Genomic DNA, 115,343 nt, shown 5'->3' with positions numbered 1-115,343 from the left:
GTCGTGGTGACCGGCGAGTACACCGTCGGGATGCAGGACCAGGCTTTCCTCGGACCGGAGTCCGGTCTGGCCGTGCCCGCCGACGACGGCGGCATCGACCTCTACGTCGCCACCCAGTGGCTGCACGTCGACCGCGGGCAGGTCGCCGTCTCGCTCGGGCTGCCCGAGGAGCTGGTGCGCGTCACCCTGGCCGGGGTCGGCGGGGCGTTCGGCGCGCGCGAGGACCTGTCGATGCAGGTGCACGCCAGCATGCTGGCGCTGCGCACCGGCAGGCCGGTCAAGATGGTCTACGGCCGCGAGGAGTCCTTCTTCGGCCACGTCCACCGCCACCCCGCCCGGATGCGCTACGAGCACGGCGCCACCGAGGACGGAAGGCTGCTCTACGTCCGCGCCCGCATCCTGCTCGACGGCGGCGCCTACGCCTCCAGCACCACCGCCGTCGTCGCCAACGCCGCCACCCTGGGCGCCGGCCCGTACGAGGTGCCCAGCGTCCACATCGACGCCTACGGCATGTACACCAACAACCCGCCGTGCGGCGCGATGCGCGGGTTCGGCGCCGTGCAGGCGTGCTTCGCCTACGAGAGCCAGATGGACAAGCTCGCGGCGGCGATCGGGGTCGACCCGGTCGAGATCCGGGTGCGCAACGCCGTCAGCGAGGGCTCGACCATGCCCACCGGGCAGGTCATCGACTCGCCCGCGCCGGTCGCCGAGCTGCTGACCCGGGTGCGGGACAAGCCCCTGCCGCCGCCCGCGACCCAGGACCCCAGGGAGCGGCCGGGCGGGGTCGCCAACACCACCCGGGGCGAGGGCGTCGTGCGGGGGGTCGGCTACGGCGTCGGGATCAAGAACGTGGCCTTCTCCGAGGGCTTCGACGACTACTCCACCGCCAGGGTGCGCCTGGAGCTGGTCAACGGCGAGCCGGTCGCGATGGTGCACACCGCCGCCGCCGAGGTGGGGCAGGGCCTGGTGACCGTGCAGGCGCAGATCGCCCGCACGGAGCTGGGCGTGCGCCAGGTGACGGTCGTGCCCGCCGACACCGCGGTGGGCAGCGCCGGGTCGAGCTCGGCGTCGCGGCAGAGCTACGTCACCGGCGGCGCGGTCAAGGCCGCGTGCGAGGCCGTCCGCGAGGAGGTCCTGGCGCGGGCGGAGGGCGGCGCGCGGCTGCACGCGGGCAAGGTGACCACAGTGGACGGGGAGCCGGTCGCCGACCTCGCCGACCTGCTCGCCGAGGGCGCCGTGGAGCACACCGTCGAGTGGCGGCACCGGGCGACCAAGCCGATCGACCCGATCACCGGCCAAGGCGACGCGCACGTGCAGTACGCCTTCGCCGCGCACCGCGCCGTCGTGGACGTCGACACGGAGCTGGGCCTGGTGCGGGTGGTCGAACTGGCCTGCGCCCAGGACGTCGGCAAGGCGCTCAACCCGCAGGCCGTCGTCGGCCAGATCCAGGGCGGCACCGCCCAGGGGCTCGGGCTGGCCGTGATGGAGGAGATCCAGGTCGTCGACGGCGTGGTGCGCAACCCGTCGTTCACCGACTACCTGATCCCCACGATCCTGGACATGCCCCCGATGACCGTCGACGTGCTCGAGCTGGCCGACCCGGCCGCGCCCTACGGGCTGCGCGGCGTCGGGGAGCCGCCGACCATCTCGGCCACCCCCGCCGTCATCTCCGCCATCCGCGCCGCGACGGGCGCCGCCCTCACGCACGCGCCGGTCCGCCCCGACCACATCGTCACCATGGACGCGGGCGCGGACAGTGAGTGAAGATCACTGGAACCGAGGATGACCCGAATGGCCCATGGGTCTCGTCGGTAAGCTGCGGGAACAGCCTAGCCAATGAGGTGTGTGGTGAGTCAGACCGCGAGCTGGGTGCTCCGAGGGCGTGACCGTCGACCTGTCCAGCGCGCGGGGCCCGGTTCGGGGGACGGGCCGCGGGGGCGACCGAATCGTCCGGAGAGCGCCGATTGGTCCAGTCTCCACGCCGGTGTGGCCCGCGAGCCGAACGGCTGAGTGGTCAATTTAGTTGCAGATGCACTGATGGGGTGGCGTGCCGTGCCCATTCGGGTGCACAGTGATACCCCCGTAAGCGCCAGGTCAGTCAGCAGCCGACGAGGACACCGATGCAGCGCCAGCCGGATGGTCGCCGTGGATCGAGCTGAGGTGCCCGCCAGATGGGCAGCCGCGATCACCGCGGTCGTGTACGTGCCGTTGTCCCGCTCCGAGGCCGAGTGGGAACTGGCGGCACTGCTCGACCTGCTGGACAGCGACGCCCACGCGGCGGGGGTCAGGCTGGTCGAGCTGGGCTTCCGGCTGCCGGAGTGCCTGCGCGAGAGCATGCGGCTGCTGGCTGAGCTGTCCGATGTGGACGCTTCCGTGCTCGCCGCGTTCGCCGCGGGGTTCACCAAGGCGTCGCGGGAGGGGCTCTTCGCCGAACAGGAAGACCTGTACGCGGCGCTGCGCCAGGCCAAGGGCAACGTCGAGCGCAGCCTCAGGGCCAGCGAGGCGCGCTTCACCGAGGTCTTCGACACCTCGGCGCTCGGCATGTTGATCACCGACCTCGGCGGCGGCGTGGTGCGGGCCAACGAGGCGATCGAGGCCATGCTCGGCTACGCGAGCGGCACCCTCCTCGGCGGGCACTTCGACACGCTCGCCGACCCGGAGGACGCCGAATACCTGCGCTCCCGCTGCGCCGAGCTGGCCGGGGGCGAGGGCACGGGCATCTGCGAGCGGGCCTGCTTCCGCCGCGCCGACGGCGACACGGTCTGGACCCGCGTCGCGGTCTCGGTCCTGCGCGACGCCGACGGCCTGCCCGCCCACTTCGTCACCATGGTCGAGGACATCTCCGACCTGCACCTGCTCGAACACCGCATCACCTACCAGGGCACCCACGACTCGCTCACCGGCCTGCCCAACCGCTCGGCGTTCTCCGGGCGGCTGGAGGAGGCCCTCGGCGCGGGAGACGAGGTGGCCGTGCTGCACCTGTCCCTCGACGACTTCGCCATGGTCAACGACGGGATCGGCCGCCACGCGGGCGAGCGCCTGCTGACCGCGGTCGCGGGCAGGCTCGCCGATGTCGTCGCCGATCAGGACGCCGTGATCGCCCGGGTGGCCGACCACGAGTTCGCCATCCTGCTGCACGCCGCCGACGCCGGTCCCGTCGTGGCCGCCATGGTCAACGACGCCCTGGAGGAACCCACCTATGTGGACGGAGCGGGCATCGCCCTGTCGGCCACGGTGGCCCTCGTCGCCCGCCCGAGGGCGGACACCGACCCCGGCGACCTCCTGCGGGCCACCGACATCACCATCCGCGAGCTGCGCTCCCGCGGCCGCAGGCAGTGGGGCATGGTCGACGTCACCGAGGTGGCCAACCGGGTGGACCGCTGGGCGCTGACCGCCGCCATCCCCGGCGCGTGGGAGAACGGCGAACTCGACATCGACTTCGACGCCGTGGTGTCCCTGGACAGCGCCGCCCTGGTCGCGGCCAGGGCCACCCTCCGCTGGGACAACCCGGCCCGCGGGCGCATCTCCGGCGACCTCTGCGCGGCCCTGCTGGCCGACACCGGCATGGGCGTCTGCGTGGGCCGCTGGCAGCTCTCCCGCGCCGCGGAGCGGGTGGGCGCGCTGCGGGACAGGCTGGGCGTGGCCCCGAGGCTGTACGTGGAGCTGACCGCGGACCTGGCCTCCGACCCCGACCTGGTCGCCGCGGTCCGCAAGGTCTCGACCGAGGCCGCCCTGCCCCTGACCCACTTCGACATCGGCCTGCCGGTCGTCGCCGCCGCGTTCCCGGACGGCCCCGGCGCCGACAACGCGGCGGTGCTGGCCGACCTGGGCGCCCGCGTGGTCCTGACCGAGATGGGCCGCGGCGTGGGCGACCTGGCCTGCATCGCCGAGCTGCCGGTGCACTCGGTCCGGGTGAACGAGCAGGTGGCCAACCGGATCGCCGCCGACATCCAGGCGGGCGAGAGCACCCTCATCACGAAGGCGGTCCGCGCCTCCATACCCCTGATCCGCAAGGAGGGCGTGTCGGTGATCATCCCGGCCATCAGCACCGCGCGGGTGGCCCAGTGGTGGACGGAGGCAGGCGCCGACCTGGCCCAAGGGCCCCTGTACGGGACCCCGGGCCCGGTGGAGGACCTGGTCCCGGCCGCCGCGCACCCCCAGCCGCAGACCTGACCTCGGGACCGTTCCAGCGGACCGGACCAGCGGACCGGATTAGTGGCCTGGACCACTGGCCTGGGCCGGCCCTGACGACGCGCGGGGCCGCGTCGGTCAGGCCGCGGCGGTCCGCGTGTCGAGGGCGGCGGAGCCCGCCGCGGTCAGGGCCGCGGGCACGAACTGGCCGAAACGGCCCGCGCCGGTGGCCACCAGGCCGTCGTGGATCAGCTCGTGGGCGCTGAACTGGTCACAGCACGGGACCCCGTCGATGTAGAGGTCCGGCTCGCGGCCGCACCGCAGCTGGGCCCGGCCCGCGGCGATGGCTCGGAGCATCGCGCGGGCGCGGTGGCTCAATTCGTGCGGATCGGCGGTGTCCATGGTTCCCCCAGTGGTGGAGACTCGGCGATGTCCTCGGTCGGACGTGTCAACCCTTCACCTGGTTGCATCGCATTGAGACCCTCCACACGTTACCGGGTGTGACTACTCGCCGGGTCGAATTTCGCTGGAACCCCGCACGACCAGCTCCGTGGGGAGCAAGACCGAAGGCGGCAGGTGGGTCTCCCCCTCCAGCTGGGCCTGCAGCCGCCAGGTCGCGCTGCGGCCCAGCTCCTCCACCGACTGCCGCACGGTGGTCAGCGCCGGGGTGGTGCTCGTGGCCAGGATCGAGTCGTCGTGGCCCACCACGGCGACGTCCTCGGGCACGCGCCTGCCGCGCGCGGCCAGCAGCCGCAGCGCGCCCACGGCGATGATGTCGGCCGCGGCGAAGACCCCGTCGATGTCGGGGGCGCGCTCCAGCAGCTCGGCCATCGCCGCGGCGCCGCCGTTGCCGGTGAAGTCGCTGTGGACGACCAGGTCGGCGGGCAGGCCCGCCTCGCTCATCCCGCGCCGCCAGCCGACCAGCCGGTCGATGCCCACCGCCATGTCCTCCGGGCCCGCGATCGTGGCGATGCGCCTGCGCCCGATCTCCACCAGGTGCCGGGCGGCCTGCAGGCTGCCGGAGAAGTTGTCCGAGTCCACATAGGGCACCGCGGTCTCGCCGAGCGGGCGGCCGACGACCACCACCGGCAGCCCGGCCTCGACCAGGCGCTGCGGCAGCGGGTCGTGCCCGTGCAGGCTGACCACGATCGCCCCGTCGACGTGGCCGCCGCAGAGGTAGTTGGCCACCGAGTAGTCGGTGTCGGTGCGCCCCATCATCAGCACCAGCTGGCGGTGCCCGGTCGCCATCCCGGCGGACACCCCGCGCAGCACCCCGGCGAAGAACGGGTCGCCGAAGACCCGGTCGCCCTGCTCGGAGACCACCAGCGCGATGGAGTTGGTGCGCCGGGTGACCAGGCTGCGCGCGGCCTGGTTGGGCACGTACCGCAGCTCGGCGATCGCCTCGGTGACCGCTTCCTTCGCCCGTTTGCTCACCCCGGGCATGTCGTTGATCACCCGCGACACCGTGGATCGGGAAACCCCGGCTACGCGGGCGACCTCCTCCAGCGTCGGCGCCGCCCGTTCGTCCGACTCGGTCATGCTCAACTCAACTCCGATCGCGCGGACGGTCCGCGCACCCGGTCCCGGGGTGCGTCCGCGGCACGATCAGCTTAAGCCGCGGCGACGTGCGGGCACCGGCAGGCATCACCGCTGGTCGCGGTCGCGCCGTCCGCTCAGCCCGAACAGGATGCGCTGCATGGTCTCCTCGTCGGCCCCGATCGGCTCGTCCGGCGGGTTGCCGCGCACCGTCTGGGAGGAGGGCCTGCGCTGGCGGCGGGGCAGCGGAACGGCCGAGGCCGACATGCCCGATGGCAGCGCGATCGCCGCCCAGAGCACGGTCCGGCCGTCGCCGATGTCCAGCACGCCCGCCCGCGCGCCCGAGGGCACTTTCGGCACCGGCACCGGGTGCGACGGCTCGATCTCGATGACCAGGTCGCCGCCGGAGAGCCGGGCGCGGGCGGTCATCATGCCGGGCGCGGCGGGATCGGCGGCGGCCACGACTGCCTTCGCCAGCGCGCGGGCGGTCTCGGCGCCGAGTTCGCGCAGGTCGCGAAGGGACCATTCGGTCAAGGAGAAGCGCACGAACATCTCCGCGCAGCCCACCGCGCTGGGGAGGGCGACCAGGTGGAGGTCGTCGACCTGTTCGGTCCGGTCGTGCATGGCCTCTCCTTTCGGCGCCGCCCTGCGTGCGCCAGATGGTGCCATGTCGGCCGCTTTCCGCCGCAGCCTGGTCGATCGTCACCCGCTGTGTGCGAACCGGACGAACCCGTCACGGTGGCGACCGGGCAGAGGTGAGAATTGCCCAGCTTCGCGTTGGTCCAGGCAGGACCATGGATACGCGGCATTCGGGTGGTTTCGGTTCTGGAAACGACTACCGACCGCACCTGTTACCTGAAGGTAATACACCCTGATGGCCCCTCGATCGGGTGCGGGCAAACACTGAATTGGCGGATTGGCTCGCGCGGTTCGGCTGTGCGGGAATTAGTTGTGAACGCAGGAGTTGGCATTCGGGGCGGTCTGAATCCCGGTTGAAACTCGATCATTCTGGAGAGGGAAGCGATGGATCTGCGGTACGAGGCGTTCTGCTTCGCCGATCCGCTGTTCTTTGACGAACAGCGCGTCGCCGCGGATTCCGACGCGGGGTTCGCCCGCCTCGTCCCCACCCCGGCCACGGGCTGGGGGAGCGGGGATATGGGCACGTGGCGCCTGCTGCGGCCTGCCGGGGTGGTGACCCCGGAACAGGGGTGGAAGATCCACGTCTCGGCCACCATGGACAACGCCGAAAAGGTGCTCGGCATCGTCGCCGACTACTGCTTCGACGCGCGAGTCGCGTTCAAGCACCTGCGGAGCAGCGGTATATTGCTGGCGCGCAACGCCAAATACGCGCCCCGCTCTGGCAGTGGCAAGTTGGTGACTATCTACCCGACCGACGACCGGCAACTTACGGGAATTCTCGACGGATTGTCCGCCAAACTTGCCGGTTTCGCGGGCCCGTACATTCTCAGCGACTTGCGCTATGGCGACGGCCCGCTGTATGTCCGCTACGGCGGATTTGTCGAGCGGTGGGTGGAGTTCGACGGCGCCCGGGTGCTGGCCCTGCGTGGCCCGGACGGCGAGCTGGTCCCCGACGAACGGACGCCGACCTTCCGCGTGCCGGAGTGGGTCGAGCTGCCCGAGTGCCTGGCCCCGCACCTGGCCGCCCGCCGCTCCGGCGACCCCGGCCAGTTCCCCTACCGGGTCTCGTCGTCCCTGCACTTCTCCAACGGCGGCGGCGTTTACCGGGCCACCGACGCCGGTGGCCGCGAGGTCGTCCTCAAGGAAGCCCGCCCGCACGCCGGGCTGGACCGCGACGGCGTCGACGCCGTGGCCCGCCTGGTCCGCGAGCACGACGTCCTGCGCCGCCTCGACGGGATCGAGGGCGTGCCGAAGGCGTACGACCTGATCACCGTGTGGGAGCACAGCTTCCTGGCCATGGAGCCCATGGAGGGCCGGGCCCTCGGGCCGTGGCTGGCGCGCAACTACCCGCTGACCCGGCACGACTCCAGCGGGGTCGCCGACTTCACCGAGCGCGCCACGGCGATCGTGGCCCGCGTCGAGCGGCTGCTCGCCCAGGTGCACGAGCGCGGCGTCGTCTTCGGCGACCTGCACGCGCTCAACATCCTGGTCGACGAGGACGGCACCGTCTCGCTCATCGACTACGAGATGGCCTTCCCCGCCGAGAGCGGCGAGCGGCCCGCGCTGGGCGCGCCCGGCTTCCGCGCCCCGGCCGACCGCACCGGCACCGCGATCGACAACTACGCCCTCGCCGCACTGAAGTTGTGGGTGTTCCTGCCGCTCAACGCGATGCTGGAGCTGGCCCCGGGCAAGCTCGCCGGGCTGGTCGACTTCATCGAGCGCCGCTTCCCCCTGCCCGCGGGCTACGCCGACTCGATCCGCGCCGAGCTGCGGCCCGGCCCCGCGCTGACCACCGCGCTGGACGAGCCCTCACCCGACTGGGCGGCCGTGCGCGCGGGCCTGGCCACCGCGATCCTCGCCAGCGCCACCCCGGACCGCGCCGACCGGCTCTTCCCCGGCGACATCGAGCAGTTCCGCCTCGGCGGCGCGGGCCTGGCCAACGGCGCCGCGGGCGTCCTGCACGCCCTGCACGCCACCGGGCAGGGCCGCCATCCCGAGCACGAGCGGTGGCTGCTCGACGCCGTCCGCCGCGACCCGCCCGCCCGGCCCGGCCTGCTCGACGGCGCGTACGGCATCGCCTACGCCCTGGACACCCTCGGCCACCACGACGCCGCCCTCGACCTCGTCGACGGCGCGGCCACCCTGGTCGAGCAGACCCGCGACCACGGCTACGGCGGCGGTCTGGCGGGCATCGCGCTGGCCCGGCTGCACTTCGACGGCGCCGAGCACGCCGAGGCCGCGGTGGAGATCGGCGGCAGGCTCGCCGACGCCCTGGCCGCCGCCGCCCCGCCCGACGAGGTCGGCCGCGCGGGCATCGTCTCCGGCTGGTCGGGCCCGGCGCTGCTGTTCGCCCGGCTCTACGACGAGACCGCCGACCCCGGCTGGCTCGACGCCGCCGAGCGCGCCATCGACCGCGAGCTCGCGGAGTGCGTGGTCACCGACGACGGCACCCTCCAGGTGCGCGACGGCGGCGCGCGCACCCTGCCGTACCTGGCCGTGGGCAGCGCCGGGGTGGCGCTGGCCATCGAGGAGCTGGCCGCCCGCAGGCCCGCCGCGGCCTGCCTGGAGCGTCAGCCGGACCTGCTGCGCGCCTGCTTCGGCGAGTTCGTCATCCACCCCGGCCTGCTGTACGGCCGCAGTGGGCTGCTCGCCGCCCTGACCGCCGCCCAGCGGCGCGACCCCGACCCCGCCCGCGCCGCCGTGATCGAGGCGCATCTGTCCGCGCTGGCCTGGCACGCGGTGCCGTACGGCGGCGGGATCGCGATGCCGGGCAACCAACTGCTGCGCCTGTCGATGGACGTGGCCACCGGCGGCGCGGGCGTGCTGCTCGCGCTGGCCGAGTGCCCCGTCCTGCCGTTCGTCGGCGCGGCGCCCAAGACTCCGGCCCTTACCCGGGCCGGTTCGTGAAATCCGATGAAGGGAATTGCAACATGGACATGATCCTGGAGCTGCAGAGCCTGGACGCCCCCAACGAGCTGTCGTACACCGACCCGAGCCACGGCGGCGGCGCGTCCAACCTGAGCCTGCTGGCCTCCTGCGCCAACAGCACCATCAGCCTGCTGACCTGCCACTAGGCCGCGCTTCAGGTGTGGAGCACGGCATAGCCGCGCCAGTCCACCCGCAGGCGGCACGGCCGGATACGCCCGAATACGACACCGGTATTAGGACGATCCCGCCGCACCACCGGCGAGCGGACTGATCACGACTCTCCCGCACACCACACCTGAAACACGACCTAGGTCTCGGACTGATGCGGGAGCGGCGCAGGACTAGTGCGCCGCTCCCGCACTTCATTGTTCCATTGGGCCAAAAGAGGTAGGCGTGCTCGCCGCGGGTGATCGGGTTCTGCTGGGCGTTGTCGACCGGGGCCGGGCGTTGTGGCTGGTCGCGGTCGCGTTGGCCGGGATGGCGGCGGCCCTGGTGCTGCCCGGCGCGCTGTCCGCCGCGGTGGACGGCGGCGGGGTGCTCGCGGTGGCCTGCGCGGGCGCGGTGGTGATCGTGGCCGAGGTGCTGGGGATGCTGCTGGCCGCGCGGGTCACCGCGGGGGCCGGGGCCCGGCTGCGCGGGGAGGTCTCGGCGCACCTGGTCCGGCTGGGGCCGGGGCGCTTCGCCGACGGGGACGCGGTGGGCCGGTTGACCGGGGACTGCGCGGGCGCCGCGCAGGTGACGGGGCTGGTGGTGCAGTTGGTGTCGGGGACCGTGGTCTCCGTGGGGGCGGTGGTGGTGCTCGCGGTCCTGGACTGGCGGGTGGCCTTGGTGTTCGCGGTCGCCTTGCCGGTGGCGCTGTTGATCGCGCGGTCGCACCTGCGGCTCACCGCCGCGGACGTGGCGGCCTACCAGTCGGTCACCGGGGAATTGGGCGCGCGCCTGCTCGACGCGGTGCGCGGGCTGCGCACCATCGCCGCGGCGGGGGTGGGGGAGCGCGAAGCCGCGCGGGTCCTGCGCCCGCTGCCGCGCCTGGGGGCGGCGGGCACGGCGATCTGGCGCGGCCAGGCCAGGATGGTGTGGCGCGGTGGGCTGCTCCGGCCCGCCGTGCAGGTCGCGGTGCTGATGGCGGCGGGGTTCGGGTTGCAGGCGGGCAGGCTCGGGGTGGGCGACGTGCTGGCGGTGCTGGGGTACGCGACGCTGGGCCTGGGGGTCGTGGGGCAGGTCGCCGTGCTGACCGGCCTGGCGCGGGCGCGGGCGTGCGCGGGGCGGATCGCCGAGGTGCTGGACTGCGAGCTGCCGGGTTCCGGGACGGTGGCCCTGCCCGCGGGCCCCGGTGTGGTGACCGCGCGGGGCCTGGCCATCGGCAAACTGTCCGATGTGGACTTGACCATCCCGGGCGGCGCTTCCGTGGCGCTGGTCGGCCCGGGCGGGCCCGACCTGGCCGCGGCGCTGGCGGGGCTGCGCGCCCCGGACCGCGGCACGGCCCTGCTCGACGGCGTCGCGGTGAGCGACGTGCGGGACCGGCGCGCGGCCATCGGCGTGGCCCCGGCCCGCCCGGTGCTGCTGGGCGCCACCGTCGCCGACGCCGTGGCCTACGGCGCCACCGCCACCATCACCACGGATGTCCGGGCCGCGTGCCGGGCCGCCCGCATCGACCACCTCGTCGAGCGGCTGCCCGCCGGGTACGACACGCCCATGGCCGACGCCCCGCTGTCCGGCGGCGAGGCCCAGCGCATCGGCGTGGCCAGGGCCGCGGCCGCCCGACCCCGGCTGCTCGTGCTCGACGAGGCCACCACGGCCCTCGACACCGTCACCGAGTCCGAGGTCGACGGGGGGCTGGCCGACTTCCTCCCGCACACCACCCGGATCTCGGTCACCGCGCGGGCGGGCGCGGCCGCCCGCGCCGACCTCGTCGTGTGGCTCTCCGATGGCCGCGTCCGCGCGGTCGCCCCGCACGAGGTCCTGTGGGCCGACGCGGAGTACCGGGCGGTGTTCGGATGAGCGTGGTGCGGCAGTACTGGCACACCCTCGGCAGGCAGTGGCGGGGCTGGGCCGTGCTGCTGGCCTGCTCGCTCCTGGAGGGCCTGCCCGCCTTCCTCTCCGGGGTCCTCATCCAGTCCGCGGTGGACAAGGGGTTCGCGGCGGGCCGCCCTCTCGTAGGTGCCGCCTGGCTGGGCGCGTTCGGCGCGATCGCCGTCGTCGGCGCGTTCGGTGCCCGGCTGGTGTGGAGCACGGTGGGCGGCGTGGTCGAGCCCGTCCGCGACGCCCTGGTGGGGGTCGTGGTCCGGGGGGTCCTGCGGGACAGCACCGGGCACCGCGTCGCGCCGGACGCCTCGGCCGTCGCGCGGATCACCCAGCACGTCGAGGTCGTCCGGGACGCCACCGCCGGGATGCTCGTGCAGGCGCGCGGGATGGTGGTGACCGCGGTCGCCGCGGTGCTCGGCGTCGCCGCGGTGGCCGGTGACCTGGTGTGGGCGGTGGCGCTCCCGGTCGCGGTCGCGGTCGCCGCGTTCCTGGTGCTGCTGCCCGCGCTGGCCCGGGGGCAGCGACGGCTCACCCTCGCCGACGAGGCGACCGCCCAGGCCGCGGGCGAGGCGCTGGCCGGACTGCCCGACATCGCCGCCTGCGCCGCCCAGGACACCGCGTCGGCCGCGGTCAAGGCGGCGGCCGACGCCCAGGCCGCGGCGGCGACCCGGCTGGCGAGCGCGTCGGCGGCGCGCGTCGCCGTCGTCGCGGTGGGCGCGTTCCTGCCGGTGGTGCTGGTGCCCGCGTTCGGCGCCGGGCTCTCCCCGGGGACGCTGCTCGGGGTGCTGGTCTACCTGACCGGGACGCTGTACCCGGCGTTGAACGGCTTGGCGGCCACGGCGAGCACGGTGGTCCTGCGGCTGCTCGTCGCCCTGCGCAGGCTCGGGGAGGCGGCGTCCACACCGGCCCTCGAGCCGGGCGCCACGACCCCGCCCACCCCGGAGGTCGCCATCCGCGGCCTGACCCACCGGTGGGGCCCGCACGCCGAGCCCGTCCTGCGCGACCTGGACCTCGACCTGTGCCCCGGCGACCACCTCTGCGTCATCGGGCCCAGCGGCATCGGCAAGTCCACCCTCGCCGCCCTCATGACCGGCCTCCTGCCCGTCCAGCGGGGCAGCGTCACGATCGGCGGCGTGCCGATCCACGACGTGGACCACACGACCCTCGTGGCCTTCACCCCGCAGGAGGCGTACGTCTTCGCGGGCACGGTCCGGGAGAACCTCTCCCTATTGAACCCGGACGCCACCGACGACGACCTCCGGCACGCCGCCCAGGAGGTCGGCGCGGGGCGCCTGCTCGGCCGCCTCGGCGGCCTGGACGGCGAGATCGACCACGCGGGCGCCGACCTCGACCCCGCGGAGCGCCAACTCCTCGCCCTCGCCCGCGTCCACGCCACGCGCTCCGCCATCGTCGTCCTCGACGAGGCCACCTCGCACCTCGACCCGCGCGCCGAGGCCGCCGCGGAACGGGCTTTCGCCGCCCGCGGCGGCATCCTGGTCGTCATCGCCCACCGCATGTCCTCCGCCGCCCGCGCGGACCGCGTCCTCCTCCTCGACGGCAGGCACACCGTCCTGGGCGCGCCCGCCGACCTGGAGAAGCACTGCACGCCGTACATCGATCTGCTGAACGCCTGGGCGGGCTACGCGGACGTGCGCAGGATCAGCTCGGTGGGCAGCAGGATCGACGGCGGCAGGTGACGCTCGCCCGCCAGCTGGGCCAGCAGCCGCCACGTCGTGGTGCGCCCCAACTCCTCCACCGGCTGGCGCACGGTCGTCAGCGACGGTGAGGCCATCGTCGCCAGGACCGAGTCGTCGAAGCCGACGATGGCGATGTCCTCCGGGACCCGGACACCGCGGCTCTGCAGGTACTGCATCGCGCCGACGGCGATGATGTCCGCCGCGGCGAACACCGCGTCCACGTCGGGGTGGCGCTCCAGCAGCTCGGCCATCGCCCGCGCGCCCGCGTCGATGGAGAAGCGGCTGTGCACCACCGCGTTGGTGGGCCGCTTGGCGTCACCCAGCGCGCGCCGCCAGCCGATCAGCCGGTCGATGCCCACCGCCATGTCGTCCGGTCCGGCGATGGTCCCGATCCGCGCCCGCCCGAGGGAGAGCAGGTGCCGGGCCGCGATCAGCCCGCCGGTCAGGTTGTCGGAGTCCACGTAGGGCACCGCCCCGCCCGCCAGCGGCCTGCCGACCAGCACCACCGGCAGCCCGGCGTCGACCAGCCGCCGGGGCAGCAGGTCGTTGCCGTGCAGGGAGACCACGATCGCGCCGTCGACGTGCCCGCTGCACAGGTAGTTCTCCAGCGTGTCGCGGTCGGAGTCGCCCTGGCTCATCAGCAGCACGAGCTGCTTGTGGCTGGTGCCCAGACCCGCGGACACCCCGCGCAGCACCCCGGCGAAGAACGGGTCGCCGAAGACCTGGTCGCCCTTCTCCGAGACCACCACGGCGATGGAGTCCGTGCGCCGGGTGACCAGGTTGCGCGCGGCCTGGTTGGGCACGTACCGCAGCGAGGTGATCGCCTCGGCCACCGCCTCCCTGGCCCGCTTGCTCACCCCCGGCAGGTCGTTGATCACCCGGGACACCGTGGACCGCGACACCCCGGCGGCCCTGGCCACTTCCTCCAGGGTCACCGAGACGCGGTCAAGCGCTTCGCTCATCGCTCGGCTTCTGGGAGGGTGTTGGCGCGCGCCAGCCGCGAGTACCAGTGCGCGCTGCGCTTGAGCGTGCGCACCTGGGTGGCGTAGTCCACGTGCACCAGCCCGAACCGGTGCGCGTAGCCCTGCGCCCACTCGAAGTTGTCCAGCAGCGACCAGTAGAAGTAGCCGCGCAGGTCCACCCCCGCCGCGATGGCCGCGTGGGCGGCGGCGACGTGGCTTTCCAGGTACGCCAGCCGCTCGGCGTCGTCCACCGCGCCGTCGACGAGCTCGTCGTCGTAGGCGGCGCCGTTCTCGTTGACGTACCAGGTCATCCCGGGGTACTCGCGGTCGGCGGCCACCAGGCACTCGGTCAGCCCGGCGGCGCGCACCTCCCAGCCCGACGCGGTGACCGGCAGGTCCCGCGGCGGGAACGAGACGGTCTCACTGCCCGGCCAGCCCAGGTCGGTCTTGCCGTCGGGGACCGCCGAGACGTGCCAGTCGCGGTAGAAGTTCACCCCGACGAAGTCCACCGGCGCGCTGATGACCGCCAGGTCGCCGTCGCGGATGTGCTCGGCGAGGCCGTAGTCGGCGACGTCCCGCAGCACGTCGGCCGGGTAGCGCCCGCGCAGCACCGGGTCGAGGAAGATCCGGTTCTGCAGCCCGTCGATGCGCCGCGCCGCGTCGCGGTCGGCCGCGGACGCGGGGTCCGCGGCCAGCACCGGGTACAGGTTGAGCGTGATGCCGGACTTCGCCTCGGGCGCGTGCTCGCGCAGCGCGGCCATCGCCATGCCGTGTCCCAGCAGGAGGTGGTGCGCCGCGGCGAGGGCGTCGCTGCCGCTGGTCCTGCCCGGCGCGTGGACCCCGTTGCCGTAGCCGAGGAACGCCGCGCACCACGGCTCGTTCAGCGTGCTCCACACCGGCACCCGGTCGCCGAGGCGGCGCGCGACCGACTCGGCGTAGTCGGCGAAGCGGTGGGCGGTGTCGCGCGCCGCCCAGCCGCCCAGGTCCTCAAGGTGCTGGGGGAGGTCCCAGTGGTACAGCGTGGCGCACGGGGTGATGCCCGCCGCCAGCAGCTCGTCCACCAGGCGCTCGTAGAAGTCCAGACCCCTGGCGTTCTCCGGGCCGCCGTCGGGCCGCACCCGCGGCCACGCCACGGAGAACCGGTAGGCGCCCAGGCCCAGCTCGCGCATCAGCGCGACGTCCTGCGGCATCCGCCGGTAGTGGTCGGCACCGGGGTCCCCGGTGTCGCCGCCGACGACCTTGCCCGGCGTCGCGCAGAAGGTGTCCCAGATGGACGGCGAGCGGCCGTCGGCGGTGGTGGAGCCCTCGACCTGGTAGGCGGCGGTGGCCGCGCCCCACAGGAAGCCGGGCGGGAACCGCAGGATCGCTGCGGCGGTGGCGGTCTGTACGGACACGGTCACCCCTTCACGGCGCCCTGCATGATGCCCGCCACGATCTGGCGGCCGAGCAGGACGAAGACGATGAGGACGGGAATGGTGGCCAGCGTGGTGCCCGCCAGCACGAGCGAGTAGTCGATGTAGTAGCCCGACTGCAGGCGCTCCAGGGCGAGCTGCACCGTGGGGTTGTCGGCGTTGAGCACGACCAGCGGCCACAGGAAGTCGTTCCAGGACGTCATGAACGTGAACATGCCCAGGAACGCCGCGGCGGGACGGACCGCGGGGACGCAGACGTGCCAGAACGTGCGGATCATCGAGCACCCGTCCACCCGGGCGGCCTCGATCAGCTCGTACGGGACGGCCTCCACCGTGTACTGCCGCATCCAGAACACGCCGATCGCGGTGACCAGGTTCGGCACGATGACCGCGTGCAGCTGCCCGGTCCAGCCGAACTCCGCCATCGCCATGTACAGCGGGATGATGCCCAGCTGCGTCGGCACGGCGAGGGTGGCCACCACGAACAGGAACAGCCCGTTGCGGCCCTTGAAGCGCAGCTTGGCGAAGGCGAACCCGGCCAGGGTGGAGAACAGCACCGTCGTGAAGGTGACCGTGCCCGCCACGATGAGGCTGTTGCCCAGCGACTTCCAGAACGGCACCGAGTCGAAGACCCTGGCGGCGTTGGAGAAGAAGTTCCCGCCCGGGAACAGCGGCGGGACCTTGTCGGTGAGGATCGAGGAGTCGCGGCTGGCGACCAGGAACTGCCAGTAGAACGGGAAGACCGAGCCCGCGACGAACGCCAGCAGCAGCCCGTAGGTCCAGAAACCGGCCCGGCCGCCGGAAGACCGGTTCTCGTTGCGCGCGCCACGGCGCAGCGCCCTGGTGGGCAGCGCGCGCGGAGGTGCCATCGTCATCGCTCGGACCCCGTTCCGGCCAGCCTGCGGGTCAGCAGGAAGTTGATCAGCGCGATCACGATGATGATCACGAACAGCACCCAGGCGATCGCCGAGGCGTAGCCGAAGTCCTGCTGTCCGAAGGCCGAGTCGTACATGTAGAGGGTCACCGTCTGGAACTGGTTGACGGCGCCGCCGTTGTTGGAGCCGGGCATCTCCGAGAACAGCTTGGGCTCGGTGAAGATCTGCAGGCCGCCGATGGTCGAGGTGACGACCACGAAGATCAGCGTCGGGCGCAGCAGCGGCAGCGTGATGCTGAAGAACCGGCGGATCGGCGAGGCGCCGTCGACGACGGCGGCCTCGTGCAGGTCCTTCGGGATCGCCTGCATCGCCGCGAGCACGATGAGGGCGTTGTAGCCCGTCCAGCGCCAGTTCACCATCACCGCGATGGCGACGTGGCTGGAGAAGCGGTCGGCCTGCCACTGGATCGGGTCGAAGCCCAGCGTCTCCAGGATCGAGTTGATCAGGCCGAACTGCGGCCCGAACAGGTTGGAGAAGATGATGCCCAGGGCGACCAGCGAGGCGACGTAGGGCAGCAGCACGCTGACCCGCCAGACGGTCGGCGCCCGCAGCCTCGTGTTCAGCATCGCCGCGATCAGGACCGCGATGATGATCTGCGGGATCGTCGAGAGCAGGAAGATGCTGAGGGTGTTGACCAGCACCTTCCAGAACTGCGCGTCCGCCATCAGGGTCGCGTAGTTGTCCAGCCCGATGAACTCCGGGCTGTCCTCGATGAGCTCCCACTCGAACAGGGAGACGTATCCCGTGTACAGCAGGGGGAACAGGCCCACGATGCCGAACACGATGAAGAACGGCGCCACGTAGAGGTAGGGCGAGTACTTGACGTCCCACTTGGACAGCTTGGCGCGCAGTCCGGGACGCGCCGGGAAGCCCGGCCCGCGCTGGGGGGCGCGGGCCGGGCCACCGGCCACAGGGGGTTCCCTGAGATCGGTTGACATGCGCTGCTACTTCGCGATCTTCTTCGAACCGTCGATCACCTTGGTCCAGCCATCGGCCGGGGAAGCGCCCTGCTCGACGGCCTGCAGGGCCGGGCTGGTCACCGTCTCCTGGATGCGGCCGTCGCCGGGGCCCTTGTACTGCGCCTGGCCGACCTTCTGCGCCTGCTTGGCGAACAGCTCGCCAACCTTGGTGTCGCCGAAGTAGTCGTTGGACATGGCCAGCAGCTCAGGCGAGGACAGCGCGGCCTTCTGGCTGGGGAAGTTGCCGGTCTTGGCGAACGCCTTGACCTGCTGCTCGGGAGCGGTCAGCCACGCGGCGAGCGCGGCGGCTTCCTTGGGGTGCTTGCTCTGGGTCGGGACGGCCAGGAACGAGCCGCCCCAGTTGCCGCCGCCGCCGGGGAAGGCATCGGTGACGGCCCACTTGCCCTTGTTCTCGGGACCGGCCTGCGCCTTGACCACGCCGAGCATCCACGACGGGCAGGTCTTGGTGGCGAACGCGCCGGTCTTGAAGCCGGAGTTCCACTCGTTGCTGAACGCGTTGAGCTTGGCCGACTGGCCACGCCCGGTCGCGGCGGTCACCTTGTCCCAGTTCGCCCTGATCTCGGTGTTGGACTCGATGACCAGCTGGTCGGACTTGTCGAAGAAGCCGACCGGGAGCTGGTTGTGCATCGCGTTGAAGATCTGCGCGCTGGAGTCGTACCAGGCGGCCTCACTGCCCGCGATGAACTTGTCGCCCGCCTCGAAGAAGGCGTCCCACGACTCGAACAGCGCCTTGACGCCCTCGGGGTCGCTGGGCAGGCCCGCGGCCTTGAGGAGGTCCGCGCGGTAGCACATCGCCAGCGGGCCGACGTCGGTGCCGTAGCCGATGAGCTTGCCGTCCTTGGTCGTCGCCTGCTGGGCCTTCCAGTCCAGCCAGCGGTCCGCCTTGACGTCGGCCGGGCCGATCTCCAGGAGGTTGTTGAACAGGCTCGACTTCGCCAGCACGTCGGAGAGGTGGCCCTCCTCGATCGCGACGACGTCCTCAAGGCCGGAACCCGCGCCCAGCTTGGTGAACAGCTGCTGGTGGTACGGGCCGCCCTGGCCGGTCTTGTTGTGCTTGATCTTGACGTTCGGGTTCGCGGCCTCGTACTCCTTCAGGAGGTCCTCGTACCCGAACTCGGTGAAGGTCCCGATGGTCAGCTCGATCGGGCCGCTGGGGGTGTCGCTGGCCCCAGGCTCATCGCTGGAGCCGCAAGCGGCCAGGCCGCCCGTGAGCGTTGCCGCGGCACTGAGGGCCAGTGCCCTCCGGAACAGTTGACGCACAGCTACCCCTATGGGTTGGCGCCGGTGCCTGTGCGAGGTCACCAGTGCGAGACTTCCTGGGAGCGCTCCCAGCTGGGTTGCGAGAAGTGTGCTCGGGGCCACAAACCCATGTCAAGACACCGGTGCGTAACGTTTCGGGCTCGTTGGGTGCCGTTTTGGCCCATTACGACCGGCGCTATCTGCGAAAACAGTGCACAGAGCGCGACCGACCGGCAGTTCGGGGTCGCCGCTTCGTAACCATCGTGACGTTTGGTCGCCATGTGGGTCTTTACAGCTCGGTTTTCTCGTGGTTACCCTAGGTCTGGGAGCGCTCCCAGAGAGCGAACCCCGCGAACGAGCCCGTCCGAGGCGGTGTCGTCCCGCCCCGCCTCGGACGGGCGCCCAACCCCCTGGTCCCGACCGGCGGTCCCCCGGTCGGCCGACGGGTGGCGGTAGTCGCTCCTACCGCCACCCGCCGGAGCACTGCTGCGAACGCCGAACCCGCCGCCACCATGCGCCCGCGCCGGTGTCCGGCAGAGGAACCAGCCGCTCGCTCGACTGGACCACGGCGACGGCGAAACGCTCAGATTTGGTGCTCTACAAAGGAATCTGCTCTGTTCGAGTGAACCAGTGGATGTGGTGAGACGCATCCGGCCCCGCCGCGATTGTCCGACCAGAGTCGGATGATCTTCCGGAGGGACACATGCGCGAATCAACCCTGGCCTTGCTGGTCTGCCCGTCCTGCAGAGGAGGGCTGGACGCGCGGGACCGCAGCGCGCCCGACGCGGTGGCCGCGGGCGAGGTGATGGACGGCGAGCTGGTGTGCCGGGACTGTGCCGCGGCCTACCCGGTGGCGGCGGGGCTGGTCCAGTTCGCCGCGGCGGAGGGCCGCGCGAGCCACGTGGCCGCCAGCTTCGGCTTCGAGTGGCAGACCTTCCACGACGGCGGTTTCGAGCAGGACACCGTCTTCGGGCGCACCATCGATGAGGACCTGGAGCAGTTCCACACGGTCTTCGGCGTCGACGGCGGTTCCCTGGCGGGCCGGGTGATCGTGGACGCCGGGTGCGGCAGCGGCAAGCTCAGCGTGGCCATCGCCAGGGCGCACCCGGAGGCGACGGTCATCGCCGTCGACCTCAACCCGGCCATCGTCGAGGTGCTCAAGTCGGCCGAGGACGTGCCGAACCTGCACGTGGTCCAGGCGAGCGTGTTCGCGCTGCCGCTGGCCGAGGTGGACATGCTGTGGTGCAACGGGGTCATCCACCACACCGGCGACACCCGGGGCGCCTTCGCCTCGCTGGCGCGGACCGTGCGGGTGGGCGGCGAGCTGTTCGTGTGGGTGTACCAGCGCAAGCTGAGCCCGCTGGTGATGGTGCGCGACCTCTTGCGGCCCCTGGGGCTGCACTCGTGGAAGCACGCCACGGTGTACCGGATCTCGCGGCTGCTGTCGCTGCCGACGCTGGGCGCGGTCAAGGTGCTCAACGCGGTCGCGACCCTGCCCGGCGTGCGGTCGCTGGTCGCGCGCAGCACCCACGGCCGCATCCTCACCCGCCGCAGGCACTACGACGAGCTGGCCCTCACCTGGTTCGACGTGCTCTCCCCGCGCCACCGCGACACCTACACGGCCGCGGAGATCGGGCAGTGGTTCACCGAGAGCGGCTACGACGTGGTCCGCGAGTACTGGTGGCCGGTGGGGGTCACCGGCAGGCGACGCTGATTGTCGTACCCCCGCGTTAGGTTTCCGGCGCACGTATCGCGCGCTGAGGGGACCACGGGTGGAGCACAGTCAGAAGGCCAAGGCGTTCCGGGCACTGCACGCCGAGGGGGTGCTGGTGCTGCCCAACGCCTGGGACGCGGGCAGCGCCGCGGTGATCGCCGCCGCGGGGGCCAAGGCGGTCGCCACCAGCAGTGGCGGGGTGTCCTGGGCCGCGGGCCGCCCGGACGGCCAGGGGCTCACCCGCGCGGAGATGGCCGGGCTGGTCGCCCGGATCGCCGAGGCCGTCGACGTCCCGGTGACCGCCGACGTCGAGGGGGCTACGGCCCCGCGCCCGCCGACGTGGCCGCCACCGTCGACGCGGTGGTCGGCGCGGGCGCGGTGGGGGTGAACCTGGAGGACTCCCGGGGCTACGGCGTGCCGCTGTTCAGCCCGCACGAGCAGGCCGAGCGGCTGCGCGCTGCCCGGTCGGCGTCGGCGGAGGTGGTGATCAACGCGCGCACCGACGTGTTCCTGTTCCAGGTCGGCGCGCCGGAGAGCCGCTTCGACGCCGTCGTCGAGCGGGCGCGGGTCTACGCCGACGCGGGCGCGGACTGCTTGTTCGTGCCCGGCCTGGCCGACCTGCGGGTCCTGGCCGCCCTGGTCGACGCGGTGCCGCTGCCGGTCAACGCGATGGCCGGGCCGGGCGCGCCCCCGGTGGCGGACCTGGCCGCGGCCGGGGTGCGCCGGGTGAGCCTGGGCACCTCGGTGGCGGAGGCCGCCTACGCCGTGGCGCACCGGGCCACCGTCGAGGCCCTGGGCTCGGGCACCTACGGCGCCTTAACCGACGCACTGGACTACGGGACGCTCAACGGCCTGTTCAAGCGCTAGGACCTGTCATACCCCGATCGCGACAGCCGGGCCGGATCGGCCGCTGGCGGCACCGCCGCAGAACCCGAGTACGACCCGGTACGAGGGTCCTGCGCCTGCGCCGTCAGCGACCGATCCGATCCCGACTCTCACCGACCGGGGTTTGAGGACAGGCAGCTTGGCCGCACCAGGAAGATCCGCTCCCGGTGCGGCCAAGCCGTCATGCCCCGGTCACCACCGGTACGCCGTCGTGGAGCGGTCGGCGAAGCGGTAGATGATGTAGCCGCCCTCGAAGTTGCCGCGCCGCCCGCCGGTGACGGCGAACTCGCCGCTGGTCGGGTAGCGCAGGAACGAGCGTTCCCAGCCGAGGTCCCGCCAGCGGGCGCGGATGGAGCCGTACACCTCGTGCGCGCCGGTGGCCGGTGTCCAGTAGATGGAGCCGCCTTCGAAGTGGTTGTAGCGGCCGATCCCGTCGGCGGTGCCGCGCTCCCCGGTGGTGGGGTAGCGCAGCACGGAGCTCTCCCAGCCCATGTCGCGCCAGCGGGCGCGGATGGAGCCGTAGACCTCCTGCGCGCCGGTGCCCGGTGTCCAGTAGATGGAGCCGCCCTGGAAGTGGTTGTAGCGGCCGACGCGGTCGGCCGTGGCCGTCTCGGAGGTGATCGGGTAGCGCAGCACGGAGCTCTCGGCGCCCACGGCCCGCCAGCGGGTGCGGATCTGGCCGTGGATCAGCCGGGCGTCGGTCTCCCGTGACCACACGATCGAGCGACCGCCGGTGAAGTCGTTGTAGCGGCCTGCCCCGGTGGCCTGCTCGTCGGTGACGGGCAGCCCGTAGCCGAGGTGCCCGCCCGCGGCCAGGTAGGCCCGCAGGATCAGCCCGTGCACCTCGCGGACGCCGGTCGCGGGGCTCCAGTACACCCGCCCGCCGGTGAACTCCCGCCAGCGCACGGTGGTGTCGCCCTGCTCGACGGCCGTGGGCGCGCCCAGCAGCGCGCGCAGCGCCGGGTCGGCGGCGACGCGCAGGTCGATCGGGGTCAGGTAGGACGCCTGGTAGGCGACGTCGGCGTCCGGCATGACCAGCTCGCGCACCCGCGGCGCGCCGTCGGCCCAGCCGCCGAAGGTCGCGACGCCGTCGCGCGCGGTCTCCGGGGCGATGACCGCGATGCGCTGGCCGACGGTGAACAGCTCCGAGGTGGACTGCTGGTCGCCGAGGGTGAAGTCGGCCGGGGTCGGGCTGTGGATGCTCAGCCGCCGCTGGCGGGGCAGCGCGGTGAAGGTGGCGCGGGCGCGGGCGCCGAGGCTGTCGGTGGCGGTCGCGGTGATCTCCAGGCGGGAGTCGCCGGGGTGGCCGTCGAAGGTCATGGCGAAGTCCGGTCCGCTCTGCCGGACGCCCTGGTGGGAGTGGCAGTCCTGGCCCCGGCAGTGGACCAGGTCGGTGGTCCACTCGACGGCCACCGCGCCGTCCTCGGGGTCGGTGGCCCCGGCGCTCGCGGTGATCACCTCGCCGACGCCGAAGCGCTGGTCCGGGTTCGGCGGGGTGAGGGACAGGGCGGGGGTGTGGTTGCGGGGGTGGACGGTCGCGGTGGCCGTCGCGGTCGCGCCGAGGGGGTCGGTGACGGTGAGGGTGACCGGGAAGCTCGGGCCGGCGGGGTAGGTGTGGCTGGGGGTGGCGCCGGTGCCGGTGGTGCCGTCGCCGAAGTCCCAGGCGTAGGTGAGCGGCTCGCCGTCGGGGTCGGTGGAGCCGGTGGCGTCGAAGGCGACCGTGCCGGTGGCCGGGTCGGTGGTCGTGGCGAGGTCGGCGGTGGGCGGGCGGTTGCCGGGCTGGTAGACGATCCGGCGCAGGTTGCCGGTGGCGATGTCGGCGTAGACGATGTCGCCGCTGACCGGCGCCGCCTTGATCGCGACGGGCGCGCCCACGGTGGCGCCCCAGCCCTGCGGGGCGGTGATGGCCCGGCCCGCGGAGTCGAACCGCATCGTCCAGATGAGCCCGGAGGTGTAGTCGCCGAAGAAGTAGCGGCCCGCGTACTCCGGCGGGTAGTTCGCCCCGGTGTAGACCGCGCCGCCGGTCACGCTGGACCCGAGCTTCGCGGCGTGGCTGTAGGCGTGCTGCGGGGTGACGGTGGAGCGGTTGGCGCAGCCGGGCAGGTCGCGGTAGCCCGCGGTGGTGGCCGAGCCCTCCCAGCACGGCCAGCCGTAGTCACCGCCGGGGGTGAGGTGGTTGACCTCCTCCCAGACGTTCCAGCCGACGTCGCCGACCACCGGGGTGCCGGTCACCGGGTCGAGGCCGAACCGGAACGGGCTGCGGAAGCCCGAGGCGTACACCAGGCTGCGGGGGGCTCGCGGGTCGGCGGGGTCGTAGTACGGGTTGTCGGGCAGGCCGCTGCCGTCCGGGGTCAGGCGCAGGACCTTGCCGTGCAGGTCGTCGCGGCTGCCCGCGCGCAGGGCCCGCTGGTCGACGAACCGGAAGTCGGAGCTGTCGCCGACGCTGAGCCAGATGGCGTCCGGGGTCACGACGATGCCGGTCATGCCGTGCACGTCGGAGTCGGCGGAGGTCTCCACGATGGTGTGCTCGTCGTCCAGGCCGCTCGGCTCACCGCTGGCGTCGAGTCGCACCGTCCACCGGCTCAGCCGCAGCACCCCGTACCGCCCCGCGTCGGCCGCCGTGCTGGGAACGCTGCGGGCGGTGTAGAGGTGGCGGCTGCTCGCGTAGTCCGCCGCCACCCCGACCCCGACCAGCCCCAGGTCCTGCTCGGCACGCACCCCGAGCGTCCCCAACAGCCGCGGCACACCGCCGTTCGGCACCCACACGACCCGCCCGTACTTGCCCACCGCCACCACCGAGGCGTCCGGCAGGTAGGCGAAGTCGGTGACCAGGTCCCCCCGCTGCGCCAACCCCGTCGGCGTGTCGCGCAGCAGGAACCCCCCAGGCACCGCAGGCGCCGCGTCCGCCCCCGGCAACACGACGACCAGACTGGCCGCCACCCCCACGACAAGAGCACCCATTAAAAGTCTTCCAGCCACTGTCCCCCCAGCCCTTCCACAATCCCTACACCCCAGATATCGCCCCCTAACCGAGAAGCGTTGCGACCACCGCCATACAGTCACGGCCCGTGTCTTCACGGTCGCGCGCTGGGGTCACACGCTGGGAAGATGTCGATGTCGGGAGGGGTCTGATGGCCAGGGCCGTGGTGCTCAGGGAGTTCGGGAGTCCGCTGGAGGTGCGGGAGTACCCGGTGCCTGCCGCGTCGCCGGGTGGGATGGTGGTGGCCACGCGGTATGGCGGGATCTGTGGGACGGACCTGCACCTGCGGGAGGGGCGGCTGCCGGTGCCGGTGCCGTTGGTGCTCGGGCACGAGGGGCTTGGGGTGGTGCACGAGTCGCGGATGGGTGGGTTCGCGGGTGGGGAGGTGGTGATGTGGGCGTCGTCGATTGCCTGTGGGGGGTGTGAGGCGTGTGTGCGCTACCGGGAGCCGACGTTGTGTGGGGATCGGCGGACGTATGGGGTGAACCGGTCGGTTGCGGATGGGGAGCCGTTGTCGGGGGCGTGGGCGGACTACATCTGCCTGCGGCCGGGGACGACGGTGGTGCGGCTGCCCGACGGGGTGGAGCCGGTGGCGGCGATGTCGCTGGCGTGCGCCGGGCCGACGATGGTGCACGCGCTGGGCGAGCGGCGGCCGGTGCGGGTGGGGGAGACGGTGATCGTGCAGGGGGCCGGGCCGGTGGGGCTGGCGGCGGCGGCCCTGGCGCAGCTGTCGGGCGCGGGGAAGGTGACCATCGTGGGTGGTCCGCCCGCGCGGCTGGAGTTGGCGCGGGAGCTGGGGATCGGGGACGAGTGGGTGGACGTCGGCGCCGAGGTGGGCGAGGCCGACCTGGTGATCGAGTGCGCGGGGGTGCCGCAGGCGGTCGCGCAGGGGGTGCGGATGGTGCGCCGGGGCGGCGCGTACCTGGTCGTCGGCCAGTACACCGACGCGGGGGACGCGCTGATCAACCCGCACCAGATCGTGCGCAGGCAGCTGTCGGTGTTCGGGTCATGGGCGTTCAGCGGGGCGCACCTGGCCGAGTACGTGCGCCTGCTGCCCGCCCTCACCGCGCGGTTCGACCTCGCGCGGCTGGTGACCGCCTACCCGCTGGACGAGCACGCCGCCGCGCTCGACGACGTCGCCGCCGGGCGGGTGCTCAAGGCCGTGCTCACGCCCTGAGCCCGAGGCGGCGCAGCTCCCAGCCCGCGAGGACGGCGGCGGTGTCCGGGTCGCGCCAGTCGGGGGTGCGCAGGCGGGCCAGCCGGGACAGCGGCTGGGTGTGCAGGGCACGCATGGCGAGCAGGTCCAGGCCGGCGGGGCCCTGCGCGCGCAGCCGGGCGGCGGCGGTGGCGTCGCGGGCGAAGCGGACGCGCCGGGGCAGCCAGACGAGCGCCAGCGCGAGGGCGGGCACGGCGATCAGCGCCACGGTGAGCCAGAACGCCAGCGTCGTCACCGCGTCGACCTGCCAGCGGCCCGCGTCGGCCAGGCTGGTGCCCGCCGCGGTCCCGGTGCCGAGCGCGGACGCCAGGTCGTCGCCCACCAGCGGCACGCCGCGGGCGGTGTCGGCGGCGGAGGTGAACGCGCCGCCGATGGCGTTGCCCGCGGTGGTGAGCCCCTCCCCGGGGGCGCGCAGCAGCAGCACGCCATCGCGGACCGCCATCGCCACCCAGACCGCCAGCAGCAGGAACGCCAGCGCGGCGAGGTCCGCGACGAACTGGCCTAATCGGCGAACAGGGGTTTCGGCGTAAAGCCTCATGCGCGGCTACGTACCACCGCGCCCAGTCGATCAACCCCGGCCCGCCGCGGACCTCGCCCGGGTCAGAGCTGCTGGGCCGCCCGCACGTCGGCGAGCACGGCGCCGCACTTGCCCGCGGCGTCCGCCATGGACTCAAAGGAGACCCGGTGGCTCTCCTTGGTCGCGACGAAGCTGAAGGTGTGCGTCTCCCAGCCCCGGATGGGGTCGACCCGCGCGCCCTGGCCGCGGCCGTCGAGCCGGATGCGGAAGGGCACGTTCTCCTCCTGCGCGCAGGAGGGGTGCATCGACAGCGTCGTGTCGAAGGTGACCTTGATCCGGGCGCCCGGCGCCAGGTTGGGGAGGACCTGCCCCAGACCGCCCTGCGTGTGGTGCCCGTTCAGGTCGACGCACTGCATCTCGTCCTCCCGGCCGCACAGGACGGCCGAGTAGACGTCGACCCCGCCCTTGATCAGCTCCCAGCGCAGCCTCTCCTCGTTTTCCGGGTTGTTGTAGAAGGTCGTGTAGTTGCCCGCCACGTACGGGTCCTCGAAGTTCCCGTTGACGACGGCGACCTCGCGGTCCAGCTCGGCGGCCGCGGGCGGGGCGGTCGCGGCCATCGCCGCGAAGGCCGTCGCGCACACCGTCAGCGCCAAGCCCCTACCCCGCCGAGTCTTCAGCTTGTCCTTCACAGAACGTCCCTTCCCGGAGCACCGACCACCACACGATGCCCCGCCCCCGGCCGCCCCACCCGCCGTGCACCCCCATCGGGTGATTCGCCGGCAAATGGCAAGGGTTTACCTCTCCGGTGGTCTCGACTTGGTTGGAGGGAGCCCACGGAGAGGTTCCCCATGATCAGGAAACTGGCGTGCGTCCTCGTGGCCGTCACCCTGGCCGCTCCGCCACCCGCGGGGGCCGTGTCCGAGGCGGGGCCGGACACCGAGTACGTCGGGGCCATCACCCTGATCACCGGCGACCACGTCACCGTGCGGCGGGTGGGGGACCGGCTGGCCCCCGCGGTCTCGCCCGCGCCCGGCCGCGAGGCCGTGCACTTCGCCACCGTCGGCGACCGCGACCGGCTGCACGTCGTCCCCTCCGACGCCTGGCCCCGCGTCAACGCGGGCACCCTCGACCGCAGGCTCTTCGACGTCGCCACCCTCCTGCGCGAGGGCTACGGCGACGACCGCCGCGCCGACCTCCCGCTGATCACCGGCTCCTCTTTGGACTCCGAAACCCGGCCGAAGGCCGCCCTGGCGAGCACGTGGGCACACCAGGACGCGCCGGTGTGGCTCGACGGCCTGCGCAGGCCGAGCCTGGACGGCACCGCCACCCAGATCGGCGCCCCCTCCGCCTGGAAGTCCGGCCACACCGGCAAAGGCGTCACCGTCGCCGTCCTCGACACCGGCGTCGACCACACCCACCCGGACCTGCGCGACCGGATCGCGGGCAGCCGCAACTTCACCACCGAGCCGTCCACTCGGGACACCGACGGCCACGGCACGCACGTCGCGGCCACCATCGCGGGCACCGGGCGCGCCTCCGGCGGCCGGTACAAGGGCATCGCCCCGGACGCGCGGCTGCTGGTCGGCAAGGTCTGCCACGCCGGCGGCTGCCCGGAGTCGGCCATCCTCCAGGGAATGCGGTGGGCGGCGGAGCAGGGCGCCACCGTCGTCAACCTGAGCCTCGGCGGCCCCGACGCCGCGGGCAGCGACCCGCTCGAACTCGCCGTCGACCAGCTCAGCGCCCGGCACGGCACGCTGTTCGTCGTCGCCGCGGGCAACGATGGCGGTTACGGCGCCGAGACCGTCTCCTCCCCGGCCTCGGCGGACGCGGCCCTGGCCGTCGGCGCGGTGGACCGCGAGGACGGCATCGCGGGCTTCTCCGCCCGCGGCCCCCGGGTGCGCGACGCCGCGATCAAGCCCGAGATCGTCGCCCCCGGCGTGGACGTCGTCGCCGCCCGCTCCCGCCACGCGTTCGGCGAGGGCCGCCACACCGCGCTCAGCGGCACCTCGATGGCCACCCCGCACGTCGCGGGCGCCGCGGCCGTCCTCGCCCAGCGCCACCCCGGGTGGAGCGGCGCCCGGCTCAAGGCCGCCCTCATGGGGTCGGCGCGCCCGCTGCCCGAGGCCGCCGTCTTCGAGCAGGGCGCGGGCCGGGTGGACATCGCCCACGCCCTGGGCCAGACCGTCACCGCCGACCCGCCTGCCCTGTCCTTCGGCCGCACCCCGCACGACGACGACACCCCGGTGACCCGCGCCCTGACCTACCACAACACCACCGCGGCCGAGGTCGAGCTGGGCCTCACCGCCAGCGGCCCTTTCACGGTCAGCGCCGCGGCCGTCACCCTGCCCGCCAACGGAAAGGCGTCGGTCGAGGTGACCGCGACCGCTGGGGTCGGCGCCCTGAGCGGCGCCATCACCGCCCGCTTCGCAGGCCGCGTGATGAGCACCCCGCTGGCCATCGACCGCGAGCCCGAGAGCTACGACCTGACCATCCGCGCGATCGACCGCGCCGGCGCGCCGACCGACGCCAACTTCGCGTTCCTGTTCGGCGGCGCGGAATCGCGCTACCGGCCCATCCCCACCATCGGCGGCACCGGCACGGTGCGCGTCCGCCGCGGCACCTACCACGTCGACGGCGTCATCGGCACCCCGCGCGGGGACGGCACCGCCGACTCGCACAAGGTCGTGCACCCGGTCGTGGAGGTCACCGGGGACACCACCGTCACCCTCGACGCCGCCGCGGCCCGCCCGATCACCGTCGACTTCGCGGCCCGCGGCGTCACCCCCGAGGCCGTCGGCGCGGGCTACAGCCGCAGCGAGGAGAGCAGGCTGCTGCTCACCGGGGTCCTCGGCGACACCTTCGACCGCATCCACCTCGGCCAGGTCGGCCCGCCGGTGGACACCATCACCGCCAACGTCGGCGGCGCGTGGACGGCGCCGGGGCAGCGCGCCTACCACCTCGCCTGGTTCGACTACGGCCACGTCCCGACCGGCTTCACCCGGCGGGTCGAGGACGCCGGACTCGCCCAGGTCGTGTCCACCTACCGACGCCAGGACTCCCGGCACCGCGGCGCCAAGCTGTGGATCGCCAGGGAGCCCCGCTTCCACGAGGCCATCGGCTTCGGCCTCCCGTTCGCCCTGCCTGCCACCCGCACCGAGTACCACAACACCGACGGGCTGACGTGGTCCGCCGAGTTCCACCACAACCGCGGGCAGAGCGCCGAGCACATCGTCATCGGCGGGCCGGTCGACCACCAGCCCGGTCTGTCCTATGCGGACAGCTGGAACACCGCGGTCTTCGGCCCCTCCTTGGCGGGCGGTGACTGGGCGTCCCGGTTCGGCGACACCTTGAGCGTCAACATCCCCCTGTTCAGCGATTCCGCGGACGACCGCTTCGGACTGTCCACACTCGACTACGGCCGCACCGTCCTCTACCAGGACGGCGTCAAAGCGGGCGAGACGAGGCAGCCCGGCCAGGGCTCGTTCGACGTCCAGGAGGAACCGGCCCGCTACCACCTGGCGACCACCGCCACCCGGAGCGCCGCCTACGCCACCCTCGTCACCGCCACCTGGACCTTCACCTCCCAGCGCCCCCAAGGCGGCCCCAAGCCCCTGGACAAGGAGGGCGCCGGTCTGCCCATCAGCGCGATCCGCTTCGCGCCGCGGGACCTCGACGCCCGCAACCGGATCACCGCGGACACCGCGACCGTGGCGATCACCGTGCAGCCCAACAGCGGCTCCGAGCCCAGCCCCACCGCCGCCCTCACCGCCGAGGCGTCCTTCGACGACGGGCGCACCTGGCACCCGCTGGCCGTCACCCGCACCGGCGAGCACACCGCCACGGCCACGGTCCACCACCCGGCGGGCGCCGAGCACGTCTCCCTGCGCGCGAGCACCACCGACCAGCGCGGCAGCGAGGCCGAGCTGACCGTGCTGCGCGCCTACGGGCGCTGAGTCACAGCTCGCTGGTGAACGTGATGCTCAGCCCGTCCTCGGGCGTGACGACGACGCGGCCGTAGGCGTAGAACGACTGCCTGCGCTCGCCCCCGTCGTGCCCGGTGTGGGCGAGGCGCCCGTTCTCCGCGCGCAGGCGGAGGCTGGGCTCGATGTCGCCGTCGGCCCGGTAGTCGACCTGGTAGTGGGCGATGGACCGCAGATCCGGCTGCCGGAGCAGGCGGACGCCCTCGTCGGCGTAGGCGTAGACGTCGGGCGGGCAGCCGGGGGGCGCCTTGGGCGCGTCGGCGAAGCACGCGGTGATGTGCTCGGCGAGGCGGGTGGCCACCGTGCTGGTGAGTTCCGGGGTCGCTTGGTAGGAGACCACGGCGTCGGTCAGGTTCGCGGTGTCCGCGGGCCGCTCACCGGAGCCGATCCGGTTCACGGTGACCGTCTTCTGCGCCGCCCTCAGGTACCGCGACTCCAGGCCCCGCAGCTCGTAGACCCCGGGGTAGACGAAGAACCGGCGCTCGGGGAAGCCCTGCGGGCGGGGACCGCTGACCGGGACCACCACCCCGCCCAGCGTCGCGGTGTCGAAGGCGGGCTCGTTGGTCTGCACCCGCATGGCGACGAGCAGCGGGTCCAGTACCCGCCAGGTGTCGACCAGCCCGGTGTCCGCTCGCTGCGCGCGCAGCACGGCGGAGTGGCGCGAGGACGCCAGGGCGTAGTCGACGCGGACCTCGACGATGTCCTCGGCCAGGTCCGCGTCGTGTTCCAGGGACACCCGCTCGATCACGACGCGCGCCTGCGCCGAGGCGAGAGCGGCCCCGGCCAGCGCGGGATCGACCCCGTCGGCGTACGTCGCCGGGTCGACGGCGGCGTGCGCGGCGGCGGCGTCGCCCCGGGCGATGGCCTCGACGTAGGCCCGCACGGCCGCCAGCGGCGCGTCCCGGTTCCGGTTGCCCACGACGACCACTGCGGCCACGCCCACGACCAGCAGCAGCACGAGCACCAGAGCGCCGATCAGCGCGAGCCCGCGGCGGTTTCCCCGCCCGCCCTCCGTCGACCCACTGCCCACGTCTCCTCCTCACCTCACCACGCGGCCCTCCGAGGACGACGTGTCGCCAGGGGTTCCCGCCCTGATCAGAACGAGGTGGGCACCCAGGGGTTGCGCTGGGCGAAGATCGTCCCCCGGACGACGAGTTCCTTGTAGAGCGCCGCGGGCCGCCCGGTGAGCACCCGCTCCCTTGGCGAGTCGTCCCCGCGCACGAACTGGACGAGGGCGTCGTCGCGGCCCAGGCTGACGCACTGGTTGACGTAGCGGAACCGCAGCCGCCGGGGCTCCCGCCCGGCCAGCCGGTCGGCGATCGCCCTGGCCGCGTGCTGACCGGTCGGCAGGCTCGTCGCGCAGGCCATGCGCAGCTCCTGCCCGCCCGGCATCCGGGCCGCGGCGGCGTCGCCGACGCCGTAGACGTCCGGGTGGGACACCGACCGCAGGGTGTCGTCGACGACCACCCGGCCCGCGGCGTCGACCTCGATGCCCGCGTCCCGGGCCAGGGTGGGCACCCGGAAGCCGACCGTCCACACCGCCGCGTCCGCGCCGACGTGCCCGCCGTCGGCCAGCGACAGCCCGTCCGCGCGCACCTCCGCCACCCGGACCCCCTCGCGCCACTCGACGCCGAGGCGGGTCAGCACCCGCTCCACGTGGCCGCGGCCCTTGGCGGAGAGCCCGGCGCCCAGGCGGTCGGTGAGCAGCAAGACCTTCACCTCCGGCCGGGCCAGTTCGGCCGCCGCCTCGATGCCGGTCAGGCCCCCGCCGACGACCACGGCCGTGCCGCCGCCCGCCAGCCGGTCCCGCAGCCGGACCGCGTCGTCGGCCGAGCCCACGTCATAGGCGTGCTCGGCCGCGCCCGGCGCCGACAGGTCCCCGCGGCTGCCCAGGGCGTAGACGAGCGTGTCGTAGGCGAGCTCGCGGCCGTCGGCCAGCCGTACGGCCCGCGCCCCGGCATCGATGCCCACGACCTCGCCGACCACCAGCGAGACCCCCTTGAGCAGGCCCGAGAGCGGCCGGACGGGCAGCACCTGGCCCGCGGCGAGCTGGTGCAGCCGCACCCGCTCGACGAAGGTGTCCCGCTCGTTGACCAGGACCACCCGCTCCCCAGTGCGGCGCGCGGTCGCGTTAGCCGCCAACAGGCCCGCGTACCCGGCCCCAAGAACCACGATCATCGTCGTCTCCTTCCGTCTGGCAGGAGGACTACGGCGCGCGCGGAAATGTGACAGCAACCCGCAGTGACCCCGACCACCCGGGACCCCGACCACCCGGGACCCCGACCACCCGGGACCCCGACCACCCGGGACCCCGACCACCCGGGACCCCGACCACCCGGGACCCCGACCACGCCGGGGAAGGCTCAGGCGGTGGAGCCCGCCGGGCGCGGCTCGGCCTCGACCAGGTTCCCGGGCAGGCGCAGCCCGGAGTGCAGGGGCACCAGCTCCGACTGCAGCACCATGGCCGCCGCGCCGATCGCCGAGGCCGTGGCCGCCGAGGCGGACAGCCGCACCCGCACCGAGTGGTTGGCCCGGGAGAAGAACGCCCGGTCCAGCTCCTCCTGCAGGATCGGCATGTAGATCGCGCCCGCGATGGCGAAGCTCGGACCGGTCAGGACCACGACCTCGAGGTCCATGATGTTGGCCAGCGTCCGGGTGGCCACCGCCAGGTAGCGCGCCGAGCGCTGCAGCAGGGCCACGGCCGCGGGCTCGCCCTTGCGGGCCGCGCGGCTCACCTTGGCGAAGTCGGCGGCCACCGCCGCGGTGCGGGGGCCGCGCCCGGTCAGCCCGGCGGCCTTGGCCAGCGCCTTGTCCGCGCGCGCCGCGGCGACCACGGCGGTGGGCCCGGCCAGCGCCTCGAGGCAGCCGCGGGCCCCGCACCAGCACTGCGGTCCCTCGGGGTCCAGGCAGATGTGCCCGACCTCGCCCGCGTTCCCGCTGGCGCCGCGGTAGGCGATGCCGTTGACCAGCAGGCCAGCGCCGATGCCGGTGCCCATGTAGAGCGCGGCCATCGTGGCGGCGTTGTCGACCCCGCCGGACCAGTGCTCGCCGAGCGCGGCGGCGGTGGCGTCGTTGTCCAGCAGGACGGGCAGCCCCGTGGCGTCGCCGAGGGCGCTGTCCAGCGGGAAGTCGCTCCACTGGCGCATCGACGGCGGCGGCAGCGCCATGCCGGTGGTGGTGCTGAGCGGGCCGGGGGAGACCAGGCCGAGGCCGAGCACCCGGTCGCGCTCGATGCCCACGCTGCCCACCAGCGCGGCGACCTCGCCGGTCATCCTGGCGACGACGTCGGCGGGCTTGGCCGTGCCCGCCCCCGGCCGGGAGATGCGCCCGACGACGGCTCCGCCGAGGTTGGTCAGCACGTAGGTGATGCCCGCGTGGTCGAGGTGCACGCCGATGGCGTAGCGGGCCGAGTGGTCGAGCTGCAGCAGCACCCGGCGCTTGCCGCCGGTGGACTCCGCGCGGCCGGTCTCGATGACCAGGCCGTCCTCGATGAGGCCCCGGACCACGGTGGAGATGGTGGCCCCGGTCAGGCCCGTCGCGTTGATGAGGCCGACCCGGCTGATGGTGCCCGCGGCGCGGATGACGTCGAGCACCGCTGCCTTGCTGCTCGCGTGGGGCGTCGTTCGAGCCGGTCCGCTCATGGCCATCTCCCGCTTACTTCCTTCGGTTGGCTAAGTCTAACAGCGATCATCGTCCGTCCCGGTTGTTAACGTCAGGTATTGACTTCATTTCTTCAGTGACTTAACAATGTCTCATCTCGATGCAGAGGTGACCGGCGGCATAGCCGGGGCCGCCGCCAAGGAAGGACCTGCCATGCAGTTGAAGGTCAGGCGCCGCACAGGGCGCATCGCCGTGGCCGGGCTCGCCGTGCTGGCCGTCACGGCGGCGGGGTGCGGGTCGTCGGACAGCGGCTCGCCCGGCGCCGCCGACGCCACCCTGGTGGTCTACACAGGACAGGCCGGCGACTACCAGATCAACTTCAACCCGTACTCGCCCACCGTGATCGAGGGCCTGGGCACGATCTACGAGCCGCTGTTCTTCTACAACCAGCTCGGCAAGGGCGAACCCACCCCGCGCCTGGGCACCGCCTACTCCTGGAACGACGACGGCACGGTCCTGACCATCACCCTGCGGGACGACGCCACCTGGTCCGACGGCACGAAGTTCACCGCCAAGGACGTCGTGTTCACCCTGGACATGGTCACCAAGAACCCGACCATGAACGGCACCGGCTACAACGGCAAGGCCGAGGCGGTCGGCGACACCGAGGTCAAGATCACCTTCCCGGAGGCGGCCTACGCCCAGGGCCCGCAGGTCCTCGGCCGCGCGTGGATCGTCCCCGAGCACGTGTGGTCGAAGCTCGCCGACCCGGCCAACGACGTCATCGCCCAGCCGATGGGGACCGGCCCCTTCCTCCTCGACGAGTTCAAGGGCCAGGCGTTCACCCTCAAGTCCAACCCCGGCTACTGGGAGGGCGAGCCCGCGGTGAAGCGGGTCCGCTACCTCGCGCTGTCGGGCAACCAGGCGGGCGCCGACGCCCTCGCCGCGGGCACCATCGACTGGCAGACCGGCCCCGTCCCGGACATCAAGAACGTCGAGAAGAACTACCCCGGCTACAAGGCGATCACCGTCCCGCTGAACCAGATCGGCCTGTTCACCTGCTCCAACACCGCCTTGGGCTGCACCGGCCACCAGACCGACCCCGCCGTGCGCCACGCCATCTACCACGGCATCAACCGCACCCAGCTGAACTCACTGGCCTTCGAGGACACCGCCAGCCCGATCTCGCCCGGGTTCGCGCTGGTCGAGCGGGACGCGGCCCTGCTCTCCGACGGCCTTGAGAACAAGATCGCCCCCATGGAGCCCAACGTGGGCAAGGCGACCGAACTCCTGGAGGGCGCGGGGTTCACCAAGGGCGGCGACGGCATCTACGCCAAGAACGGCAAGCCGCTGGCCTTCAACGTCTTGGTCCCCGCGGGCTGGACCGACTACATCACCGCCGTGGACACCATGGGCCAGCAGCTGCAGGCCGTCGGCGTCAAGCTGACCTCCCAGCAGGTCTCCTGGAACGAGTGGTCGGCCTCGCGCGGCAACGGCAAGTACCAGATGCTGATCGACTCCGTGTACCAGGGCCCGGCCCCGGACCCGTACTACATGTACAGCTACTTCTTCTCCACCGAGACCACCGCGAAGGTCGGCGAGACCGCGCACCCCGGCTACGCCCGCGCCTCGGACCCGCAGATCGACGCCGCGCTCGCCGCGCTGGAGAAGATCGACCTGGCCGACACCAAGGCCCGCAAGCCGCACTTCGACACCATCCAGAAGCGCGTCGAGACGCTCATGCCCTACATCCCGGTGCTGACCGGCGGCACGACGAGCGAGTACAACGACGCGAAGTTCACCGGCTGGCCGACCAAGGACAACCTCTACGCCGTCCCGGCCGTGTGGAGCCGTCCCGACCACTCGCAGATCTTCAAGACGCTCAAGCCCGCGGGATCACCGTGACGTATTTCGCCCGGAAGGGACTGTTCTACCTGGTCGCGCTGTGGGCCGCGGTGACGTTGAACTTCTTCATCCCGCGGCTCATGCCGGGCAACCCGGTGGACAGCCTGATGGCCAAGCTCGCCCAGCGCGGCGGGCAGGTGGGCCCGGAGGCCCGCAGGGCGTTCGAGCTGCTCCTCGGCGCCAACACCGAGGAACCGCTGCTCTCCCAGTACTGGAACTACCTGGTCAACACGGTCAACGGCGAGTTCGGCATCTCGGTCAGCTCCTACCCGACGCCGGTCTCGGAGGTCATCGCCGGGTCGCTGCCCTGGACCGTGGTCCTGGTGGGGATCGCCACGCTGATGTCCTTCGTGCTCGGTGTGGTGCTGGGCATGCTGGTCGGCTGGAAGCGCGGCACCTGGCTGGACTCGCTCATCCCGGTGACCACCGTGCTGGCCGCGGTGCCGTACTTCTGGCTCGCGCTGATCCTGGTCGCGGTGTTCGCGGGCTCGCTGGGCTGGTTCCCGCTCATCGGCGGCTACGACGTCGTGCTGGACCCGGGCTGGAACGGCGAGTTCATCGCCTCGGCGGCCTACCACGGCGTCCTGCCCGCGCTGACCATCGTCATCTCCTCCGTCGGCGGGTGGCTGCTGGGGATGCGCAACATGATGGTCTCGGCCGGGTCGGAGGACTACGTGCTGACCGCGCAGGCCAAGGGCCTGCGCAGCGGCCGGGTGATGGTCCGCTACGCCGCCCGAAACGCGGTCCTGCCGTCGGTGGCCGGGTTCGCCATCTCGCTGGGCTTCGTGGTGTCCGGATCGATCATCACCGAGCAGGTGTTCTCCTATCCCGGCATCGGCTCGAAGCTGCTGCAAGCGGTGAACAACAACGACTACGCGCTCATGCAGGGCATCTTCCTGGTGATCACGGTGGCCGTCCTCGGCGCCAACCTCGTGGTCGACCTGCTGTACGGGCTCATCGATCCGCGCACGCGGGCCCGGTCCTGAGAGGAGCACCCGTGACGAACATCAGCCCCGTGCTCGCCGCGCCCCCGGCCCGGCGCAGCGGCTGGCGGGCCATGCTGCCGAGCTGGTCCCCGCGCCTGGGCGTCGGCCTCGGCCTGGTCGGCGCGATCACCCTGTTCGGCCTCGTGGGCCCGCTGCTCGTCGGCGACCCGGCGGCCATCCGCGACCTCGGCCTGTCCTCGCCGAGCGGCGCGCACCTGCTCGGCACGACGCAGACCGGCCAGGACGTCCTCGCCCAGCTGGCCCACTCCACCAGGGGCTCGCTGCAGATCGGCGTGCTGGTCGGGCTGATGGCCACGGTCCTCTCGGCGTTCTTCGGCGTCATCGGCGCCTACCTCGGCGGCTTCGCCGACGAGTCGTTCTCCTTGTTCTCCAACGTCATGCTGGTCATCCCCGGCCTGCCGCTGGTCATCGTCATCGCGGGCTTCGTGCCCACCGAGTCGCGCGGGTCGTGGACCATCGCTCTGGTGCTGGCGATTACCGGGTGGGCGGCGTCGGCGCGGGTGCTGCGAGCGCAGACGCTGTCGCTGCGCAACCGCGACTACGTGGCCGCGGCGAAGGTGGCCGGGGAGAAGCCGTGGCGCGTCATCGGCGTGGAGATCGTGCCGAACCTGCTGCCGCTGCTGGCCTCCCAGTTCGTCTTCGCCGTGATCATGGCGATCCTCAACGAGGCGGGCCTCGCCTTCCTCGGCCTGGGCACGTCCAACTCCTCGACGCTGGGCACGATGCTCTACTACGCCCAGAACGGCTTCGCGCTCCAGCGGGACGCGTGGTGGTGGTTCGTGCCGCCGGGGCTGCTGATCGCGCTGTTCGGCTGCGGCCTCTCGCTGATCAACTTCAGCATCGACGAGATCATCGACCCGAAGCTGCGCTCCAAGGTCCGCCGCGGCAAGGACACCGTCGCGCCCGCCGCGAAGATCGAGGACAAGGACATCGACTGGGTGCTCACCGTGCGCGACCTGGAAGTCGTGTACAAAGTGGAGCCTCCTGTGCACGCGGTGAAGGGGGTCTCCCTGACGCTGCGCCGGGGGGAGATCCTCGGGCTCGCGGGGGAGTCCGGCTGCGGCAAGACGACCCTGGCCTACGCCATCAACCGGCTGCACCGCCCGCCCGCGGAGGTCACCGCGGGGTCGGTGGTCTTCCACGACCGTGACGGCACCGACATCGACGTGCTCGGCCTGAACCCCGCGCAGCTGCGGGAGTTCCGCTGGGACAAGCTCTCGATGGTCTTCCAGGGCGCCATGAACGCGCTCAACCCGGTCACCACCGTGCGGGCCCAGCTGGACGACGTGCTCACGACGCACCGGCCGGAGATGTCCGCCGCCGACCGCGGGGCCCGGTGCGCCGAGGTGCTGCGGCTGGTCGGGGTCGACCCGGCGCGGCTGGGCTCCTACGCCCACGAGCTCTCCGGCGGCATGCGCCAGCGGGTCATGATCGCCGCGGCCCTGCTGCTCGAACCACAGGTCATGATCATGGACGAGCCGACGACCGCGCTGGACGTGGTCGTGCAGCGCGGAATCCTGCGGGAACTGCTGCGCTTCCGCGACGAGCTGGGCTTCGCGGTCGTCTTCATCACCCACGACCTGCCGCTGCTGCTCGAACTCGCCGACCGCATCGCGGTCATGAAGGACGGCGAGATCGTCGAGTACGACACCGCGGAGAACATCCACCGCGACGCGGTCCACCCCTACACCCGCACGCTGCTGGCGTCCTTCCCCAGCCTGACCGGTGAGCGCGGCGACTATGCCGACCGCCGCGGCGAGCCGGTCTCGCCGGAAGGGGGTCCGCGATGACGAGCACCGTCGAGGTGCGCGACCTGGTGAAGGACTACTGGATTCGCTCCGGCCTGCGGCGGGCGCGGCTGCGCGCGGTCGAGGACGTGTCCTTCACCCTCACCCCGGGCCGGACGCTGGCCCTGGTCGGGGAGTCCGGCTCGGGCAAGTCCACCATCGCCAGGATGATCGCCCGGCTGGAGAAGCCGTCATCGGGCAGCATCCGGCTCACCGGCGAGGACGGCGCCACGGTCCCCGGGCGCGGCTACCGCAACCACGTGCAGATGGTGTTCCAGGACCCGTTCGCCTCGCTCAACCCGTTCCACACCATCGAGCACCACCTGGCCCGGCCGCTGCGCATCCACGGGCGGACCAAGGGCGCCGACGCCACCCGCGAGGAGGTGGAGCGGCTGCTGGAGCGGGTGAACCTGCCCGCGGCCGAGATCGCCCACCGCAGGCCGCACGAGCTCTCCGGCGGCCAGCGCCAGCGGGTGGCCATCGCCCGCGCGCTGGCCCCGGGGGCGAGGGTCGTCGTCGCCGACGAGCCGGTGTCCATGTTGGACGTCTCCATCCGGCTCGGGGTGCTGAAGCTGCTCAACCGGCTGCAGCGGGAGGAGAACCTGGCGATCCTCTACATCACCCACGACCTGGCCACCGCGCGGCACTTCTCCGACGACATCATGGTGCTGTACCGGGGCAGGGTGGTGGAGCGCGGGCCCGCCGACGAGGTGATCCTGCGCCCGCGCCACCCGTACACCCAGCTGCTCGCCGCCGCCGCGCCCGACCCGGACGCGCGCGGCCGGTCGATGGAGACGGGCCTGGAGGTCAGCGGCAACGCCCCGGTGCCCATCGACGACCAGGGCTGCACCTTCCGCGACCGCTGCCCGTCGGCGACGCCGGTGTGCGCGCGGCCGGTGCAGGACTACGCCGTCGCCTACGACCACTACGCCAAGTGCTGGCTGTACGTGGACGGCGCGCGGTGATCCTGGTCTGGACGGGCGGCGGGCTACGGCTGCGCTTCGACACCGGGGCGGACGCGCCGGTGCGGCTGGTCTCCGCGCGCCCTGACGACCGCGAGCCGCGCTCCGCTGTCGGCGTGCCGCTGGTGGAGGTCCAGGCGCTGGGCCACGGGAGGTTCCCCGGCAGCCACCGCTACGCCGACACGGCGGTGGGCGCGAGGCTGCGCTACCGGGGGCACGAGCAGGTCGGCGGGCGGCTGCGGGTCACCCAGTCCGACCCGGTCACCGGACTGGTGGCCACCAGCGTGTTCGAGCGGCACCCGGGTGTGCCCGCGGTCCGGACGTGGACCGAGGTCACGGTCGAGGGCGCGGGCGTGGTGCGCCTGCAGGCGGTCACCTCGGTCGTCACCGGGGCGTTCGTCGCCGACTCCGGCCAGGGCGTCGACGAACTGGACGTGGTGCACGGCGACAGCGACTGGGTCGCCGAGTCGCGGTGGTCCCGCTCGCCGCTGCGCTCGGTCGGTTTGGTCCGGATGGACCCGGTCGCGCACCACCACCCCCCGAGGGGTCGCTTCCCGGTGACCTCGCGGGGGTCGTGGTCCACGGGGGAGCGGCTGCCCACCGGCGTGCTCGTCGCCCGGGACGACTCCTGGGCGCTGGCCTGGCAGATCGAGCACAACGGGGCGTGGCACTGGGAGGTCGGCGAGACCGTCGACGGCGCCTACCTCGCGCTGCTGGGGCCCACCGACGCCGAGCACCAGTGGTCGGTGGCGGTCTCGCGCGGACAGCCGTTCACCAGCGTGCCGGTGTCCATCGCGGTCGCGGGCGGTGGGGTCGACGCGGCCCTCGGCGCGCTCACCGCCCAGCGGCGGGCCGGGCTGCGCCGGGTGCGCCGACCCGACCTGCCGGTGATCTTCAACGACTACATGAACACCCTCATGGGCGACCCGACCACGGCCAAGCTGCTGCCGCTGATCGACGCCGCCGCGGCCGCGGGCGCGGAGTACTTCTGCGTCGACGCGGGCTGGTACGACGAGGACGGCCGGTGGTGGGACAGCGTGGGGGAGTGGCTGCCCTCGGCCACCCGCTTCCCCGGTGGGCTCGGGGAAGTGCTCGACCGCGTCCGGGACCGGGGGATGCTTCCCGGGCTGTGGTTGGAACCGGAGGTGGTCGGCGTCCGCTCGCCGCTCGCCGAGCGCCTCCCGGCCGAGGCGTTCTTCCAGCGCGACGGCGTGCGCGTGGTCGAGCACGGCCGCCACCACCTCGACCTGCGCCACCCCGCCGCGGTGGCGCACCTGGACGAGGTGGTCGACCGGGTCGTCGGCGAGTACGGCGCGGCCTACCTGAAGCTGGACTACAACATCAGCCCAGGGCCCGGCACGGATGTCGGCGGCTCGCCCGGCGCGGGCCTGCTCGAGCACAACCGGGCGCACCTGGCCTGGCTCGACGCGGTGCTGGAGCGCCACCCGGGCCTGCTGGTCGAGAACTGCGCGTCGGGTGGGATGCGGATGGACTACGCCCTGCTCTCGCTGGCGCACATCCAGTCCACCTCCGACCAGCAGAACCCCTTGCTGTACCCGGCGATCGCCGCCGCTGCGCCCGCCTCCGTGCTGCCCGAGCAGGCCGGGAACTGGGCCTACGCCCAGCCCGAGATGGACCCCGAGGCCGCGTCGCACACCCTGGTCGGCGGCATCCTGGGCAGGCTGTACCTGGCCGGGCGCCTGGATTTGATGTCGGCCGCGCAGCTGGACCTGGTCGCCGAGGCGGTGTCCGTCCACAAGGGCCTGCGCGGCGCGATCGCCAGGGGCGTGCCGTGCTGGCCGCTCGGCCTGGCCGGTCCGCACGGCCCGTGGCAGGTCCTCGGCCTGCGCGACGGCGCGGAGACGCTGCTGACCCTGTGGCGCGGCCCCGAGGCGGGGGCCACGCTCGACGTCCCCCTGCCGCACCTGCGTGACATCCGGACCGTGCCGACGGTCCTGTTCCCCAGGGCGGCACAGCAGTGGTCGCTGGAGTGGTGCGGCGACCGCGGCGTCCTGCGGGTCACGAGCCCGCGCGGCGCGCAAGGGGGGAGGGTGATCCGCCTCGCCCCGGCGTGACAACCCTTGCACCGCACAGCGACGAACCAAGGAGGGGCGATCGGGGGCACGAGAATCCGATCTCGCTCCACGAGAACGGTCCCATACCGCCCGCAGTCCTTGGGCGTGCTGGGTCCTGTTCGGCACCTGGCACGGCAGCCACCTCACGCAGAGCGAATCGCTCCCACGTCTGCGGGAGGTGCACGGGCACGCCACGTCACCACCGGTGACGAGCCGCCCGATCCGCGGTAGGTGCCGACACCCTGTGGGGCGGCCACGCTCCGGCCGCCCCACAGTGGCCTGCGCCAGGTCAGGCCCTGGTGGCCCGCACCAGCACCAGGCGCTCCGGGTACAGCACCGGCCCCTGCAGCGCCCCGGCGGCCAAGGCGCGGCCGGGCAGGGTGACGCCCTCCGGGGTCCACCACGGCAGGCGCACGCCCCAGTGGAAGGCGTTGCCGTCGGGCACATCCCCGGGCGGCAGCGGCCGGACGTGGTAGGCGGCGTCGGCGTCCAGGCCGGGCAGGCGCACCGGGCCCGGCGGGTACAGCTCCGTGGTCGCCACCGCGGCGATCGCGAACACCGCGTCCGAGCCGTCGGCGGCCACGACCCCGTGCACCCGGAAGGCGGGGTCGGCGTGGTCGGCGTGCACCGACACGCCGGTGTGCAGCAGGCCCCGCAACTCCTTGTACAGCGCCACCCACTCGGCGAGCCGGGCCCGGTCCTCCGAGGAGGCCGCGGTCAGGTCCCACTCGATGCCGAAGTGGCCGAAAAGCGCGGTACCGGCGCGGAAATCGATCGGGTGGCGCCGCTGGGTGGTGTGCGAGGTCCCCGATCCCACGTGCGTCCCCATCAGCTCCAGCGGGATCAGCAGGTTCGTCCACCGCTGGATCGACTGCCGCTCCAGGGCGTCGATGCAGTCCGAGACCCACACCCGGTCGGTCCGCGCCAGGATGCCCAGGTCGACGCGCCCGCCGCCGGAGGAGCACGACTCGATCTCCACCGACGGGTGCCGGGACCGCAGCTCGTCCAGCAGCCGGTACACCGCCAGGGTCTGGCCGTGCACGCCCGCGCGACCGGTCGGCCGGTGCCCGGCCTCCACCAGGTCCCGGTTGTGGTCCCACTTCAGGTACGCGATCGCGTACTCCGACAGCAGCGCGTCCAGCCGGTCGAGGATGTGGGCGTAGGCGGCGGGGTTGGCCAGGTCGAGCACCTGCTGCGAGCGCGCCCGCCGCGGCAGCCGGTCCCCGCCCGCGGACATGATCCAGTCGGGGTGGGCCCGCGCCAGGTCGGAGTCCTCGTTGACCATCTCCGGCTCGACCCACAGCCCGAACTGCATGCCCAGCCCGGTGACGTGGTCGATGATCGGGCCCAGGCCGTCCGGCCAGACCTCGGCGGAGACGTGCCAGTCGCCCAGCGCGCGGCGGTCGTCGCGGCGCGCGCCGAACCAGCCGTCGTCCAGGACGAAGCGCTCGGCCCCGACCGAGGCGGCGGCGTCGGCCAGCGCCGTCAGGCGGTCCAGGTCGTGGTCGAAGTACACCGCCTCCCAGGTGTTCACCACGACCGGCCTGGGGGACCTCGGGTGCCCTGGCCTCGCCCGCAGGTAGGCGTGGAACCGCGCCGAGACCGCGTCCAGCCCCACGCCGTACGCCCCGTACTGCCACGGCGTCGTGTAGGACTCCCCAGTCGCGAGGACGACCTCCCCGGAGCCCAGCAGCTCCCCGGAGCCCAGCAGCGAGACCGAGTGGTAGGTGCGCTCGGCGATGGTCCGGTGGTTGCCCGACCAGGCCGTGTGGACCGCCCACACCTCCCCGCCGCGGTTGCCGAACCCGGCCGTCCCCGCGGCCAGCAGGTACGCCGAGTCGTACCCGGTGCGGCCGGTGCGGTTCTCCCGCACCCGCAGCCCCTGGGTCCACGCCGTGCGCACCGGGGCGCGCTCGCGCAGGTGGTGGCCGGTGAAGTCGAGCAGCTCCCCGGCGACCGTCGGCACCGGCAGGGTCAGGGTGACCGCGTCGACCTCGAACGGCGTGTCCCCGCGGTTGGTCAGCCTCGCCCGCTGCTTGACCAGCCCCTGCGGCGTCAGCTCGACGCGCAGCTCCAGCTCCAGGCCCGCGTCCTCGGCCACCACGGTCACCGCGTTGCCGTCCTGCGACGCCGCCACGACGGTGAACGCGGTGGAGAAGTCCCGACCGCCGCGGTTGCCGACCAGCCCGGGCGTGCCGAGCCAGCCCGCCGACTGCTCGGGCAGCACGGCGACCTCGACGGGACCGTCCACGGAGAAGCCGATGGGCTGCGGCGACGCGGCCAACCGCAGCGCCGCCAGGGCCTCCGGCGTGAGCGGGCCGAGGTCGGCCCCCCAGTGCACGACCCGGGGCAGGGTTCCGCCCGTGAGGTCGAGCACCAGCGCGACGTCGGCGGCCCGCAGCGACACGATCTCGGGCATTGGTCTAAACCCCCAACTTCGTTGACTTACTTTAGTTGCTGGCGTAAGAATCGAAGCGAGCCTACTCCACCGGCGCTGAGGAGCGAGCACATGATTCGCCAGGAACTGCACGACGGCTGGCGCCTGCGGACCACCGCGGGGCCGGTCCCGGCCGCGATCGCCGGGGCCGACGTGCCCGCCGCCGTGCCGGGGAGCACCCACCTGGACCTGCTCGCCGCCGGGCTCATCGCCGACCCGTACCTCGACGAGGTCGAGGCCGACCTCGCCTGGACCCACCGCGCCGACTGGCAGTACCGCACGGAGTTCACCGCCTCGGCCGCCGCGCCGGGGGAGCGCGTCGAGCTGGCCTTCGACGGCCTGGACACCGTGGCGACGGTGAGCCTCAACGGAACCGTCGTCGGCAGCACGGTCAACATGCACCGCTCCTACCGCTTCGACGTCACCGCCCTGGTGCGCGAGGGCGCCAACGAGCTGGCCGTGGACTTCGGCTCCGCGCTGGCCCACGCCGAGCGGGTCGAGGCCGAGCTGGGCTGGCGCGACCACGTCTACCCGCACCCGTTCAACATGATCCGCAAGATGGCGTGCGCCTTCGGCTGGGACTGGGGCCCCGACCTGCAGACGGCGGGCATCTGGAAGCCGGTGCGGCTGGAGCGCTGGCACACCGCCCGCCTGGCCACCGTGCGCCCGCTGGTCACAGTGGACGACGACGGCACCGGCCGGGTGCGCGTGCACGCCGACGTCGAGCGCGCCGACGAGGACGCCGAACTCACCCTCACCGCAACAGTTTCGGGCATCACGGTGGCGGCCACCGTGCCCCCGGGCGAGACCGGCGCCGTGGTCGAGGTGGAGGTCCCCGACGCCCCGCTGTGGTGGCCCGCCGGGTACGGCGAGCAGCCGCTCTTCGAGCTGGAGGTCACCCTCACCGGCGGGGACGCCTACCGCCGCCGCGTCGGGTTCCGCACGATCACCGTGGACACCGCGCCCGACGAGGTCGGCACGCCGTTCACCTTCGTGGTCAACGGCAAGCCGGTCTTCGCCAAGGGCGCCAACTGGATTCCCGACGACCACTTCCTCACCCGGGTCACCCGGGAGCGGCTGGCCCGCCGCGTCGACCAGGCGGTCGCGGCCAACATGAACATGCTGCGGATCTGGGGCGGCGGCATCTACGAGACCGAGGACTTCTACGACGTCTGCGACGAGCGCGGCGTCCTGGTCTGGCAGGACTTCCCGTTCTCCTGCTCCTCCTACGCCGAGGAGGAGCCGCTGTGGAGCGAGGTCGAGGCCGAGGCGCGGGAGAACGTGGCCCGGCTGACCCCGCACCCGTCGCTGGCGCTGTGGAACGGCAACAACGAGAACCTCTGGGGCTTCGTCGAGTGGGGCTGGCCCGAGCAGCTCCAGGGCAAGACCTGGGGCCTGCGCTACTACACCGAGCTGCTGCCCGCGATCGTGGCCGAACTGGACCCGACCCGGCACTACGCCCCGGGCAGCCCCTACAGCCCCGGCGACATCCACCCCAATGACGAGGACCACGGCACCCGGCACGAGTGGGAGGTCTGGAACCGCGAGGACTACACCCGCTACCGCGCCCACGTCCCGCGCTTCTGCTCGGAGTTCGGCTTCCAGGGCCCGCCCACCTGGGCGACGCTGACCGACTGGGTCCACGACGCGCCGATGACCCCGACCTCGCCGGGCTTCCTGCTGCACCAGAAGGCCGAGGACGGCAACGGCAAGCTCGACCGCGGCCTGGCCCCGCACCTGCCGATCCCCGCGGGGTTCGCCGACTGGCACTGGGCGACCCAGCTCAACCAGGCCCGCGCCGTCCAGTTCGGCGTCGAGCACTTCCGGTCGTGGTGGCCGCGCACCGCGGGCGCGCTGGTCTGGCAGCTCAACGACTGCTGGCCGGTCACGTCCTGGGCGGCCATCGACGGCGACGAGCGCCCCAAGCCGCTCTACTACGCCCTGCGCCGCGCTTTCGCCCCGCGCCTGCTCACCATCCAGCCGCGCGACGGTGTGCCCGCCCTCATCGCGGTCAACGACACCGACGAGCCCTGGGCGGGCGAGCTGCTCCTGCGGCGGCTGACCCTCACGGGCGAGACCGTCGCCGAGGCGAGCCTGCCGCTGGAGGTCGCCGCCCGCGCCGCCGACCGCGTCGACCTGCCCGCCGCCGTGCTCGCGGGCGGGGCCGCCGAGGTGCTGGTCGCGACCGCGGGCGAGGTCCGGGTGATCCACACCTTCGCGGAGGACACCGAGCTGCCCTACGACCCCGCCGCGCTGAGCGCCGAGGTGACCAGGGTCGAGGGCGGCTACCGGGTGGACGTCACCGCGTCGTCCTTCGCCCGCGACATCGCCGTGTTCGCCGACCGGGTCGCCCCCGACGCGGTCACCGACGACATGCTGGTCACCCTGCTGCCCGGCGAGCGGCACGCCTTCCACGTGCGCACCACCGCCACCGTCGACCCCACGGCGTTCACCTCGCCCGAGGTCCTGCGCTCGGCCAACGCGCTGTGCGCGGCGCCGGTGCGCTCATAGACGCGCGATCTGGGGCGCGCGACCCGGGGGTGCGATCTGGGGCGGTCGGCCTCGTGCCGACCGCCCCAGATCGTCGGCGTGGCGACCGACCGACGCCTCGGCTCGTCGGTGTCGTGCCCGCTCAACGGGCCCGGTTCAGCGCGTCGGGCCGGGGTCGACCGCGGGTGTCGCGCACGGCCCGGGTGACCGGGCCATTCTGGATCTGGTCGCGGGCCGTCCGTCCGTGGAACGCTGGTCGCGCGCGGCGGGGTTTTTCCGCTCCCGTGGCGGCACCGCACCTTTGGAAGGATTTCGATGACCGACCCGTACGTGGCCGCGGAGTCCCGCTATGCCGAGATGCCCTACCGGCGCTCCGGCCGCAGCGGACTCAAGCTGCCCGCGATCTCCCTGGGCCTGTGGCACAACTTCGGCGGGGACCGCGGTTTCGACGTGCAGGAGGCGATCCTGCGCCGCGCGTTCGACCTGGGCGTGACCCATTTCGACCTGGCCAACAACTACGGCCCGCCGCCGGGGTCCGCCGAGGCCAACTTCGGCGCGCTGTTCGCCCGAAACTTTCGGCCGTACCGCGACGAGATCATCGTCTCCACCAAGGCGGGCTACGACATGTGGCCCGGTCCGTACGGCGAGTGGGGCTCGCGCAAGTACCTGCTGTCCAGCCTCGACCAGAGCCTCGGCCGCCTCGGTCTGGACTATGTGGACATCTTCTACAGCCACCGCCCCGACCCCGAGACGCCCATGGCCGAGACGATGGGCGCGCTCGACACCGCCGTGCGCTCCGGGAAGGCGCTGTACGCGGGCATCTCCAACTACTCTGCCGAGCAGACCCGCGAGGCCGCCGCGATCCTGGCCGAGCTGGGCACCCCGCTGCTGATCCACCAGCCCGCCTACAACATCCTCGACCGCTGGATCGAGGACGGCCTGCAGGACGCCCTGGACGAGGTCGGCGCGGGCACGATCGCGTACTCGCCCCTGGCCCAGGGCCTGCTGACCGACCGCTACCTGGGCGGCATCCCGGGCGACTCCCGGGCCGCGGGCGCCAGCCCGTTCCTCAACGCCGAGGGCATCACCGAGGACGTGCTGGCCACGATCCGCGCGCTGGACGGCATCGCCAAGCGGCGCGGCCAGAGCCTGGCCCAGCTGGCCCTGGCCTGGGTGCTGCGCGGCGGCCGGGTCACCTCCGCGCTGATCGGCGCCAGCAGCGTCCGGCAGCTGGAGAACAGCGTCGCCGCCGCGAGCAGACTCGACTTCGACGCCGAGGAACTGGCCGAGATCGACCTGCACAGCCGATGACCGGCGGCCGGATGGGGTGGCGGCCGTGAGCGGGCCGGTCAGCGCCGGGCCGGTCAGCGCCGGGCCGGTCAGCATCGGGCCGGTCAGCGCCGTGCAGGTCGGCCTCGGCGGCCGGGGGACCGACTGGGCGCTGCGGGTGCTGCCCGCCGCGCCGGGCCTGCGGGTCCTCGCCTGGGCGGAGTCCGATCCGGACCACGCCGCGGCCTTCGTCGCGGCCACCGGCGTCGCGAGAATCCACTCCGGACTCAAGGTGGCGCTCGACGCGGTGGACGCCGAGGCGGTGCTCGTCACCACCGACCCGGCGTCGCACGGGGAGGTGATCAGGGCGGCGCTGATCGCCGACAAGCACGTGCTGGTGGAGAAGCCGTTCACCGTCGACCTCACCGAGGCCGAGGACCTGGTCCGCCTCGCGCGCGAGCGCGGGTGCGTCCTCGCCGTCGCGCAGGACTATCGATTCTTCGCCGCGACCTCGCAGGTGCGGCACCTGCTGGCCCAGGAGGTCGTCGGACGGACGCGGCACGTCACGGTGTCCTTCCGACGCAACCAGCGGTTCCCGGCGGGCTGGGTGGACAGCTCGGTGCTGTGGCAGATCTCGGTGCACCACTTCGACCTGCTGCGCGCGTTCTTCGGCGAGGCCAGGTGGATCACCGCGCGCTCGTGGCCGCGCGGGCAGTCCGGGGACCAGGCGCTGGCCTCGTTCTCCGCGGAGATCGAGTTCGCCTCGGGCGTGACCGCCCTCTACAGCGCCAGCGCGAACAGCCCGGCCCCGCCGACGCAGTGGACGGGCACCTGGACCGTCGAGTGCGACGACGGGGTGCTGGAGTGGGCCGGGTCCGAGCCCGCCGACGGCGCCTACGCCCGGTTCGCCCGCGTGGGCGGGTGCGCCACGACGGAGGTCCCGGTCGGCATCCCGGTGGTGCGCGACCGCTGGGCCGTGGTCGACCAGTTCGTCCGCGCCGTGCGCACGGGCGTGGACAGCGAGATCAGCGGCCGGGCGAACCTGGGCACCATCGCCATGGCCAGCGCCGCCGAGACCAGCATGGCCAGCGGCCAGTGCGTGACCCTTCCCGGAGGACACCCGTGACCGGAACGAGAACCCTGCGCGTCCTGCCGCTCGGCGACTCCATCACCTCCGCCGAGGACGGCTGGCGGCGCCTGCTCTGGGACCGCGTCGTCGCCACCTTCGGCCCAGCCGCCGTCGAATTCGTCGGCACCCAGCGCGACGGTGTTGATCAAGACGCCGACTACGACGACGCGCACGAGGGCCACAGCGGCGCCCTGGTCACCGACGTCGCCGCCGCGGGCCTGCTGACCGGCTGGCTGCGCGCCACCGACCCCGACGTCGTCCTGATGCACTTCGGCACCAACGACATCTGGCGCGGCACCCGCTCGCAGGCGTCCGTCATGGCCGCCTTCGACACCCTGCTGGCCGCCATGCGCGCCCACCACCCCGACATCACCCTGCTCGTGGCCCGCATCGCCCCGATGGACCCGGGCAGCCAACCCGGCTGCCCACCGCGCGTCGCGGCCCTCAACACCGCCATCGCCGCCTGGGCCGCCGCGAACACCACCGCCCGCTCCCCGGTCACCGCGGTGGACCACTGGACCGGCTTCTCGGTCGCCGACGACACCAGCGACGGCGTGCACCCCAACGAGACGGGCAACGCGAAGATGGCCGAGCGCTGGTTCGCCGCCCTCGCCGACGTCCTCGACCCGGCGCTGATCTCGTAGGCCACCCGGGGTGGCCCGGGTGAGCGGGGTGTCGGAGGATCGGGTCCGCGCCCGACCGGCGGCGCCGAGGGGAGGAGCGCCATGGCCCGCCGCGGGGAGCTGCGCATCTACCTCGGCGCCGCGCCGGGCGTCGGCAAGACCTTCGCCATGCTCTGCGAGGCGCGCCGCCGCCGGGAGCGGGGCACCGACGTCGTCATCGGCCTGGTGCAGGCGCACGGCCGGGCCAAGACCGCCGAGCTGCTCGATGGCCTCGAGGTCGTCCCGGTCCGCGCGGTCGGGCACCCCGCCGTGCCCGAGATGGACGTCGACGCGCTGATCGCGCGCGGGCCCGAGGTCGCCGTCGTCGACGAACTCGCCCACGGCAACGCCCCCGGCTCCCGCAACCCCAAGCGGTGGCAGGACATCGAGGAGCTGCTGGACGCGGGCATCGACGTGCTGTCCACGGTGAACGTCCAGCACCTCGAATCCCTCAGCGACGTCGTCCAGCGCATCACCGGGGTGCGCAGGCGCGAGACCGTGCCCGACGAGGTGGTCCGCGCGGCCGGGCAGATCGAGCTGGTCGACATCACCCCGGAGGCGCTGCGGCGCAGGCTCGCGCACGGCAACGTCTACCCCGCCGACCGGATCGATGCCGCCCTGGGCAACTACTTCCGCCTCGGCAACCTCACCGCGCTGCGCGAGCTGGCCCTGCTCTGGGTCGCCGACCAGGTCGACGTCGCCCTGCGCCGCCACCGCGCCGAGCAGGAGATCACCGAGACCTGGGAGGCCAGGGAGCGGGTCGTGGCCGCGGTGACCGGCGGCGCGGAGAGCGAGACGCTGATCCGGCGGGCCCGGCGCGTCGCCAACCGGGCGGGCGCCGACCTGCTCGTGGTGCACGTCCTGCGCGGCGACGGCCTGGCCGGGACCCCGCCCGAGGTGGTGGCCGCGTGCAGGCGCACCGCCGAGGACGTCGGCGCCACCTTCCACACCGTGGTGGGCGACGACGTGCCGACGGCGCTGCTGGAGTTCGCCCGCGGGGTCGACGCCACCCAGCTCGTGGTGGGCACGTCCCGGCGCTCACGGCTGGCCAGGGCCCTGGACGAGGGCATCGGCTGGACGACCGTGCAGCTGTCCGGGCCGATCGACGTGCACATGGTCACCCACGACGAGGCCGGGGACCGGCGGCGCTTCGGCGGCCGGTCCCTGCGCGGGTGGCGGGTGTGGCTGGGCTGGCTGGCCGCCGTCGTCCTGCCCGCCGCGGCCACCGCCGCGGGTTTCGTGCTCGACCCGCACGCCGCCAGCGGCTTCTTCCTGGCCACCGTCGTGGCCGCGCTCGTGGGCGGGCTCGGCCCCGCGCTGCTGAGCGCGGTGCTGGGCGCCGGGCTGCTGAACTTCTTCTTCACCCCGCCGTACCGCAGCGTCGCGGTGGCCGGGCCGGAGAACGTGGTGGCCCTGCTGGCGATGCTCGCCGTCGGGGTGGTCGTCGCCGTGGTGGTCGACCGCGCGACCCAGCTCGCCGTGCGGGGCGCGCGGGCCCGCACCCAGGCCGAGCTGATCTCCTCCTACGCCCGCACGGTGCTCACCCACCCGGCCCCGCTGGACCGGCTGCTGGAGAAGGTGCGGGAGAACTTCGGGCTGGAGTCGGTCGCGCTGTTGGAGCGCCGCGACACCCGCTGGGAGCGGGTGGCCTGTGCCGGGCCGGAGCCCTGCGACGAGCCCGACGACGCCGACGTCGACGTGCCGGTGACCGCCGAGGTGCACCTGGCGCTGCGCGGGCGCGCGCTGCCCGCGTCCGACCAGCGCATCCTGGAGACCGCCGCGGGCCAGGCCCTGCTCGCCCTGCGCCAGCAGCGGATGGCCGCCGAGGCGGCGCTGGCCCAGCGCCGCGCCGAGGCCGACCGGCTGCGCACCGCCCTGCTCTCGGCCGTCGGCCACGACCTGCGCACCCCGCTCACCTCGATCAAGGCCGCCGTGGGCAGCCTGCGCGACCCGGGGCTGCGGCTGTCCGAGGACGACACCGGCGAACTGCAGGCCGCCATCGAGGAGTCGGCCGACCGGCTCGTCGCCCTGATCGACAACCTCCTGGACTCCTCCCGCATCGCCGCGGGCGCGGTGGCCCCGCACCTGCGCGCGGTCGGCTACGACGAGGTCGTCGCCCGCGCCCTCATCGGCATCGACGGGGCGGTCACCGTCGAGGTGGACGAGCGCCTGCCCGGTGTCACCGCCGACCTGGGCCTGCTGGAGCGGGTCGTGGCCAACGTCGTCGACAACGCCCTGCGCCACGGCGGTCCCGACCCGCGGGTCGCCGTCCGGGCCAGTGCCCACGGCGACCACGTCGAGCTGCGGGTCGTCGACCACGGCCCTGGCCTGCCCAAGCACACGTCCGACCGGGTGTTCTCCCCGTTCCAGCGCCTGGGTGACCGCGATCCCAGCACCGGCATCGGCCTCGGGCTGAGCGTGGCCAAGGGCTTCACCGAGGCCATGGGCGGCACCATCACCGCGGAGGACACCCCGGGCGGCGGTTTGACCATCGTGGTCTCACTGCCCCGCGCGGCCCGGTCCGGGTGAGTGGGCGGGTGGGGCGCCTGCCCCACCCGCCCGTCACATCACTTGGTCTGCGCGTCCAAGTCCACCAGGCTGGCGGCCAGGCGGAAGTACTTGTTGGCGCCCAGGTCGCGGACGGTGCTGATGTCGAAGGCCGCGGCCAGCTTCTCCGCGTCGCCCTCACTGACGCCTGCCAGGGCGGCGACGGGGGCGTCCAGGATCTCGGCGACGGAGAGGTTCTCGTAGGCCTTGTCGAGCTGCTTGGCCAGGTCCGCGGAAACGGCCACGGTGTCACTCCTTCAAAGGTGGGGATGGGTGTGGCCGATACCCTACGGACATGTTGATCAAGGGTTGAGGCGGGCCTTGATGCCGGTGATGGCGCGGTCGTAGGCGGTCTCGGAGTTGGTGAGGACGGCCTCGGTGTTGGCGGCGCGGGCCAGGGCGTCGACCTCGAAGGCGACCTGGTGGGGGTCGGTGCCCCCGGGGAGGTCGCCGAGGTCGACGGCGACGCTGACGAGGTCGGCCAGCAGGGCGTTCCACTGGGCGCTGCCGGTGAGCACCGCGTCGTGCACGCGGCCCTCGCGGGCGTCGAACTCGGCGAGGACGCCCGCGAAGAAGCAGCCGCCGGGGAAGACCCGCCTGCGGGAGTAGGCGAGCCACTGCTCGCACAGGGCGATGAGGCGGGCCCGGCCGGGCGGGGCGGTCAGCGCGGGGCGGATGACCTCGTCGCGGAAGATCTCCTCGGCGTGGGCGATGGCGGCGAGCTGGAGGTCCTCTTTGGACCCGAAGTGGGCGAACACGGTGCTCTTGCTCAGTCCCAGCTCGGTGGCCAGCCTGCCGATGGTCAGCCCTTCGAGCCCTTCCACCGAGGCGATGTCCGCCGCCCGGCGCAGGATCGTGCGGCGGGTCTGCTCGCCCCGCGCCAGTCGGCCGTCCACGAAGTCAATCTAGACGACCGGGGTGATCATCTGAAACTATCTGACCGATCGTTCGTACAACTTTGGAGCCGCCATGGACATCAGGGCCTTGGACCGCCGCGCGGTGGAGTCGACCGGCACGGTGATCGACAAACTCACCGACGAGCAGCTCGACCTGCCCACCCCCTGCGACAAGTGGACCGTCCGCGAGGTGATCGGCCACCTGGTCGACAACAACCACAACCTGGTGGCCCGGGTCACCGGCCTGCCCAAGCGCGAGGCGGGCGAGGACCCCCGGCGCGACTACCGCGTCGCGGCCGCAGCCCTGACCGGGGCCTTCGTCGACGACGCCGCGCTGGAGGTGTCCTTCGAGATGGCGGTGATCGGCCGCTCGGTGAACGGCGCGACCGCCCTGTCGGTGCACTTCGCCGACGTCCTGGTGCACGGCTGGGACCTCGCCCGCGCGATCGGCGTCGACATCGCCCTCGACCCCGAGCTGGTCGAGGCCGCGCTCACGATCGTCGGGCGCTACCCGGACACCGGCGAGCTGTGGGCCGAGGGCGGCACGATCTTCGCCCCGCGCGTCCCCGTCCCCGACGACGCCGACCCGCGGCGCCGCCTGCTCGCCATGACCGGCCGTTCCCTGGACTGGAACCCCGGCGTGACCCGGGCCGGACGGGTGCGCGGCCTCCCGCGCGCCCGTCCGGCACTTGGTCCTTGCGAATCCCCTGGTGTGGGCGATTGACTCATCACGTCCGCATCGAGTGAGGAGTCGCCATGGGCTTACGGGGTGTGCTGGCCGCCGTCGTCGCCGCCGTCGGGATCACGGTCGTGCCCGGCGCGGTCGCGCAGGCGCTGCCCGCGGTCAACATGGAAGCGGTGGTCAAGGCGGCGCAGATCGACCCGCGGCGGGCGGACTCGGCGATCACGCCGGGCAGCGGCGACAGCGTGCGGCTGGTCGAGCAGGCGCTCGACGCCCGCAACCTGCTGGCCGCGGAATACGTCGACGGGCACTTCGGCACCAAGACCATCGAGGCGTACGCGGCGTACCAGCGCTCGCTCGGCTACACCGGCCTCGACGCCTCCGGGCTGCCCGGTCAGGGCTCGCTGCGCCAGCTCGGCGAGTCGCGCTACACCGTCACCTACGCGCTCTCACCCGGCACCCGGGTCAGCTACCGCGGTGTGCAGATGAACACCCGCACCAAGGCGATGCTCCTGGAGGCCGAACGGCTCCTGGGCCGCACCCTCGGCATCACCCAGGGCTCCTACAACACCGGCAACCCCGGCTCGGCGGGCACCCACGACGGCGGCGGGGTCCTCGACATCTCCGTCTCCGGCATGACCGCCACGACCCGCACCACCGTCGCCCGCGAGCTGCGCAGGGTCGGCTTCGCGGCCTGGGTGCGCACCCCGGCCCAGGGCGACTGGGGCTACCACATCCACGCCGTCGCCCTGGCCGACACCGACATGTCCCCGGCCGCCCAGCACCAGGCGGGCGACTACTACCTCGGCCGCAACGGCCTGGCCAACCGCGGCCCGGACGACGGCCCCGCGGTGACCCCCAAGCGCACGTGGGAGGAGTACCGGCGCGTCTGAGTCATGCTCCACATCCGAAAGACGGCCTAAGCTCGACCGGGTGAGAGTCGCCCTGTTCGTCACGTGCCTTGTCGACGGGCTGTTCCCCGAGGTCGGCAAGGCGACGGTGACCCTGCTCGAACGGCTGGGCCACGAGGTCGTCGTCCCGCGCGGGCAGACCTGCTGCGGGCAGATGCACATCAACACCGGCTACCCGGAGCAGGCCGTGCCGGTCGTGGCCAACCACGTCGCGGCCTTCGCCGACGCCGACGTGGTGGTCACGCCGTCGGGCTCCTGCGCGGGCTCGATCCGCCACCAGCACGCCGACACCGCGCGCGAGCACGGGTCGGCGGCGCTGGCCGACGCGGCGGCCGCCGTCGCCGCCAAGACCCACGAGCTCTCGGAGTTCCTGGTCGACGTGCTCGGCGTGACCGACGTCGGCGCGTACTTCCCGCACCGGGTGACCTACCACCCGACCTGCCACTCGCTGCGCGTGCTGCGGGTGGGGGAGCGGCCGCTGCGGCTGCTGCGCGCGGTGCGCGGCATCGACCTGGTCGAGCTGCCCGACGCGGAGACCTGCTGCGGCTTCGGCGGCACCTTCGCGCTCAAGAACGCCGACACCTCCACCGCCATGCTCACCGACAAGATGACCGCCGTGCTGGGCACCGGGGCGCGGGTCCTCACCGCGGGGGACTCCTCCTGCCTCATGCACATCGGCGGCGGCCTGTCCCGGCTGCGCGGCGGCGTGCGGACCGTGCACCTCGCCGAGATCCTGGCAGGGCAGTGATGACCTTCCTGGGTATGCCCGCGGGCAGCGGGAACCTCACCGGCGCGCCGTTTCCCGCCGCCGCCCGGGAGGCGCTGGGCAACGCGCAGCTGCGCCGCAACCTGGCCAAGGCCACCGGGACCATCCGCGCCAAGCGCGCCGCCGTCGTCGGGGAGCTGCCGGACTGGGCCGCGCTGCGGGCCGCGGGCGCGGCCATCAAGGACGACGTCCTGGCCAACCTCGACACCTACCTGACGCGCTTCGAGGCGGCCCTGGCCGAGCGCGGCACCACCGTCCACTGGGCGCGCGACGCCGAGGAGGCCTGCCGGATCGTCACCGGGCTGGTCGGCGACGCCCGCGAGGTCATCAAGGTCAAGTCGATGGCCACCGCCGAGATCGGGCTCAACGAGGCCCTGGCCGCCGCGGGCGTCGCCGCCGTGGAGACCGACCTCGCCGAGCTGATCATCCAGTTGGGGCACGACCGGCCGAGCCACATCCTGGTCCCCGCCATCCACCGCAACCGCGCCGAGATCCGCGACATCTTCCGCGCCGCCATGGGCGACCAGGACCTCTCCGACGACCCGCGGGCCCTCGCCGAGGCCGCCCGCGCGCACCTGCGGCGCAAGTTCATGACCGTCGACGTGGCCATCTCCGGCGCCAACTTCGCCGTCGCCGACACCGGCGGCCTGGTCGTGGTGGAGTCCGAGGGCAACGGGCGCATGTGCCTGACGCTGCCGCGCACCCTGATCAGCGTCGTGGGCATCGAGAAGCTGATCCCCACCTGGCAGGACCTGGAGGTCTTCCTGCAACTGCTGCCGCGCTCCTCGACCGGCGAGCGGATGAACCCCTACACCTCGGTGTGGACCGGCCCGACCGAGGGCCAGACCAGCCACGTGGTGCTGCTCGACAACGGCCGCACCGCCACCCTCGCCGACCCCGGCGGCCGCGCGGCCCTGCGCTGCATCCGCTGCTCGGCCTGCCTGAACTCCTGCCCGGTCTACGAGCGCACCGGCGGCCACGCCTACGGCTCCACCTACCCCGGCCCGATCGGCGCGGTGCTCTCCCCGCAGCTCACCGGCGTCGACCGCAACCCGACCCTGCCGTACGCCTCCTCGCTGTGCGGGGTCTGCCTCGACGTCTGCCCGGTCGCCATCGACATCCCCGCCATGCTCGTCCACCTGCGCGCCCGGGTGCCGAAGCCCGCGCCGGAAGCCGCGGCCATGCGCGTTGCCGCCTGGGCCATGTCCGATGCCCGCCGCTGGTCGCGCCTGCTGCGCGCGGGCCGCTTCACCCGGCTGCTGTCCCGGGCCCGCTCCCTGCCGCCACCCCTGTCGGCCTGGACCCGCGCCCGCGACCTCCCCCAGCCGCCGCCCCAGACCTTCCGCGACTGGTGGGAGTCCCGATGACCGACGCCCGCGCGGCCATCCTCGCCCGCGTCCGCGCCGCCCTGGCCGACCGGCCCTCCGCCGCCATCCCGAGGGACTACCGCGCCGCGGGCTCCCGCGGCCCCGGCGACATCGAGCGCTTCGCGGAGGTGCTGCGGGACTACCGCGCCCAGGTCCGCGTCACCGCCGACGTCCCCGCGGCCATCGCGGAGGCCATCGCCGCGCGCGGCGCGGCCCGGGTCGTGGCCGCGCCCGGCTGCCCGCCGGAGTGGGGCGGCGACCGCGCGCCCAGCGGCGTGGCCGAGCTGGACCGGGTCGACGCCGTCATCACCGCGTGCCACGTCGCCGTCGCCGACACCGGGACGATCGTGCTCGACCACGACGCCGCCGACCAGGGCCCGCGCGCGCTGACCCTGGTCCCGGACTACCACCTGGTCGTCGTGCGGGCCGAGCAGGTCGCCGCGGGGGTGCCGGACGCGGTGGCCGCGCTGCGGGACGTGCGGACGCAGACGTGGGTCAGCGGGCCGTCGGCGACCAGCGACATCGAACTGGAGCGGGTGGAGGGCGTGCACGGGCCGCGCACCCTGGAGGTCGTCATCGCGCTGGCCCTGGACTAGTCCAGGGCCTCGTCCAGCGTGGCGTGGACGTCGAACACGCGGTCCAGGCTGAGGAGGGCCAGGGGCCGCAGCACCGGCCGCCCCGCGGCCACGACGCGGAACGCGATGTAGTGCTCGTGGGCGCGGGAGCGGTGGTGCAGCAGCGTGGTGATGCCCGCGACACCGAGGAACCCCACCCTGCTCAGGTCCAGCACGGCCAGGGTGTGCTTGTCGAGGACCAGCGCGGCGGAGAGCCAGGCGTCCAGGCGGGGCGCGGTGGCCATGTCGAGGTCGCCCGCCACCTCCACGAGGAGCACCGTCGGGTCGGGCTCGGCGAAGGCGACCCGCAGCGCGCCGGTGTCGAAAGTGGCCGCCTGGGCGCGGATGGGGTCATCCGGCACGGCGTAGCCACTCATGCGCACTCGGTGGGTGGGGCTGACATGAGGGTTGATGGGGCTGACATGGGGGAAGTCTCCGTTCGTGCCTGCGGTTCGAGGCCGAACTCCCCACGAGATGAAAGGCCCAGGGGCAGTCAGGGAACCGTATGAGGACGGCCTGCAGCGCTGCTGCCGGATGGCATGCAGTGCTGCCCGGCTGACTGCACAACCGCGGCACTGGTGATTCTAGAGGACCGGTGGGTTCTGTACAGTCTCGGCCGACGGATGTTCGGCAGCGCAGCATCCAGGCATGACGTTTCGCCTCCGGCCCCCTGAAGCGGCAAGGCCGGTTGCCTGGCTCATCTGGCCGCTGCCGTGGAGGACTTGCGATGACTGGCGCTGTCGAGCGCGCGCTGACGCTCGCCCAGGAACTGGTCGAGGTGTCCCGCTTGTCCGAGGACGACGATATCAACGCGGTCCTGACAAGATTCGTGTCCCGGGTCGTCCGCACGGTCCCGGGGTGCGCCGAGGCCACCATAACCGTGCGCACGGCGGACGGCATCGAAACCGTCGCCGCGGTCGAACTGGACGGCGTCGGCGAGCCGGAGGCGCCCATCGCCCACGACCCGATCGCCGAAGCCCTCCAGTTCCGTGAGCCGCGGCGCATCGACGACACCGCCAGCGACCAGCGCTGGCCCGCCTTCAGCGCCCAGCTGGCCCGTCGCGGCTACCGCAGCGCCCTCGCCCTGCCGATCCCCACCCAGCGCTCGACGGCGGCGGTGCTGACGCTCTACTCGCGTTCGCCGCACCAGTTCGACGAGACCGCCTATGACATCGTGCTGCTGCTGACCCTGCACGCGGGGGTCGTCTTCGACAACGCGCAGCTGTTCCACGACAGCCGCAGCCTGGTGGACCAGCTGAACACCGCCTTGGACACGCGCCAGACGATCGGGCAGGCGCAGGGTTTGCTGATGCGCGTTTACCAGTGCGACGTGGAATCGAGCTTCCGGCTGCTGAAGGGCGCGTCGCAGAATACGAACTCCAAGCTGCGGCAAGTCGCGTCGACGCTGATCAGCGCCCATGAACAAGAGGATCTCCCCGCCGCCTTGCGGAAGTTCGGCCTCGACCCGGACATATCGCCCGCTCCGGCGCTCTGAAGGGGGCTTGGCGCCCTACCGGAGGTCGGCCAGGCGAGCGCGGATCTCCTCGGCCACCGGGTGCCCGATGCTCTCCAGGGTGACCAGCGCCTCGTACCAGTACCGCCGCCCCGTGGTCGGATTCCCGGTCGCGCACAGCAGCGTCCCGATCGCGTCCATCGTGGTCCCGCGGCCCTCGGTGTCGCCGATCTCCTCCCGCAACTCCAGCGCCCGCCGATAGTCCCGCATGGCGTCGTCGAACTGCCCCGCGCGCCAGTGCGCGTACCCCAGGTTGTGCAGGGCGTGGCCCTCGATGTGGCGATCCGCCAGGAGCCCGGCCAGTGACAGCGCCTCGGCCAGGTGGTCGAACGCGACCGCCGTCCCGGCCGTGATCTCCCCCAGGTTGCACAGCACCCGGGCCGTGCCCGCGGCGGAGCGCTCCCGCCTGCACAGGTCGAGGGCCTCGCCCAGCGCCTTGACCGCCTGCTCCGCCCGCCCGGCCTTGTGGTGCACCATCCCCAGGCCGTCCAGCGCCGCCGCCCGCCCGTGCGTGGCGCCCAGTTCCCGGAACAGCTGCTGGGCCCGTTCCAGGCGTTCCTCGGCGATTCCGGTGTCGCACAGGCAGTACTGCGCCGCCGCGCCCGCGCTGTAGTGCATCGCCGCGGTTGCCCGCTGGTCGTTCTCCGCCTCGGCGGCGGCCAGCCCCGCCAGCGACATCGTCTCCCAGTTCTGCACGTCGTAGGTCCGCCACAGGAACCCGCGCAGCACGTCGGTCAGCAGCCAGGCGCCCATCCGCGGCCCGTGCTCGGCCATGTGCTGGACCATCGCCGAGAGGTTGGCGCGCTCGGCTTCCAGCCAGTCATCGGGCGGGGGAGCGGCGGCGGCGGTGACGAAGGGCGGGATGTCGCACAGGCGCAGCATCCCCGGGTAGCGCGAGCTGGTGGCGTGGTGGGCGCTGTGGAGGTAGTGCAGCAGCAGCCGCTGCCGGGCGTGCTCCCGCTCGGCGTCGTCGTCCTCCTCCACGCAGCGTTGCGCGGCGAAGAGGCGCAGGAGGTCGTGGAAGTGGAAGCGGTCGCGGGCGCGGCGCTGGACCAGGTGCGCGGCGACGAGCTGGTCGAGGGTGCCCGCGGCCTCCTCGACGGACATGCCCAGCAGGGTGGCGGCCGCGGGCAGTCCGATGTCCGCGCCGGGGACCAGGCCCAGCAGCCGGAACGCGCGGGCGGCCCGCGGGTCCAGGGCGGCGTAGGACAGGGCGAAGGCGGCGTGCACCGCGGTGGTGCTGTCGCCGCTGACCGACAGCTCGCGCAGCCGGTTGCCGTCGCGCAGGGCCGCGGTGTAGTCGGCCACCGACTCGTAGGCGCCGAGGCAGACGTTCGCCGCGGCGATGCGCAGGGCCAGCGGCAGGTGCGCGCACAGCCGGGCCAGCTCGTCCACTGTGTCCGGTTCCCCGTGGACCAGGGCGCGCAGCAGGTCGGTGGCCTCGGCGTGGGTCAGGACGTCGAGGCGCAGGATGAGGGCGTCGTCGCGGACCCGGAGGCCGGAGAGGTCGTTGCGGCTGGTGACCACGACCGCGCAGTTCGGGTTCGCCGGGATCAGCGGGCGCACCTGCTCGGCGCTGACGGCGTTGTCCAGCACCAGCAGGACGCGCCGGTCGGCCAGCATGGAGCGCAGCAGCGCGCCCCGGGTGTCCACGTCGAGCGGGATCGCCGCCGGGGGGACGCCGAGGGCCTGCAGGAAGCTGTTCAGCGCGTCGCCCGCCGTGCGCGGCGCGCTCTCGGAGTAGCCGTGCAGGTTGAAGAACAGCTGGCCGTCGCTGAAGCGGTGGCGGACGCGGTGGGCCCAGTGCACGGCCAGCGAGGTCTTGCCGACCCCCGCCGTGCCGCTGATGACCGTCACCGCGGCCCGGCCGCCGGTGAGCGACAGCTGCGCGTCCAGCTCGCGCAGGTGCGCCGCGCGCCCGGAGAAGGTGGCCGGGCCGGGCGGGAGCTGCGCGGGCACCAGGGCGGAGCCGATCTCGGCCTGCCCGGACTCCTGGCGGAGGATGCGCAGGTAGACGCCCTCCAGCTCGGGCCCTGGCGCGATCCCGAGGCTCTCGTCGAGCTGCGTGCTGACGTCCTTGAACAGCCGCAGGGCCGCGACCCGCTGGCCGGACGCGGCCAGCGCGAGCATGATCCGCGCGTTCACGCCCTCGTGCAGCGGATCGGTCTGCAGCGCCTCCCACAGCCTGCGCAGCGCCTGCTGGTGGGCGCCGCGGCGGATCGCGAGGTCGGCGTGGGCGAGCACGGCGGTGGTGCGCTGGCGGACCGCGGCGACGGCCGCCGGGTGCTGGGCCAGCCCCGGGTCGACGTCGGAGAGCACCGGGCCCCGCCACAGGGCCAGCGCCTGGTCGTAGGCGTCCTCGTCGGCGTCCACCGTCGCGGCCTGGAATTCCAGCAGGTCGCACTGCTCGGTGGCCAGGGTGAGCCGGTACCCGGAGCCTGCCCGGCTCAGCCTGCCCTCGTCGTCGAGCAGCTTGCGCAGCCGGGCGACGTAGGTGTGGATCAGGTTCGGGTAGGTGGCCGGAATCCGGTTGCCCCAGAGGAAGTCGACGATCTCCTCGCGGGACACCGCCTCGTTCGCCTGCAGCGCCAGCAGTCCCAGCAGCCGCCGCTGCATGGCCGGGCCGGGGTCGACCGCCTCGCCCGCTCTGCGCACCAGCAGCGGTCCGAGCACCGAGACGCGGACCGCGCGCTCGCTGCCGGTCTGGTCGCCGAGCACGGCGGTCAGCCTGCGCAGCGACTGCGCGTGCGGCTGCTTCACCCTGCCCTGCTCGATGTCGCGCAGGGCGCGCACGCTGATCCCCGCCCGCTGCGCCAACTCCTGTTGGGTGATTCCCACCCGCCTGCGATGCGCGATCAGCTGCGCCCCGAATCCTCCGGTCACCGTCCCCCCAACAGCTCCCTGAACCCCCACCGGCAGGAAAACTACCGCACCCGTCCGACACTTCCGCCGGTTTCTGCCGGTCCGATCGTCCGGTTTCCGTCGGTTCCCGCAGCTCAGGGGTCCGCGACCATGGTCCAGACGATCCACGGGAAGTATAGAATTCAACGACCCTCGCCCCCATAAGCTCGAAAGCCGGAGCAGAGGGGGAGGTCCGGTGCTACGCGTCCACTTCACGGGCGAGGATCTACTGCGGATACGGGTGCTGACCGAGCCGCGGCCGACATGGGAGTTGTTGGTTGCGAGACAACTGTTCCAGACCAGGTGCGCCGACCCGGCGTTCGCCCCGTGGCACCGCAGGGTGCGGCTGCAACTGGGGCCGTCGGCGTCACCGTCGGCGTTCCGCGCCGTCGCCGTCGAGCCGTACTGGTCGAGCATCACCCACTACGTGCGCCAAGACGGGAGATCCCGTGTGGAATCCGCGCTGGCAAGCGGGTTCGAGTCCGTCCTCACCAACCTGCACCCCGCGGTCCGGTGGACGGCGCCAGTGCTGGAGATCGATCACCCGGTGGACCGGACGGTGCACCTGGCGGGCCGCGGCCTGACCCTGGCCCCGGCGTTCTTCTGGTGCGGGACCCCGGTCTCCCTGGGGGAGAGCGTCGACCCGCCGACCCTGGTCTACCCGGTGGTCCGCGACTCGACCTGGACCGCGGTGGCCGAGGCGCGCGCGCCGCACTGCGACTCGCTGATCGCGCTGCTGGGCCGGACCAGGGCCAAGGTGCTGTGGGCGATCGCCGAGCGCCCGCACGTCAACACGACCGAGCTCGCCCGCTCGCTGGGCATCTCCCCGGCGGGGGCCAGCCAGCACGCCACCATCCTGCGGGACGCGGGCCTGGTGACCACGTTCCGCCACAACGGCTCGGCCCTGCACCGGATCTCCGAGCGCGGCGCCGTCCTGCTGGACGACTGCCCGGACGGTGTCCAGCCGCCGATGGCCGAGCGGATGCGAGGAGCCTGACCGCTTAACCGCTCGCGGCATATTGCCTATGTGTTACCTCGCTCATACACTCGGCCGAGTTTGGGAGCGCTCCCAGGGCTCTGTGCTCGTGTCAAGTCCACTGGAAGATCGAGGTACGACATGAAGGTCAGAGGTACAGGGCGAGCGCGGTGGCGCTGGGCGGTGGCCCTTGCCGCCGCCGCCGCGACGGCGTTCGGCGCCGTCGCCGCCGTCCCCACGGCCACCGCCGCGCCCACCGAGGACTGGCTGCACGTCGAGGGCAACCAGATCGTCGACGAGGCGGGCGACCGCGTCTGGCTCACCGGCACCAACTGGTTCGGCTTCAACGCCACCGAGCGGGTCTTCCACGGGCTGTGGTCGGGCAACATCACCGAGATCACCAAGTCGATGGCCGACCGCGGCATCAACATCGTCCGCGTGCCGGTCTCCACCCAGCTGCTGCTGGAGTGGAAGAACGGCCAGACGGTGGTGCCCAACGTCAACACCTACGCCAACCCCGAGCTGGCGGGCAAGAACAACCTCCAGGTGTTCGACTACTTCCTGGAGCTGTGCGAGCGCTTCGGCATCAAGGTGATGCTGGACGTGCACAGCGCGGAGGCCGACAACTCCGGCCACGTCTACCCCATGTGGTACAAGGGCGCGATCACCCCGGAGATCTTCTACCAGACCTGGGAATGGGTCACCGAGCGGTACAAGACCGACGACACCATCGTCGCGATGGACATCGAGAACGAGCCGCACGGCACGCCGAACCAGCCGCCGCGCGCCAAGTGGGACGGCACCACCGATGTCGACAACTGGAAGCACGCCTGCGAGACCGCGGGCAAGCGCATCCTGGCGATCAACCCCAAGGTCCTGATCCTCTGCGAGGGCATCGAGGTCTACCCGCGCGAGGGCAAGAACTGGAGCTCGCCGAACACCAATCCCGACCTGTCGCCGAACTACTACTACAACTGGTGGGGCGGCAACCTGCGCGGCGTGCGCCAGCACCCCGTCAACCTCGGTGCCCACCAGGACCAGCTGGTCTACTCCCCGCACGACTACGGCCCGCTGGTGTTCGACCAGCCGTGGTTCCAGAAGCCGTTCACGAAGGCGACCCTGACCACCGACGTGTGGCGGCCGAACTGGCTCTACATCCACGAGGAGAACATCGCCCCGCTGCTGCTCGGCGAGTGGGGCGGGCGCCTCGGCCAGGACGAGCGCCAGGACCGCTGGATGACCGCCCTGCGCGACCTGATCAAGGAGGAGGGCCTGCACCAGACGTTCTGGGTGCTCAACCCCAACTCCGGCGACACCGGCGGACTGCTGCTCGACGACTGGAAGACCTGGGACGAGACCAAGTACGCGCTGCTCAAGCCCGCCCTGTGGCAGCACAACGGCAAGTTCGTCAGCCTCGACCACCAGGTCCGCCTCGGCGGCGCGGGCAGCACCACCGGCATCAGCCTGGCCGAGCGCTACGGCGGCGGCACCGGTGAGGACACCGTCGCGCCGTCGGTCCCCAGTGGACTGGCCGTCGGCGCCAGGACGTCGTCCTCGGTGGCCCTGTCCTGGGCCGCATCGACCGACAACGTCGCCGTGACCGGCTACGACGTCTACCGCGGCGCCACCAAGGTGGCCACCGCCACGGGCACCTCGCACACCGACACCGGCCTGACCGCGTCGACCACCTACAGCTACACGGTGCGGGCCAGGGACGCGGCGGGCAACACCTCCGCGGCGTCGACGGCGGTCTCGGCCACGACGACGGCGGGCGGTGGCGGCGGGTCCGGCTGCACGGCCACCTACCGCACGCTCAACAGCTGGTCGGGCGGCTTCCAGGCGGAGGTGACGGTGGCCAACACCGGCACCAGCGCGACCCGGGGGTGGAGCGTCGTCCTGTCGCTCGCAGGCGGCCGCACGATCGGCAGCCTGTGGAACGGCACGCTGAGCGGCGCCACGGTGACCAACGCGGCCCACAACGGCGCGCTCGCGCCGTCGGCGAGCACGACCTTCGGCTTCGTCGCCAACGGCCAGGCCGCGGGCGGCGTCAGCGTGGTGAGCTGCACGACCAGCTGACGCTGACGAACCGGTGGCGACCGGCGGCAGGGGTGCGATCCCTGCCGCCGGTCGCTGTCTGCGCCCTCTCGGCGCCTTCTCGGATCGGTGCGGCGCCAAATACCTTCGCGCGTCGGACGTCCGCCGGGTTAGGGTTCCCGTCGTGCACCGACTGTTCACGATCACCCCGCCACCCGCGCGCTGAGCGCGGGGCGAGCGACGGGTTCGGCGGTCCGCCGAACCCGGTGTCAGGGCTGAGCCCCGCAGACGGACGTCCTGTCCCTCTGTCGTCGGAGCGATCCCGCCATGTTCTCCAGTCGATCCATGCTGTTCCTCGCCGGGCTCCTGTGGGGCACCGGCGGGCTCGCCGGTGCCCTGCTGCAGTCCCGCACCGGCCTGCACCCGGTCGCCGTCGCGGCCTACCGGTTGCTCATCGGCGGCGGCCTGGCCGCGTTCGCGTTGTCCAGCCGCCTCTCCAACCTGCCCCGCACCACGGCCGCCGTCCGCAGGCTGCTCGCGGCGGGCGCGCTGATCGGGCTGTTCCAGGCGGGCTACTTCGGGGCGGTGGTGCTGACCTCCGTCAGCCTCGCGACCCTGCTGACCATCGGCAGCGTCCCGGTCTTCGTCGCCCTGGCGACCCTGCGCGACCCCCAGCCGCGCACCCTGGTCGCGATCGCCCTCGCCGTCACCGGGCTGGCGCTGCTGGCGGGCACACCCGGGGACGGCCCGCTCCCGCACACCGCGGGCGGCATCCTGCTGTCCCTGCTCTCCGGCGCCGGTTTCGCCGCGCTGACCATCCTCAACCGGCGCCTGGTCCCCGGGCTGACCAGCGGTGCCACGAACGCGCTCGGCCTGCTGGTCGGCGGCGTCCTGCTGCTCCCGCTCGCCCTGCCCCTCGGCATGGTCCTGCCGCTGCGCGCCGACGTGCTGCTCATCGCCGCGTTCCTCGGCGCCGTCCCGACCGCCGTGGCCTACGGCGCGTACTTCGCGGGCCTGCGGGGCTCGCCCGCGGTGACCGCGGCACTGGCGAGCATGCTCGAACCGCTCACCGCGACCGTCCTGGCGGTGCTCTTCCTCGGCGACCGCCTCACCATCGCGGGCACCGTCGGCGCGACCCTGCTGGCCGCGGCGCTGCTGCTCAACGCCCTCAGCCCGGCACCCGAGCCTGCCCACTAGCGCACCGGCACCGCAGCCCAGGGGCAACTCCGGGTCAACTCCGGGTGTCCTCCTGGTCGTCCTCGTCCCGGCGGTGGCCGCTGGGGAGGTCGTCGGGGGGTTCGACGCTCAGCGCCTTGGCGATGGGGACGTCGGTGGAGGAGTGCAGGACGATCGACAGGGCGATGGTGATGGCCACGAGGTCGAAGACGTCCTCGGCCGCGGCGATCCCGGACTGCAGGACGAGCAGGCCGTAGACGACCGAGGCGAAACCCTTGGGGCCGAACCACGCCACCACCGCGCGCTCGGTGCCCGGCAGCGGGGTGCGCACCAGCGACAGCGCCATCGCCGCGGGCCGCACGAGCAGGATCGCCAGCACCGCCACCGCCCAGGCGCCGAGGCTCAGGTCGGCGATGCGCTCGGGGGTGATGAGCGCGCCGAAGACCAGCAGCGCGGCGAACTTGGTGACCTCGGAGAGCAGGTCACCGACGCGCTCGAAGTGGTGGGCGGCCGCGGGGTCGAGGGTGACCAGGGTGGACCCGGCGGCGAAGGCGGCGAGGTAGGGGTTGGCGTGGGTGAGGTGGCAGGCGGCGTAGAGGATGACCGCGATCGCCAGCGGCCCCAGGGCGTGCAGGCGGGGCTCGGCGGTGAGCAGGCGCAGCCGCCAGGCATAGGAGATCGCCGCGGGCACCGCCACGCCGAGCGCGAGGCCGAGGACCAGCTCAAGGGCCACGGTGCCCAGGTGCGCGTCCTGCTGGGCGGCCGAGGCGAGGAAGATCAGCACGAACGGCAGGGCGAGGCCGTCGTTGAGCCCGGACTCGACGTTGAGCAGCCCGCGCACCCGCGGCGGCACGTCCGTGCGCCCGACGATCGCCGAGGCGAACACCGGGTCGGTGGGGGACAGGATCGCCCCGAGCAGGAAGGCGGTCGTCCAGTCCAGGCCCGCCAGGTAGTGCGCGGGCAGCGCGATGCCGACCATGGTCAGCGGCATCGCCAGGCCCAGGGCCCGCCCGGTCAGCCGCCAGCCCGCCCGCAGCGCGCGGACGTTCGCCCGCTGCCCGTCGGTGAACAGCACCGTGAACAGGGCCAGGTCGGCCAGGGTGCTCACGAGCGGCCCGTCGGAGGGCACGTCCACCAGGGCGAACCCACCCGGGCCGATCAGGGCGCCCGCGACCAGGAACAGCAGCGCCGTGGACAGCACGGACCGCGCGGCGAGACCGGACAGGGAGACGCTGATCAGGAGGACGACGCCGAACGCCAACACCAAAGCCACGCCCCCACCCTGGCCGATGCCCGGCCACCCTGCCACCCGCGCGGATCACGCAGGTGCGTCGAGGGGGTTTGCCCGAGGCCCGGTCTGGGGATGTCGACTGCAGAACCGATGCCCGACGGAGGCCCCGATGAGCACGACCGACAACGATCCCCGGCAGGACGCGGCGTGGGAGACCCTGGACGACCGCACCCCGACCGCGCCGGGAGCCTCGGCCAGCGCCCCGACGGTGAGCAGGACCCGTTCCCCGAACCGGTTCGGCGCGACCCTGCCCAGCGCCCTCGCCCTGCTGGCGGGCGTGTGGGTGGTCATCGCCCCCTTCGCCCTCGGCTACGCCGACGCGGGCGCCTTCGCCTTCTGGAACGACGTCCTGGTCGGCGCCGCGATCGCCCTGGTGGCACTGCCCCGCGTCCTCCGGACCCGCCGGGCGCCCTGGCTCAGCGTGGTCAACGTCGTGCTCGGCGCCTGGCTGGTCCTCGCCCCGTTCCTCGTGGGCTACCGCGAGACCACCCCGGCCGCGGTGGGCAACGACGTCATCATGGGGATCATGGTCGTCATCCTGGCGGGCACCAGCGCCCTGCTGACCTTCCTCGTCCGCGCCCACGACGAGGAGCCCACCGCCGGGTCGCGGTAAGTCCACTCAGGACTCGCGAAGGCCACCGAAAGGCCGGGTGGGCGGGCGCCAGAGGCGCCCGCCCACCCGTTCACGACGTCATACGGAGATCTTGCCCGCGCCCGCACCCGCCGAGACGGACGCCTTGACGGTCGAGGCGCTGTCCAGGGTGTACTGGTAGGGGATCGGGGCGACGGTGCCGCCGCCGGACTGCGGGGTCCCCGAGCCCACGAACACGTTGTTGCGCTGGACGATCGCGCCCGGGTCGGAGTCGGCGTAGCCGACCAGGGTGGGCTCGTCGACGTTCTCGAAGTAGTTGCCCTCGACGAGGACGCCCGCGTTCATGGTGGAGGCGACGCCGTACTCGTTGTCGCGGTAGTAGTTGTTGTAGACGTGGACCGGGTTGCCGAAGCGCACCCGGGGGTGGCGGGTCCCGCTGCCGTCGAAGTAGTTGTGGTGGTAGGACACGCGCAGGTGGCCGACGTCCTGGCTCGCGTTGTCGTCGCTGTGGCCCAGCAGCATCGACTTGTCGTGGCCGAACACGCGGTTCCACGAGACGGTGATGAAGTCCGAGCCCCGCTTGATGTCGACGGCGCCGTCGTAGCCGTTGGTGAAGCTGTTGTGGTCGACCCAGACGTTGGTGGCGCCGGTCTCGATGTTGATGGCGTCGTCGGCCCAGTCGCGGAAGGACAGGTTGCGGATGATGACGTTGCGGTCACCGTTGACGGTGAACCCGCAGCCGACGATCGTGGCGCCGCTGTTGCCCAGGATCGTCTTGTTCGACCGCACGCGCAGCATCCCCGAGCAGGAGATGGTGCCCGACACCCTGATCACCGCGGCGCTGCTGGAGCCCAGCGCCGAGGTCAGGGCCGACGCGCTGCTGACGGTGACGGGGGAGGCGCTGCCGCCGCCGGTGGTGCCGCCGTTCTGCGTGGCCCAGCCCGCGAGGCCGCCGGGCGCGGGCGGGTTCCCCGTGGTGGTGGTCGTCGTTGTCGTGGTGCGGGTGGTGCTCGTCGTCGTGGGGACGACGCCCCCGGTGCAGACCGTCCCATTGAGACGGAACGTGGTCGGCGCCGGGTTGCTGCCCGCCCAGGTCCCGGTGAACCCGGGCGTCATCGACGCGCCGGTGCCCATGCCGGAGCCCCACTCGGGGTTGGTGACCCGAACCCGGGTGCCGCTCTGGCTGAACACGCCGTTCCAGCCCTGCTGGACCGTCTGGCCGCCGGTGAAGTCCCACTCCAGCGTCCAGCCGCCGGTGATCGCGTCACCGAGGTTGGTGACGGTGACGTTCGCGCCGAACCCGCCGCCCCACTGGTCGGCGACGGTGTAGTTGACCCGGCAGCCGGGTGCGGCGCTGGCCGTGCCGCCGACCATCACCAGCCCGGTGGTCACCGCTGCCACTGTGGACACCGCGGTGACCGCGGCCATGCGGCGGGATACGCGTCGTTTGACCAGATTCATGCGTCGCCTCCTTGCGAACAGATGAGGTTGTGCGACCCTCGGGACGAGGGGAACCACCCTGAGCGAGATGTTCGGGGAGCGCTCTCAGTATGGAAGAAAGCGCTTTCAGGAAGCGCTTTCTCCTACGGTAGACCACCTTCGTGGAGCAGACAAGGGGCCACGAGGGACGAACAGGCTCAGCGGCGGACCGTCGCGGTGCTCTCCCGCAGGAGGACCTGGCCGGGGAACCGCACCACGCGGCTGCGCTTGCCCCGGTCGGCGCGCATGGCCAGGTTCATGGCCTCCTCGCCCATCCGCTCCAGCGGCAGGGCCACCGTCGTCAGGGCGGGGGTGAGGTCGCGGACCACGGGGATGTCGTCGAACCCGGCCAGCGCGATGTCGTCGGGAACCGACACCCCGGCCTCGCGGGCGGCGGTGAGCGCGCCCATCGCCATGACGTCGGTGACGGCGAAGACACAGGTCACGCCCGTGCGCCTGGCGATCAGCTCGGCCATCCCGGCGTAGCCGCCGTCGCGGGTGAAACCGGACTCGACCACGTCCTCGTCGGCCAGGGTGATCCCGGCGTCGGCCAGGGCGTCGCGGAACCCGTCGAGGCGGTCGATGACGGTGGTGAGCCTGCGCGGCCCGGTCAGCACCGCGAAGCGGCGGTGGCCCAGCCCGAGCAGGGTCCTGGCCAGCTCGGCCGCTCCCGCGCGGTTGTCCGGCTGGACGCTGTCCACCCGCAGGTTCCGGTGCCTGCTGACCACCGCGACCTGCCCGCCCGCCCGCCGGTACGGCTCGATCTCCGCGGCCAGGGCGCGCTCCCAGTCGCGGTCCTCGAACCCCGAGCCGATCAGCAGGATGGCCGAGGCCCGCTGCGCGCGCAGCATCGACACGTACGCGATCTCCTTCTGCGGATCGCGGAACGTGCTGGCCAGCATCACCAGCATGTCGTTCTGCCCGGCCACCCGCATGACGCCGCGGGCGATGGTCGAGAAGTACGGGTCGCTGATGTCGTGGCAGATCACCCCGACGGTGTGGTGGGAGGACCCGGCGAGGGCGCGGGCGTGGGCGTTGGGCGCGTAGGCGAGTTCCTCCGCCGCGGCGAGCACGCGGTCGCGCAGGGCGGACCCGACGCTGGCGGCGCCGTTGAGCGCCCGGGACGCGGTGGCCAGCGACACTTGCGCGGTGCGGGCGACGTCCTCCAGCGTCACGTAAGGTCTGCCGTCCATGCCAACACTCACTTCCCAGGCGGTGAAAAGGTTTAGGCCACTGTAAACGACGTCGGGGTCACATGATCCACGTTCCGTCGACCCGTCTGGGTATTCCCAGCGGATTGCCCTCCCGCAGCGCGGGCGGGAGCAGTTCGTCAGGGTAGTCCTGGTAGCACACCGGCCGCAGCCAGCGCAGGATCGCGCCCGCGCCGACGGAAGTGTGCGCCGACGCGGTGGTCGCGGGCCACGGCCCGCCGTGGTGCTGCGCCCAGGACACCGCGACCCCGGTCGGCCAGCCGTTGAACACGAGCCTGCCCGCGCGGGCCCGCAGCGCCGAGACCACCGGACCGAGGTCCCCGGCCTCACCCGCCTCGGCGTGCAGGCTCGCGGTGAGCGCGCCGGGGAGGACTTCGAGCGCCCGGCCGAGTTCGCCGTCGCGGTAGCGCACCAGCAGGCACACCGGCCCGAACACCTCGGCGGTGGCCAGGTCGGGGTCGCCGAGGAGGAAGTCCACGTCGGCGGCCAGCAGCAGCGGTCGGACCACCGGGGAGTCCTCGACCACGCCCGCGAGGACCTCGACGGCGTCGGCGAGGCGCGCGGCCCCGTCGCGGAATCCCTGGGAGATACCGGAAGTGAGCATCCGCCCACTGTGGGCGGTGGGCAGCGCCGCCACGACCGCGGCCTCCAGCCCGCAGCCCTCCGGGATCAGCACGAGCCCCGGTTTGGTGCAGAACTGGCCGACGCCGAGGGTGTAGCTCGCCACGAGCCCGGCGGCGATCTGCGGGCCGCGGGCCAGCGCGGCGGCCCGGGTGACCACGACCGGGTTCAGGCTGCCCAGCTCGCCGAAGAACGGGATGGGATCGGGCCGTCCGGCGGCGAGGTCGAACAGCGCCCGCCCACCGGCGAGCGACCCGGTGAAGCCCACCGCGCGGATCGCCGGGTCGAGCACCAGCTCGCGGCCCTTGTCGAACCCCGACACCGTGCCGAACACCGCGGGCGGGGCGCCGTGCCCGGCCACCGCGCGCCGCACGAGCACGGCGATCCGCTCGGACAGCTCGGGGTGGCCGGGATGGGCCTTCGCCACCACCGGGCAGCCCGCGGCCAGCGCCGAGGCGGTGTCCCCGCCCGCCACCCCGAAGGCGAACGGGAAGTTGCTCGCGGCGAACACCGCCACCGGGCCCAGCGGTTCCATGACCGCGCGCAGGTCGGGGCGCGGCGGGTCGGCGTGGTCGATCGTGGCCCGCAGGCAGGAGCCCTCGGCCAGGACCTCCGCGAACAGCCGCAGCTGCCCGCTGGTCCTGGCCACCTCACCGGTCAGCCGGGCGGTTCCGAGGCTGGTCTCGGTGTCCGCCAACGGAACCAGGGCGTCGACGTCATCGTCCAGCGCGTCGGCCACCGAGCGCAGCAGGGCCCCGCGTTCGCCGGGGTCCAGGGCCGCCAGCCAGTGGGCGGCGTCGTCGAGGTCGGTCATGGGCTGCCTTCTGTGGGGTGGGGGGCGCGGAAGCGCAGGCCGTGCCCTGGTCCGGTGTGGGCGGTCAGACTGCCACCGTCGATGCGGACCCCGCTGGGCGCGGCCAGCACGCCCAGGCTCTCGAAGGAGGCGTCCTCGACGTCCTCGACCCAGGTCGGGGCGGGCAGTGCCAGGGCGAGCTGCCCGGACAGGTCGGCCAGCAGGTGCGGGGCGAGCCCGACGCCGCTGGTGCGGGCCAGCTCGGCGACGCGCAGGAACGGGGTGATCCCGCCGACGCGCACCACGTTGGGCTGCGCGATGTCACAGGCGCCGAGCAGGATCGCCTCCCGGAACTGGTGGACCGTGCGCAGGTTCTCCCCGAGCGCGATCGGCACCGCGGTCCTGCGCCGCAGCTCGGCGTGCGCGCGCAGGTCGTCGGCGAGCAGCGGCTCCTCCACCCAGTGCAGGTCGAAGCGCCGCAGGGCGTCGATCGCGCGCAGCGCGCCGGGCAGGTCCCAGCGCTGGTTGGCGTCGACCATGAGCGCGGTGCCCTGGCCGATCGCGGCGCGCACGGCGGCCACCCGCTCCACGTCCCTGGCCAGGTCGGGCGAGCCGACCTTCATCTTCACCCCGGCGCGGCCCGCCGCGACCAGGCGCCGCGCCTGCGAGACCAGCTCGTCCAGCGGGTAGTGCAGGTTGATGCCGCTGCCGTACACCGGCACGGAATCGCGCCGCCTGCCGAGCAGGTCGACCAGCGCCCGGTCCGCGCGCCGAGCCCGCAGGTCCCACAGCGCGATGTCGACGCCCGCCAGCGCCATGGTGGTCAGCCCGCCGCTGCCCGCCTCGTGCAGCCGGGCCCAGAGCCGGTCCCACACCGGCTCCGGCTCGGCGGGCAGGCCGATGGCCGCGGGCCGGATGTCGTGCTCGAGCAGCGCGGCCACCGCCGCCGCGCCGATCACCGGTGTCCAGCTGAAGCCCTCGCCCACCGCGCCCTCGGAGTCGGTCACCCGCGTGGCGACGACGTGCACGTGGGTCACGTCCTCGGCCCACGGCCGGGGCAGCCGGACCCGCGCGGGCGCGATGGCCAGGTCCGCGATGGTGGGCTCACCCATCGACCGCCGCCAGGCCGCGCTCGATGACGGCCGCCAGCGCGGCCAGGTCGGCCTCGTCGGGGTCGGCCAGCGGCGGGCGGACCGAGCCCACGGCCTGGCCGCGCAGCCGGGCGCCCGCCTTGACCAGCGACACCGCGTAGCCGGGCACGCGGTTGCGCAGCTCGACCAGCGGCCGGTAGAACTCGTCGATCAGGACCCCGGCGCGCTCCTGGTCGCCGCGGGTGAAGGCGGTGTGGAAGGCGGTGGCCACCTCGGGCACGAACGCGAAGGCCGCCGACGAGTACAGCGGGATGCCCAGCCCGACGTACGCGGGCATGGAGAACTCCGCGGTGGGCAGCCCGTTGAACATCAGGAAGCCCTTCTCCTCCCGCACCGTGCGGGTGATGCGGTGCAGCAGGTCGAGGTCGCCGCTGCCGTCCTTGAACCCCACCACGCGGGGGTGGCGGACCAGCCGGGCGATGGACTCCGGGGTGAACCGGGCCGAGTCCCGCTGGTAGAGCACCAGCGGCAGCGCGCTCGCGTCGGCCACGGCCTCGGCGTAGGCGACCAGGCCGTGCTGCGGACCGGTGGCCAGGTACGGCGGCATCAGCAGCAGGCCGTCCGCGCCCAGCTCGGCGGCCTGCCGGGCGCAGGCCAGCGCGTGCGGCAGCGGACCGCCCGCGCCGGTGAGCACCGGGACGGCGCCGGAGACCGCGGCCACTGCCGTGCGCACGGCGGTGGCGTGCTCGTCGAGGGAGAGCGAGCCGAACTCCCCGGTGCCGCACGCGACGAACACCGCGCCCGGCCCGTGGGCGAGCCCGTACTCGATGTGCGCGCCGAGCGCGGCGGCATCGATGCCGTCACCGCCGAACGGGGTGACGGGGAAGAAGAGCACTCCGTCGAGGATCACCTCGGACCTCCTGGGTCGGCGAGTTCGGTGCGCCACGAGCGGGTGGGCCGCCACCCCAGCAGCCGCTCGGCCTTGGCGATGGCGAAGGCCGACGCCCCCACCTCGATCCCGGCGGCGCCCGGGTGGAAGCGGGGCAGCACCTCGGCGAGCGGGGTCCTGGCCATCGCGTCGGCGGCGCAGGCGATGAACACCTCGCCGCTGGGCAGCTCGTCGGCGGCGAGCTGCAGTGCCACCAGGTCCGCTGCGTCGCGGGCGTCGACGTAGTTGAACAGCGACTTGGCCGCGATGGCCGGGTCGTCCAGCCGCTCGCGGACCGTGCTGCCGTCCTGGGTGGGCGCGCCCCGCCACTGCTCGGGCGAGATGACGTAACCGGGGCGGAACACCGAGAAGCGGGTCCGCTCACCCCGCAGCACGTACATCTGGACCAGCTGCTCGGTGGCCAGTTTGGACAGCGCGTAGGCGTGCCACGGGCGCGGTGGGTGCGCCTCGTCCAGCGGCAGGTAGTCCGGGCGCCAGCCCGCGCGGCCGTAGCCCAGCACGGTGAGGCTGCCCGCCAGCACGACGGTCCGGGTGTCGGTGGCCAGCGCGGCCTCGCAGACGTTGTGCGCGAGGCTGAGGTTGGTGCGCAGCAGGTCCGGCTCGGGGCGGCTGAACGGGACCGCGAACGCCGCGAGGTGGACCACCGCGCTTGGGCGGACCCGGCGCAGCGTGGCCAACGCCCGGTCGGGGTCGGTCAGGTCCGCCTCGATCGCGTCCCGCGCGCCGTCGGGACACGGCGTGCCGGGCAGGTCGACCGACAGCACGTCGTGGCCCGCGTCGGCCAGCCGCCGCACGACGCTGCGGCCCAGGACCCCGGCGCCGCCGGTGACCACGGTGCTCTGCCCGCTCACCTGCCCGACTCCTCGGGCAGCTCGACGGGCACCAGCGCGCCGCCCCGCGCGGCGGAGGTGTTGGCGGCGGCGCCGACGAGCACGCCGCGCACGCCGTCGAGGTAGCCCGCGGCCCGGCCGAGCGGGTCGGGCGCGGACCCCGGGCGGAACAGGTCGTCGAGCAGCCTGCGGTCGCCGCCGCCGTGACCGGCCTCGGACTCGTCGATGGCGACCTCCTCCGCTTGTCCCCAGTGCCGCTGCACCACCAACCGCGTGCCCGCCGGACGAACTCGGTCCCCGCCACGGTCGACCGGGTCCGCCCCCACCACCTCCGCGGCGTTGCCCGCCCGCACGCTCGACCGCTCGCACACCGCCAACTCCAGGCGGCCCTCGGTCCCGGTGATGGCCACCCGGTAGCCCTCCCAGGGGGCGTAGGCGGTGAGGGAGTAGGTCAGCAGCGCGCCGGACTCGTAGCGCACCAGGGCGGCCATCGTGTCCTCGATGGTGACGCCGGGGGAGAACACGTCGCGGTCGCGCCGGTAGCCGTCGTGCTCGGCGGCCTCGACGTAGAGCGCGCGCAGCCGCGGGTCCGAGGCCAGGTCGATGGCGAACGCCCCGGTGTCGGCGCGGCCGCTGCCGGGGCCGTAGAAGCGCAGCCCGGCGTGGGCGGAGACCGTGGCCGGGGCGTCGGCGAGCCACCAGTTCACCAGGTCGAAGTGGTGGGTCGCCTTGTGCACGAACAGCCCGCCCGATGACGCCTTGTCCCGGTGCCAGCGGCGGAAGTAGTCCGCGCCGTGCACCGTGTCGAGCACCCACTCGAAATGCACCGCCGTCACCTGCCCGATCGCGCCGTCGAGCAGCAGCCGCTTCACCGCGCTGTTCCTCGGGGCGTAGCGGTAGTTGAACGTCACCACCACCTCGGCGGTGGAGCGGCGGGCGGCCTCGACTATGCGCGCGCAGCCCGCCGCGTCCACCGTCAGCGGCTTCTCCACGACCACGTCCACGCCGCGCTCGAGCGCGGCGACGACGTGGTCGGCGTGCGTGGCGTCCACAGTGGCCACCACGACCGCGTCGGGCCCGACCTCGTCGAGCATCGCGGTGTACTCCCCGGCGCCGAAGGCGGGCAGCGCGTCGGCCGCGGCGCTCACCTCGTGGCGCCGCCGCTGGTAGTACGCCACCCTGGCCGGGTTGGGGTCGCACAGGGCGACCGGCTCGGCGATGTCGGCGTAGGCGCCCAGCAGCGCGTCGAAGTACAGCTGGGCGCGGTGCCCGGTCCCGACGAAGGCGTAGCGCCGCCTGCGGAAGGTCATGGTCCGTTTCCGTTCTGGGTCAGCGCAGGGTCAGCACAGGTCAGCGCAGCGCGGCTTCGGCCTGCGACCGGAACTGCTTCACCGCGTCGGGCACCGTCAGCCTGTCGAACAGGACCTGCTCGTTGACCTGCTGCAGCACGCTCTGCACCTCGCCTGCCCCGGGCGGGGGCAGCGCGGGCGGCGCGGCCAGCCCCGGGCCGATCACCTTGAGGAACTCGCCCGCCTGCTGGTCGGCGGGCTTGAGCTTGGCGAACACCGACTCGCGCAGCTCGGTGTTGACGGGCAGGCCGCGGTCGCTGAGCTGGATCTCGGCCGCCTTCGGGCTGTTGACCAGCCAGTTGACGAAGGTGGCCGCCTCCTTCGGGTGCTCGGTGCGCGCCGACGCCGAGAAGAACATGGCGGGCTTGAAGAACATGCCCGGCTGCGTGCCCTGGGTCTCCCCGGGGAAGCGCAGCAGCTTGAGCTCGTGGCCGGAGGACTTGCTCAGCGTGGGCAGCTCGTTGGTCCACCACAGGCCGGTCGCGCCGCGGTTGGTCGCCAGGAGCGACTGGTCGATGCCCGCCGCCTGCGCCTCGACGGTCAGCGAGGGCTCGGGCTCGGACTTGCGGTCGCGGGACTTGAGGATGAGGGTGAACCAGTCGCTCAGGGTCTGGTCGGTGAGGCCCAGGCCCGCGTCGGGGGAGAAGACCGACTCCCCGCGCTGGCGGGCGAACACCTCGAGGCCCGCCTCGTTGAAGCCGATGTTCTGCAGGCCGTAGACCTTCCCGCCGCCCGCCTCGGTGACCTTGGCGGTGACGTCGATGAAGTCTTCCCAGCTCCACGTCGCGTCGTCGGGCAGGGGCACGCCGACCTGCTTGTACAGCTCGGCGTCGGCGACGACGGTGTAGGCGTTGACGCCGGTCGGGATGGCGTAGGTGGCCTCGCCGACCTTGCCGGTCGAGGCGACCGCGGGGTCCAGCTTCGCGGTGTCGATGACGCTGGGGATGTACTCGGTGAGGTCCAGCAGCGCCTTGCGGTCGGCGTACTCGCGCACGTACCGGGACTCCTGCTGGAGCACGTCCGGGGTGTTGTTGCCCGCGGTGCTGGTGGCCAGCCGGTCCCAGTAGTCGCCCCAGCCGGTGAACTCCGGCTCGATCCTGATGTTCGCGTGCTCCGCCTGGAAGGCGTCGATCAGCTCCTGGGTCATCTTGTGCCGCGAGTCGCTTCCCCACCAGGAGAAGCGCAGCGTCACCGGCCCGCCGTCCCCCGTGTCGGTCCCGCCGCCGCACGCCGCGGTGGTCACCGCGGTCAGCACGGCCATCGCCAGGGCCGCGCCCCGTCTCACGGGCTTTCGCTGGTGTCGCACAGTGCCTTCTCCTTTCCCGTCACTTGAGGCCCGTGGTGGCGATGCCGCGCACGAGGTAGCGCTGTCCCGCGAGGAAGAACCCGAAGATCGGGCCGAGGGCCACCATCGACATGGCGAACACCGGACCCCACGGGGTTTGGCTGGTGGCGTCCACAAAGGTCCGCAGGGCCACCGGCACGGTGTACATCTTCGGATCGGTCAGGAAGATGAGCTGGCTGAAGAAGTCGTTCCACGTCCAGATGAAGGTGAAGATCGCGGTCGTGGCCAGGGCGGGCACGCACAGCGGCATGATGATCCGGAAGTAGATCCCCCAGTGGCCGCAGCCATCGATGCGCGCGGCCTCGTCCAGCTCCCTCGGCAGGCCGCGGATGAACTGCACCATCAGGAAGACGAAGAACCCGTCGGTCGCCAGCAGCTTGGGCAGCAGCAGCGGCCAGAAGGTGTTGATCAGGTCCACCTGGGCGAACAGGATGTACTGCGGCACGATCACCACGTGGATCGGCAGCATGATGCTGCCCAGCATGATCGCGAACCACAGCTTCTTGAGCCGGAACTCCAGGCGGGCGAAGGCGTAGGCGGCCAGCGAGCAGGCGATGAGGTTGCCCACGATGGAGCCGAGCACCACGATCGAGGAGTTGACCAGGTAGGTGCCGAACGGCTCGCCCAGCGCGGTCCAGCCCTCGGAGTAGTTCTCCAGGGTCGGGTTCGACGGGATCAGGCCCGGCTCGGTGAAGATGTCCGGGGTCGGCTTGAACGAGCTGGCCAGCATCCAGATCAGCGGGTACAGCATCGCGAAGCCGAAGAGGATGAGGCCCAGGTGCGCCAGGGGCCTGCGCCCGCGCCGCTCAGTCGTCGCCATAGAACACCCAGAACCTCGCCATCAGGAAGTTGGCGGCGGTCAGCGCCCCGACGATGATCAGCAGCACCCAGGCCAGCGCCGAGGCGTAGCCCATGTCGAAGTTGCCGAAACCCCGCTGGTACAGGTAGAGCGTGTAGAACAGGGTGGAGTCCGCCGGACCGCCGGTGCCCGCGCTGACGATGAACGACTGCGTGAACGTCTGGAACGCGCCGATGACCTGCAGCACCAGGTTGAAGAAGATGATCGGGCTCAGCAGCGGCAGCGTGATGTGGAAGAACTGCCTGCGCCTGCTCGCGCCGTCGACGGCGGCGGCCTCGTAGTACATCCGCGGGATCTGGCGCAGCCCGGCCAGGAAGATGACCATCGGCGCGCCGAAGGTCCACACGTTGAGCACGATCAGGGTGCCGAGCGCGAAGTCCGGGGTGGACACCCAGCCGGGCATCCCGGTGAAGCCCAGGGCGCCGAGCATGCTGTTGAGCAGCCCGTCGGTGCCGAAGATCTGCCGCCACAGGATCGCCACGGCCACGCTGCCGCCCAGCAGCGAGGGCAGGTAGTAGGCCGAGCGGTAGAACGCCAGCCCGCGCACGCCCTTGTCGAGCACCATCGCCAGGGCCAGCGCGAAGGCCAGTTGCAGCGGCACGGACACCAGCACGTAGGTGAAGGTCACGCCCAGTGAGGTGAAGAACCGCGGGTCGTCCAGCATCCGCTCGAAGTTGTCCAGCCCGATCCACTCCGGCGCGCCGATGAGGCTGTAGTCGGTGAACGCCAGGTACGCCGAGGCCGCGATCGGGCCCACGGTGATCAGCAGCAGGCCGAGGAACCACGGGGCCAGGAACAGGTAGGCCGCCTTGCCCTGGCTCAGCTCGCGGCGGGCACGCCGTTTTCCGGTTGTGGCTCTGGCGGGCGCCGGGACAGGCGCCGTCCTGGGCTCGGACGTCACAGGCAACCCGTTCACCCCATCGTGCTCGTCGACCTGAGTAAGCGCTTTCTAGCGGGGCAAGTCGAGCGGTGTCAAGGTTTTCCTCAGCGAACTGGGCCATTCGAGATAGCGCTTTCTCGACTGGGTGTCCGCCCGCTATGGTCTCTGTGTTCCCGCCCGAGGAGGCCAGGGTGACCGCTCGCACGTCAACTGTGGACGTCGTCGTGGTCGGCGTGCACGGCTACGGCCGCTCCCACCTGCGCGGAGTCCGCAGGCTGGCCGAGGCGGGGGAGGGCGTGCGGCTGGCCGCGGTCTGCGACCCGCGCCCGCCCGACGCCGCCGTCCGCGCCGAGATCGGCGATGTGCCCGCCTACGCCGACCTCGCCGAGGTCCCCGCGGGCCCCGGCCCCCGCGTCACCATCATCAGCACGCCCATCCACACCCACGCCGACCTGGCCCTGAGCGCGCTCGCCTCGGGCTCCCACGTGCTCCTGGAGAAGCCGCCCGCGCCGTCGCTGGCCGAGTTCGAGCGGCTCACCGCCGGGGTCCGGGCCTCGGGCCTGGCCTGCCAGATCGGGTTCCAGAGCCTGGGCTCGGCGGCGGTCCCCGCGGTGCGCGGGCTCATCGCCGACGGCGCGATCGGCGCGGTGCGCGGCATCGGCGCGGCGGGCACCTGGCAGCGCGACCACTCCTACTTCACCCGGTCGTCCTGGGCGGGCCGCCGCGTGCTCGGCGGGCGCGACGTCGTCGACGGCGCGCTGACCAACCCGTTCGCCCACGCGGTGGCCACCGCGCTGGCCATCGACGGCTCGACCGCCCGCGGCCAGATCCACGACATCGCGGTGGAGCTGTTGCGCGCCAACGACATCGAGGCCGACGACACCTCGGCGCTGCGGGTGCGCACCGCCCGCGGCACCGTCATCACCGTCGCGGTCACGCTGTGTGCCGAGCAGGTCCGCTCGCCGCACGTCATCGTCCACGGCACGGCGGGCACCATCACCCTGCACTACAAGGAGGGGCTGGTCCGCCTGCGCACCCCCGACCTCGACGTCACCTCGACCCACCCCGAGACCGACCTGCTGGCCGACCTGCTGGTCCGGGTCGGCAACCCCGACCACGGCATCCTGGTGCCGCCCGAGCACACCGGGGCGTTCATGGAGGTCCTGGAGGCCGTGCGGCTGGCCCCGGACCCCCGCCCGCTGGACGCGCGGCACGTGCGGGCCGTCGGCTCGGGGCCGGAGCGGCGGCTGGTGGTCGACGGCGTGGACGAGGCCGTGCTGCGCTCGGCGCAGGAGCTGGCGCTGTTCTCGGAGCTGAACGGGAGGGGCGGTCCATGGCCCTGGCGGAGCTGACGGTCGGCGACACCGTGGTCGCCACGTACGTCGACGGCACGGAGCTGCCCGCGGAATTGGCCCCGCGGCCGTTCCTGCACCCGGTGCGGACCCTGGCCGGGACGGTGGCCACCGACGCCGTGCCCGAGGACCACCGCTGGCACCTCGGGGTGTGCCTCGGCGTGCAGGACGTCGCGGGCGCGAACCTCTGGGGCGGGCGCACCTACGTCCGCGGCAAGGGCTACACCTGGCTGCCCGACCACGGCGTGATGGCGCACGTGGGCTGGCGCAGGCGCGCGCCCGGCCTGCTCGACCAGGACCTGTCCTGGCGCGGCCCCGACGGCGCCGAACTCCTGCGCGAGCGCCGGGAGCTGACCGCGCGGCCGGTCGAGGGGGGCTGGGCGCTCGACATCGCGTTCACCCTCGTCGCGCCCGACGAGCCGCGCGCGCTGGGCAGCCCGGCGACCAACGGGCGCGAGGGCGCGGGGTACGGCGGCCTGTTCTGGCGGCTGCCCCACCGCGGCGACGTCTTCACCCCCGACGCCCGCGGCGAGGACGCCGTCCACGGCTCCCGCGCCCCCTGGATCGCCTACCAGGGCGACAACGGCGCCCCGTTCACCCTGGTCCTGGGCGCGACCGACCCGGGCACCGCCGCGGACCCGTGGTTCGTGCGCCTGGCGGGCTACCCCGGCATCGGCTCGTCCCTCGCGGCGACCTCCCCGGTGGTGGTGGGTCCCGAGCCTGGCCTGCGCCGCGCCTTCACCGCCGTCCTCGCCGACGGACACCCGCCGGTGGCGGACCTGTGGCGGGCAGCCCGGCGCGGCTGAGTCCCGCCGGGTCGGGATCTGACCATTGACACACGGTCTGTTAACGCTAACAATTCGTTCGTAACAGTTTCGACATCCGACCGTCACGCCTGACGGTCGAGCGGCGGAGTCGGCGACAACAGGCCGCGACCCGGCGAACGCGCTGCCGCCCGAGTGGAGTTTCCCTGCGCACGAGGAGTGGCAATGCTGTTCGCTCAACGACGAGGAATGGCTCGACGGGCCTGGCTGCCGGTCGTCGCCATGGTCATCGGGCTGACCGTGAGCCCTGTCCACCCCGACGAGGCCGTGGCCGCCCCCGGCCCCTCGTTCACCAACCCGGCCGTCGGCGCGCCCAACAGCGCCGACCCGACATTGGTCCACCACAACGGTTTCTACTACTACGTCGCCACCACGTGGTCCTCCGATGTGGTCATGCGCCGGTCCTCGACCATCGCGGCATTGCGCAGCGCGCCGGAGCAGCTGGTGCTGCGCACGGGCGGGAACACGATGTGGGCGCCGCACCTGGAGATGATCGGCAGCCGCTGGTACCTGTACTACTCGGTGGAGCAGACCGGCGGTCCGCGCCGGACGCACGTCGCCGAGAGCGCCGGGTCGGACCCGATGGGCCCCTACACCCACCGGGGCATCCTCAACCTGATGCCCAACAACGGATGGGCGATCGACGCCGCCCCGCTCAGGCTCAACGGCGCCCTGTACATGACCTTCTCGGCCTTCGCCTCCGACAACCTCCAGTCGCTGTTCATCGCGCCCATGTCCAACCCCTGGACGGCCGGCGGCTTCGGAACCCGGATCTCCGCCCCCACCCTGGCTTGGGAGCGACAGGACGGAGCGGTCAACGAGGGCTCCTTCGCCCTGCACCGCAACGGCCGCACCTTCCTGACCTACTCCGGCAGCCACTGCAACGGCCCCAACTACAAGCTGGGCATGCTCGAGTACCGCGGCGGCAGCCCGCTGGCGCAAAGCTCCTGGTCGAAGTTCCCCACCCCGATCTTCCAGCGCGACGACGCCGCGGGCGTCTACGGCCCCGGGCACCACTCCTTCTTCACCTCACCCGACGGCACCGAGACCTGGATCGCCTACCACGCCAACTCCTCGCCGACCCAGGGCTGCGGCACCACCCGCACCACCCGCGTCCAGAAGATCACCTGGAACGCCGACGGCACCCCCAACCTCGGCGTCCCGGTCTCCACCTCCACCGTGCTCCAAGGCCCGTCGGGCGAGGTCGGCGGCCCGTCCCGGGTCGAGATCCGCAACCGGCACAGTGGACTGTGCCTGGACGACTACAACTTCGCCACCACGCCCGGCGCCGAGGTCCGCCAGTGGACCTGCAACGACCTGCCGGTCCAGACTGGTACCTGCAGCCGACCGGGGACGGCCACTACCAGATCAGCAACGGCCACAGCGGCCTCTGCCTGGACAACAAGGACTTCGCCACCACGCCCGGCTCGGTGGTCCAGCAGTGGACCTGCAACGGCTTGGCGGTCCAGCAGTGGCGGCTGACGTCGGTGGGCGGCGGCTTCTCGACCCTGGTCAACCGGCACAGCGGCTTGTGCCTGGACAACTACAACTTCGGCACCGCACCGGGTTCCGAAGTGCGCCAATGGACCTGCAACGGCAACAACGCGCAGCAGTGGAGCGTCGCCTAGTTCGGGGAGCAGGGCGCCTGCGTGCCGGCGCCCTGCTCCACTCTCGTCAGGCGGGAGGGACGAAACCGATCGTCAGCAACACGTTCGCGTACAAGCGGGTGTCGCCGGAGGCGATGCACACGGCCAGGTCCGAGCCGCGGCAGGTGTTGTAGAACTCCGCGCGGGGGAGGGACTGGAGGGGCAGTTCGGGGCCGAGCAGCCGCTCGTACTCCTGCCACACCGGCGGCCTGTCACCCTCGCCGTCCGGCCGCATCGCGTGCGCGGCCTCGGCTGGGACGGCGGTCAAGACCGACGCCAGGATCTCGTCCACGGGGATGAGCCCGGGGCGCAGGTTGAGGTAGACGATCTCGGCGTCGCGGTTCACGTTGGTCACGTGGGCGTAGTTGGAATCGGCGATGAGGACTCGGGAACCGTGGCCGCAGCGGGCGAGCGCGCCCAACAGGACGGGGTGGAGAACGGGGTAGCGCAACATGTGTGGACGCTAACAGACCACTGTGGAGTCACGTCGTCCACGGCTTGGAACGAGCTATTGAGAATATCGTTACCGTGCTGTTAACGTTAACACTCCACTGGTGAAACCTGGCTCGGATAGTCCGTGCCCGAGGACCCTTCCCAGGCATCGGTGGGAGCGCTCCCGCGCCCTGTTCGCACTGCTTCAAGGAGGAAGCCGTGACAATGACCAGCGAGGCACCCCCTGAACCCCGACGCCGCCCCCGGTCCCGGCTCGGCCTCGCGGCTGTCGTCGCGAGCCTGCTGGGCGGGACCGTCCTGGCCTTGGCCCCCACGGCGTCGGCCGCGGTGGTCGACCCGAACGCCTGGTACGTCCTGGTGAACCGGAACAGCGGAAAGGCGCTGGACGTCTACAACCGGGCGACGAACGACGGCGCCCAGATCGTGCAGTACGCCCGCAACGACGGCGCCTGGCAGCAGTGGCAGTTCGTCGATTCCGGCGGCGGCTTCTACCGGCTCAGGTCGCGCCACAGCGGCAAGGTGCTCGACATCTCCGGCGGCTCGACCGCCGACGGCGCGAACCTCGTCCAGTGGGCCGACAGCAACGCCACCAACCAGCAGTTCCGGCTCGCCGACAGCGCCGACGGGCACGTGCGCCTGATCAACCGCAAGAGCAGCAAAGCCCTCGACGTCTACAACTTCTCCACCGCCGACGGCGCGCGGGTGGTGCAGTGGGCCGACCTCAACGGCGCCAACCAGCAGTGGCGGCTGGTCCAGCTGGGCGCGGGCGGCGGCTACCCGAACCCCGGCCACGTCACCGGCGACATCGGCGTGCACGACCCGGCCATCGTCAAACGCCCCACGGGCGGGTACCTGCTCGCGCACACCGGCAACGACATCGCCCTCAAGACCTCCGCCGACCGGATCGCCTTCCGCAACGCGGGCTCGGCCTTCCCCGGCGGGACGCCGTGGACGAGCACGTACACCAACGGCGGCCGCAACCTGTGGGCGCCGGACCTCTCCCACCACAACGGCCAGTACCACCTGTACTACTCGGCGTCGACGTTCGGCTCCAACCGCTCGGCGATCTTCCTGGCCACCAGCCCGAGCGGCAACTCCGGCACCTGGACCAACCGCGGGCTGGTCATCGAGTCCCGGACCTCGGACAACTTCAACGCCATCGACCCCAACCTGGTCATCGACGACCAGGGCCGCTGGTGGCTGAGCTTCGGCTCGTTCTGGTCAGGCATCAAGATGGTCCAGCTCGACCCCGCCACCGGTCGCCGCCTCGACGGCGCCGTCATCGGCACCGCCTACAGCCGGGCCATCGAAGCCCCGTTCATCGTCAAGCGCGGCGCGTACTACTACCAGTACGTCTCGTTCGACCGCTGCTGCCAGGGCGCGGCCAGCACGTACCGGGTCATGGTCGGCCGCTCGAGCAGCGTCACGGGCCCGTACCTCGACCGCGCGGGCGTCAACATGAACAACGGCGGCGGCACCGAGATCCTGGCCGGCCACGGCAGCGTCCACGGCCCCGGCCACCAGGCCGTCCTCGCCGACACCGACGGTGACTTCCTCGTCTACCACTACTACACCGACAGCGGCGCGGCCCTCTTGGGCATCAACCGCCTCGTCTACGACGCGGCAGGCTGGCCGAGCGTCCAATGAGGACCACTCCCGTCCCGCTCCTCACCGTGGAGGATCAATGAGAAGGCTCGCAGTGGCCACCCTGGCCGCCGCCATGGCGGCGGGCGGCGCGGTCGCGCTGACCCCATCGGCGGCCGCGGCCGTGGTCGACCCGAACGCCACCTACGTCCTGGTGGCCCGGCACAGCGGCAAGGCGCTCGACGTCTACGACTGGTCCACCGCCGACGGCGGCCAGATCGTCCAGTGGGCCCGCAACGACCAGGCGGTGCAGCAGTGGCAGTTCGTCGACTCCGGCGGCGGCTACTACCGGGTCAAGTCCCGCCACAGCGGCAAGGTGCTCGACGTGTCCGGCGGTTCAACGGCCAACGGCGCCGAGGTCGTGCAGTGGACGGACAACAACGCGGCCAACCAGCAGTTCCGGCTCCTGGACTCCGCGGACGGGCACGTGCGGCTGGTCAACCGGGCCAGCGGCAAGGCGCTGGACGTGTGGGAGCGCTCGACCGCCGACGGCGCCCGCGTCTCCCAGTACGACGACGTCGACGGCGCCAACCAGCAGTGGCAGCTGGTCCGGCTCGGCTCCGACCCGGGCCCCGGCCCGGGTGGCCGCCAGGTGGAGGACCTCAACCGGGGCCTGACGAGCGTGCGCTCCGGCGACGGGAACCTGGTGAGCTGGCGGCTGCTCGGCAGCGACCCGGCAGGCGTCGGGTTCAACGTCTACCGGGGTGCCACCAAGCTGAACGGCAGCCCGATCACGGGCTCGACCAACTACCGCGACGCGGGCGCCACGGCCACGGCGTCGTACACCGTGCGCGCGGTCGTGGGCGGGGTCGAGCAGGCGCCGTCGGAGACCTCGCTGCGGTTCACCGGCGGCGGGCACCTCGACGTGCCGCTGCAAATCCCGGCGGGTGGTCAGACGCCCGGCGGGGAGAACTACACCTACGTCGCCAACGACGCCAGTGTCGGCGACCTGGACGGTGACGGCCAGTACGAGATCGTGCTGAAGTGGGACCCGACCAACGCGAAGGACAATTCGCAGTCCGGGTACACCGGGAACGTGTTCGTGGACGCGTACCGGCTGAACGGGACCCGGTTGTGGCGCATCGACCTGGGGCGCAACATCCGCGCTGGTGCGCACTACACGCAGTTCCAGGTGTACGACTTCGATGGCGACGGGCGTGCCGAGGTCGCGATGAAGACCGCTGACGGCACCCGCGACGGCGCGGGCAGGGTGATCGGCAGCGCCACCGCCGATCACCGCAACTCCGGCGGCTACGTCCTGGCAGGCCCGGAGTTCCTGACGATGTTCACCGGCCTGTCCGGCGCGGCGGTCTCCACGGTCAACTACGACCCGCCCCGCGGCACCGTCGCCTCCTGGGGTGACAGCTACGGCAACCGGGTGGACCGGTTCCTGGCCGGCACCGCCTACCTGGACGGGACGCGGCCGTCGTTGATCATGGCGCGCGGCTACTACACGCGGGCGGTGGTCGCGGCCTGGGACTTCCGGAATGGGGCCCTGGTGCGGCGCTGGACCTTCGACAGCAACAGCACCGGCAACTCCGGGTATGCCGGGCAGGGCAACCACAGCCTGACGATCGGTGACGTCGACGCCGACGGCCGTGACGAGATCGTCTACGGCGCGGCGACCATCGACGACAACGGCCGCGGCCTGTGGACCACCGGGCTGGGCCACGGCGACGCCGGGCACCTCGGCGACCTGGACCCCTCCCGCCCCGGCCTGGAGTACTACAAGATCTCCGAGGACGGCTCCAAGCCCGGCACCTGGTTCGCCGACGCCCGCACCGGGGCCCGGCTGTGGCAGAGCGCCCCGGCGGGGGACAACGGCCGCGGGGTCTCCAGCGACATCTGGGCGGGCAGCCCGGGAGCGGAGTCGTGGTCGTCGGCGGACTCCCAGCTGCGCGACACGCGTGGCACCGAGGTGGGGCGCAAGCCGTCCTCGGCGAACTTCCTCATCTGGTGGGACGGCGACCCCACCCGGGAGCTGCTGGACCAGACCCGGATCGACAAGTACGGCACCAGCGGTGACACGCGCCTGCTGACCGGCTCCGGAGTGGCGTCCAACAACGGCAGCAAGGCCACCCCGGCCCTGTCCGGGGACATCCTGGGCGACTGGCGCGAGGAAGTCATCTGGCGCACCGGCGACAACACCGCCCTGCGCGTCTACAGCACCCCGCACGAGACCAGCAGGCGCGTGGTCACGCTGGTCCACGACACGCAGTACCGCGTCGCCCTGGCCTGGCAGAACACCGCCTACAACCAGCCGCCGCACCCCAGCTTCGCGATCGGCTGATCCTTGGGTGGCCTGTCCGAACCCGGACAGGCCACCCAATCAGCGCCGGATCTCACCGCCGTGCGGCTCGGGGAGGTTGAGCTGTTCCTGCTCGTCATCGTCCAGGGCGGCGGTGTCGCGGGGCGGCAGGAACGGCTCCTGGTCCTCGTCCGCGCCGCGGGCGATGGCGCGGGAGCGGGCCAGCTCGGCGTCGAGTTCCGCGCCGAGCAGGATGGCCAGGTTGGAGAGCCACAGCCACACGAGGAAGCCGATGATCCCGCCGAGGGAGCCGTAGGTCTTGTTGTAGGAGCTGAAGTTGGCGACGTACAGGGCGAAGGCGGCCGAGGCCAGCACCCAGATCAGCACCGCGACGACACCACCCGGGCTGATCCAGCGGAAGCGCGGCTGGCGCACGTTCGGCGCGGCCCAGTACAGCAGGGCGATCGCCAGGCTCACCAGCAGCGCGATCACCGGCCACTTCGCGATGTTCCAGACCAGCAGGCCCGTCGAGCCGATCCCGATGGCCGAACCGGCGCGCTCGGCGATCGACCCGGTGAACACCACGCCCGCCGCGCACAGCGCGAGCAGCACGGTCACCGCGGCGGTCAACCCGACCCGCAGCGGCAGCGTCTTCCACACGGGCCTGCCCTCGGGCATCTCGTAGATGGCGTTCGACGCCCGCATGAACGCCCCGATGTAGCCGCTGGCCGTCCACAGGGCCGCGAGCAGGCCGACGATGGCCAGCGGCCCGGCGAGGCTCGCGCTGCCCTGCAACTCCTCGACCGCCCCGGTGAGGATGGCGGCGGCCTCACCCGGCGCGATCGCCTCGATGTTCTCGATCAGGCTGGCGGTGGCCGACGGGCCGAGCATGGCGGTCAGCGACGTGACCACGATGATCGCCGGGAACAGCGACAGCACGCCGTAGTAGGTCAACGCCGCGGCCCAGTCGGTCAGGTTGTCCTTGCCGAACCCGCGAAGCGTCCGCCGCAACAGATCTTTCCAAGACTGTTTCGGCAGGTCAGTGGGGGTGTGGGGATTGGCCATCGCCCCTCCTCTCTCGATCACCTCCCCGGGGTACCTCCGCTCGGCACTCTGAAACTGTGCGTTCAGCGACCAGGTGGGTGTGGCGCGCCGACACGCGCGCGGCCGAGAAAGTGGTGGCCCGGACCCGGGCCAACGCCGCCGCCCGTTCCTAGCATCAGGAAAACCCTGAGTCCCCAGCCTCAACGTGGAGGTTGCGCATGTCCATCCACCCCATCGCCGTCCGCCGTCCCGCGGCGGCACTCAGCGCGGCACTCGTCGTGTTGGCGCTCGTCGCGCTGACGGTAATGATCAAACCCCACCCGGCCCGGGCCGCCTCGCTGCAGGAAGTGACCGGATTCGGCACCAACCCCGGCAACCTGCAGATGTTCCGCTACGTCCCCACCGGCCTGCCGACCGGCCGCCCCGTCGTCGTCGCCATGCACGGCTGCACCCAGACCGCCGCCGCCTACGCCTCCGGCACGGGCTGGACGACGCTGGCGGAGCAGTGGCGGTTCTCGGTGGTGTTCCCCCAGCAGAAGTCGGCCAACAACGGGAACTCCTGCTTCAACTGGTTCCAGACCGCCGACACCGCCCGGGGTTCCGGCGAGGCGCTCTCGATCAAGCAGATGATCGACCGCGCGAAACAGGACGTGGGCGCCACCTCGGCCTACGTCAGCGGCCTGTCGGCGGGCGGGGCGATGACCTCGGCCATGCTCGCCGCCTACCCCGACGTCTTCTCCGGCGGGGGAGTGGTCGCCGGGCTGCCGCACGGCTGCGCCACCACCGTCGCCGCCGCGTTCAGCTGCATGAACCCCGGCGTCAACCTGACCCCGGCCCAGTGGGGCGACAAGGTCAGGGCAGCGGCCAACCACTCCGGCCCCCGCGCCAAGGTCTCCATCTGGCACGGCACCGCGGACTACACCGTCCGCCCGATGAACGCCACCGAACTGGTCGAGCAGTGGACCAACGTCAACGGCACCGACCAGACCCCCGACGTCCGCGACACCGTCGGCGGCTACCCCCACCGCGTCTACGGCAACACCGTGGAGGTCTACGACATCACCGGCATGGGCCACGGCCACCCGGTGGACCCCGGAACCGGGCCCCGCCAGTGCGGCACCGCGGGCGCCTACATCCTCGACGTCAACATCTGCTCAGCCCACCACATGGCCCGCTTCTGGGGCCTCATCACCGATTCCGCGCCCCCCACCACACCACCCACCCATTCCGAAACCGCCACCGGCACCCCCACCGAGCACTACACCGCCCAACGCGTCACCGTAGCCGGCTACAACACCCTCGGCGCCAGGTACGGCTACAACACCCGAATCACGCTCTACAAGTGCGGGACGACGTGGACGGACAAGTCCAACTGCTCCCCACTCTGAGACCACCCCGCAAGCCATGACCAGCCGGGTGGAGACCGCCATCGAGGCGATCTTCACCCGGCCGGCCGTGCGCGCCCCACCTGTGCGGATGCTCGTCGCCCGTGCGGCGGCAGGCTTCGCGCGGTCCCATGCCCGAGGGCCGGAGGTTCCATGTTCGACGAGATGACAGCCGTGGCCCGCCCGCTGCGCCCGTGGTCATGCCCTATGACGGCCGCTCCCGGGCCCTGTGGGCACGGGGCGAGCACGCGCTGATCGGTGTCAGCCCCGGCAACGGCTACTTCAGCCAGGACCGCCTCACGATGCTGGCCTCCTGGGCGGGAAGCGCCTTCGAGCGGGTCGACTTCGTGTGCGCCGACGCCCACGTGGCCGCCACGTTCGCGGCACTGAACCACTCCGGCCACGACGCCCGCAGGCGAGCGCGCAAAGAGATCAAGAACGTCTGGCGGAGGATCGGGAACGCCATCAGGGCCAGCGGGGTCCCCGTCGACAGGTTCGACGTGCGCGGGCTCTCCGAGTTCCTCGGAACCCCGCCCACCGCGACCTGACGGACGTGGTGGTTCCTCTGCTGCACGCGGACGACCGGGCCTGGCAGGCGTGCATCGAGATGGTGACGACGTTCCTGCGTTGCCCGACTGCCGCCGGGAGTCGAACCCACCCGGCAGCAGATGCGGGCCGGGCTGGACTACATCGCCGCCGAACTGCACCTGACCTTCGGGGCGGGCGCCCACTACTGCCCCGCGACCGCGATGGCCAGGGTGCACGCCGAGGTCGGCCTGGCCGCGCTGCTGAACCGGTTGCCGGGCCTGGACCTCGCGCTCCCCACCGACCAGCTCGTCTGGCGAACCGAGTTCATCAAGCGCGTTCCCGAGCGACTCCCGGTGATCTGGTGAACCGCTCCAAGGTGAGGGAGCCCCGATGGCGAGAACGCTGGAGCGCCGGCTGTCCATCTGCGTGTTCTGCGGGGCCGGGACCGGCCACCGCCCCCGACTACCTGCGGTCCGCGCGGCGACTGGGGGAGCTGATCGCCGAACGCGGCCACCGCCTGGTCTACTGCGCGGGCGACATCCTCGGAGTGGTCCCCCGATTCCTGCGAACCAGGGAAGCGGCCGACGCGTTGCCGGAGCAGGAACTCGTGATCACCGAGGACCTGTTGACCCGCAAGCACGTGCCCATCACCACTGGGTTCATCGGTAACCGCGCCGACGCACTTTTATGCCGCGACCGGCGCGCGGCGAGGGATCTGCCGATCACCCTCCACAAGATCATCGACACCACCCGGCTTTGGTCAAGTTTTTACTTTCCTCTGTCAACTTCTTGCGTAAGGCCGCTGGGCTGTTGCATGCTCGGAGCCGTTCCGAGAACTTCCAGGCGCCGACGACGGCTGCTGACCGGGGTCTTCCCGACCGCCGGGGTGGGCGTGGTCGCGCTGGCTCACCCTGCCCCGGCGATCGAGGGATGTCCGATGAAACGCACGCAGCTCGGCCGCAGGCTGGCACACGGGCTCTTGGCGGCGGTCGTGATCGCCACTGGGATCACCGTCGCGCAGGCCGGCGCGGCCGGTGGACCCAACCTGGCCATCGGCAAGCCGGTGACCGCCAGCGGGGCCCACGGCGAGTACCCGGCGAGCAACGTCAACGACGGCAACCAGGCCAGCTACTGGGAGAGCCCGGGCGGCGCGTTCCCGCAGTGGGTGCAGGTCGACCTGGGCACGGCGGTGAGCATCGACCAGGTCAAGCTCAAGCTGCCGACGCCGTGGGAGGCCCGCACGCAGACCCTGAGCGTGCAGGGCAGCACCGACGGATCATCGTTCAGCACGCTGTCGGCGTCCGCGGGCCGCGTGTTCACCCCCTCCGGCAACACCGTCACCATCGACTTCCCGGCCGCGGGCACCCGGTACGTGCGCGTGCACATCACCGCCAACACCGGCTGGGCCGCCGGGCAGCTCTCCGAGTTCGAGATCTACGGGACCGCCGGTTCCGACACCCAGGCCCCGACCGCGCCCGGCGGCCTGGGCTACACCCAGCCCGGCGCCGACCAGATCCGGCTCGCGTGGACGGCGTCCACCGACAACGTCGGCGTCACCGGGTACCAGGTGTACCGCAACAACACGCTGGCCGCGACCGTCGCCGGGACCGTGCTGACCTATGTGGACACCCAGCCCGCGTCGGCCACCGTGGAGTACTTCGTGCGGGCCAGGGACGCGGCGGGCAACCTGTCCGGGGAGAGCAACCGGGTCACCCGGCAGGGCTCCGGCGGCGGCGACACGCAGGCGCCCAGCGCACCCGGGTCGCTGGCCTTCACCGAGCCCAGCGCAGGCCAGGTGCGGCTGACCTGGACCGCCTCGACCGACAACGTCAGCGTGACCGGCTACACCATCTACGCCAACGGTTCCGCGCGCGGCACGGTCGCCGGGACCGTGTTGACCTACACCGACACCCAGCCCGTCACGGCCACGGTGGAGTACGTCGTCCGGGCGCGCGACGCGGCGGGCAACCCGTCGCCGGAGAGCAACCGGGTGACCAAGGTCGGCCAGGGCGGCGGGGGCAATGTCGCCGCGGGCAAGCCGGTCGAGGCGTCGTCGTCGATCTTCTCCTTCGTCCCGGCCAACGCCAACGACGGCAACCTCGCCACCTACTGGGAGTCCAACGGCCTGCCCGCCACGCTGACGGTGAAGCTCGGCGCGAACGCCGACATCTCCTCGGTGACGGTCAAGCTCAACCCGGACCCGATCTGGGGCCCGCGCACCCAGGCGATCCAGTTGCTGGGCCGCGAGCAGTCCGCGAGCGGGTTCACCTCGCTCAAGGCGCGCGCCGACTACTCCTTCTCCGCCTCGGGCAACCAGAACTCGGTGACCATCCCGGTCACCGCCCGCACCGCCGACGTCCGGCTCCAGTTCTTCACCAACACCGGCGCGCCCGGCGCGCAGGTCGCCGAGCTGCAGGTCGGCGGCACGATGGCGCCCAACCCCGACCTGACGGTCGGCGGCATCGCGTGGACGCCCGCCAACCCGGACGAGACCAGCGCGATCACCGTGTCGGCGACCGTCCGCAACATCGGGACCGGGGCCGCGCCCGCGACCACGGCGAACGTCAGCATCGGCGGGGCCGTCGCGGGCACCGCGAACGTCCCCGCGCTGGCGGCGGGCGCGCAGGCGTCGGTGACCGTCAACGCGGGCCGCAAGGCGATGGGCAGCTACGCGGTCACCGCGGTGGTCGACCCGGGCAACACCGTCGTCGAGCAGAACGACGCCAACAACTCCGCGACCGCGGCGAGCAGGCTCGTCGTCGCCCAGGCCCCCGGGCCCGACCTGGAGGTCGTGGGCGTGGCGTCGAACCCGGCGAACCCGGCGATCGGCGCGCAGGTGAGCTTCACCGTGTCCGTGCGCAACCGCGGCACGTCGTCCGCGGCGTCCTCGGTGACCCGGGTGGCCGTCGGCTCCACGACGCTGTCGGGCACCACCGCGGCGATCGCGGCGGGCGCGACCGCGTCGGTGGCGATCGGCGGGACGTGGACGGCGACCTCCGGCGGCGCCACGATCACCGCGACGGCCGACGCGACCGGCGTCGTCACCGAGACCAACGAGACCAACAACGCGCTCTCCCGGTCCATTGTGGTCGGCAGGGGAGCGGCCGTTCCGTACACCTCCTACGAGGCCGAGGACGGCCGCTACCAGGGCCAGCTGCTGGTGGCCGACGCGGAGCGCACCTTCGGGCACACCAACTTCGCCTCGGAGTCCTCCGGGCGCAAGTCGGTGCGGCTGAACAGCACCGGGCAGTTCGTGGAGGTCACCTCCGCCAACCAGAGCAACTCCATCGTCGTGCGCAACTCCATCCCGGACGCGGCGGGCGGCGGCGGGGTCGAGAAGACGATCAGCCTGTACGTCAACGACGTGTTCTCCCGCAAGATCACGCTGTCGTCCAGGCACAGCTGGCTATACGGCACGACCGACGACCCGGAGGGCCTGACCAACACGCCGGGGGCCGACGCCCGCAGGCTCTTCGACGAGTCGAGCGTGCTGCTGGGCCAGTCCTACCCGGCGGGCACCCGCTTCAAGCTCCAGCGCGACTCGGCCGACGACGCGTCGTTCTACATCATCGACCTGGTCGACCTGGAGCAGGTCGCGCCCGCGACGTCGCAGCCATCGGGCTGCGTGTCGATCACCCAGTACGGCGCGGTCCCCAACGACGGCCAGGACGACACCGCCGCCCTCCAGCGCGCGGTGACCGACGACCAGAACGGCGTGATCGGCTGCGTGTGGATTCCGGCGGGGCAGTGGCGCCAGGAGAAGAAGATCCTCACCGACGACCCGCTGGACCGGGGCACCCACAACCAGGTCGGCATCCGCGACGTCACCATCCGCGGCGCGGGCATGTGGCACTCCCAGCTCCACACCCTGACCGAGCCGCAGAACGCCGTGGGCGGGATCAACCACCCGCACGAGGGCAACTTCGGCTTCGACATCGACGACAACACCCAGATCTCCGACATCGCCATCTTCGGCTCGGGCCGCATCCGCGGCGGCGACGGCAACGCCGAGGGCGGCGTCGGCCTCAACGGCCGGTTCGGCCGCAACACCAAGATCAGCAACGTGTGGATCGAGCACGCCAACGTCGGCGCCTGGGTCGGCCGCGACTACAGCAACATCCCGGAGCTGTGGAACCCCGGCAACGGCCTGGAGTTCACCGGCATGCGCATCCGCAACACCTACGCCGACGGCGTCAACTTCGCCAACGGCACCAGCAACTCCCGCGTGTTCAACTCCTCCTTCCGCACCACCGGGGACGACGCGCTGGCGGTCTGGGCGAGCAAGTACGTCAAGGACCAGTCGGTCGACATCGGCCACGACAACGCCTTCACCAACAACACCATCCAGCTGCCCTGGCGGGCCAACGGCGTCGCGATCTACGGCGGCTACGGCAACAAGGTCGAGAACAACCTCATCTACGACACCGCCAACTACCCCGGCATCATGCTCGCCACCGACCACGACCCCCTCCCGTTCTCCGGCACGACCCTGATCGCGGGCAACGGCCTCTTCCGCACGGGCGGGGCCTTCTGGGGCGAGGCGCAGCAGTTCGGCGCCATCACCCTCTTCGCCCAAGGCCAACCGATCCCGGGCGTGATCATCCGCGACACCGAGATCCACGACTCCACTTACGACGGGATCCAGTTCAAGACCGGCGGCGGCGAGATGCCGAACGTCACCATCACCAACGTCCGCATCGACAAGTCCAACAACGGCGGCGCGGGCATCCTCGCCCACAGCGGCGCCCGGGGCAGCGCCACCCTGACGAACGTCACCATCACGAACTCGTCAGGCGGCCACGTGGTAATCGAACCGGGGTCCCAATTCCGGATCAACGGCACCCCGCTCTCGCCCACCGCGCTGACCGCCCAGGAGCAGGCGGCCAGGCGCGAGGGTCGCTGACCCCCGTGGGGCGCCCGGATTCCGGGCGCCCCACGGCCCGTCGAGACGCAGGCGCGGCCCGCGCCGAACTCGATCACCTGCGCTGCCAGCTGTCACTTCCATGATCTGCGTCACACCCATAAGACATGGCTGATCGAGGACGGCATCCCGGAGATCGCCTGACCTCTACCGTTCACGAAATGTGGTCAACATCAACTGCTCCCAATGTGCTCCCACAGACGCTGAACAGCCCGCCGACGAAGATCGTCGGCGGGCTGTCTGACCAGCGCTTACGTCTGGTGGGCGATACTGGGATTGAACCAGTGACCCCTACCGTGTCAAAGTAGCTCGCCCGGCCCTGTGACCTGCGGAAACGCAACTTCTGCAGGTCGCAGGGTGTCCGTTGAGGGTCGTTGAGTGTGGTTCAGTGCGGTTGTGTGCGTCTGTTGGCTCCCAATTTGCTCCCAGCCGGTGCTCCCATCGCTCATGGAGCAGCCGTAGGGCGTCCGCTCAAGCCGGCGAGCGCATGATCTCAAGGGAAGGACTCTGCGGCGGGGATGTTCGCTGTGACGCTTGGAGCCGGCGAAGTTGGCGGGCCGTTGCCGTTGATCAGTGCAGGACGACTCCGATGCCTGAGCCTGGGCCTGGGAGAAGGCCACGAATAGATGGTCCGTCGCCGGATCGGAGGTCGGCGAGCAACTTGGCGGGGTCGACGGTGGTGCCGATGAGTGCTTCCGATGTCGGGCGTGGTGTGCGGACCTGCTTGAGGCGGGCGAATCGCAGGCCTCGGCGTTCATCGAGGGAGCGGACGGCGAGTCCGCGGCAGTAGTACTTGATGAACTCGGATTCGGCGTGCACTTGTGCCGCGTTGCCTGGGACCTTCCGGGTCCTCGTCATCCCGTTCTGGACGTACTGCTCGTGAGACAGCCAGTAGGTCGGTAGCGCGATCCTCTCGTGCAACCATCCCGGATCGTGCTCGCCCAGCGCGGTGCGTAGTAGTCGGGTCCAGGCCGCGTGGCCCGCGCTGGTGAGACGGGTGGAGCGGTAGATGCCTGGGCCTCGTTCGTCGGCGTCCAGTTCGCGGAGCATCGCCGCTTTGGTTCTGCGGTCGTCGAGGTCCGGCAGGACGTGAGTCATTGGGCGTCACTCCATCGCGGGGGTGAAGTCGTCCGGTCGTTGTCCGCGTGACTGGGCCAGACGAGGTAAACCTGGACTGAACTGCGAGAACTGTCGGTGGGACGAGGTACAAAGAACCTGGGAGGTGCGAGATGGACGACTCCGTTGGCCGGATCGTGGACCCGGACGGGTGTCGGTGGTGTGGCATCGCTGAGCTCAGGCACGGGCAGCGTTGGCACCGGGACCTGGGCAGGCATGGCTGGGTCGGCCCTACCTCCGAGCAGCGGCTGGACCGCATGCTTGCCCGTCGCGCCGCGCGGGCGGCCGCGGGCGCGCGGCGGGCGAGCTGAGGTCACGGTTCGGCGAGGTCCCGGGCTCTGTCGAAGACGCTGGTCACTTCCTCGGGGATCTGACCTCGGTGGGTGAGCGCGTTCGCAAGGTCGAACATGACTGCGGGCTTCCCGCTGGGTGGCGAGTCGCTGGCCTGGACAAGAAGCGAGAAGACCTTTTCGCTGAACTTCCCGGTGCCGCGCAGAGCCGCGAAGTGCTCCTCGGTCCAGTCGTCATCTCGGCGTGGCCATGCCCGGTTGGCGGCCAGCGCCCAGGTCTCGTCGGGAAAGACAGCCTCAAGCTCGGGCGTCGTATCGTCGCCGATGAACTCCACGCGCTCTCGCCATGTCGCGCCGAATGCCTTCGTTAGCTGCTTGTCCTTGAACGGCTTCTGAGTCAGGCTGTCGTGGTCGATCGCCAGCATGATCGTGCGGTCGCGTTCGTGGAGGTACTTCGCCAGCTCCAGCGCTCCGATGTTTCCGCCGCAGGCCCAGAGGGCGATACCTGCGGATTGCAATGGAATTCCCTGGGAGAGCCGGAACAGCACCGGGAAGGCTCGATACTCAGATTCGCCTTCCACCACGAGGAAACACCGCTCGTGCAGGAGCACGGAGTTGCGCAGACCGACCGAGGTCGCGATCGCGCCGAGGTGCTCATCGACGGAGGCGTGCGTGTCCTCGAGTAGCCGTTCCACCACCGTGCGCCCCCTGTCAAGCTTCAGGTGCACGATGTCGGAGATGTCCACTCCGTCGATGAGGTTCATCGAGTGGGTCGCCACCACAACGTTGACGTGCTCCAGCGCGCACTGCTCGTGCACCAGCCGCATTACCCGCCGCTGGTGGGCATAGTCGAGGTGGGTGTCGGGCTCGTCGTAGACGACGATGGTCTGACGAGGCGGGAGCTCACCCGCGACCGAGGGAGCGGTGAGGTCGCTCGAGGTGTTCTCGTCCTCGCGCAGAAGGTTGCTGGTCCATTGCCACACCGCCAGCAGCACCCTGCGTGAGCTTCCCCTGCCGAGCCGTTCGATGCCCACGGCGCCGGACGGTCGCGTGACACTGAGGGTCGCCTCGGTGAATGCCTGCTTGATGGACACCTTGGGCTCGATCCGTATCGCACCCAGGTCGTCGCACTGTGCCTGGATGTGATCACACAGGCCCTTGGCGTCACGACGGATGCGGTCGGCGAACTCGGACTCGAGCTGCTCCACCCGGGAGACGAACTCCGGCTCCTTCATGTATTCGTTGAACCGGCTCATCAGCGCCGTCCGCACAGCGTTGCTCGGTGCTTGGGGACCGTCATCGAACACGAGCGGCACAGGCAACCGCTGCTCGAACCCCGCCGGAGGAGCGACCCACGCCTGCTCCATAGCCAGAGTGGCGATGTGTTCCTTCAGCACCGCGATGCACGCCGCCTTCTGCCGCCTCTCCGGCTTCAGTTCGAACTCGTCGACCATCGCTTTCAGATCCTGGGCCGACATGGCGTCGAGACGTCGGAATCGCTCGTCGACCGGGGCCATCGTGCTGACCTCGTAGACGTGTCGCCCGTCCGCCCACCGGCGCCGGGCAGCCACGGTGTCCGGCAGTGTCCAGCTCGCCTTCTCCCAGTCATCGAGAACGAAGATCCCCTCGACCTCGACGGTGACCATCGAGGGCTGGTCCGCATCACCCGGTGACGAATTCCCGCACAGAGTTCGGTCCTCTTCTACAACCTGGTAGTGGTTCAGGAGGTATCGCAACCCGTCGATGACCGCCGTCTTACCGCCGTCGTTGTGACCCGCGAGAATCGTCGGATTACTGATGGGGATTCCGCTCACATCCGCCAACGACCGAAACCCTCGAACATTGAAGCTTGACAATCGCACTGGGTTCAAAGCCTCCCACGCCGAGCAAGATCATGTCCCCGACGCAGGGGAGAGTACGGCGGCGAGACGGCGAACGTCGACCCGACACACCGCAGACGGAGTTGCCTGCCAGCTCAGTCCATCGGCAACAGAAGAGCACTGGTGCACACGAGCTGGAGGGAGACCCGCGCAACCACCATGTGCCATGGGGGATCGGCTTGCAGCTGGTTGATGGCACCAGTGCGCTACCGGAACGAGCCGAGCCTGCACACCCCACTCGTGCGCAGCCTCCTGCTTTGCCATCACCGTCGCCGTTCTCCCGCCCCGACTCATCATCACGAACCCGACTTGCGGCGCACTCTGGCCGACTCCGGCAGGCCGACGGGTGGCGGTTTGCCTAGCTCGGCGGGCGGCGTTGCGTCGAGGATCGTTTCGATGAACGTTCGCTGGGGGTGGTTCGGGGAGTAGTAGACGAACCTGGTGGCGTTGCGGACTTGAACGGTGTTGTGCATCGCAAGCTGTTGCTCGGTTATGACGGCGCCGCCGTGTTGCGGGCCGATGCCGACGAGACAGTCCGGTGCTACCGGTAGCACGATCGTGTGGGAGTCTCCGATGGCTGTCTGGGTGACGGCCTGGCCGTCACGGAAGGCGATGGTGGAACAGGGGTTGTCGCCGATGAGGAACCTGCCGCCGGTGGGCGCGTGTCCGACCTGTAGGGCGGTGCCGTGCAGGGTGGCGCGGACGCGTTCGAACATCAACTCAATGCTCACTCGGGCCAGGATGTCGCGGTCGTGAAGGTTCCGCCAACGAGCGATGTCGTCGTCGAGCAGGGCGCTCAATGTCTCCAAACCTGCGGAGTGGATGCCGTACTGGCGGTAGAAGGCCCCTTGCAGTTCGCGTCGCCTCGCCGCGACGATTCGGGGTGGCAGGTGTGTGAGTACGGCCGCGGCGGCTTCACGGTGAATCGTCAGATAGCGGATGCTACGGACCAGGTGGAGCGCGATGGCGTCCTTGAGGGTGCCGATGTGGGTCGGGTCAAGGGTATCGGTTCGCGCCGCGGCGATGGCGTCGGGAAGCCGGTTCTCCACGGTGTGCCAGAGTTCTTCGGCGGACTGTGCGGCGAACCGGAGGAAGTCGGGTACCTTGCCGCAGCCGCGGTAGCCCAGCGGGGTGTGCTCATACCGGCGGGTCACCTCGTAGGGGGTGAGTTGCCAGCGCGAGCCCCGGTGTTCTTCCGCGGCGAAACGCTTCAGGACAACCTTCGAGACGACGTGCTGGCCCTTGACCGGGCGATCGCCCTCGGTCTCGATGGCCTTCACTCTGGCGATGAACTCGCTCGTCGGTGCAGGCGGGGGTATCTGCCAACCTGGCATGTCGGGAGGATAGTCCGCTGTTCTCGTGCGGCCAACCGACTTTCGAGTGCGTGACCGCGTCGGTGTCTCGCGAGTGGCGATGTGCTGGTCTTCTTCTAGGGATCACCGTCAGGTCATCAACGCGATCCTGTGGAAGCTGCGTACCGGTGCCCCTTGGCGTGATCTGCCTGAGCGTTACGGGCCGTGGGAAGACCGCGCATGAGCGGCTGCGGTTGTGCACCAGGGGCGGCACCTGGGACAGGATCCTCGATCGGGTGATCGTCAAAGACGACGCCGTCGGGAACGTGGGGTGGTCGTCTCGGTGGATTCGAGTATGGTCCGGGCGTATCAGCATTCGGCCGGTGTTTCGACCCCGGCTTTCTCCGGCCGACCGGACCCGGCCGCTGAAGGCCCCCTTTAATGCCCGCACGTGCGAGGAGTCGAGCGCTGCCCGCAACCAGTCGATCCTGTTCGCCGCATGCAACTCGGCCAGCATCACTTCGTGCATGCACTGCCAGACCTCTGCCTCGTTCCACTCCCGCAGCCTGCACCAACACGTCGAACCCGACCCGAACCCCAACGGCGGCCAGTTTGGTCACGAGCGGGTGGAGCTTTTCCGGCAGTTCGTCTGCGACGAGTACGCCGCCGCGCGGCGCAGCACCTCGGTCTCCTGCTCCAGCAGCTTGATCCGTCAGCGGGTTGACCCCGAAGTTTTTGGCGATCTGCTCGACCGTCACGCCTGACTCACGATCGCGGGCTACCCGTACGACATCGCCGCGGAACTCACGAGGATATGGCTTGGGCACGGCAACGTCCTCCAGTTCACCATCACGACAGCCATCTCAGATGTCACCTATCGCTGCAGCAGGCCCGAGTCCGCGGCAGGTGGTGCCGCCAGCCCTGTAGGTAGGGCGCTGGAGCGCGCGCGTCAAGTGTCAACTTGATGTTGGCGACTGAAGTGATACTGTACCCAGGAAGCGGGGGAGTGAAGTTCGAGAGGGGATCGCGTGTCGGACGTTAAGGGAGCTGCCTGGTCGTTGGAGGTGCTCGGGTCAGATGGGCCGTATGTGCGTGAAGCCGTTCCGGTTGTCATGGGCAGAGTGCACGCCAAGTACGCGGCCACGCAGCGGGCTTTGGGGCTGGAAAGCGCCGAGCCATACGGGCTGATCTGGCTGGGCGGTCCCCAGGCCCTCGTGGAGGAGTTCGACGGCGTGGCGGGTGTGCACCTGCACCGCCCCCGCAAGGGGCGCTACCGTCTGCCGGTGATCAACAGGGTTCCTCTCATCCCATGGCGGTACGCCAAGGACGGCAAGACGGACGTCGACAGAGTGCCGTTCGGTCACCCGGTCTCGGCGAGTAGGGCTTCGTTGTTCGAGTACATCGACGGCCCGTCGGAGCTGCCGCTCGGTTTGGAGGGGCTCGGCGAGGCGGCGATCGAGAAGTTCACCCCGTTGCAGCGGGAGGAGTTGGACGCCTACGGTGAGGAGATCCGGATCTTGGCGTCCGAGTGTAGGCGCGTCGCGGTGATCGCCTACGCCAGCAACCCGGACGTGCTGCTGACCTGCTATCTGGGCTATGCGTCGCTAAAGGACGACGGCTACCTTGACTGGGCCTTCCGGGAGTCGCTGCCGATCACCGCCTCGACAGCCCGCCATTCTGTTCGCGGCGTCGGATCCTCGCTCGCCACGCCTGCGTTCGACGCGGGCACCCCCGTCGAGCACCTGCTGCGCCCCCGCAACCCGGCGGAGGGTGAGCCGACGGGCACCCAAGAGGCACCGCTGAACCCCACCGCCACCGATGATGCGTAGGCGGCCGCGCCAATCGTCGTTGTTCGAATCCGCCACGTCGGCTTTGGTGGCGGATGCGTTCGACCCTGCCAGGCTGACGCAGGCTCGCGTGCTGGCAGGGCACACCAAACAGGAACTTGCACAGATACTCAAAGTGTCTCCCGCCGCAGTGGGTCAGTACGAAGCTGGTATCACCCGACCCCGTGCCGATCTTGTCGACCGCATGTCGGAGGTACTCGGCTACCCGATCGGATTCTTCGCGGCTGGTCGCCCTTATGCGCGCCTGGACCCCTCGATGGCGCACTTTCGGAGCCTGCGCTCGACCCGGGTTTCCGAACGAGAGAAGGCAACCTCTGTCGTCGAACAGCTCTGGGAACTGACTTTCGCGTTGGAAAGGCGTGTTGAGCTCCCGCCCGTCGATCTGCCACAGATTGACACAGCCTCCCCAGAGGCCACCGCCAGCGTGATCCGCGCAGCCTGGGGGATTCCCAAGGGGCCGCTGCGACATCTGATTCGTACGCTTGAGATGCATGGGATCATCGTCTGCGTCCTGTCGATCTCGAACGCGGAGATTGCCCGCGTCGATGCCTTCTGTACCGCTAGGCTCCCGCGGCCGATAGTCATCCTCACCCCCGACCGCGCCAACGATGTCTTCCGACACCGCTTCACGGCTGCCCACGAACTCGGGCACCTGCTGTTGCACTCGGACGTGATCCCGGGAGATCCCGAACAGGAGCGCGAGGCGGACAGGTTCGCTGCCGAACTGCTGACCCCTTCGGCTGAAATTGAACTCGAACTGCCCAAGCGGTTTCGCCTGTCCGCGCTGGAGGAAATCAGCAGAGTCTGGGGCGTATCCCCGGAATCACTGGTACGTCGATCGCGGGAACTCGACGTCATCAGTGACGTCTCGGCCAGACGTGCCTACCAACGACTACGCGACATGCGCACAGCCGGACTACTCCAACAAGAGTCGATCGACAACTACGCAGGGGAGATACCAACTCTTTTGACGAGCGCATTCAATCTTGCAGAACAACACGGGCTTTCAATAAAAGACCTTGCGGAAGAACTATTCTGGCACTTCCCAAGAGTTCGGCAACTCTTGGGACAACCCGAAACCCGCCCGGTCTTGTCACTCGTGTCCCCGGAATCTTCTCGTTAAGATTTGCTCGAACCCGTTGATCGACTTCTGGAGTATGTTACCGATCGAGCGTGTGTAAATGATCGGATCATCACGTTTCCCGCCGGAGGGGGCAACGTCAGGGTGTGCGCGAGCTTGCCCATCGACAACTATGGCCAAAGGAGTGGGATGACGACTCATCACCTCGGCAGCATGGTGGCAGATACGGACATTGGCGTCGCTGGGTTCGGTGGTACGGCACCTGAGGCTCACTTTGATGCGAGTCGAGTCGAGTACGTCGATGTCTTGGTCTGAGTTGGTAGCGAGCTGCGTGATGCGCGGTGGCGGGGTCGTCCTCGTGTTCTGACTTGCGGGGGTGTGGTCGTGGTGTGGGCTATGTCGTTCGTTGGGTGGGGTGGTTGCGCCAAGTGCTGGTGTGGTTGTCGAAGTGGGTCCAGGCGTTGTGGATGATGTGGGGTGCGGTGGGGTGAGTCCGGTGTGGGGGTGTCGATGGTGATGGAGTCGAAGCCGTGACGGCCGCGGGCGCCGAGGGCGCCGTGGCGGTGCAGGAGTCAGAAGGCAGCGTGGGCAAGTTCGCGGACGTCGGGGTCGGTGGGGAGGCGGGCGTGCAGGGCGAGGGTGGCGCCGACCTCGTACCAGGGGCGTAGGAGTCCGTCGTCGGGAGTGGGCTTCTTCTTGGAGGGGCGTTTCCAGAGTCCTTGGCCGAGGATGGTAGATCAGGCCGGTGTGGCGGCGTTGCCGGTTGGTATCGTGGTGCAGCCAGGTGGGGGCGCCTTCGCCGCCACGGCTACACCGTGGCTGCGTTGGCTGCTCGCCCCTCTGCCCGGCTCCACTTCGCTCTCGACTTGGGTGACACCGCCACTCCGTGGGAACGCGGCACCCCGCTGCGCGGCACTTATGGCTGGCCCATCTGCCCGGCAGCGCCCTCAAGGGCCTCGCCCGCGCGGTGTACCCGGCGAGCCGGGGAGTGAGGACCGGAATCGATACAGAACGGTGTGGTGGAGGTGTTCGCGTTCAGGCGGTGTTGTTCGTCCTCCTGGTCGATTGACGTTCCATCACAAGGGTTGGAGGCGGTGAGGGTATCTGTCTCGTCATGCAGGATCGGTCCTCGCGGCGTAACCTCGAGTTGTCGAGAGCAACTCGCGCTGCACTGTGTGCCCTTGTGGGTTGGCACGGCCAATCGTGAGCGGAGCGCAGGCACGGTCGTGGGGGTTACGGCCCTGCGATCACTGCAGACGCATGACGGTGAGGCGGGTCGACCCTGGCAGGACGTGCCGTTTCCTGATGCGTCGGCAGGCCACCCCTGGTCTCTGAGTCGGACTCGGGTCGCCTGAGGTCCAAGGCTGACAACGCGGTCGGGCCACGGTCTGCGATGGCTGCGCATCCGCTCGGCTTCCTCGCCGTCCCCGGAACCCGGACGGATCCGCAGAATGATCATCGCTAGGAGCGTTCGCTGTGCTGACCACCGTTCCCGGAACCACGCAGGCGCCTGTCCTCGGATCCGAGGAGTTGGAGTTGCTCGATGCCTACTGGCGTGCCGCGAACTACCTGTCGGTAGGTCAGATCTACCTGTTGGCCAATCCTTTGTTGCGTGAGCCGCTGCTGGCCGAGCACGTGAAGCCTCGGTTGCTGGGGCATTGGGGGACCACGCCGGGGTTGAACCTGCTGTACGCGCACATGAATCGAATCATCGCCCGGCGTGAACTCGACGTTCTGTACGTGACCGGGCCTGGCCACGGTGGCCCGGGGCTGGTGGCGAACGCGTACCTGGAGGGCACCTACAGCGAGGTGTACCCGGACATCGGGGAGGACGAGGACGGGTTGCGGGGGTTGTTCCGCCAGTTCTCCTTTCCCGGCGGCATTCCCAGCCATGTGGCCCCGGAGACGCCGGGATCGATCCACGAGGGCGGTGAACTCGGGTACGCGCTGGTGCACGCGTTCGGCGCGGTGTTCGACAACCCCGATTTGGTCGCGCTGTGCGTGGTCGGTGACGGCGAGGCCGAAACCGGACCGCTGGCGGCGAGCTGGCACTCGAACAAGTTCCTCAACCCGGTGACCGACGGCGTGGTGCTGCCGGTGCTGCACCTCAACGGCTACAAGATCGCCAACCCCGCGGTGCTGGCCAGGATCCCGGAGGAGGAGTTGGCGGCACTGATGCGCGGCTACGGCTACGAGCCGCACTTCGTCACCGGTGACGAACCGGCCGCGGTCCACCAAGCGCTGGCCGCGACCCTGGACAAGGTCTTCGAAGACATCGCCGAGATCCAGCGCGCCGCCCGTGCGGGCGAGGCCACTTCCGCGGGTCGCCCGACCTGGCCGATGATCGTGTTGCGGACGCCGAAGGGCTGGACCGGGCCGAAGGTGGTCGACGGGGTCCAGGTCGAGGGCACGTTCCGGGCGCACCAGGTGCCGCTGGCCGCTACCCGGACCGACCCGGGGCACCGCGCCCAGTTGGAGCAATGGCTGCGTAGCTACCGGCCGGAGGAGTTGTTCGACGCGGCCGGGCTGCTGCTGCCGCGACTGCGAGCACTCGCGCCGACCGGGGCCAAGCGGATGAGCGCCAATCCGCACGCCAACGGCGGCCTGCTGCTGCGCGAGTTGTCCATGCCGGATTTCCGCGACCACGCAGTGCCGGTGTCCGCGCCCGCCACGGAGTCGTGCGAGGCGACCAGGGTGTTGGGTGGTTTCTTGCGCGATGTCATGGCAGGCAACGCCGACCGGTTCCGGATCATGGGACCGGACGAGACCGCGTCCAACCGGCTCACCGCGGTGTTCGAGGAGACCGGCCGGACCTGGAACGCGATCACCTTGCCTGGCGACGACCACCTCGCGCCGAATGGCCGGGTGATGGAGGTGCTGTCGGAGCACCTATGTCAGGGCTGGTTGGAGGGATACCTGCTCACCGGCCGCCACGGCCTGTTCAACTCCTACGAGGCGTTCATCCACATCGTCGACTCGATGCTCAACCAGCACGCCAAGTGGCTCAAGACCACCCGCGGCATCCCGTGGCGGGCGCCGATCGCCTCGCTCAACTATTTACTGTCCTCGCACGTGTGGCGCCAGGACCACAACGGGTTCTCCCACCAAGACCCCGGCTTCATCGACCACGTGGTCAACAAGAAGGCCGAAGTCGTCCGCGTCTACCTGCCGCCGGATGCCAACACCCTGCTGTCGGTGACCGACCACTGCCTGCGCAGCAAGAACTACGTCAACGTCATCGTCGCCGGCAAACAACCCGCGTTGACCTACCTGGGCATCGAAGACGCGGTCGCGCACTGCACCCGCGGGCTGGGGATCTGGCCGTGGGCGGGCACCACCGAGGGCGAACCCGACGTGGTGCTGGCGTGCGCGGGCGACATCCCCACCTTGGAGACCGTGGCGGCGGCGGACCTGCTGCGCAGGCACCTGCCCGACGTGAAGGTTCGGGTCGTCAACGTGGTCGACCTGATGCGGCTGCAACCCGCGACCGAGCACCCGCACGGACTGTCCGATGCGGACTTCGACGCGGTGTTCACCGTTGACAAGCCGGTGATCTTCGCCTACCACGGTTACCCGTCGCTGATCCACCGGCTGACCTACCGGCGTACCAACCACCGCAACCTGCACGTGCGCGGCTACAACGAGGAAGGCACCACGACCACCCCGTTCGACAACGTGATGCTCAACGACCTCGACCGCTTCCACCTCGTCATGGATGTCATCGACCGCGTTCCCACGCTGGGCGGGAACGCCTCGGCGGTGCGCCAGGCGATGGTCGACAGCCGGGCAGCCGCCCGCCGCTATACCCGTGAGCACGGTGAGGACGACCCTGCGATCTCGGACTGGACCTGGCAGGACGAGGGCTGACGGTGCGGGTCCTCGCGGTCAACGCCGGGTCGTCGAGCCTGAAACTGCGCCTGCTCGATCACGACGACACGCTCCTGCGCGGTCTCGACCTCCCCGCAGAGGCCGCCAGCGGCGATCTCGGCGTCCTGGTGCGTGGCTGGGAGGAACCCGATGTTGTCGGACACCGGGTGGTGCACGGCGGGACCCGGCACACCGTCGCGGTACGGGTGACCGATCCGGTGCGGGCCGAGTTGGCGACGCTGACCGATCTGGCGCCGCTGCACCAGCCCGCCGCGCTGGCGGCACTCGACGCGGTCACCGCGCTGCTGCCGCGCGTGCCTGCGGTCGCTTGCTTCGACACCGCGTTCCACGCGGGTATTCCCGCCGCGGCCTCGACCTACGCCGTGCCCCTGGCATGGCGTGAACGCCACGCCATTCGCCGCTACGGGTTCCACGGCCTGTCGCACTCCTACTGCACGCGTCAGGCCACCCGTCTGCTCGGCGGATCGCGGGTGCCGCTGCGCGCGGTGATCTGCCACCTTGGCTCCGGAGCCTCTGTCGCGGCCGTGCTGGACGGCTGCGGCGTCGACACCACGATGGGCTTCACCCCGTTGGAGGGGTTGGTCATGGCGACCCGGTCCGGCACCGTCGACCCCGGCCTCGTGCTCTGGATCCAAGACCACGAGCACCTCACCGCCCACGAGGTGGCCACCGCGCTGGAACACCACTCCGGACTGACCGCACTCGCAGGCACCGCCGACATGCGCGCGGTGGAGGCGGCGGCCGCCACCGGCGCACCGGACGCGACGCTCGCGCTGGCGGTCTACACCCACCGGTTGGTGGCCGGTATCGCTTCGATGGCCGCCGCGACCGGCGGCCTAGACGTGCTGGTGTTCACCGGCGGCGTCGGCGAGAACTCACCCACCGTGCGACAGCGCGCCGCGGACCGGTGCGGCTTCCTGGGCGTCGCCGTCGACCCCGACCGAAACCGGTCCGCCGCGGGCGACACCGACATCACAGCGCCGGGGTCGGCCGTGCGCACATTGGTGATCGCGTCCCGAGAGGATCTCCAGATCGCGCACGAGGCACGCCTAGCCCTCGCCGAGCCCGCGTCCACCGTCCCAGCTTCACGCCCCGCCAGACCCACGACCACGAGGAGCCCACGATGAGCGCGATCCCGTCCCCCATGCCGGTAGTCGCGGGCGTCGACGGCTCCGACTCCGCGGAGCACGCCGCACGGTGGGCGGCGGCCGAGGCGGCACGCCGGCGGGTGCCGCTGAGGCTGCTGTTCGCGACCGACCTCGCCGCCTACGCCCACGTACGCGGCTTCGGCGTCCCACAGGGCTTCCTGCGGGTGATCGAAGCCAACGGCCACGAGACGCTCGAAAAACTCAAGGATTCGATCGGCAGCGCCCACCCGGCGTTGGGGATCGAGACCGAACTTCGGGACGCGGACGCGGTGTCCGCATTGGTCCGGGAATCCACCACCGCAGGTCTGATCGTGCTGGGGTCTCGTGGACTCGGCGGCTTCAGCGGCATCCTGGTCGGGTCGACCGCTGTGGCCTTGGCGACGCGCGGCCGGTGCCCGATCGCGGTGATCCGCGGCAAGAACGGGGACGCGGAACCGCCGTCGTCCGGCCCTGTGGTGGTCGGTGTCGACGACTCACCCACCAGTGACCTGGCACTGGCCGCGGCCTTCGATCAGGCGTCCTCGCGCGGCGTCGACCTCGTGGCCGTGCGCGCCTGGCAGGTCTCGACGATCGCCGCCCACCCGCACGCCCACCAGTACGCCCAGGACTGGGCCGCGATGGAGACCGCCGAGCGCGAGTCACTGGACGAGCGGCTGGCCGGCTGGCCGGAGAAGTACCCGGAAGTGACGGTGCGCCGGGTCGTCAGCCGCCACCGGCCGGTGCCCGGCCTGCTGGAGAACTCGCAGGACGCGCAACTGCTGGTGGTCGGCAGCCGCGGGCACGGCGGCCTCACCGGCGTGCTGCTCGGTTCCACCAGCCAGGCCCTGATCTACCACGCGACCTGCCCGCTGCTCATCGTGCGCGCCACCGATCCGCAATGACAGTCGCGCACGCCGCAACGGTCGGCGCGAGCCTCGCCGCCACCGGGACCGACCCCGAGCTGGGCCTGTCCGGGTCCGAGGCGCGGGCCCGGCTGGCCAGTGACGGACCCAACGAACTGCCGTCCCCCCGGCGGCGAAGCGCGGTGGCCAGGGTCGCAGGGCAGATCAACCACCCGCTGATCTACATCCTGCTTGTCTCCGCCGCTGCGACCGGCCTGCTCGGCGCGATCGTCGACGCCAGCGTGATCCTGGGCGTCGTCGTGGTCAATGCCCTGATCGGGTTCCTCCAGGAAGGCCGCGCCGAGCGGGCCCTGGACGCGCTGGCCGCCGCGGGACGAACCGAGGCCACCGCGGTCCGCGATGGCGCGGCCACGAGGATCGCCTCGGCCGACCTCGTGCGCGGCGACCTGGTCCTGCTCGACGAGGGCGACCAGGTTCCCGCAGACCTGCGGCTGCTGCTCACCCGCGAGTTGCGGGTGGACGAGTCCGCCCTCACCGGCGAGTCACAACCCGCGGCGAAGGACACCCAGGACCTGCCGGTGGATACCGAACCGGCCGATCGGACCAACATGGCCTACGCGGGCACGCTCGTGTCCTCCGGGGGTGGTCGAGGTCTGGTTGTCGCCACCGCCTCGGAGACCGAGATCGGCCGCGTGCACCACCTGGTGTCAACCACCCGCCCAGTCGACACCCCGCTGACCCGCAAGCTGGCCCGGTTCAGCGGCATCCTCACCGTGGTGATCCTCGCGCTCGCCGCGGTCGCGGCGGTGATCGGGATCGTGCGCGGGCAACCGCTCGCCGAGGTGGTGACCGCCGCCGTCGCGCTCGCCGTCGGCGCGATCCCCGAGGGACTGCCCGCCGCGGTGACGGTGACCCTGGCGATCGGCGTCGCACGGATGGCGCGCCGCCAGGCGGTCATCCGCCACCTGCCCGCCGTGGAGACCCTCGGCAGCACCACGGTGATCTGCACCGACAAGACCGGCACCCTCACCGCCAACGCCATGACCGTGACCACGGTCGTCGCGGGCGGCAGGCACTTCCCCGTCACCGGCGCCGGATACGCCCCCGACAGCGACCCGTTACCGGACGACACCGCGCTGCGCGCCTGCCTGCTCGCGGGCCTCGCCTGCAACGACGCACGCGTCGAACTCGACGACGGCCGGTGGACACCGGTCGGCGACCCCACCGAGGCGGCCCTCGTCGTCAGCGCGGGCAAGGCCGGGCTCGGCACCCACGACGTCCCGCCGCGACACGACACCCTGCCGTTCAGCTCGGTCCGCCGGTACATGGCCACCCTGCACGAACACGCCGACGGCACCCGCACGGTCTACCTCAAGGGCTCCGTTGAACGGCTCGCCGGGTTCGCCGCCGACCAGGAGGCCGCCCGAAAGCTGATCACCGCCGCCGACGGGTTGGCCAAGGATGGCCTGCGGGTGCTCGCCACCGGCTCGGTCGACCTGCCCGCGGGTCCGGGTGAGTTGACCGAGGACCTGTTCGCGGGCCGGGTCGTGCTGCTCGGGGTGCAGGGAATGCACGACCCGCCGCGCCCGGCGGCGATCGCCGCCGTGGCCGACTGCCGCTCCGCTGGCGTGCGGGTCAAGATGATCACCGGCGACCATCCTGCCACCGCGAGCGCCGTCGCCACCGCGTTCGGCCTGGACCCGACCGCGGTCACCGGCCATGACCTGCGTGACCTCACCCCGGAGCGATTGCGGGAGGTCGCCGAGCAGACCTCGGTATTCGCCAGAGTCACCCCCGAGCAGAAACTCGCCCTCGTCGGTGCGTTGCAGGACAACGGGCACGTCGTGGCCATGACCGGCGACGGCGTCAACGACGCCCCCGCACTGCGTCGCGCCGACATCGGGGTCGCGATGGGCCGGGGCGGGACCGAGGTCGCTCGACAGGCCGCCGACATGGTGCTGGCAGACGACGATTTCGCCTCCATCGCCGCGGCGGTCGAGGAAGGCCGGTCGGTCTTCGACAACCTGCGCAAGTTCATCGCCTGGACGTTGCCGACCAACCTGGCCGTGGGGCTGGTCGTCCTCGCCGCGACCCTGGTGGGAGCGACGCTGCCGATCTTGCCGGTGCAGATCCTATGGATCAACATGACCACCGCCGTCGCCCTCGGCCTCACCCTGGCCTTCGAACCCCGCGAGCCCGGGATCATGACCAGACCGCCGCTGCCACCCACCCTGCCCCTGCTCACCAGGGCGCTGGTGAGCCGCATTTTGCTCGTGTCCGTCCTGCTGCTGGCCGGGACCTTCGCTGTCTTCAGCTGGCGACTCGCCGCCGGAGTCCCGGTGGAGCAGGCACGCACGGTCGCGGTCAACCTCTTCGTCGCCGCGCAGATCGCCTACCTGTTCAACTGCCGCTCACCCGAGCGTCCCCGCGTGTTCGCAGGCATGCGCCGCAACCTGCGGCTGCCCCTTGGCATCGCCGTCACGATCGCGCTGCAAATGGCGTTCACCTACGCCCCCTGGATGAACACCCTGTTCAAGACCGCACCCATCGGCTGGTCAGAGTGGGCGGCCATCCTCGGCGTCGCCACCGTCTGCTGGGTGCTGATCGAACTGGACAAACTGTGGCGCCGTCATCAGCGATCCAGCGGAGGTCGAGCGAAGATTTCGTGACCTTTCACCACGCCCATTCCCCAGTGCGTGTCCGGGATCGCGTGTCATAATGTCACCTGTTCACACCGCTCGAGTGAACTGAGGTCAAGCAGAGCACAGACCGTCACGTCCCGTCTGTACCTCCGTCGGTCACCGCCGAGACGACCGCCTCGCGGCGCGGCTGGGCCGTGACCGGCGGGGCAGCCGAGTCGCCTCGTCCACGCAATTAGGTTGCTGCTCGACACGAGAGCGGCTTCATTCTCGGCCCGCCCGAGTAGCCGACATCCTGTGCTCAATGGCGCACCATTCCGTGGGCACAAGCCCGGATCGCGTGCACGGCACGTTCCGCTTTGCTCGCGGGATTGCAACCGGACTCTTGCTCGACTTCTACCTGCCCTGTCTGCGGCAGCCGGTGATCCTTCCACGTCGCCAACCCCGTCCTGCTGTGCAGGCTTGTGATCTTTCGGCCAGTCGTACGGTCCGGCGTTGCGGGTGCGGGTGACATCCGCGTGGCAGAGCGGATCGGCAAGATTTCCCCTCGGGGTTGGTTCGCACCTGGATAGCCTGCCCGGCTTGGCCTCCGCCGGAGGAGAACACGATCGAGTGGACGTCCACACCGTATGGATTACCTCTCCGGTTCCCTGTGGCGGGGCACATCCAGCGCCTTTAACGTCTACCGCAGTGCTCGGGGCTGTGGGTTCGGTAAACAGCGGACCTACGGCAAACCGCGTGCGAGCTGCGCGCGCGCAGAATATCTCGATCACTAGACGGGCAGCCCGGCTTCTGGTGATCCGGTTCGTTGGCGACGGAAGGCGACATGAATGAACGACGCATCTTCACCGACGTCGACCATGGAGTTCCGGAACTTCCGGTGGGCCGCGCTTTCAGCCGTCAGTACCGTGGTGGCTGCCTTGGTGACTCTTGGCGTGGTATCCAGGCCTTCCGAGGCGCGCGCCGTCGAAGCGCCCGTGAACCTCGGTGTGGCGGAGAGCTTCTCATGGCCGCGCTACTACGACAGCCTCACCCTGTTCTCCCCGTCCCGGCACAGCACCATGCCCGGCCTCGACTTCCCCGGCGACCCCGATCACTACCCCCACCGCGACGAAGTCGTGGACTACCTGCGCCGCTACGCCGCCACCCTGGACGCCGAGATCCGCACGAACACCGCGGTGACCGCCGTGCACGCCCACGACGAGGCGGGCTTTCTCGTGCGCACCGCCCAAGGCGAGACGATCCACGCCGGGGGAGTGGTCGCCGCGACCGGATCGTTCAACAGTCCGCATCTGCCCGCGCTGCCCGGCCAGGATCGGTTCACCGGGCGGGTCCTGCACGTCGCGGACTACCGCAACCCCAAGCAACACATCGGCGAGCGGATCGTCGTGGTCGGCGCGGGCAACTCCGCGATCCAGGTCGCCTACGAACTCGCCGACACCGCCGCCGTCACCCTGGCGACCCACGGCCCGGTCGCCTTCCTGCCCCAGCGACGCGGCGGCCAGGACGTGCACCACTGGCTCGTGACCAGCGGCTTCGACCAGCTCCCACCGCAGTGGCTGATCCGCTATGTCGGCGGAACCCTGGTCATGGACACCGGCGACTACCGAAACGCCCTGGACACCGGACGAATCGTCAGGCGCGCGATGTTCACCGCCTTCGACTCAGACGGCGTCGTCTGGGCCGACGGCACCCACGAGAAGGTCGACACCGCTCTCTTCGCCACCGGCTACCGGCCGCACCTGGACTACCTCACACCGCTGGGCGCCCTGGACAACGGCCAGCCGCTGCACTCCGCCGGAATTTCGCTCACCCACCCCGGCCTGGTCTACGCGGGACTGGAGTTCCAGCGCACCTTCTCGTCAAACACCCTCCGCGGCGTCCACCGCGACGCCGACCACGTCATCACCGCACTCGCCGCCCACGTGCACGGCGCCCCCGCCACCATCGGGCTGTAGCTCCGCACTGATCTCGCCAGGGCCGCGAGAGCCTGGCCAACCCGCGAGACCACCAGTGACTTCTGCGCTCCCCAGGAAGCCTTCGCCACCGAAGCTCGCGATTAGTCGGTATGAAAGGAGGACGGGCGACCTGTAGACGCCTCAGAGCTTCCTTCAGGCCAGGGTTGGCCTGAAGTCGAACATCCAGCGAACTGCGAGCAAATCCTCCAGGGACCTGCGCAAGGACGGCGCTACCGTGGGGCTGTGACCGAATGGATTGGCGACCATCTCGGGGCAGCGGGCATCTGGGTACTTATCGGCGGCTACCTGCTGTCGCTGTGGCGGCGACGCAATCGGATCAGCTACGGCGTTCACGTGGACACGGCGCTGCTGCGATCCACGCCGAACCGCACCAGCGGACTCGCCGGGATGATGCTCGGCGAACAGGCCGAGACCGTCCCTGATCCCTGCCTGGCCCTGGTGTGGATCACCAACTCCGGAAGCACGACGATTCGAGCCGCCGTCTTCGAGCGAGTGCCTCTCGCCCTCTACTTCGACGACCGAACCGTCATCGACGCGAAGATCATCAACGGTACCGAGGCCCTGAGGGCATCAGTCACCGACGACGCAAAGTGGCCCGCATGCGGCACATCCGAACTCCTGCTGCCCGCTGCCCCTCTGGCCAGGGGTGATCGGATCGAGCTGCTGGTGCTGCTCTCGGGAAACCCAGCCGTCGCGGGAACACCGACTGCCGTGATCTGCGACGGGGGCATCCCCCACGGCAAGATCGTGCGGGAGACCGGGCGAGGTGAGCGGCCGAACTGGCACAGCCGGTACTCGGCGACACCAAGCTGACCCTGTACGGCAGTCACTCGCCACGCTGCTCCAGCAGCCTGTCGCACCCTGCCAAGACGTTCGATAGACGATTGGCCAAGAAAGAATCGGTAAAGTGAGGCGAGCACGCATCGCACGATCCGGTGCGTGCGGCAGGGACCGGTTGCCGAGCGTTGCGTGTTCGTCGTCAACTGCATTGTCGAGTGAAAAGAACGTTTTCGGCGTGCATAATGGGTCCCTATGCGGAGCAGTAGCGATGGAACCTGGAACAACCAAAGCCGGTACCGCATGCCTGATGGCGCCGAGGTCGTCGGCAGGCACGCTGACGCGGTGGAGATGCGGGTCAGCATCCCAACCGATGACCATGGGTTTCTCGGCCGACAGTGCCCGAGCTGTGAGCAGCTCTTCAGAGTGAACTTGCAGGACTACAAGGCACTTCCCGACGAGCCTGAGCTTTGGTGCGTGTACTGCGGCCATCATTGCGATCACAGCGAGTTCATGACCCAGCAGCAGCGTGACAGGGTCATGCGAGCTGTCAACAACATCGGAACGCAGCTGATCCAGGAAGCGTTCGAGGGTGCCTTCGGTCGCAGGGGCAGGTCTCGATCACGCCCTGGTCGGTCCGGGTTTGCCATCGAGATCAAATACCGCTCCACCCCGTTCTACCCACAGCCGCTGCCCGGCATCGACGAAGAGCGACTCGTCCGGATACGCAGCTGTGGCAGTTGCTCGCTACAGTATGCGGTGTTCGGTGAGCACAGGTTCTGTCCCGTTTGCGGTCCCTTGCCGGCATCCGTCGTGGCGCTGGACGCCATCGGGGCTGAAATCGCGCGACTTGACGGTTTGGCGCAGCTTCCTGCGGAGGCCAGGTCGACCCTCCGTGAGCAGGGAGTCTTCACCCGCATCTGGGTGGACACACTGGAGAACCTGGTAGGTATCGTCGAAACTCTGGCATCCGCGGTGTTTCGCGCCACCGTCACCGACGCCCCCGCGCGTATTAGGGGCAAGGGAAACGTCTTTCAGCGTCTCGACGACACCGCTGAACTATTCGCCGCTGCAGGGTGCTCGGACCTGCGCACTGTACTTGAGGCGCCAATCTGGCAACGGTTGCATGAGGTCTGGGCCGTTCGTCATCTCTTCACTCACAACGACGGCGTTGTTGATGCCAAATACCTGACCAAGGTGCCCAACAGCACCGCGCAGCTCGGTCAGCGGTTGACGATCACCGAGGCGACTTGCCGACAGGCCATCGCCGACACCGAGACACTCTGCCGCGTGATCGCGGGAATGCCTACGTCCTGACCAGTCGACCAGTAGAAGGGGCGGTGTTCAGGAAAAGGGCCTGACACCTTCGGAGACGTCGCGGCCGTGGCGGGCGCGGCGGTACACTTGCCGTGCGTCAGAGCTTCCACCTGGACGTCGCCACCGCAGGCAGTGCGTCCGACTGGTCGTGTCCGAAGACGTCTGAGGCTTTGAAGCCCGCCGCCCAGCCCGCGTTGCCCTCTTCAGCGCCCGGTGGGTCAGTCGTTAGCGATGGTATCGCCTGCTAACTTGTTCAATCGGTTAGGCAGAACAGTGGATCCTCGATCGAGTCTCGGAACATTACAGTCCTATTGAGGCGAAAGTGATCGATTGCCTGTAGGTTGACGCGTGTGGTTGAGGTCGAGGGTGCGCACCGGTTGTCGCCTGCGGAGCAGGAGGTGTTGCGGTTGCGGGTGGTCGCGGCGCTGGA

Annotated in this window: 85 protein-coding genes, 1 tRNA gene and 2 pseudogenes (1 of these 88 running past the window's edge); 52 read left to right on the top strand and 36 right to left on the bottom strand. The window is 71.6% G+C overall.

Features of this window, described 5'->3' with window-relative positions:
• Together pucD and ACTG9Q_RS16370 are read left to right on the top strand one after the other, a co-directional pair.
• Positions 1-1,764, top strand: the 3' portion of a protein-coding gene (gene pucD / locus ACTG9Q_RS16375; protein WP_455574036.1) for a xanthine dehydrogenase subunit D. The gene continues 516 nt to the left of window position 1, outside the view; only the last 1,764 of its 2,280 coding nucleotides appear in the window; its start codon lies off the left edge, out of view; it ends in the stop codon at positions 1,762-1,764.
• Positions 1,765-2,160: 396 nt separating this feature from the next.
• Entirely contained in the window at positions 2,161-4,173 is a 2,013-nt protein-coding gene (locus ACTG9Q_RS16370) for an EAL domain-containing protein (RefSeq protein ID WP_455573641.1), read from the top strand.
• 96 nt (positions 4,174-4,269) lie between these two features.
• Here ACTG9Q_RS16370 and ACTG9Q_RS16365 read toward each other — a convergent pair whose 3' ends face one another.
• The 3 genes from ACTG9Q_RS16365 to ACTG9Q_RS16355 all read right to left on the bottom strand — a co-directional run bounded on the left by ACTG9Q_RS16365 (position 4,270) and on the right by ACTG9Q_RS16355 (position 6,291).
• Positions 4,270-4,533, bottom strand: coding sequence for a hypothetical protein (locus tag ACTG9Q_RS16365; protein ID WP_455573640.1), 264 nt, complete (start codon positions 4,531-4,533; stop codon positions 4,270-4,272).
• A gap of 102 nt (positions 4,534-4,635) precedes the next feature.
• On the bottom strand, positions 4,636-5,670 hold the full coding sequence (locus ACTG9Q_RS16360; RefSeq protein WP_455573639.1) for a LacI family DNA-binding transcriptional regulator: 1,035 nt from the start codon (positions 5,668-5,670) through the stop codon (positions 4,636-4,638).
• Positions 5,671-5,775: 105 nt separating this feature from the next.
• Positions 5,776-6,291 (bottom strand): ATP-binding protein, encoded by a 516-nt coding sequence (locus tag ACTG9Q_RS16355; RefSeq protein WP_455573638.1) that lies wholly within the window; start codon positions 6,289-6,291, stop codon positions 5,776-5,778.
• A 399-nt stretch (positions 6,292-6,690) separates the two neighbouring features.
• On the opposite strand from ACTG9Q_RS16355, the gene lanKC reads away from it, so the two are divergent.
• From lanKC to ACTG9Q_RS16335, 4 genes are all read left to right on the top strand, one after another.
• Positions 6,691-9,213, top strand: a complete 2,523-nt coding sequence (gene lanKC / locus ACTG9Q_RS16350; RefSeq protein ID WP_455573637.1) for a class III lanthionine synthetase LanKC — start codon at positions 6,691-6,693, stop codon at positions 9,211-9,213.
• Between the two features lie 23 nt (positions 9,214-9,236).
• Positions 9,237-9,380 carry a SapB/AmfS family lanthipeptide gene (locus ACTG9Q_RS16345; RefSeq protein WP_455573636.1) on the top strand — a complete coding sequence of 48 codons (144 nt, stop codon included), beginning with the start codon at positions 9,237-9,239 and terminating at the stop codon, positions 9,378-9,380.
• Between the two features lie 247 nt (positions 9,381-9,627).
• Positions 9,628-11,235, top strand: a complete 1,608-nt coding sequence (locus ACTG9Q_RS16340; protein WP_455573635.1) for an ATP-binding cassette domain-containing protein — start codon at positions 9,628-9,630, stop codon at positions 11,233-11,235.
• Positions 11,232-12,956: an ATP-binding cassette domain-containing protein gene (locus tag ACTG9Q_RS16335; protein WP_455573634.1), complete on the top strand. Its 1,725-nt coding sequence runs from the start codon at positions 11,232-11,234 to the stop codon at positions 12,954-12,956. Before ACTG9Q_RS16340 ends, ACTG9Q_RS16335 begins: the two co-directional genes overlap by 4 nt.
• Here ACTG9Q_RS16335 and ACTG9Q_RS16330 read toward each other — a convergent pair.
• The 5 genes from ACTG9Q_RS16330 to ACTG9Q_RS16310 are packed head-to-tail and all read right to left on the bottom strand — an operon-like array spanning position 12,899 to position 18,505.
• A complete protein-coding gene (locus tag ACTG9Q_RS16330) occupies positions 12,899-13,918 on the bottom strand; it encodes a LacI family DNA-binding transcriptional regulator (protein WP_455573633.1) in 1,020 nt (339 codons plus the stop codon). The genes ACTG9Q_RS16335 and ACTG9Q_RS16330 overlap by 58 nt on opposite strands.
• Positions 13,915-15,318 carry a GH1 family beta-glucosidase gene (locus tag ACTG9Q_RS16325; RefSeq protein ID WP_455573632.1) on the bottom strand — a complete coding sequence of 468 codons (1,404 nt, stop codon included), beginning with the start codon at positions 15,316-15,318 and terminating at the stop codon, positions 13,915-13,917. Before ACTG9Q_RS16325 ends, ACTG9Q_RS16330 begins: the two co-directional genes overlap by 4 nt.
• Positions 15,315-16,199 carry a carbohydrate ABC transporter permease gene (locus ACTG9Q_RS16320; RefSeq protein ID WP_455574035.1) on the bottom strand — a complete coding sequence of 295 codons (885 nt, stop codon included), beginning with the start codon at positions 16,197-16,199 and terminating at the stop codon, positions 15,315-15,317. Before ACTG9Q_RS16320 ends, ACTG9Q_RS16325 begins: the two co-directional genes overlap by 4 nt.
• A 2-nt stretch (positions 16,200-16,201) precedes the next feature.
• On the bottom strand, positions 16,202-17,203 hold the full coding sequence (locus tag ACTG9Q_RS16315) for a carbohydrate ABC transporter permease (protein WP_455573631.1): 1,002 nt from the start codon (positions 17,201-17,203) through the stop codon (positions 16,202-16,204).
• A 6-nt stretch (positions 17,204-17,209) separates the two neighbouring features.
• Positions 17,210-18,505 carry an ABC transporter substrate-binding protein gene (locus ACTG9Q_RS16310; RefSeq protein WP_455573630.1) on the bottom strand — a complete coding sequence of 432 codons (1,296 nt, stop codon included), beginning with the start codon at positions 18,503-18,505 and terminating at the stop codon, positions 17,210-17,212.
• A gap of 682 nt (positions 18,506-19,187) precedes the next feature.
• On the opposite strand from ACTG9Q_RS16310, the gene ACTG9Q_RS16305 reads away from it, so the two are divergent.
• Together ACTG9Q_RS16305 and ACTG9Q_RS16300 are read left to right on the top strand one after the other, a co-directional pair.
• Positions 19,188-20,198 carry a methyltransferase domain-containing protein gene (locus tag ACTG9Q_RS16305; protein WP_455573629.1) on the top strand — a complete coding sequence of 337 codons (1,011 nt, stop codon included), beginning with the start codon at positions 19,188-19,190 and terminating at the stop codon, positions 20,196-20,198.
• A 58-nt stretch (positions 20,199-20,256) separates the two neighbouring features.
• Positions 20,257-21,065: pseudogene (locus ACTG9Q_RS16300) on the top strand (isocitrate lyase/PEP mutase family protein).
• 210 nt (positions 21,066-21,275) lie between these two features.
• On the opposite strand, the gene ACTG9Q_RS16295 reads toward ACTG9Q_RS16300, so the two are convergent.
• Positions 21,276-24,044, bottom strand: a complete 2,769-nt coding sequence (locus tag ACTG9Q_RS16295; RefSeq protein WP_455573628.1) for a PQQ-dependent sugar dehydrogenase — start codon at positions 24,042-24,044, stop codon at positions 21,276-21,278.
• 170 nt (positions 24,045-24,214) lie between these two features.
• Between ACTG9Q_RS16295 and ACTG9Q_RS16290 the strand changes: the two genes are divergently transcribed.
• Positions 24,215-25,240, top strand: coding sequence for a zinc-binding dehydrogenase (locus tag ACTG9Q_RS16290; RefSeq protein ID WP_455573627.1), 1,026 nt, complete (start codon positions 24,215-24,217; stop codon positions 25,238-25,240).
• Here the strand turns inward: ACTG9Q_RS16290 and ACTG9Q_RS16285 are convergent.
• Together ACTG9Q_RS16285 and ACTG9Q_RS16280 are read right to left on the bottom strand one after the other, a co-directional pair.
• A complete protein-coding gene (locus tag ACTG9Q_RS16285) occupies positions 25,230-25,817 on the bottom strand; it encodes a hypothetical protein (RefSeq protein ID WP_455573626.1) in 588 nt (195 codons plus the stop codon). The genes ACTG9Q_RS16290 and ACTG9Q_RS16285 overlap by 11 nt on opposite strands.
• Before the next feature lie 62 nt (positions 25,818-25,879).
• The gene (locus ACTG9Q_RS16280) at positions 25,880-26,485 is read right to left on the bottom strand and encodes a DUF642 domain-containing protein (protein ID WP_455573625.1); all 606 of its coding nucleotides are present in this window, start codon (positions 26,483-26,485) and stop codon (positions 25,880-25,882) included.
• A gap of 159 nt (positions 26,486-26,644) precedes the next feature.
• On the opposite strand from ACTG9Q_RS16280, the gene ACTG9Q_RS16275 reads away from it, so the two are divergent.
• Positions 26,645-29,749 (top strand): S8 family serine peptidase, encoded by a 3,105-nt coding sequence (locus ACTG9Q_RS16275; RefSeq protein WP_455573624.1) that lies wholly within the window; start codon positions 26,645-26,647, stop codon positions 29,747-29,749.
• A gap of 1 nt (position 29,750) precedes the next feature.
• On the opposite strand, the gene ACTG9Q_RS16270 is transcribed toward ACTG9Q_RS16275, so the two are convergent.
• The 3 genes from ACTG9Q_RS16270 to ACTG9Q_RS16260 all read right to left on the bottom strand — a co-directional run bounded on the left by ACTG9Q_RS16270 (position 29,751) and on the right by ACTG9Q_RS16260 (position 33,417).
• A complete protein-coding gene (locus ACTG9Q_RS16270) occupies positions 29,751-30,806 on the bottom strand; it encodes a hypothetical protein (protein ID WP_455573623.1) in 1,056 nt (351 codons plus the stop codon).
• A gap of 65 nt (positions 30,807-30,871) precedes the next feature.
• Entirely contained in the window at positions 30,872-31,954 is a 1,083-nt protein-coding gene (locus ACTG9Q_RS16265) for an NAD(P)/FAD-dependent oxidoreductase (protein ID WP_455573622.1), read from the bottom strand.
• 185 nt (positions 31,955-32,139) lie between these two features.
• Positions 32,140-33,417 (bottom strand): ROK family protein, encoded by a 1,278-nt coding sequence (locus ACTG9Q_RS16260; protein WP_455573621.1) that lies wholly within the window; start codon positions 33,415-33,417, stop codon positions 32,140-32,142.
• A gap of 172 nt (positions 33,418-33,589) precedes the next feature.
• Between ACTG9Q_RS16260 and ACTG9Q_RS16255 the strand changes: the two genes are divergently transcribed.
• Genes ACTG9Q_RS16255 through ACTG9Q_RS16235 form a run of 5 tightly spaced genes read left to right on the top strand, consistent with a single transcriptional unit; the run spans position 33,590 to position 41,112 of the window.
• On the top strand, positions 33,590-35,281 hold the full coding sequence (locus ACTG9Q_RS16255; protein WP_455573620.1) for an ABC transporter substrate-binding protein: 1,692 nt from the start codon (positions 33,590-33,592) through the stop codon (positions 35,279-35,281).
• Positions 35,278-36,267, top strand: a complete 990-nt coding sequence (locus ACTG9Q_RS16250) for an ABC transporter permease (protein WP_455573619.1) — start codon at positions 35,278-35,280, stop codon at positions 36,265-36,267. The genes ACTG9Q_RS16255 and ACTG9Q_RS16250 overlap by 4 nt, the downstream gene beginning before the upstream one ends.
• Positions 36,268-36,278: 11 nt before the next feature.
• Complete coding sequence (locus ACTG9Q_RS16245; protein WP_455573618.1) at positions 36,279-38,078, top strand: dipeptide/oligopeptide/nickel ABC transporter permease/ATP-binding protein; 1,800 nt, start codon at positions 36,279-36,281, stop codon at positions 38,076-38,078.
• Positions 38,075-39,040, top strand: coding sequence for an ABC transporter ATP-binding protein (locus ACTG9Q_RS16240; RefSeq protein WP_455573617.1), 966 nt, complete (start codon positions 38,075-38,077; stop codon positions 39,038-39,040). The genes ACTG9Q_RS16245 and ACTG9Q_RS16240 overlap by 4 nt, the downstream gene beginning before the upstream one ends.
• Positions 39,037-41,112: an alpha-galactosidase gene (locus ACTG9Q_RS16235; protein WP_455573616.1), complete on the top strand. Its 2,076-nt coding sequence runs from the start codon at positions 39,037-39,039 to the stop codon at positions 41,110-41,112. The genes ACTG9Q_RS16240 and ACTG9Q_RS16235 overlap by 4 nt, the downstream gene beginning before the upstream one ends.
• Positions 41,113-41,401: 289 nt before the next feature.
• Here the strand turns inward: ACTG9Q_RS16235 and ACTG9Q_RS16230 are convergent, their stop codons facing one another.
• Entirely contained in the window at positions 41,402-43,531 is a 2,130-nt protein-coding gene (locus tag ACTG9Q_RS16230; protein ID WP_455573615.1) for an alpha-galactosidase, read from the bottom strand.
• Positions 43,532-43,621: 90 nt separating this feature from the next.
• On the opposite strand from ACTG9Q_RS16230, the gene ACTG9Q_RS16225 reads away from it, so the two are divergent.
• The 5 genes from ACTG9Q_RS16225 (at position 43,622) to ACTG9Q_RS16205 (ending at position 51,628) form a co-directional block, all read left to right on the top strand.
• The gene (locus ACTG9Q_RS16225; protein ID WP_455573614.1) at positions 43,622-46,060 is read left to right on the top strand and encodes a glycoside hydrolase family 2 protein; all 2,439 of its coding nucleotides are present in this window, start codon (positions 43,622-43,624) and stop codon (positions 46,058-46,060) included.
• Positions 46,061-46,354: 294 nt separating this feature from the next.
• Positions 46,355-47,350 (top strand): L-glyceraldehyde 3-phosphate reductase, encoded by a 996-nt coding sequence (mgrA, locus tag ACTG9Q_RS16220; RefSeq protein WP_455573613.1) that lies wholly within the window; start codon positions 46,355-46,357, stop codon positions 47,348-47,350.
• Between the two features lie 25 nt (positions 47,351-47,375).
• Entirely contained in the window at positions 47,376-48,434 is a 1,059-nt protein-coding gene (locus ACTG9Q_RS16215) for a Gfo/Idh/MocA family protein (protein ID WP_455573612.1), read from the top strand.
• A complete protein-coding gene (locus ACTG9Q_RS16210; protein ID WP_455573611.1) occupies positions 48,431-49,081 on the top strand; it encodes an SGNH/GDSL hydrolase family protein in 651 nt (216 codons plus the stop codon). Before ACTG9Q_RS16215 ends, ACTG9Q_RS16210 begins: the two co-directional genes overlap by 4 nt.
• Before the next feature lie 81 nt (positions 49,082-49,162).
• Entirely contained in the window at positions 49,163-51,628 is a 2,466-nt protein-coding gene (locus ACTG9Q_RS16205) for an ATP-binding protein (protein ID WP_455573610.1), read from the top strand.
• A 38-nt stretch (positions 51,629-51,666) separates the two neighbouring features.
• On the opposite strand, the gene ACTG9Q_RS16200 is transcribed toward ACTG9Q_RS16205, so the two are convergent.
• Both ACTG9Q_RS16200 and ACTG9Q_RS16195 read right to left on the bottom strand, forming a co-directional pair.
• On the bottom strand, positions 51,667-51,891 hold the full coding sequence (locus ACTG9Q_RS16200; RefSeq protein WP_455573609.1) for a hypothetical protein: 225 nt from the start codon (positions 51,889-51,891) through the stop codon (positions 51,667-51,669).
• A gap of 57 nt (positions 51,892-51,948) precedes the next feature.
• On the bottom strand, positions 51,949-52,542 hold the full coding sequence (locus ACTG9Q_RS16195; protein ID WP_455573608.1) for a TetR/AcrR family transcriptional regulator: 594 nt from the start codon (positions 52,540-52,542) through the stop codon (positions 51,949-51,951).
• Between the two features lie 73 nt (positions 52,543-52,615).
• Between ACTG9Q_RS16195 and ACTG9Q_RS16190 the strand changes: the two genes are divergently transcribed.
• Genes ACTG9Q_RS16190 through ACTG9Q_RS16170 form a run of 5 tightly spaced genes read left to right on the top strand, consistent with a single transcriptional unit; the run spans position 52,616 to position 56,864 of the window.
• Entirely contained in the window at positions 52,616-53,266 is a 651-nt protein-coding gene (locus ACTG9Q_RS16190; protein ID WP_455573607.1) for a TIGR03086 family metal-binding protein, read from the top strand.
• Positions 53,267-53,298: 32 nt separating this feature from the next.
• Positions 53,299-54,117, top strand: coding sequence for a peptidoglycan-binding domain-containing protein (locus ACTG9Q_RS16185; protein WP_455573606.1), 819 nt, complete (start codon positions 53,299-53,301; stop codon positions 54,115-54,117).
• Between the two features lie 40 nt (positions 54,118-54,157).
• On the top strand, positions 54,158-54,883 hold the full coding sequence (locus ACTG9Q_RS16180) for a (Fe-S)-binding protein (protein ID WP_455573605.1): 726 nt from the start codon (positions 54,158-54,160) through the stop codon (positions 54,881-54,883).
• The gene (locus ACTG9Q_RS16175; protein ID WP_455573604.1) at positions 54,883-56,268 is read left to right on the top strand and encodes a lactate utilization protein B; all 1,386 of its coding nucleotides are present in this window, start codon (positions 54,883-54,885) and stop codon (positions 56,266-56,268) included. The genes ACTG9Q_RS16180 and ACTG9Q_RS16175 overlap by 1 nt, the downstream gene beginning before the upstream one ends.
• On the top strand, positions 56,265-56,864 hold the full coding sequence (locus ACTG9Q_RS16170; protein ID WP_455573603.1) for a LutC/YkgG family protein: 600 nt from the start codon (positions 56,265-56,267) through the stop codon (positions 56,862-56,864). Before ACTG9Q_RS16175 ends, ACTG9Q_RS16170 begins: the two co-directional genes overlap by 4 nt.
• Here the strand turns inward: ACTG9Q_RS16170 and ACTG9Q_RS16165 are convergent.
• Positions 56,861-57,259 (bottom strand): STAS domain-containing protein, encoded by a 399-nt coding sequence (locus ACTG9Q_RS16165; RefSeq protein WP_455573602.1) that lies wholly within the window; start codon positions 57,257-57,259, stop codon positions 56,861-56,863. The genes ACTG9Q_RS16170 and ACTG9Q_RS16165 overlap by 4 nt on opposite strands.
• Before the next feature lie 350 nt (positions 57,260-57,609).
• Here ACTG9Q_RS16165 and ACTG9Q_RS16160 point away from each other — a divergent pair, with 350 nt between their 5' ends.
• A complete protein-coding gene (locus ACTG9Q_RS16160) occupies positions 57,610-58,377 on the top strand; it encodes an ANTAR domain-containing protein (protein ID WP_455573601.1) in 768 nt (255 codons plus the stop codon).
• Positions 58,378-58,392: 15 nt separating this feature from the next.
• On the opposite strand, the gene ACTG9Q_RS16155 is transcribed toward ACTG9Q_RS16160, so the two are convergent.
• Positions 58,393-61,278, bottom strand: coding sequence for a BTAD domain-containing putative transcriptional regulator (locus ACTG9Q_RS16155; protein ID WP_455573600.1), 2,886 nt, complete (start codon positions 61,276-61,278; stop codon positions 58,393-58,395).
• A 292-nt stretch (positions 61,279-61,570) separates the two neighbouring features.
• On the opposite strand from ACTG9Q_RS16155, the gene ACTG9Q_RS16150 reads away from it, so the two are divergent.
• The 3 genes from ACTG9Q_RS16150 to ACTG9Q_RS16140 all read left to right on the top strand — a co-directional run bounded on the left by ACTG9Q_RS16150 (position 61,571) and on the right by ACTG9Q_RS16140 (position 65,503).
• Positions 61,571-62,293 (top strand): winged helix-turn-helix domain-containing protein, encoded by a 723-nt coding sequence (locus ACTG9Q_RS16150; RefSeq protein ID WP_455573599.1) that lies wholly within the window; start codon positions 61,571-61,573, stop codon positions 62,291-62,293.
• 162 nt (positions 62,294-62,455) lie between these two features.
• The gene (locus ACTG9Q_RS16145; RefSeq protein WP_455573598.1) at positions 62,456-64,348 is read left to right on the top strand and encodes a cellulase family glycosylhydrolase; all 1,893 of its coding nucleotides are present in this window, start codon (positions 62,456-62,458) and stop codon (positions 64,346-64,348) included.
• A 303-nt stretch (positions 64,349-64,651) separates the two neighbouring features.
• Entirely contained in the window at positions 64,652-65,503 is an 852-nt protein-coding gene (locus ACTG9Q_RS16140) for a DMT family transporter (protein ID WP_455573597.1), read from the top strand.
• Between the two features lie 34 nt (positions 65,504-65,537).
• Here ACTG9Q_RS16140 and ACTG9Q_RS16135 read toward each other — a convergent pair whose 3' ends face one another.
• The gene (locus tag ACTG9Q_RS16135; RefSeq protein ID WP_455573596.1) at positions 65,538-66,755 is read right to left on the bottom strand and encodes a cation:proton antiporter; all 1,218 of its coding nucleotides are present in this window, start codon (positions 66,753-66,755) and stop codon (positions 65,538-65,540) included.
• A gap of 127 nt (positions 66,756-66,882) precedes the next feature.
• Here ACTG9Q_RS16135 and ACTG9Q_RS16130 point away from each other — a divergent pair, with 127 nt between their 5' ends.
• Positions 66,883-67,386 (top strand): SPW repeat domain-containing protein, encoded by a 504-nt coding sequence (locus ACTG9Q_RS16130; RefSeq protein ID WP_455573595.1) that lies wholly within the window; start codon positions 66,883-66,885, stop codon positions 67,384-67,386.
• A 78-nt stretch (positions 67,387-67,464) separates the two neighbouring features.
• Here the strand turns inward: ACTG9Q_RS16130 and ACTG9Q_RS16125 are convergent, their stop codons facing one another.
• The 10 genes from ACTG9Q_RS16125 to ACTG9Q_RS16080 form a co-directional block, all read right to left on the bottom strand.
• The gene (locus ACTG9Q_RS16125; protein ID WP_455573594.1) at positions 67,465-68,826 is read right to left on the bottom strand and encodes a pectate lyase family protein; all 1,362 of its coding nucleotides are present in this window, start codon (positions 68,824-68,826) and stop codon (positions 67,465-67,467) included.
• A 176-nt stretch (positions 68,827-69,002) separates the two neighbouring features.
• Positions 69,003-70,037: a LacI family DNA-binding transcriptional regulator gene (locus ACTG9Q_RS16120; protein ID WP_455573593.1), complete on the bottom strand. Its 1,035-nt coding sequence runs from the start codon at positions 70,035-70,037 to the stop codon at positions 69,003-69,005.
• Between the two features lie 58 nt (positions 70,038-70,095).
• Positions 70,096-71,490: an aldehyde dehydrogenase (NADP(+)) gene (locus ACTG9Q_RS16115; RefSeq protein WP_455573592.1), complete on the bottom strand. Its 1,395-nt coding sequence runs from the start codon at positions 71,488-71,490 to the stop codon at positions 70,096-70,098.
• Entirely contained in the window at positions 71,487-72,581 is a 1,095-nt protein-coding gene (locus tag ACTG9Q_RS16110) for a mandelate racemase/muconate lactonizing enzyme family protein (RefSeq protein ID WP_455573591.1), read from the bottom strand. Before ACTG9Q_RS16110 ends, ACTG9Q_RS16115 begins: the two co-directional genes overlap by 4 nt.
• Entirely contained in the window at positions 72,574-73,470 is an 897-nt protein-coding gene (locus ACTG9Q_RS16105; protein WP_455573590.1) for a 5-dehydro-4-deoxyglucarate dehydratase, read from the bottom strand. Before ACTG9Q_RS16105 ends, ACTG9Q_RS16110 begins: the two co-directional genes overlap by 8 nt.
• Positions 73,467-74,360: an NAD-dependent epimerase/dehydratase family protein gene (locus tag ACTG9Q_RS16100; RefSeq protein ID WP_455573589.1), complete on the bottom strand. Its 894-nt coding sequence runs from the start codon at positions 74,358-74,360 to the stop codon at positions 73,467-73,469. The genes ACTG9Q_RS16105 and ACTG9Q_RS16100 overlap by 4 nt, the downstream gene beginning before the upstream one ends.
• Positions 74,357-75,649, bottom strand: coding sequence for a Gfo/Idh/MocA family oxidoreductase (locus ACTG9Q_RS16095; RefSeq protein WP_455573588.1), 1,293 nt, complete (start codon positions 75,647-75,649; stop codon positions 74,357-74,359). The genes ACTG9Q_RS16100 and ACTG9Q_RS16095 overlap by 4 nt, the downstream gene beginning before the upstream one ends.
• Before the next feature lie 40 nt (positions 75,650-75,689).
• Entirely contained in the window at positions 75,690-76,973 is a 1,284-nt protein-coding gene (locus ACTG9Q_RS16090; RefSeq protein WP_455573587.1) for an ABC transporter substrate-binding protein, read from the bottom strand.
• Positions 76,974-77,013: 40 nt separating this feature from the next.
• A complete protein-coding gene (locus tag ACTG9Q_RS16085; RefSeq protein WP_455573586.1) occupies positions 77,014-77,853 on the bottom strand; it encodes a carbohydrate ABC transporter permease in 840 nt (279 codons plus the stop codon).
• Positions 77,840-78,793: a carbohydrate ABC transporter permease gene (locus tag ACTG9Q_RS16080; RefSeq protein ID WP_455574034.1), complete on the bottom strand. Its 954-nt coding sequence runs from the start codon at positions 78,791-78,793 to the stop codon at positions 77,840-77,842. Before ACTG9Q_RS16080 ends, ACTG9Q_RS16085 begins: the two co-directional genes overlap by 14 nt.
• A gap of 170 nt (positions 78,794-78,963) precedes the next feature.
• Between ACTG9Q_RS16080 and ACTG9Q_RS16075 the strand changes: the two genes are divergently transcribed.
• The 4 genes from ACTG9Q_RS16075 (at position 78,964) to ACTG9Q_RS16060 (ending at position 82,576) form a co-directional block, all read left to right on the top strand.
• The gene (locus ACTG9Q_RS16075) at positions 78,964-80,124 is read left to right on the top strand and encodes a Gfo/Idh/MocA family protein (protein ID WP_455573585.1); all 1,161 of its coding nucleotides are present in this window, start codon (positions 78,964-78,966) and stop codon (positions 80,122-80,124) included.
• A complete protein-coding gene (locus ACTG9Q_RS16070; protein ID WP_455573584.1) occupies positions 80,106-80,930 on the top strand; it encodes a DUF6807 domain-containing protein in 825 nt (274 codons plus the stop codon). Before ACTG9Q_RS16075 ends, ACTG9Q_RS16070 begins: the two co-directional genes overlap by 19 nt.
• A gap of 207 nt (positions 80,931-81,137) precedes the next feature.
• Positions 81,138-82,430 carry a family 43 glycosylhydrolase gene (locus tag ACTG9Q_RS16065; protein WP_455573583.1) on the top strand — a complete coding sequence of 431 codons (1,293 nt, stop codon included), beginning with the start codon at positions 81,138-81,140 and terminating at the stop codon, positions 82,428-82,430.
• Positions 82,316-82,576, top strand: a complete 261-nt coding sequence (locus tag ACTG9Q_RS16060; protein WP_455574033.1) for an RICIN domain-containing protein — start codon at positions 82,316-82,318, stop codon at positions 82,574-82,576. Before ACTG9Q_RS16065 ends, ACTG9Q_RS16060 begins: the two co-directional genes overlap by 115 nt.
• A 46-nt stretch (positions 82,577-82,622) precedes the next feature.
• Here the strand turns inward: ACTG9Q_RS16060 and ACTG9Q_RS16055 are convergent, their stop codons facing one another.
• The gene (locus tag ACTG9Q_RS16055) at positions 82,623-83,048 is read right to left on the bottom strand and encodes an RbsD/FucU family protein (protein ID WP_455573582.1); all 426 of its coding nucleotides are present in this window, start codon (positions 83,046-83,048) and stop codon (positions 82,623-82,625) included.
• 203 nt (positions 83,049-83,251) lie between these two features.
• Here ACTG9Q_RS16055 and ACTG9Q_RS16050 point away from each other — a divergent pair, with 203 nt between their 5' ends.
• Together ACTG9Q_RS16050 and ACTG9Q_RS16045 are read left to right on the top strand one after the other, a co-directional pair.
• Positions 83,252-84,694, top strand: coding sequence for a family 43 glycosylhydrolase (locus ACTG9Q_RS16050; RefSeq protein WP_455574032.1), 1,443 nt, complete (start codon positions 83,252-83,254; stop codon positions 84,692-84,694).
• Positions 84,695-84,731: 37 nt separating this feature from the next.
• A complete protein-coding gene (locus ACTG9Q_RS16045) occupies positions 84,732-86,981 on the top strand; it encodes a rhamnogalacturonan lyase family protein (RefSeq protein WP_455573581.1) in 2,250 nt (749 codons plus the stop codon).
• Between the two features lie 39 nt (positions 86,982-87,020).
• Here the strand turns inward: ACTG9Q_RS16045 and ACTG9Q_RS16040 are convergent, their stop codons facing one another.
• Positions 87,021-88,004: a YihY/virulence factor BrkB family protein gene (locus tag ACTG9Q_RS16040; RefSeq protein WP_455573580.1), complete on the bottom strand. Its 984-nt coding sequence runs from the start codon at positions 88,002-88,004 to the stop codon at positions 87,021-87,023.
• A gap of 197 nt (positions 88,005-88,201) precedes the next feature.
• Between ACTG9Q_RS16040 and ACTG9Q_RS16035 the strand changes: the two genes are divergently transcribed.
• The 4 genes from ACTG9Q_RS16035 to ACTG9Q_RS16020 all read left to right on the top strand — a co-directional run bounded on the left by ACTG9Q_RS16035 (position 88,202) and on the right by ACTG9Q_RS16020 (position 94,799).
• Entirely contained in the window at positions 88,202-89,371 is a 1,170-nt protein-coding gene (locus ACTG9Q_RS16035; RefSeq protein ID WP_455573579.1) for an extracellular catalytic domain type 1 short-chain-length polyhydroxyalkanoate depolymerase, read from the top strand.
• Between the two features lie 197 nt (positions 89,372-89,568).
• Complete coding sequence (locus tag ACTG9Q_RS16030; RefSeq protein WP_455574031.1) at positions 89,569-89,916, top strand: tRNA-dependent cyclodipeptide synthase; 348 nt, start codon at positions 89,569-89,571, stop codon at positions 89,914-89,916.
• Between the two features lie 120 nt (positions 89,917-90,036).
• Complete coding sequence (locus tag ACTG9Q_RS16025; protein ID WP_455573578.1) at positions 90,037-90,261, top strand: hypothetical protein; 225 nt, start codon at positions 90,037-90,039, stop codon at positions 90,259-90,261.
• A gap of 572 nt (positions 90,262-90,833) precedes the next feature.
• Positions 90,834-94,799 carry a CARDB domain-containing protein gene (locus ACTG9Q_RS16020; protein WP_455573577.1) on the top strand — a complete coding sequence of 1,322 codons (3,966 nt, stop codon included), beginning with the start codon at positions 90,834-90,836 and terminating at the stop codon, positions 94,797-94,799.
• A 276-nt stretch (positions 94,800-95,075) separates the two neighbouring features.
• Here the strand turns inward: ACTG9Q_RS16020 and ACTG9Q_RS16015 are convergent.
• The 4 genes from ACTG9Q_RS16015 to ACTG9Q_RS16000 form a co-directional block, all read right to left on the bottom strand.
• Positions 95,076-95,158, bottom strand: a tRNA-Val gene (locus ACTG9Q_RS16015).
• Positions 95,159-95,387: 229 nt separating this feature from the next.
• Positions 95,388-95,915, bottom strand: a complete 528-nt coding sequence (locus ACTG9Q_RS16010) for a hypothetical protein (protein ID WP_455573576.1) — start codon at positions 95,913-95,915, stop codon at positions 95,388-95,390.
• 331 nt (positions 95,916-96,246) lie between these two features.
• On the bottom strand, positions 96,247-98,037 hold the full coding sequence (locus ACTG9Q_RS16005; protein WP_455574030.1) for an ATP-dependent nuclease: 1,791 nt from the start codon (positions 98,035-98,037) through the stop codon (positions 96,247-96,249).
• 362 nt (positions 98,038-98,399) lie between these two features.
• Positions 98,400-99,383, bottom strand: coding sequence for a DUF4238 domain-containing protein (locus ACTG9Q_RS16000; protein ID WP_455573575.1), 984 nt, complete (start codon positions 99,381-99,383; stop codon positions 98,400-98,402).
• Positions 99,384-99,534: 151 nt separating this feature from the next.
• Here ACTG9Q_RS16000 and ACTG9Q_RS15995 point away from each other — a divergent pair.
• From ACTG9Q_RS15995 to ACTG9Q_RS15940, 12 genes and pseudogenes are all read left to right on the top strand, one after another.
• Positions 99,535-99,780: pseudogene (locus ACTG9Q_RS15995) on the top strand (transposase); the annotation flags it as partial.
• Entirely contained in the window at positions 99,779-100,159 is a 381-nt protein-coding gene (locus ACTG9Q_RS15990) for a hypothetical protein (RefSeq protein WP_455573574.1), read from the top strand. The pseudogene ACTG9Q_RS15995 and the gene ACTG9Q_RS15990, both read left to right, overlap by 2 nt.
• Positions 100,160-100,516: 357 nt before the next feature.
• Positions 100,517-101,224: a hypothetical protein gene (locus ACTG9Q_RS15985; protein WP_455573573.1), complete on the top strand. Its 708-nt coding sequence runs from the start codon at positions 100,517-100,519 to the stop codon at positions 101,222-101,224.
• 46 nt (positions 101,225-101,270) lie between these two features.
• The gene (locus tag ACTG9Q_RS15980; protein WP_455573572.1) at positions 101,271-102,365 is read left to right on the top strand and encodes an ImmA/IrrE family metallo-endopeptidase; all 1,095 of its coding nucleotides are present in this window, start codon (positions 101,271-101,273) and stop codon (positions 102,363-102,365) included.
• Between the two features lie 488 nt (positions 102,366-102,853).
• On the top strand, positions 102,854-102,991 hold the full coding sequence (locus ACTG9Q_RS15975; protein ID WP_455573571.1) for a hypothetical protein: 138 nt from the start codon (positions 102,854-102,856) through the stop codon (positions 102,989-102,991).
• 808 nt (positions 102,992-103,799) lie between these two features.
• Positions 103,800-106,190, top strand: a complete 2,391-nt coding sequence (locus ACTG9Q_RS15970) for a phosphoketolase family protein (protein WP_455573570.1) — start codon at positions 103,800-103,802, stop codon at positions 106,188-106,190.
• A gap of 2 nt (positions 106,191-106,192) precedes the next feature.
• Complete coding sequence (locus ACTG9Q_RS15965; protein ID WP_455573569.1) at positions 106,193-107,338, top strand: acetate/propionate family kinase; 1,146 nt, start codon at positions 106,193-106,195, stop codon at positions 107,336-107,338.
• Positions 107,335-108,240: a universal stress protein gene (locus tag ACTG9Q_RS15960; protein ID WP_455573568.1), complete on the top strand. Its 906-nt coding sequence runs from the start codon at positions 107,335-107,337 to the stop codon at positions 108,238-108,240. Before ACTG9Q_RS15965 ends, ACTG9Q_RS15960 begins: the two co-directional genes overlap by 4 nt.
• Positions 108,237-110,870 carry a cation-translocating P-type ATPase gene (locus ACTG9Q_RS15955; RefSeq protein ID WP_455573567.1) on the top strand — a complete coding sequence of 878 codons (2,634 nt, stop codon included), beginning with the start codon at positions 108,237-108,239 and terminating at the stop codon, positions 110,868-110,870. The genes ACTG9Q_RS15960 and ACTG9Q_RS15955 overlap by 4 nt, the downstream gene beginning before the upstream one ends.
• 947 nt (positions 110,871-111,817) lie before the next feature.
• On the top strand, positions 111,818-112,798 hold the full coding sequence (locus ACTG9Q_RS15950; RefSeq protein ID WP_455573566.1) for a flavin-containing monooxygenase: 981 nt from the start codon (positions 111,818-111,820) through the stop codon (positions 112,796-112,798).
• Between the two features lie 243 nt (positions 112,799-113,041).
• Positions 113,042-113,632, top strand: coding sequence for a hypothetical protein (locus ACTG9Q_RS15945; protein ID WP_455573565.1), 591 nt, complete (start codon positions 113,042-113,044; stop codon positions 113,630-113,632).
• A gap of 309 nt (positions 113,633-113,941) precedes the next feature.
• Positions 113,942-114,913 (top strand): hypothetical protein, encoded by a 972-nt coding sequence (locus ACTG9Q_RS15940; RefSeq protein WP_455573564.1) that lies wholly within the window; start codon positions 113,942-113,944, stop codon positions 114,911-114,913.
• Positions 114,914-115,343: the final 430 nt, after the last annotated feature.

Source organism: Actinokineospora lacus (assembly GCF_053813445.1).
This window is presented reverse-complemented; position numbering and strand designations above follow the sequence as displayed.

Coding starts and splice junctions, on each gene's coding strand:
- ACTG9Q_RS16095 (WP_455573588.1), bottom strand. CDS start 75,649: ATGACCTTCCGCAGGCGGCGCTACGCCTTCGTCGGGACCGGGCACCGC.
- ACTG9Q_RS16160 (WP_455573601.1), top strand. CDS start 57,610: ATGACTGGCGCTGTCGAGCGCGCGCTGACGCTCGCCCAGGAACTGGTC.
- ACTG9Q_RS16320 (WP_455574035.1), bottom strand. CDS start 16,199: ATGGCACCTCCGCGCGCGCTGCCCACCAGGGCGCTGCGCCGTGGCGCG.
- ACTG9Q_RS16225 (WP_455573614.1), top strand. CDS start 43,622: ATGATTCGCCAGGAACTGCACGACGGCTGGCGCCTGCGGACCACCGCG.
- ACTG9Q_RS16230 (WP_455573615.1), bottom strand. CDS start 43,531: ATGCCCGAGATCGTGTCGCTGCGGGCCGCCGACGTCGCGCTGGTGCTC.
- ACTG9Q_RS16055 (WP_455573582.1), bottom strand. CDS start 83,048: ATGTTGCGCTACCCCGTTCTCCACCCCGTCCTGTTGGGCGCGCTCGCC.
- ACTG9Q_RS16185 (WP_455573606.1), top strand. CDS start 53,299: ATGGGCTTACGGGGTGTGCTGGCCGCCGTCGTCGCCGCCGTCGGGATC.
- ACTG9Q_RS16175 (WP_455573604.1), top strand. CDS start 54,883: ATGACCTTCCTGGGTATGCCCGCGGGCAGCGGGAACCTCACCGGCGCG.
- lanKC (WP_455573637.1), top strand. CDS start 6,691: ATGGATCTGCGGTACGAGGCGTTCTGCTTCGCCGATCCGCTGTTCTTT.
- ACTG9Q_RS16020 (WP_455573577.1), top strand. CDS start 90,834: ATGAAACGCACGCAGCTCGGCCGCAGGCTGGCACACGGGCTCTTGGCG.
- ACTG9Q_RS16290 (WP_455573627.1), top strand. CDS start 24,215: ATGGCCAGGGCCGTGGTGCTCAGGGAGTTCGGGAGTCCGCTGGAGGTG.
- ACTG9Q_RS16130 (WP_455573595.1), top strand. CDS start 66,883: ATGAGCACGACCGACAACGATCCCCGGCAGGACGCGGCGTGGGAGACC.
- ACTG9Q_RS16070 (WP_455573584.1), top strand. CDS start 80,106: ATGGCCCTGGCGGAGCTGACGGTCGGCGACACCGTGGTCGCCACGTAC.
- ACTG9Q_RS15960 (WP_455573568.1), top strand. CDS start 107,335: ATGAGCGCGATCCCGTCCCCCATGCCGGTAGTCGCGGGCGTCGACGGC.
- ACTG9Q_RS16010 (WP_455573576.1), bottom strand. CDS start 95,915: ATGACTCACGTCCTGCCGGACCTCGACGACCGCAGAACCAAAGCGGCG.
- ACTG9Q_RS15955 (WP_455573567.1), top strand. CDS start 108,237: ATGACAGTCGCGCACGCCGCAACGGTCGGCGCGAGCCTCGCCGCCACC.
- ACTG9Q_RS16040 (WP_455573580.1), bottom strand. CDS start 88,004: ATGGCCAATCCCCACACCCCCACTGACCTGCCGAAACAGTCTTGGAAA.
- ACTG9Q_RS16305 (WP_455573629.1), top strand. CDS start 19,188: ATGCGCGAATCAACCCTGGCCTTGCTGGTCTGCCCGTCCTGCAGAGGA.
- ACTG9Q_RS16030 (WP_455574031.1), top strand. CDS start 89,569: ATGCCCTATGACGGCCGCTCCCGGGCCCTGTGGGCACGGGGCGAGCAC.
- ACTG9Q_RS16335 (WP_455573634.1), top strand. CDS start 11,232: ATGAGCGTGGTGCGGCAGTACTGGCACACCCTCGGCAGGCAGTGGCGG.
- ACTG9Q_RS16260 (WP_455573621.1), bottom strand. CDS start 33,417: ATGAGCGGACCGGCTCGAACGACGCCCCACGCGAGCAGCAAGGCAGCG.
- ACTG9Q_RS16205 (WP_455573610.1), top strand. CDS start 49,163: ATGGCCCGCCGCGGGGAGCTGCGCATCTACCTCGGCGCCGCGCCGGGC.
- ACTG9Q_RS16115 (WP_455573592.1), bottom strand. CDS start 71,490: ATGACCGACCTCGACGACGCCGCCCACTGGCTGGCGGCCCTGGACCCC.
- ACTG9Q_RS16255 (WP_455573620.1), top strand. CDS start 33,590: ATGCAGTTGAAGGTCAGGCGCCGCACAGGGCGCATCGCCGTGGCCGGG.
- ACTG9Q_RS16315 (WP_455573631.1), bottom strand. CDS start 17,203: ATGTCAACCGATCTCAGGGAACCCCCTGTGGCCGGTGGCCCGGCCCGC.
- ACTG9Q_RS16085 (WP_455573586.1), bottom strand. CDS start 77,853: ATGGCGACGACTGAGCGGCGCGGGCGCAGGCCCCTGGCGCACCTGGGC.
- ACTG9Q_RS16190 (WP_455573607.1), top strand. CDS start 52,616: ATGGACATCAGGGCCTTGGACCGCCGCGCGGTGGAGTCGACCGGCACG.
- ACTG9Q_RS16140 (WP_455573597.1), top strand. CDS start 64,652: ATGCTGTTCCTCGCCGGGCTCCTGTGGGGCACCGGCGGGCTCGCCGGT.
- ACTG9Q_RS16360 (WP_455573639.1), bottom strand. CDS start 5,670: ATGACCGAGTCGGACGAACGGGCGGCGCCGACGCTGGAGGAGGTCGCC.
- ACTG9Q_RS16275 (WP_455573624.1), top strand. CDS start 26,645: ATGATCAGGAAACTGGCGTGCGTCCTCGTGGCCGTCACCCTGGCCGCT.
- ACTG9Q_RS16330 (WP_455573633.1), bottom strand. CDS start 13,918: ATGAGCGAAGCGCTTGACCGCGTCTCGGTGACCCTGGAGGAAGTGGCC.
- ACTG9Q_RS16355 (WP_455573638.1), bottom strand. CDS start 6,291: ATGCACGACCGGACCGAACAGGTCGACGACCTCCACCTGGTCGCCCTC.
- ACTG9Q_RS16365 (WP_455573640.1), bottom strand. CDS start 4,533: ATGGACACCGCCGATCCGCACGAATTGAGCCACCGCGCCCGCGCGATG.
- ACTG9Q_RS16240 (WP_455573617.1), top strand. CDS start 38,075: ATGACGAGCACCGTCGAGGTGCGCGACCTGGTGAAGGACTACTGGATT.
- ACTG9Q_RS16265 (WP_455573622.1), bottom strand. CDS start 31,954: ATGATCGTGGTTCTTGGGGCCGGGTACGCGGGCCTGTTGGCGGCTAAC.
- ACTG9Q_RS16050 (WP_455574032.1), top strand. CDS start 83,252: ATGACCAGCGAGGCACCCCCTGAACCCCGACGCCGCCCCCGGTCCCGG.
- ACTG9Q_RS16120 (WP_455573593.1), bottom strand. CDS start 70,037: ATGGACGGCAGACCTTACGTGACGCTGGAGGACGTCGCCCGCACCGCG.
- ACTG9Q_RS16295 (WP_455573628.1), bottom strand. CDS start 24,044: ATGGGTGCTCTTGTCGTGGGGGTGGCGGCCAGTCTGGTCGTCGTGTTG.
- ACTG9Q_RS16345 (WP_455573636.1), top strand. CDS start 9,237: ATGGACATGATCCTGGAGCTGCAGAGCCTGGACGCCCCCAACGAGCTG.
- ACTG9Q_RS16025 (WP_455573578.1), top strand. CDS start 90,037: ATGCGGGCCGGGCTGGACTACATCGCCGCCGAACTGCACCTGACCTTC.
- ACTG9Q_RS16110 (WP_455573591.1), bottom strand. CDS start 72,581: ATGGGTGAGCCCACCATCGCGGACCTGGCCATCGCGCCCGCGCGGGTC.
- ACTG9Q_RS16125 (WP_455573594.1), bottom strand. CDS start 68,826: ATGAATCTGGTCAAACGACGCGTATCCCGCCGCATGGCCGCGGTCACC.
- ACTG9Q_RS16170 (WP_455573603.1), top strand. CDS start 56,265: ATGACCGACGCCCGCGCGGCCATCCTCGCCCGCGTCCGCGCCGCCCTG.
- ACTG9Q_RS16065 (WP_455573583.1), top strand. CDS start 81,138: ATGGCTCGACGGGCCTGGCTGCCGGTCGTCGCCATGGTCATCGGGCTG.
- mgrA (WP_455573613.1), top strand. CDS start 46,355: ATGACCGACCCGTACGTGGCCGCGGAGTCCCGCTATGCCGAGATGCCC.
- ACTG9Q_RS16045 (WP_455573581.1), top strand. CDS start 84,732: ATGAGAAGGCTCGCAGTGGCCACCCTGGCCGCCGCCATGGCGGCGGGC.
- ACTG9Q_RS16285 (WP_455573626.1), bottom strand. CDS start 25,817: ATGAGGCTTTACGCCGAAACCCCTGTTCGCCGATTAGGCCAGTTCGTC.
- ACTG9Q_RS16165 (WP_455573602.1), bottom strand. CDS start 57,259: ATGAGTGGCTACGCCGTGCCGGATGACCCCATCCGCGCCCAGGCGGCC.
- ACTG9Q_RS16035 (WP_455573579.1), top strand. CDS start 88,202: ATGTCCATCCACCCCATCGCCGTCCGCCGTCCCGCGGCGGCACTCAGC.